The 114,065-nt window shown below is 63.7% G+C and carries 105 protein-coding genes, 1 tRNA gene, 2 pseudogenes and 1 riboswitch (2 of these 109 running past the window's edge); of the genes and pseudogenes, 55 read left to right on the top strand and 53 right to left on the bottom strand.

The features are described from left to right. Window positions 1-497, top strand: partial view of a glutamate--cysteine ligase gene (locus SIDU_RS15585; protein ID WP_007687357.1) — the end only. It extends 877 nt beyond the left edge of the window; the window shows 497 of its 1,374 coding nt (coding positions 878-1,374); its start codon lies beyond the left edge, outside the window; its stop codon occupies window positions 495-497. Between the two features lie 84 nt (window positions 498-581). Here the strand turns inward: SIDU_RS15585 and SIDU_RS15580 are convergent, their stop codons facing one another. From SIDU_RS15580 to SIDU_RS15570, 3 genes are all read right to left on the bottom strand, one after another. Continuing rightward, a complete protein-coding gene (locus SIDU_RS15580) occupies window positions 582-1,877 on the bottom strand; it encodes a methyltransferase family protein (protein ID WP_037512357.1) in 1,296 nt (431 codons plus the stop codon). A 210-nt stretch (window positions 1,878-2,087) separates the two neighbouring features. Next, the gene (locus SIDU_RS15575; RefSeq protein WP_007687352.1) at window positions 2,088-2,714 is read right to left on the bottom strand and encodes a DUF1345 domain-containing protein; all 627 of its coding nucleotides are present in this window, start codon (window positions 2,712-2,714) and stop codon (window positions 2,088-2,090) included. A 41-nt stretch (window positions 2,715-2,755) separates the two neighbouring features. After that, window positions 2,756-3,331 carry a hypothetical protein gene (locus SIDU_RS15570; RefSeq protein ID WP_007687351.1) on the bottom strand — a complete coding sequence of 192 codons (576 nt, stop codon included), beginning with the start codon at window positions 3,329-3,331 and terminating at the stop codon, window positions 2,756-2,758. 137 nt (window positions 3,332-3,468) lie between these two features. On the opposite strand from SIDU_RS15570, the gene ruvA reads away from it, so the two are divergent. The 3 genes from ruvA (at window position 3,469) to ruvB (ending at window position 5,539) form a co-directional block, all read left to right on the top strand. Continuing rightward, entirely contained in the window at window positions 3,469-4,077 is a 609-nt protein-coding gene (gene ruvA, locus SIDU_RS15565; RefSeq protein WP_007687348.1) for a Holliday junction branch migration protein RuvA, read from the top strand. Between the two features lie 99 nt (window positions 4,078-4,176). Then, window positions 4,177-4,482, top strand: a complete 306-nt coding sequence (locus SIDU_RS15560; RefSeq protein WP_233431901.1) for a GIY-YIG nuclease family protein — start codon at window positions 4,177-4,179, stop codon at window positions 4,480-4,482. Between the two features lie 37 nt (window positions 4,483-4,519). Further along, window positions 4,520-5,539 carry a Holliday junction branch migration DNA helicase RuvB gene (gene ruvB, locus SIDU_RS15555; RefSeq protein WP_007687344.1) on the top strand — a complete coding sequence of 340 codons (1,020 nt, stop codon included), beginning with the start codon at window positions 4,520-4,522 and terminating at the stop codon, window positions 5,537-5,539. Window positions 5,540-5,730: 191 nt separating this feature from the next. On the opposite strand, the gene rpmG is transcribed toward ruvB, so the two are convergent. Next, window positions 5,731-5,898 carry a 50S ribosomal protein L33 gene (rpmG, locus tag SIDU_RS15550; protein ID WP_007687342.1) on the bottom strand — a complete coding sequence of 56 codons (168 nt, stop codon included), beginning with the start codon at window positions 5,896-5,898 and terminating at the stop codon, window positions 5,731-5,733. Between the two features lie 219 nt (window positions 5,899-6,117). On the opposite strand from rpmG, the gene SIDU_RS15545 reads away from it, so the two are divergent. The 3 genes from SIDU_RS15545 (at window position 6,118) to SIDU_RS15535 (ending at window position 7,647) form a co-directional block, all read left to right on the top strand. Further along, complete coding sequence (locus tag SIDU_RS15545; RefSeq protein WP_007687340.1) at window positions 6,118-6,453, top strand: hypothetical protein; 336 nt, start codon at window positions 6,118-6,120, stop codon at window positions 6,451-6,453. A gap of 16 nt (window positions 6,454-6,469) precedes the next feature. Next, window positions 6,470-7,036, top strand: coding sequence for a TMEM165/GDT1 family protein (locus SIDU_RS15540; RefSeq protein ID WP_025771115.1), 567 nt, complete (start codon window positions 6,470-6,472; stop codon window positions 7,034-7,036). Window positions 7,037-7,155: 119 nt separating this feature from the next. After that, window positions 7,156-7,647 (top strand): Dps family protein, encoded by a 492-nt coding sequence (locus SIDU_RS15535; RefSeq protein ID WP_007687336.1) that lies wholly within the window; start codon window positions 7,156-7,158, stop codon window positions 7,645-7,647. Between the two features lie 124 nt (window positions 7,648-7,771). On the opposite strand, the gene SIDU_RS15530 is transcribed toward SIDU_RS15535, so the two are convergent. From SIDU_RS15530 to SIDU_RS15505, 6 genes are all read right to left on the bottom strand, one after another. Further along, a complete protein-coding gene (locus SIDU_RS15530; RefSeq protein ID WP_007687334.1) occupies window positions 7,772-8,242 on the bottom strand; it encodes a GreA/GreB family elongation factor in 471 nt (156 codons plus the stop codon). A gap of 311 nt (window positions 8,243-8,553) precedes the next feature. Continuing rightward, window positions 8,554-10,380 carry a cobaltochelatase subunit CobT gene (gene cobT, locus SIDU_RS15525; protein WP_007687332.1) on the bottom strand — a complete coding sequence of 609 codons (1,827 nt, stop codon included), beginning with the start codon at window positions 10,378-10,380 and terminating at the stop codon, window positions 8,554-8,556. Further along, entirely contained in the window at window positions 10,380-11,165 is a 786-nt protein-coding gene (locus tag SIDU_RS15520) for a tyrosine-protein phosphatase (protein WP_007687330.1), read from the bottom strand. Before SIDU_RS15520 ends, cobT begins: the two co-directional genes overlap by 1 nt. Further along, the gene (locus tag SIDU_RS15515) at window positions 11,162-11,584 is read right to left on the bottom strand and encodes an OsmC family protein (protein WP_007687329.1); all 423 of its coding nucleotides are present in this window, start codon (window positions 11,582-11,584) and stop codon (window positions 11,162-11,164) included. The genes SIDU_RS15520 and SIDU_RS15515 overlap by 4 nt, the downstream gene beginning before the upstream one ends. A gap of 1 nt (window position 11,585) precedes the next feature. Further along, complete coding sequence (cobS, locus tag SIDU_RS15510; protein ID WP_007687328.1) at window positions 11,586-12,593, bottom strand: cobaltochelatase subunit CobS; 1,008 nt, start codon at window positions 12,591-12,593, stop codon at window positions 11,586-11,588. 140 nt (window positions 12,594-12,733) lie between these two features. Beyond that, window positions 12,734-13,351 (bottom strand): J domain-containing protein, encoded by a 618-nt coding sequence (locus SIDU_RS15505; RefSeq protein ID WP_007687327.1) that lies wholly within the window; start codon window positions 13,349-13,351, stop codon window positions 12,734-12,736. Between the two features lie 44 nt (window positions 13,352-13,395). Between SIDU_RS15505 and SIDU_RS15500 the strand changes: the two genes are divergently transcribed. Genes SIDU_RS15500 through SIDU_RS15490 form a run of 3 tightly spaced genes read left to right on the top strand, consistent with a single transcriptional unit; the run spans window position 13,396 to window position 15,359 of the window. Beyond that, window positions 13,396-13,683: a BolA family protein gene (locus SIDU_RS15500; RefSeq protein ID WP_007687326.1), complete on the top strand. Its 288-nt coding sequence runs from the start codon at window positions 13,396-13,398 to the stop codon at window positions 13,681-13,683. Window positions 13,684-13,731: 48 nt separating this feature from the next. Next, window positions 13,732-14,439, top strand: coding sequence for a glutathione S-transferase (locus SIDU_RS15495; protein ID WP_007687325.1), 708 nt, complete (start codon window positions 13,732-13,734; stop codon window positions 14,437-14,439). Further along, window positions 14,436-15,359, top strand: coding sequence for a pirin family protein (locus SIDU_RS15490; RefSeq protein ID WP_007687324.1), 924 nt, complete (start codon window positions 14,436-14,438; stop codon window positions 15,357-15,359). The genes SIDU_RS15495 and SIDU_RS15490 overlap by 4 nt, the downstream gene beginning before the upstream one ends. Before the next feature lie 122 nt (window positions 15,360-15,481). Here the strand turns inward: SIDU_RS15490 and SIDU_RS15485 are convergent, their stop codons facing one another. Further along, entirely contained in the window at window positions 15,482-16,309 is an 828-nt protein-coding gene (locus SIDU_RS15485; RefSeq protein WP_007687323.1) for an MJ0042-type zinc finger domain-containing protein, read from the bottom strand. Window positions 16,310-16,489: 180 nt separating this feature from the next. On the opposite strand from SIDU_RS15485, the gene ftsE reads away from it, so the two are divergent. From ftsE to SIDU_RS15465, 4 genes are read left to right on the top strand one after another with little or no spacing between them, the layout of a single operon-like run. Next, a complete protein-coding gene (ftsE, locus tag SIDU_RS15480) occupies window positions 16,490-17,200 on the top strand; it encodes a cell division ATP-binding protein FtsE (protein ID WP_007687322.1) in 711 nt (236 codons plus the stop codon). Next, window positions 17,200-18,114 carry a cell division protein FtsX gene (locus SIDU_RS15475; protein ID WP_007687321.1) on the top strand — a complete coding sequence of 305 codons (915 nt, stop codon included), beginning with the start codon at window positions 17,200-17,202 and terminating at the stop codon, window positions 18,112-18,114. The genes ftsE and SIDU_RS15475 overlap by 1 nt, the downstream gene beginning before the upstream one ends. Further along, window positions 18,111-18,641 carry a YdcF family protein gene (locus SIDU_RS15470; protein ID WP_007687320.1) on the top strand — a complete coding sequence of 177 codons (531 nt, stop codon included), beginning with the start codon at window positions 18,111-18,113 and terminating at the stop codon, window positions 18,639-18,641. Before SIDU_RS15475 ends, SIDU_RS15470 begins: the two co-directional genes overlap by 4 nt. A gap of 14 nt (window positions 18,642-18,655) precedes the next feature. Then, window positions 18,656-19,351, top strand: a complete 696-nt coding sequence (locus tag SIDU_RS15465; protein WP_007687319.1) for a lysophospholipid acyltransferase family protein — start codon at window positions 18,656-18,658, stop codon at window positions 19,349-19,351. A 7-nt stretch (window positions 19,352-19,358) separates the two neighbouring features. Here SIDU_RS15465 and SIDU_RS15460 read toward each other — a convergent pair whose 3' ends face one another. The 3 genes from SIDU_RS15460 to SIDU_RS15450 all read right to left on the bottom strand — a co-directional run bounded on the left by SIDU_RS15460 (window position 19,359) and on the right by SIDU_RS15450 (window position 22,424). Continuing rightward, window positions 19,359-20,264 (bottom strand): prephenate/arogenate dehydrogenase family protein, encoded by a 906-nt coding sequence (locus SIDU_RS15460; protein ID WP_007687318.1) that lies wholly within the window; start codon window positions 20,262-20,264, stop codon window positions 19,359-19,361. Beyond that, complete coding sequence (hisC, locus tag SIDU_RS15455) at window positions 20,264-21,361, bottom strand: histidinol-phosphate transaminase (protein ID WP_007687317.1); 1,098 nt, start codon at window positions 21,359-21,361, stop codon at window positions 20,264-20,266. Before hisC ends, SIDU_RS15460 begins: the two co-directional genes overlap by 1 nt. A gap of 103 nt (window positions 21,362-21,464) precedes the next feature. After that, window positions 21,465-22,424 carry a 2-hydroxyacid dehydrogenase gene (locus SIDU_RS15450; RefSeq protein ID WP_025771124.1) on the bottom strand — a complete coding sequence of 320 codons (960 nt, stop codon included), beginning with the start codon at window positions 22,422-22,424 and terminating at the stop codon, window positions 21,465-21,467. Window positions 22,425-22,481: 57 nt separating this feature from the next. On the opposite strand from SIDU_RS15450, the gene metX reads away from it, so the two are divergent. Next, entirely contained in the window at window positions 22,482-23,633 is a 1,152-nt protein-coding gene (gene metX / locus SIDU_RS15445) for a homoserine O-acetyltransferase MetX (protein WP_007687313.1), read from the top strand. Further along, on the top strand, window positions 23,630-24,217 hold the full coding sequence (gene metW / locus SIDU_RS15440) for a methionine biosynthesis protein MetW (protein ID WP_007687311.1): 588 nt from the start codon (window positions 23,630-23,632) through the stop codon (window positions 24,215-24,217). Before metX ends, metW begins: the two co-directional genes overlap by 4 nt. A 114-nt stretch (window positions 24,218-24,331) precedes the next feature. Here metW and SIDU_RS15435 read toward each other — a convergent pair whose 3' ends face one another. Both SIDU_RS15435 and SIDU_RS15430 read right to left on the bottom strand, forming a co-directional pair. Then, on the bottom strand, window positions 24,332-28,060 hold the full coding sequence (locus tag SIDU_RS15435) for an autotransporter domain-containing protein (RefSeq protein WP_233431842.1): 3,729 nt from the start codon (window positions 28,058-28,060) through the stop codon (window positions 24,332-24,334). Window positions 28,061-28,299: 239 nt separating this feature from the next. Then, entirely contained in the window at window positions 28,300-29,121 is an 822-nt protein-coding gene (locus tag SIDU_RS15430) for an SDR family NAD(P)-dependent oxidoreductase (protein ID WP_007687303.1), read from the bottom strand. Between the two features lie 310 nt (window positions 29,122-29,431). On the opposite strand from SIDU_RS15430, the gene SIDU_RS15425 reads away from it, so the two are divergent. Both SIDU_RS15425 and SIDU_RS15420 read left to right on the top strand, forming a co-directional pair. Continuing rightward, window positions 29,432-30,541, top strand: a complete 1,110-nt coding sequence (locus SIDU_RS15425) for an acyl-CoA dehydrogenase family protein (RefSeq protein ID WP_233431841.1) — start codon at window positions 29,432-29,434, stop codon at window positions 30,539-30,541. After that, complete coding sequence (locus tag SIDU_RS15420) at window positions 30,534-31,409, top strand: class II aldolase/adducin family protein (RefSeq protein ID WP_233431840.1); 876 nt, start codon at window positions 30,534-30,536, stop codon at window positions 31,407-31,409. Before SIDU_RS15425 ends, SIDU_RS15420 begins: the two co-directional genes overlap by 8 nt. Before the next feature lie 57 nt (window positions 31,410-31,466). Here the strand turns inward: SIDU_RS15420 and SIDU_RS15415 are convergent, their stop codons facing one another. After that, window positions 31,467-33,938 (bottom strand): TonB-dependent receptor plug domain-containing protein, encoded by a 2,472-nt coding sequence (locus SIDU_RS15415; RefSeq protein ID WP_073507165.1) that lies wholly within the window; start codon window positions 33,936-33,938, stop codon window positions 31,467-31,469. Window positions 33,939-34,322: 384 nt separating this feature from the next. Between SIDU_RS15415 and SIDU_RS15410 the strand changes: the two genes are divergently transcribed. Beyond that, window positions 34,323-35,321: an ABC transporter substrate-binding protein gene (locus SIDU_RS15410; protein WP_007682009.1), complete on the top strand. Its 999-nt coding sequence runs from the start codon at window positions 34,323-34,325 to the stop codon at window positions 35,319-35,321. A 68-nt stretch (window positions 35,322-35,389) separates the two neighbouring features. Here the strand turns inward: SIDU_RS15410 and SIDU_RS15405 are convergent, their stop codons facing one another. Together SIDU_RS15405 and SIDU_RS15400 are read right to left on the bottom strand one after the other, a co-directional pair. After that, window positions 35,390-36,757: an LLM class flavin-dependent oxidoreductase gene (locus tag SIDU_RS15405; protein ID WP_007682010.1), complete on the bottom strand. Its 1,368-nt coding sequence runs from the start codon at window positions 36,755-36,757 to the stop codon at window positions 35,390-35,392. Between the two features lie 133 nt (window positions 36,758-36,890). Next, window positions 36,891-39,284: a TonB-dependent receptor gene (locus tag SIDU_RS15400; RefSeq protein ID WP_007682011.1), complete on the bottom strand. Its 2,394-nt coding sequence runs from the start codon at window positions 39,282-39,284 to the stop codon at window positions 36,891-36,893. 184 nt (window positions 39,285-39,468) lie between these two features. Between SIDU_RS15400 and SIDU_RS15395 the strand changes: the two genes are divergently transcribed. The 16 genes from SIDU_RS15395 to SIDU_RS15320 all read left to right on the top strand — a co-directional run bounded on the left by SIDU_RS15395 (window position 39,469) and on the right by SIDU_RS15320 (window position 63,176). Continuing rightward, window positions 39,469-41,214 carry an arylsulfatase gene (locus SIDU_RS15395; protein ID WP_007682012.1) on the top strand — a complete coding sequence of 582 codons (1,746 nt, stop codon included), beginning with the start codon at window positions 39,469-39,471 and terminating at the stop codon, window positions 41,212-41,214. Continuing rightward, window positions 41,211-42,092, top strand: a complete 882-nt coding sequence (locus SIDU_RS15390) for an SUMF1/EgtB/PvdO family nonheme iron enzyme (protein ID WP_025771132.1) — start codon at window positions 41,211-41,213, stop codon at window positions 42,090-42,092. The genes SIDU_RS15395 and SIDU_RS15390 overlap by 4 nt, the downstream gene beginning before the upstream one ends. 583 nt (window positions 42,093-42,675) lie before the next feature. After that, window positions 42,676-45,456: a cyanophycin synthetase gene (cphA, locus tag SIDU_RS15385; RefSeq protein ID WP_007683979.1), complete on the top strand. Its 2,781-nt coding sequence runs from the start codon at window positions 42,676-42,678 to the stop codon at window positions 45,454-45,456. Then, window positions 45,449-46,339, top strand: a complete 891-nt coding sequence (locus tag SIDU_RS15380) for an isoaspartyl peptidase/L-asparaginase family protein (protein WP_007683981.1) — start codon at window positions 45,449-45,451, stop codon at window positions 46,337-46,339. Before cphA ends, SIDU_RS15380 begins: the two co-directional genes overlap by 8 nt. Continuing rightward, window positions 46,329-47,135, top strand: coding sequence for a cyanophycinase (locus SIDU_RS15375; RefSeq protein ID WP_007683988.1), 807 nt, complete (start codon window positions 46,329-46,331; stop codon window positions 47,133-47,135). Before SIDU_RS15380 ends, SIDU_RS15375 begins: the two co-directional genes overlap by 11 nt. A 1,042-nt stretch (window positions 47,136-48,177) precedes the next feature. Beyond that, the gene (locus SIDU_RS15370) at window positions 48,178-50,655 is read left to right on the top strand and encodes a TonB-dependent receptor (RefSeq protein ID WP_007685104.1); all 2,478 of its coding nucleotides are present in this window, start codon (window positions 48,178-48,180) and stop codon (window positions 50,653-50,655) included. A gap of 26 nt (window positions 50,656-50,681) precedes the next feature. Beyond that, window positions 50,682-51,458, top strand: a complete 777-nt coding sequence (locus SIDU_RS15365) for an SDR family oxidoreductase (RefSeq protein ID WP_025771139.1) — start codon at window positions 50,682-50,684, stop codon at window positions 51,456-51,458. Between the two features lie 56 nt (window positions 51,459-51,514). After that, window positions 51,515-52,690, top strand: coding sequence for an acetyl-CoA C-acyltransferase (locus SIDU_RS15360; protein ID WP_007685106.1), 1,176 nt, complete (start codon window positions 51,515-51,517; stop codon window positions 52,688-52,690). Window positions 52,691-52,741: 51 nt separating this feature from the next. Then, complete coding sequence (locus SIDU_RS15355) at window positions 52,742-53,218, top strand: MarR family winged helix-turn-helix transcriptional regulator (protein ID WP_007685109.1); 477 nt, start codon at window positions 52,742-52,744, stop codon at window positions 53,216-53,218. A gap of 712 nt (window positions 53,219-53,930) precedes the next feature. After that, complete coding sequence (locus SIDU_RS15350; RefSeq protein ID WP_013038795.1) at window positions 53,931-54,722, top strand: enoyl-CoA hydratase/isomerase family protein; 792 nt, start codon at window positions 53,931-53,933, stop codon at window positions 54,720-54,722. A gap of 72 nt (window positions 54,723-54,794) precedes the next feature. Beyond that, on the top strand, window positions 54,795-56,912 hold the full coding sequence (locus tag SIDU_RS15345; RefSeq protein ID WP_007685112.1) for a 3-hydroxyacyl-CoA dehydrogenase NAD-binding domain-containing protein: 2,118 nt from the start codon (window positions 54,795-54,797) through the stop codon (window positions 56,910-56,912). Continuing rightward, entirely contained in the window at window positions 56,909-58,708 is a 1,800-nt protein-coding gene (locus SIDU_RS15340; RefSeq protein ID WP_007685113.1) for an acyl-CoA dehydrogenase, read from the top strand. The genes SIDU_RS15345 and SIDU_RS15340 overlap by 4 nt, the downstream gene beginning before the upstream one ends. Before the next feature lie 12 nt (window positions 58,709-58,720). After that, window positions 58,721-59,722 (top strand): NADP-dependent oxidoreductase, encoded by a 1,002-nt coding sequence (locus tag SIDU_RS15335; protein ID WP_007685115.1) that lies wholly within the window; start codon window positions 58,721-58,723, stop codon window positions 59,720-59,722. 16 nt (window positions 59,723-59,738) lie between these two features. Next, window positions 59,739-61,304: a class I adenylate-forming enzyme family protein gene (locus SIDU_RS15330; protein ID WP_007685116.1), complete on the top strand. Its 1,566-nt coding sequence runs from the start codon at window positions 59,739-59,741 to the stop codon at window positions 61,302-61,304. A 207-nt stretch (window positions 61,305-61,511) separates the two neighbouring features. After that, a complete protein-coding gene (locus SIDU_RS15325; RefSeq protein ID WP_007685118.1) occupies window positions 61,512-62,426 on the top strand; it encodes an SDR family NAD(P)-dependent oxidoreductase in 915 nt (304 codons plus the stop codon). Between the two features lie 33 nt (window positions 62,427-62,459). Beyond that, window positions 62,460-63,176 (top strand): hypothetical protein, encoded by a 717-nt coding sequence (locus SIDU_RS15320; protein ID WP_007685121.1) that lies wholly within the window; start codon window positions 62,460-62,462, stop codon window positions 63,174-63,176. A 77-nt stretch (window positions 63,177-63,253) separates the two neighbouring features. Here SIDU_RS15320 and SIDU_RS15315 read toward each other — a convergent pair whose 3' ends face one another. Beyond that, window positions 63,254-63,655: a DUF6766 family protein gene (locus SIDU_RS15315; protein WP_007685123.1), complete on the bottom strand. Its 402-nt coding sequence runs from the start codon at window positions 63,653-63,655 to the stop codon at window positions 63,254-63,256. Window positions 63,656-63,933: 278 nt separating this feature from the next. On the opposite strand from SIDU_RS15315, the gene SIDU_RS15310 reads away from it, so the two are divergent. The 4 genes from SIDU_RS15310 (at window position 63,934) to SIDU_RS19470 (ending at window position 68,912) form a co-directional block, all read left to right on the top strand. Further along, window positions 63,934-66,111, top strand: a complete 2,178-nt coding sequence (locus tag SIDU_RS15310; RefSeq protein ID WP_007685125.1) for a TonB-dependent siderophore receptor — start codon at window positions 63,934-63,936, stop codon at window positions 66,109-66,111. Beyond that, window positions 66,111-66,689 carry a hypothetical protein gene (locus SIDU_RS15305; protein WP_007685128.1) on the top strand — a complete coding sequence of 193 codons (579 nt, stop codon included), beginning with the start codon at window positions 66,111-66,113 and terminating at the stop codon, window positions 66,687-66,689. Before SIDU_RS15310 ends, SIDU_RS15305 begins: the two co-directional genes overlap by 1 nt. After that, a complete protein-coding gene (locus SIDU_RS15300; RefSeq protein ID WP_007685129.1) occupies window positions 66,686-68,038 on the top strand; it encodes a PepSY-associated TM helix domain-containing protein in 1,353 nt (450 codons plus the stop codon). The genes SIDU_RS15305 and SIDU_RS15300 overlap by 4 nt, the downstream gene beginning before the upstream one ends. Window positions 68,039-68,684: 646 nt before the next feature. After that, entirely contained in the window at window positions 68,685-68,912 is a 228-nt protein-coding gene (locus SIDU_RS19470; RefSeq protein WP_007685131.1) for an NAD(P)/FAD-dependent oxidoreductase, read from the top strand. 345 nt (window positions 68,913-69,257) lie between these two features. Here the strand turns inward: SIDU_RS19470 and SIDU_RS15295 are convergent, their stop codons facing one another. From SIDU_RS15295 to SIDU_RS19880, 3 genes are all read right to left on the bottom strand, one after another. Then, window positions 69,258-70,847, bottom strand: a complete 1,590-nt coding sequence (locus tag SIDU_RS15295) for a ShlB/FhaC/HecB family hemolysin secretion/activation protein (RefSeq protein WP_007685133.1) — start codon at window positions 70,845-70,847, stop codon at window positions 69,258-69,260. Window positions 70,848-70,914: 67 nt separating this feature from the next. Beyond that, a complete protein-coding gene (locus SIDU_RS15290; RefSeq protein WP_158514636.1) occupies window positions 70,915-72,078 on the bottom strand; it encodes a hypothetical protein in 1,164 nt (387 codons plus the stop codon). A gap of 123 nt (window positions 72,079-72,201) precedes the next feature. Beyond that, window positions 72,202-72,279, bottom strand: a riboswitch (cyclic di-GMP riboswitch). 43 nt (window positions 72,280-72,322) lie between these two features. Then, entirely contained in the window at window positions 72,323-72,505 is a 183-nt protein-coding gene (locus SIDU_RS19880) for a hypothetical protein (RefSeq protein WP_007685136.1), read from the bottom strand. Between the two features lie 202 nt (window positions 72,506-72,707). On the opposite strand from SIDU_RS19880, the gene SIDU_RS15280 reads away from it, so the two are divergent. Together SIDU_RS15280 and pncB are read left to right on the top strand one after the other, a co-directional pair. Further along, entirely contained in the window at window positions 72,708-73,418 is a 711-nt protein-coding gene (locus tag SIDU_RS15280) for an NUDIX hydrolase (RefSeq protein WP_007685138.1), read from the top strand. A gap of 17 nt (window positions 73,419-73,435) precedes the next feature. Continuing rightward, complete coding sequence (gene pncB, locus SIDU_RS15275) at window positions 73,436-74,740, top strand: nicotinate phosphoribosyltransferase (RefSeq protein WP_007685140.1); 1,305 nt, start codon at window positions 73,436-73,438, stop codon at window positions 74,738-74,740. A gap of 303 nt (window positions 74,741-75,043) precedes the next feature. Here pncB and SIDU_RS15270 read toward each other — a convergent pair whose 3' ends face one another. Beyond that, the gene (locus SIDU_RS15270) at window positions 75,044-76,762 is read right to left on the bottom strand and encodes a histidine kinase famiy protein (RefSeq protein ID WP_007685143.1); all 1,719 of its coding nucleotides are present in this window, start codon (window positions 76,760-76,762) and stop codon (window positions 75,044-75,046) included. Between the two features lie 167 nt (window positions 76,763-76,929). On the opposite strand from SIDU_RS15270, the gene SIDU_RS15265 reads away from it, so the two are divergent. From SIDU_RS15265 to SIDU_RS15255, 3 genes are all read left to right on the top strand, one after another. Next, on the top strand, window positions 76,930-79,527 hold the full coding sequence (locus SIDU_RS15265; RefSeq protein WP_007685144.1) for a PAS domain S-box protein: 2,598 nt from the start codon (window positions 76,930-76,932) through the stop codon (window positions 79,525-79,527). Window positions 79,528-79,797: 270 nt separating this feature from the next. After that, complete coding sequence (locus tag SIDU_RS15260; RefSeq protein WP_007685147.1) at window positions 79,798-81,015, top strand: BtaA family protein; 1,218 nt, start codon at window positions 79,798-79,800, stop codon at window positions 81,013-81,015. After that, window positions 81,015-81,662, top strand: coding sequence for a class I SAM-dependent methyltransferase (locus tag SIDU_RS15255; protein ID WP_007685149.1), 648 nt, complete (start codon window positions 81,015-81,017; stop codon window positions 81,660-81,662). The genes SIDU_RS15260 and SIDU_RS15255 overlap by 1 nt, the downstream gene beginning before the upstream one ends. 44 nt (window positions 81,663-81,706) lie before the next feature. On the opposite strand, the gene SIDU_RS15250 is transcribed toward SIDU_RS15255, so the two are convergent. After that, window positions 81,707-82,795, bottom strand: coding sequence for a phytase (locus tag SIDU_RS15250; RefSeq protein WP_233431839.1), 1,089 nt, complete (start codon window positions 82,793-82,795; stop codon window positions 81,707-81,709). 274 nt (window positions 82,796-83,069) lie between these two features. Between SIDU_RS15250 and SIDU_RS15245 the strand changes: the two genes are divergently transcribed. Then, complete coding sequence (locus tag SIDU_RS15245) at window positions 83,070-85,769, top strand: TonB-dependent receptor (protein WP_233431838.1); 2,700 nt, start codon at window positions 83,070-83,072, stop codon at window positions 85,767-85,769. 319 nt (window positions 85,770-86,088) lie between these two features. Here SIDU_RS15245 and SIDU_RS15240 read toward each other — a convergent pair whose 3' ends face one another. The 3 genes from SIDU_RS15240 to SIDU_RS15230 all read right to left on the bottom strand — a co-directional run bounded on the left by SIDU_RS15240 (window position 86,089) and on the right by SIDU_RS15230 (window position 89,258). Next, complete coding sequence (locus SIDU_RS15240) at window positions 86,089-86,988, bottom strand: NAD(P)H-hydrate dehydratase (protein WP_007685153.1); 900 nt, start codon at window positions 86,986-86,988, stop codon at window positions 86,089-86,091. Then, complete coding sequence (locus tag SIDU_RS15235; RefSeq protein ID WP_007685154.1) at window positions 86,985-87,770, bottom strand: histidine phosphatase family protein; 786 nt, start codon at window positions 87,768-87,770, stop codon at window positions 86,985-86,987. Before SIDU_RS15235 ends, SIDU_RS15240 begins: the two co-directional genes overlap by 4 nt. A 321-nt stretch (window positions 87,771-88,091) precedes the next feature. After that, the gene (locus SIDU_RS15230; RefSeq protein WP_233431837.1) at window positions 88,092-89,258 is read right to left on the bottom strand and encodes an MFS transporter; all 1,167 of its coding nucleotides are present in this window, start codon (window positions 89,256-89,258) and stop codon (window positions 88,092-88,094) included. Here SIDU_RS15230 and SIDU_RS20100 point away from each other — a divergent pair. Beyond that, window positions 89,227-89,517 (top strand): hypothetical protein, encoded by a 291-nt coding sequence (locus tag SIDU_RS20100; RefSeq protein WP_233431836.1) that lies wholly within the window; start codon window positions 89,227-89,229, stop codon window positions 89,515-89,517. The genes SIDU_RS15230 and SIDU_RS20100 overlap by 32 nt on opposite strands. After that, window positions 89,462-90,496 (top strand): AraC family transcriptional regulator, encoded by a 1,035-nt coding sequence (locus tag SIDU_RS15225; RefSeq protein ID WP_233431835.1) that lies wholly within the window; start codon window positions 89,462-89,464, stop codon window positions 90,494-90,496. The genes SIDU_RS20100 and SIDU_RS15225 overlap by 56 nt, the downstream gene beginning before the upstream one ends. A 51-nt stretch (window positions 90,497-90,547) precedes the next feature. Here the strand turns inward: SIDU_RS15225 and SIDU_RS15220 are convergent, their stop codons facing one another. Both SIDU_RS15220 and SIDU_RS15215 read right to left on the bottom strand, forming a co-directional pair. Beyond that, window positions 90,548-91,363 (bottom strand): NAD-dependent epimerase/dehydratase family protein, encoded by an 816-nt coding sequence (locus SIDU_RS15220; protein ID WP_007685157.1) that lies wholly within the window; start codon window positions 91,361-91,363, stop codon window positions 90,548-90,550. Next, the gene (locus tag SIDU_RS15215; RefSeq protein WP_007685158.1) at window positions 91,360-91,821 is read right to left on the bottom strand and encodes a MarR family winged helix-turn-helix transcriptional regulator; all 462 of its coding nucleotides are present in this window, start codon (window positions 91,819-91,821) and stop codon (window positions 91,360-91,362) included. Before SIDU_RS15215 ends, SIDU_RS15220 begins: the two co-directional genes overlap by 4 nt. A gap of 235 nt (window positions 91,822-92,056) precedes the next feature. Between SIDU_RS15215 and SIDU_RS15210 the strand changes: the two genes are divergently transcribed. Further along, a complete protein-coding gene (locus tag SIDU_RS15210; RefSeq protein ID WP_025771161.1) occupies window positions 92,057-92,971 on the top strand; it encodes an SDR family oxidoreductase in 915 nt (304 codons plus the stop codon). Between the two features lie 267 nt (window positions 92,972-93,238). Here SIDU_RS15210 and SIDU_RS15205 read toward each other — a convergent pair whose 3' ends face one another. The 3 genes from SIDU_RS15205 to SIDU_RS15195 all read right to left on the bottom strand — a co-directional run bounded on the left by SIDU_RS15205 (window position 93,239) and on the right by SIDU_RS15195 (window position 95,441). Continuing rightward, entirely contained in the window at window positions 93,239-94,243 is a 1,005-nt protein-coding gene (locus SIDU_RS15205) for an aldo/keto reductase (RefSeq protein WP_007685160.1), read from the bottom strand. 26 nt (window positions 94,244-94,269) lie between these two features. Beyond that, on the bottom strand, window positions 94,270-94,566 hold the full coding sequence (locus SIDU_RS15200) for a putative quinol monooxygenase (RefSeq protein ID WP_007685161.1): 297 nt from the start codon (window positions 94,564-94,566) through the stop codon (window positions 94,270-94,272). 77 nt (window positions 94,567-94,643) lie between these two features. Further along, window positions 94,644-95,441 carry a type 1 glutamine amidotransferase domain-containing protein gene (locus tag SIDU_RS15195; RefSeq protein ID WP_007685163.1) on the bottom strand — a complete coding sequence of 266 codons (798 nt, stop codon included), beginning with the start codon at window positions 95,439-95,441 and terminating at the stop codon, window positions 94,644-94,646. Between the two features lie 117 nt (window positions 95,442-95,558). Between SIDU_RS15195 and SIDU_RS15190 the strand changes: the two genes are divergently transcribed. Continuing rightward, entirely contained in the window at window positions 95,559-96,512 is a 954-nt protein-coding gene (locus SIDU_RS15190) for a LysR substrate-binding domain-containing protein (protein WP_007685165.1), read from the top strand. Here SIDU_RS15190 and SIDU_RS20095 read toward each other — a convergent pair. From SIDU_RS20095 to SIDU_RS15165, 5 genes and pseudogenes are all read right to left on the bottom strand, one after another. Next, window positions 96,508-96,870, bottom strand: a pseudogene (locus tag SIDU_RS20095) (integrase); the annotation flags it as partial. The gene SIDU_RS15190 and the pseudogene SIDU_RS20095 sit on opposite strands and share 5 nt — an antisense overlap. Window positions 96,871-96,908: 38 nt before the next feature. Continuing rightward, a complete protein-coding gene (locus SIDU_RS15180) occupies window positions 96,909-97,982 on the bottom strand; it encodes a patatin-like phospholipase family protein (protein WP_025771165.1) in 1,074 nt (357 codons plus the stop codon). A gap of 249 nt (window positions 97,983-98,231) precedes the next feature. Continuing rightward, on the bottom strand, window positions 98,232-98,696 hold the full coding sequence (locus SIDU_RS15175; protein ID WP_233431834.1) for a DUF2243 domain-containing protein: 465 nt from the start codon (window positions 98,694-98,696) through the stop codon (window positions 98,232-98,234). Window positions 98,697-98,744: 48 nt separating this feature from the next. After that, window positions 98,745-99,644: an MBL fold metallo-hydrolase gene (locus tag SIDU_RS15170; protein ID WP_007685173.1), complete on the bottom strand. Its 900-nt coding sequence runs from the start codon at window positions 99,642-99,644 to the stop codon at window positions 98,745-98,747. Next, window positions 99,644-99,847 carry a hypothetical protein gene (locus SIDU_RS15165; RefSeq protein ID WP_233431900.1) on the bottom strand — a complete coding sequence of 68 codons (204 nt, stop codon included), beginning with the start codon at window positions 99,845-99,847 and terminating at the stop codon, window positions 99,644-99,646. Before SIDU_RS15165 ends, SIDU_RS15170 begins: the two co-directional genes overlap by 1 nt. Window positions 99,848-100,047: 200 nt before the next feature. Here SIDU_RS15165 and rpsN point away from each other — a divergent pair, with 200 nt between their 5' ends. The 3 genes from rpsN (at window position 100,048) to SIDU_RS19830 (ending at window position 102,297) form a co-directional block, all read left to right on the top strand. Continuing rightward, window positions 100,048-100,353 carry a 30S ribosomal protein S14 gene (gene rpsN, locus SIDU_RS15160; RefSeq protein ID WP_007685177.1) on the top strand — a complete coding sequence of 102 codons (306 nt, stop codon included), beginning with the start codon at window positions 100,048-100,050 and terminating at the stop codon, window positions 100,351-100,353. A 69-nt stretch (window positions 100,354-100,422) separates the two neighbouring features. Next, entirely contained in the window at window positions 100,423-101,751 is a 1,329-nt protein-coding gene (locus SIDU_RS15155; protein ID WP_007685179.1) for an NAD(P)/FAD-dependent oxidoreductase, read from the top strand. Window positions 101,752-102,027: 276 nt separating this feature from the next. Further along, window positions 102,028-102,297 (top strand): hypothetical protein, encoded by a 270-nt coding sequence (locus SIDU_RS19830; RefSeq protein WP_007685181.1) that lies wholly within the window; start codon window positions 102,028-102,030, stop codon window positions 102,295-102,297. Window positions 102,298-102,363: 66 nt separating this feature from the next. Here SIDU_RS19830 and SIDU_RS20090 read toward each other — a convergent pair whose 3' ends face one another. From SIDU_RS20090 to SIDU_RS15100, 11 genes are all read right to left on the bottom strand, one after another. Continuing rightward, window positions 102,364-102,711, bottom strand: a complete 348-nt coding sequence (locus SIDU_RS20090) for a hypothetical protein (RefSeq protein WP_007685183.1) — start codon at window positions 102,709-102,711, stop codon at window positions 102,364-102,366. Continuing rightward, complete coding sequence (locus tag SIDU_RS20085; RefSeq protein ID WP_084191206.1) at window positions 102,617-103,132, bottom strand: exonuclease domain-containing protein; 516 nt, start codon at window positions 103,130-103,132, stop codon at window positions 102,617-102,619. Before SIDU_RS20085 ends, SIDU_RS20090 begins: the two co-directional genes overlap by 95 nt. A gap of 103 nt (window positions 103,133-103,235) precedes the next feature. After that, window positions 103,236-103,904, bottom strand: a complete 669-nt coding sequence (locus SIDU_RS15140) for an RES family NAD+ phosphorylase (protein WP_007685186.1) — start codon at window positions 103,902-103,904, stop codon at window positions 103,236-103,238. A 47-nt stretch (window positions 103,905-103,951) separates the two neighbouring features. Next, complete coding sequence (locus tag SIDU_RS15135) at window positions 103,952-104,365, bottom strand: MbcA/ParS/Xre antitoxin family protein (RefSeq protein ID WP_025771173.1); 414 nt, start codon at window positions 104,363-104,365, stop codon at window positions 103,952-103,954. 106 nt (window positions 104,366-104,471) lie between these two features. Further along, entirely contained in the window at window positions 104,472-105,122 is a 651-nt protein-coding gene (locus SIDU_RS15130; protein ID WP_129965608.1) for a HipA domain-containing protein, read from the bottom strand. 380 nt (window positions 105,123-105,502) lie between these two features. Beyond that, window positions 105,503-107,500 carry a protein-L-isoaspartate(D-aspartate) O-methyltransferase gene (locus SIDU_RS15125; protein WP_007685191.1) on the bottom strand — a complete coding sequence of 666 codons (1,998 nt, stop codon included), beginning with the start codon at window positions 107,498-107,500 and terminating at the stop codon, window positions 105,503-105,505. Beyond that, on the bottom strand, window positions 107,493-107,990 hold the full coding sequence (locus SIDU_RS15120) for an HAD family hydrolase (protein WP_007685193.1): 498 nt from the start codon (window positions 107,988-107,990) through the stop codon (window positions 107,493-107,495). The genes SIDU_RS15125 and SIDU_RS15120 overlap by 8 nt, the downstream gene beginning before the upstream one ends. 3 nt (window positions 107,991-107,993) lie before the next feature. Then, window positions 107,994-108,365, bottom strand: a complete 372-nt coding sequence (locus SIDU_RS15115; RefSeq protein WP_007685195.1) for a hypothetical protein — start codon at window positions 108,363-108,365, stop codon at window positions 107,994-107,996. A gap of 3 nt (window positions 108,366-108,368) precedes the next feature. Then, window positions 108,369-108,602 (bottom strand): hypothetical protein, encoded by a 234-nt coding sequence (locus SIDU_RS15110; RefSeq protein ID WP_007685198.1) that lies wholly within the window; start codon window positions 108,600-108,602, stop codon window positions 108,369-108,371. Between the two features lie 19 nt (window positions 108,603-108,621). Beyond that, window positions 108,622-109,011, bottom strand: coding sequence for a four-helix bundle copper-binding protein (locus SIDU_RS15105; RefSeq protein ID WP_007685200.1), 390 nt, complete (start codon window positions 109,009-109,011; stop codon window positions 108,622-108,624). Between the two features lie 9 nt (window positions 109,012-109,020). Continuing rightward, entirely contained in the window at window positions 109,021-109,890 is an 870-nt protein-coding gene (locus SIDU_RS15100) for an SDR family oxidoreductase (protein WP_007685202.1), read from the bottom strand. Window positions 109,891-110,698: 808 nt separating this feature from the next. Between SIDU_RS15100 and SIDU_RS15095 the strand changes: the two genes are divergently transcribed. Together SIDU_RS15095 and SIDU_RS15090 are read left to right on the top strand one after the other, a co-directional pair. Then, entirely contained in the window at window positions 110,699-111,478 is a 780-nt protein-coding gene (locus tag SIDU_RS15095; protein WP_129965610.1) for a TonB-dependent receptor plug domain-containing protein, read from the top strand. After that, window positions 111,408-112,244, top strand: a complete 837-nt coding sequence (locus SIDU_RS15090) for a TonB-dependent receptor domain-containing protein (protein ID WP_144240392.1) — start codon at window positions 111,408-111,410, stop codon at window positions 112,242-112,244. The genes SIDU_RS15095 and SIDU_RS15090 overlap by 71 nt, the downstream gene beginning before the upstream one ends. Here SIDU_RS15090 and SIDU_RS20080 read toward each other — a convergent pair. Next, a pseudogene (locus SIDU_RS20080) lies at window positions 112,154-112,375 on the bottom strand (phage integrase central domain-containing protein); the annotation flags it as partial. The gene SIDU_RS15090 and the pseudogene SIDU_RS20080 overlap by 91 nt on opposite strands. A 157-nt stretch (window positions 112,376-112,532) precedes the next feature. Between SIDU_RS20080 and SIDU_RS19080 the strand changes: the two are divergent. Beyond that, window positions 112,533-113,481 (top strand): IS630 family transposase gene (locus tag SIDU_RS19080; protein ID WP_129965611.1). Its coding sequence is split into 2 segments (ribosomal slippage): window positions 112,533-112,876 and window positions 112,875-113,481, totalling 951 coding nucleotides; the frame shifts between segments, so codons are not numbered across the junction. Between the two features lie 170 nt (window positions 113,482-113,651). Here the strand turns inward: SIDU_RS19080 and SIDU_RS15070 are convergent. The 3 genes from SIDU_RS15070 to SIDU_RS15060 all read right to left on the bottom strand — a co-directional run. Next, window positions 113,652-113,727, bottom strand: a tRNA-Phe gene (locus SIDU_RS15070). 51 nt (window positions 113,728-113,778) lie between these two features. Continuing rightward, window positions 113,779-113,973, bottom strand: coding sequence for a DNA gyrase inhibitor YacG (locus tag SIDU_RS15065; RefSeq protein ID WP_007685215.1), 195 nt, complete (start codon window positions 113,971-113,973; stop codon window positions 113,779-113,781). Continuing rightward, on the bottom strand, window positions 113,963-114,065 hold the 3' portion of the coding sequence (locus tag SIDU_RS15060; RefSeq protein WP_007685218.1) for a hypothetical protein. The gene runs 887 nt beyond the window's last position; the window shows 103 of its 990 coding nt (coding positions 888-990); the start codon falls outside the window, past its right edge; the stop codon is at window positions 113,963-113,965. Before SIDU_RS15060 ends, SIDU_RS15065 begins: the two co-directional genes overlap by 11 nt.

Below are 114,065 nucleotides of genomic sequence, written 5' to 3'. Positions count from 1 at the left end.
TTCCGGGCGAGAAGCCGACGGAGAAGGATTGGGAGGACCATCTGTCCACCGCCTTCCCCGAAGTGCGGATGAAGAGTTTTCTGGAAATGCGCGGCGCGGACGGCGGGCCGTGGAACCGCATCTGCGCGTTGCCGGCTCTGTGGGTCGGGCTGCTCTATGACGAGGGCGCGCTGGACGCCGCCTGGGATCTGGTCAAGGACTGGAGCATGGAGGAGCGGCAGGTTCTGCGCGATTCCGTGCCGAAACTGGCGCTGGATGCGCCCATCGCCGGCAACCGCAAGCTGCGCGACATAGCGGGTGAAGTGCTGGACATCGCTCGCGGCGGCCTTTCGGCCCGCGCCCGGCTCAATGCCTCAGGCGACAATGAGACCGGCTATCTGGCCCCGCTGGACGAGGTCGTCGCCTCCGGCCAGACGCACGCCGAACGCCTGCTCGCCCGCTACCATGGGGAGTGGAAGGGCGACCTCAGCCAGATCTACGCCGAGGAAAGTTTCTGATCCTCTGTCCTCTCCCTGCCGGAGAAGGATAGGCGGCCTGTCCCGTGCCGCTGGTCCGGCGCGGTTGGGGGTGTTGCGTGCCGCTCATTCGGCAGGCTGCGCCAGCCCCACGGCCTTCCGCCCCGCAATCCACGCGAAGAAGCGCGGTATGGCGCCATTGCGTTCCATCCAGTCGCTATAGGCGCGATATTCCGGATCGGCGCCCAAATGCGCCTCCTCGGTCTTCGCGCGCCAATAATAGACCGCGTTGGTCACGCCCAGCAGGGCGCAGTTCCGTACCACGTCGGTCAGGCTGCCCGACAGGCTCAGGAAAGGCAGGGCGGAAAACCACCAGAACAGATTTTTCGACAGATAGGCCGGATGCCGCGTCCAGCGATACGGCCCGTGGGTCAGGATCCCCCGATGCGTCAGGTTGGAGAAACGCAGCCCGAAAGCCACCGTCGCCCAGGCATAGATGGCCGTCAGCAACACCAGCCAGCCGCCCAGCAGCCATTGCAGGGCTTCATGCCCCCGCGTCCAGACATCCCATTCAGCCCCGCCCGCATGATAATCGATCGGGCCGCCATTGCCCATCAGCACGAAGGGCGGATAGCAGATCAGCGCCGCCACCCATCCGGCCAATAATGGATTGGCCGTGCGGATATGCGAATCCAGCGGCTTCATCGTCAGCATATAGCCGACGGTCGCCATGCAGACGTCGATCATGAACATGACCGCGATCAGGAAACTGGCCAGCGCCACGGGATGGCCGAACGCCTCCTCGATCCGCCAATCGACCACGCTGGCGAAATTGCCCGGCACGATCGACAGCATGAAGGCGAGGAAAAAGCCCTTCACCGCCCAGGCGCGGGCATGATGGGCGACCTCGGCCTTGTCCGGCGCGCCGGCGGCACCGCCGATCACCCATTGGCCGAAGGCATGGCTGGCGTCCCTCGGCTCGATCAGGCGCCGGTCCAGCCAGATCACATAGGGCACCGACGCCGCCAGCAGCCATGGCGCCGCGCCCATCAGCACATTCATGGAAAGGCGATAATCCCCGCTCCAATACCAGCGGGCGATGCAATAGAAGACCGCGATGGCAAGCCAGGTGGCCCACAGGCCGGCGATCTTGACGATGCTGACATCCAGCACGGCCCGCCATGGCCGGGCAGGCGCGGTCCAGTCGATCCCGGTCGATGCGCGGCGATGCACCTTGTCGACCAGCAGCGACCACAGCACCATCGGCAGGCCGCAGGCGGCGACGGCGGCAAAGCCCGCATTCGGCCCGTTCATACCATAATGCCGCGCCACAAGCGTCCAAAGCCCCAGTCCGACCAGCCCGGTCATACCGACGCCGTGGCTGACGGCGGATTTCGGGCAGGGATCGGCAGGGTTGGTCATGCCGTGGCCCTAGCGGGAAATGGTAAACAACCGGCGAAGGGGGATGGGAGTAGCGGCTATCCTATTCCTCCTCATCGGGAGATGGGGAGGGGGACCAGCCGCAGGCTGGTGGAGGGGAAAGGGGCACGACCTCCGAAATTTCCCCTCCACCACCGCCTTCGGCGGCGGTCCCCCTCCCCACGCTGCGCGTAGGGAGGATTTAAGCCGCGCTTATCCGCCGCCCAGCACGTTGATGGTGAACGCCAATATTCCCAGGTTGAACAGGAATGCGGCCAGGCAATGGAACAGTGCCGCCTGCCGCATGCTCCGGCTGGTCACCGACACGTCGGATGTCTGGAACGTCATCCCCAATGTGAAGGCGAAATAGAGGAAGTCCCAATAGTCCGGCTCCCGCATGCCGGGAAAATCAAGCCCGCCGCTGTCGCCGCCCTTCCCATCGTCCAGATAGAAGATGTGCGCATAGTGCATCGCATAGACGAGGTTGGAAAACAGCCAGGCCAGCGCCAGCGTCGCGAGCAGCAGCGCGATCGCCGCCCGGCTCGGCCCGCCATGCTGGCTGACCGCCACGCCCACGGCGACCAGGATCACCACCGACACGATCGCGGTCAGCAGCAGCATCAATCGCCGGTTCGCGTCGTTTTCCTCCGCCTTGCGCCGCATCGCGTCCGCATCGGAATCCAGCAGCGGCCAGGCGGACAGGATGAACGCCAGCGCCGCGACGTCGAACCCCGCCATCACCGCCTCATGCCATGGAAGCAGGAGGCCTAAGGGCGCCATGCTCGCCAGCAGGGCCAGGAACATGCCATAACGCCAGGGAAAGATCCGCGACCGGCTCATGCGCGCATCAAAGGCATAATCCGCGCCCCGCGCAAGGCGCTTTATATCACGGCCGCGATCAGCCCCAGCGCCTGCGCCTCGCTCGCCTCCAGATACCAGTTCTCCGGCGCGCGGTTCAGCAGTTCCTCCATGGAAACCTGCGATCCCAGGATCAGGTTGGCGAAACCTTCATTCTGGATCGAGATCGACGCCTCTATCTCATGCAGCGTGGCCTTGAGCGAAGCGATGCAGGTCGACAGCGGTCCTTCCAGATGGATGTCCCGCGTGATGATGCGTTCGTGGATCATCAGCCGCGTGCCCCGCGCCAGATAGCGGTTCTCCGCCGCGAAGAAGCTCATGAAGGTCGCGCCCGCCGAATAGACCGCCGTCTTGCCCAGGAACACCAGCCGCCGGTCGGGATAGAGATCGGAATGGAAGCGTATATCCTCCCCCATCATCCGCGCGATTTCCGGGTCGCCGCCCAAGGTGGCGATCTCCACCACCACCAGCCCCTGCTGCGGCGCGGACGAAAGGCAATTGCGGAAATGCAGATACATGCCATGGTCGACATAGCCCGACAGCATGATCGCGGGATATTCGAAATCCCTGGGGCCCAGCAATGGCGCCTGCATCGACATGAAAAACGGCTCCTTCCTTCGCCCCGCCGGCTGCTCTACGCGCGGGCCGGCAAATGGTGCCTTTGCTTGTCGGTTTTTAGCTGGCGCCCCGCCGGAGACGCCCTTAAAGAACAGATCATGACCAAAGGGCGGGGCGCATGATCGCGAAACTGAAAGGACGGCTGGACAGCACGGGCCTGGACCATGCCATCATCGATGTGGGCGGGGTGGGCTATCTGGTCGGCGCTTCTTCCCGCACGCTCGCGGCGCTGGGGCCGGTGGGGGAAGCGGTGACGGTCCACACCGAAATGCTGGTGTCGGACGATGCGATCCGCCTGGTCGGCTTCGCCCGGGCAGAGGAGCGCGACTGGTTCCGCCTGCTGACCGGCGTGCAGGGCGTGGGTTCCCGCGTGGCGCTGGCCATCCTCTCCGCGCTGGAACCGGCGGAACTGCACCGCGCCGTGGCGGCCGGCGACAAGGCGATGATCGCCCGCGCCAACGGCGTCGGTCCCAAGCTTGCCCAACGTATCGCCAATGAATTGAAGGACAAGATCGGCGCGGCGCCCATGCCGGCCGGGGCGGTCGGCGCCGGGTTTGCGGCGCTGCCCACCGGCGGCCACAGCGCCGATGCGCTCTCGGCCCTCCAGAATCTGGGCTTCAAGCCTGCCGAAGCCAGCATCGCCGTCGCCGCCGCCGAAGAGGAACTGGGCGAAGACGCGTCGCTGGATGCGCTGGTGCGCCTGGCGCTCAGGAAAGCGGCGAAATGATGAGCATAGCCCTCTCCACCCGTCATGCTGAACTTGTTTCAGCATCCATTCCGCCTCTCGCGCCGAAGGGAAGGAATGATGAAGTAACCGTGGGTCTATATCCTCGCCAGCCAGCCCTATGGCACGATCTATATTGGGGTGACGTCGAACCTGCTGGGACGCTTGCATCAGCACCGCACGAACGGCGTTCCGGGCTTCACCGGGCGATATGCCGTCCACAATCTCGTCCGTTTCGAAATGTGCGACACGATGGAGCAAGCCATCCGTCGGGAAAAGCAGCTCAAGCGTTGGCATCGGCAGTGGAAGATCAATCTGATCGAAACCGAAAATCCGAGGTGGGTCGATCTGGCGGTTGGGTTGGGTTTGCCCTCTCTGGATCAGCACCAGCGGCACGATGGATGCTGAAACTAGTTCAGCATGACGATTGGGTTGGGGGTCGCGCATGAGCGAGGATCGGCTGATCTCCTCCACCCGTCGCGTCGAGGATGCCGACGCCGCGCTGCGGCCCAAGTCGCTGGCGGAATTCATCGGCCAGCAGGCGGCGCGGGAAAATCTGCGCATCTTCATCGAGGCCGCCAAGGGCCGCGGCGAAGCGCTGGACCATGTCCTCTTCTTCGGTCCGCCGGGCCTGGGCAAGACGACGCTGGCGCAGATCGTCGCCCGCGAAATGGGCGTGGGTTTCCGCGCTACGTCCGGCCCGGTCATCGCCAAGTCGGGCGATCTGGCCGCGCTGCTCACCAATCTGGACGAGGGCGACGTGCTGTTCGTCGACGAGATACACCGGCTAAACCCGGCGGTCGAGGAAGTGCTCTACCCCGCCATGGAGGACCGGGCGCTGGACCTGATGATCGGCGAAGGCCCGTCCGCCCGGTCGGTGCGGATCGACCTGCCGCCCTTCACCCTGGTCGGCGCGACCACGCGGCAGGGGCTGCTGACGACGCCGCTGCGCGACCGTTTCGGCATTCCGGTGCGGTTGCAATTCTACACGGTCGATGAACTGGAACTGGTGGTTCGGCGCGCCGCCCGGCTGCTGGACCTCGCCATCACGTCCGACGGCGCGGTGGAGATCGCCCGGCGCTCGCGGGGGACGCCGCGCATCGCCGGACGGTTGCTGCGCCGGGTGCGCGACTTCGCCAATGTGGCGGGCGCGGCGGCGGTGGACGCCAAGGTGGCCGATGCCGCGCTGACCCGGCTGGAGGTCGACCATCTCGGCCTGGACCTGATGGACCGCCGTTATCTCACCATGATCGCGGACATCTATCGCGGCGGGCCGGTGGGGGTCGAAACGCTGGCCGCCGGCCTTTCCGAAGCGCGCGACACGATAGAGGAAGTGATCGAACCCTATCTCATCCAGCTTGGCCTGATCGCCCGCACGGCGCGGGGGCGCTGCCTGAACGCCCTCGGCTGGAAGCATTTGGGCCTCAATCCCCCTTCCCATGTCCAGGATGGATTGTTCGACTGAAATCGCTGGCGGCGACATGCCATGTCGATCGGCATCAGGCCATGCCCCGGCAGCCTCTTCGTCGACATCCATCGCCGGCTCCGACCGGCAAACAAGGAAAGGCCCGTTCCCCCAGGGGGACGGGCCTCTTCGTTCGGGCAGCATGCGCCCGCGAACGCAAATGTCGTCAGGCGGCGCGAACCGCCCTCAGATCACTTGATCTTGGCTTCCTTGAACTCGACATGCTTGCGCACGACGGGATCATATTTCCGGAAGCTCAGCTTCTCGGTCTTGGTGCGCGGATTCTTCTTGGTGACGTAGAAGAAGCCGGTGTCAGCCGAGCTGACGAGGCGAATCTTGACGGTTGCTGGCTTGGCCATGGCCTTAGTCCCTGGTCGTGAATATCGTGAAAAAGAAGAGCGGCCCCAAATCTCTTTCGAGGAAGGGACCGCCCCGTTTCAGCGGTGCCCCATGAGGCAGATTCGGCCCCATGTCAAGGCTCGTGGCCGCAGCGCGGGGGCTGTGCTACACTTTACGCGGCCTTAACCCGCTCCGGTCTATCGGGGAGTTCGGAGTTACAGGACGGGGGAGTCTTCTCCATGCGACATGATCCGATGCTGGCCATTCTTGCCGATCTGCTGAGGCGGGTCGACGGGCTTGCGGGGGAACGGGGCCATGTATCGGTCGCGCGGCTGCGCGACGAGATCGACCGGATTCGCCATATCGCCCGCGCCTTCCACCTGGATGGGGTGGAAAGCCTGGCCGGCACCCTGCAATCGGCGCTGTCGCTGCAAGGGGCGGGGCCGGTCGTCATGTCCTATCTCGACCTGATGCGCGACGCGATCTCGGCCGAAATGCCGGCGGCGGCGGAGGTTCTGGCGATGCCCGTCGCCGCCAGGCCGGCGGTCGGGCCGGGCGCGCGCCTGACCGCCTGATCGTCCGGCCGGCCGAATGGATGCCTTGCTGATCGCGCTGCTCGGCTGCTTGTTGGCCGAAACCGGGGACAAGGGGCAATTGCTGGCGCATGCGCTGGCCGAACGCTTCCGGCGCGACGGAGCGGTGATCGCGGGAATCGTGGCGGCGGCGCTGGCCAATGCCGCCATCGGTGCGGCGGCGGGCGCCTTCATCGCGCCGATGCTGGGGACCGACGGGCGGCTGCTTTTCCTGGCGCTGGCGCTGATCTTCCTGGCGGCCGGCATGTTCTGGCCGACGAAACAGCCCGATCCTCTGGCGAACTGGCGGCTCGGACCCTTTTTGACCAGCGCGCTCGGCCTCTTCATCCTCGGCATCGGGGACGGCGCGCAGTTCCTGATCCTGGGAATCGCCGTGCGGACCGCCGATCCCTTCCTTGCCGCAGCCGGTGGGGCCATCGGCATCATCGCCGCGACGGTTCCCGTCATCCTGCTGCGCGGCCCGACGTTCAAGGCGCTGCCGCTGCGCGGCATCCGGCTGGGCGGCGGGGTGCTGGTGCTGCTGGCCGGCATGGCGGCGGCGGTGTCTGCGCTGCATCTCGCCTGATCGACTGGCTGCATCACACTGACCGGCATTATCCCGGCAAAAATCGCGGCATTTCATGGCACCATATCGGGCACGGATCATTATATGTCCGAAACCAAGTCCTTCAGCAGGAGCCAAGCATGACCTCCCCCGATCTCAAGACCCCGACGGACCTGCGCAGCAACGCCACCAAGTCTGTGGCGGAGGCGCTGAACGGCGTGCTCGCGGACAGCTATGCGCTGTATTTCAAGACCAAGAATTTCCATTGGCACGTGTCCGGCCCGCATTTCCGCGACTATCACCTGATGTTCGACGAGCAGGCGACGCAGATCCTGGCCACCACCGACCTGATCGCGGAGCGGGTGCGCAAGACCGGCAACACCACGCTGCGCTCCATCGGCGACATTTCGCGCCATCAGTCCCTGGTCGACAATGATGCCGATTATGTCAGCCCCGGCGACATGCTGAACGAACTGCGCGAGGATAATCTGAAGCTGGTGGAGTCCCTGCGCGCCGCGAAGGCCGCCGCCACGGAGGCGGGCGACAACGCCACGGAGGGCATTATCGACGACTGGACGGACGAAGCCGAGGAACGCGCCTGGTTCCTGTTCGAGGCCGGTCGCAACGGTTGACGGGAAAGCCCTCCGGTCGGGCCGGAGGGCTTGTTTTCCGGCAGCGTGCCGTGCTCCTGCGCAGGCAGGAGCCCAGTTCCACCGTCTGAACTGGGTTCCTGCCTGCGCAGGAACATGGGCGGGCTTATTCTTCTGTAATCGCCTCAATCGCCAGGATAGTGATCGCGCCCGGCTTTCCGGCGAAATCGACCGTCTCGCCCTCCTCCGCATCCATCATGGCGCGGGCCAGCGGCGCGGAGAAGGCGATGCGGCCTTCCGCCGGTTCGGCCTCATCATCGCCGACGATGTCGATCCGCTTTTCCCGGCCGTTCAGGCGGTAGGTGACGCGGCTGCCGAAGGCCACGGCCTCCGCATCCGGCACCGGCCGTAATTCCGCCGTCGCCAGCCGGGTCCGCCAGTAACGCAGTTCGCGCTTCAGCTTCTTCGCGTCCTCCTCGGCCATGGCTTCGGTCTCGACCGCTTCCAGCGCCTCCACCTTCTCCCGCGTCAGCCGCAGGCCCCGCGCCGTCACCCAGTTGGGACCGGGCGGCAGGGGGATCTCGAACGTGGGTTCCAGATGCTCCTCGTCACTCTCGCGACGGAAGGCGACGCTCATCACGCTCTCCTATTCGAACGTCCGTGGCGCCTCTACGCGCACGGATTCCAGGCCGTAAACTCATAAATGGCGCGTTCGAGGCGCCAAAATGGCGAACATATCGGGCCGAAATGCGCGCCGCGAAGGTTGGACACCTTTGCAAGCGCATTTCGGTTCGAGATGGAAGCCATTTTGGCGTCCTGCGGATTTGACCAAAAAGGCCCATCCCGGCGTCGAGAGGGCTCGAAATATCGACATATTCCCGCGCCCTCTCTCCTTGGGCTGGGCCTTTTTGCCTCAAACCTCGAACGCGCCATTTATGAGTTTACGGCCTAGTCTTCGTCGAACAATCCGGCGAGTTGTTCCACCATCGTGCCGCCAAGCTGTTCGGCATCCATGATGGTCACGGCCCGGCGATAATAGCGGGTGACGTCATGGCCGATGCCGATGGCGACGAGCTGCACGGGCGAGCGATTCTCGATCCATTCGATCACCTGCCGCAAATGGCGCTCCAGATAGGTGCCGCTGTTCACCGACAGGGTGGAATCGTCCACCGGCGCGCCGTCGGATATCACCATCAATATGCGGCGTTCCTCATTGCGCGCGATCAGGCGGCCATGCGCCCAGAGCAGCGCCTCGCCGTCGATATTCTCCTTGAGCAGCCCCTCGCGCATCATCAGGCCCAGATTCTTGCGCGCCCGGCGCCAGGGTTCGTCGGCCTTCTTGTAGATGATGTGGCGCAGGTCGTTCAAACGCCCCGGCATGGCCGGACGCCCGGCGGCCAGCCAGTCCTCCCGGCTCTGCCCGCCCTTCCACGCCCGCGTGGTGAAGCCCAATATCTCGGTCTTCACGCCGCAGCGTTCCAGCGTGCGCGCCATGATGTCGGCGCTGATCGCGGCGATGGAGATGGGCCGCCCGCGCATCGACCCGCTATTGTCGATCAGCAGCGTGACGACGGTGTCGCGGAACTCCGTATCCCGCTCGATCTTGTAGGAAAGCGAGCGCGTCGGATCGATCACGATCCGCGCCAGCCGCGCCGCGTCGAGCAGCCCTTCCTCCTGGTCGAAGTCCCATGACCGCGACTGCTGCGCCATCAGCCGCCGCTGGAGCCGGTTGGCGAGTTTCGTCACCGCCCCCTGCAGGCTCACCAACTGCTGGTCGAGGAAGCCGCGCAGCCGCAGCAGTTCATCCTCGTCGCACAGATCCTCCGCCGTCACGACCTCATCGTGAAGCTGCGTATAGGGCTTGTAGTCGAAACCCGGCGGCAGGTCGCCCATCGGCCGGTTGGGGCGGACCGGCATCATGCCTTCCTCGCCCATATCCTCCGCGCCTTCCTCGCTGTCGGCGTCGAATTCGTCGCTATATTCGGTTTCGCCCTCCTCGGTGTCGCCGCCCTGATCCTCGGCGCGCGCCTCCGCGAAGGCGTCGCTGTCGCCCGCCTGATCCTCGCCGCTGTCGCCGTCTTCTTGGCTCTGCTCCTCTTCCTCGCCCTCTTCCTGCGGCTCGGAATCGTCGGTTTCGGGCGGCACGTCGGCGTCGATCAACTGGAGATGCTCCAGCATGGCGGACGTCAGCTTCTGGAAGGCGCGCTGGTCGTCTATCGCCATGGCCAGCGCGTCCAGATCGGCGCCCGCCTTGTCCTCGATCCACTGGTCCACCATGGCGAGGCCCGCCCGCACATCCTTCGGCGCGGCCTGCCCGGTCAGCCGCTCGCGCACCTTGAGCGCCAGCGCGGTCGACAGCGGCACCTCGTCGGCGGAACGGGCGCGGCGGATCGGGTCGGATTTCAACTTCAGGTCCAGCGCATGGTTGAGGTTGGCGCGCACCCCCTCCATCGCCCGCGAACCGATCGCCTCCACCCGCGCCTGCTCGACCGCGTCATAGACCGCCCGCGCCGTCGCGTCGGCGGGCGCGGCGCTGTTGTGGACCTTCGCATTATGGTGCCGCAGCCGCAGCGCATTGGCGTCGGCATAGCCCCGCGCCAGCGCCACCTGATCGGCGGGCAGGTTGCGGCCGGGCGTTGGCACCTTGATTGCCTTGCCCGCCATATGCGGCGTGTCGGCGGTGAAGCCCACCTCCACCTCCGCGTCGCGGGCGATGGAGCGCGCCGCGCCGGACAGCACATCCTTGAAGGCGTCGAGGGGCGAACGGTCGGCCATCAGTCCAGCAGCATCCCGCGCATCGCATCCCGCGCCGCCGCGTCGACGCCCAGCATGCCGTTCAGATAGCCGTCCACGCCGCCATGGCTTTCATCCAGCGCCGCGAAGAAGGAATCCAGATAGGCGGCCTCCGCCCTCAGCAGCGGTTCGAGCATGTCGGCCCCCGCCAGCCGCATCCGCGCCACCAGCGTGTCGCGCTGCGCCAGCAGCCAGTCCCAATCGGCATGGGCGTTGGTCGCCAGATAATCCTGGACGATGGTCGGGCGCGGCACGCCCAGCGCCGCCAGGATCAGCGCCGCGCCGACGCCGGTGCGGTCCTTGCCCGCCGAACAGTTGATCAGCAACGGCACGCGACCATCCGTGATCCGTTCGAACATGGCGCGATAGGATGCGGCATGGTCCACCGGAATCATGCGATAGAGCGCGATCATCGTCCGCCGCATATCGTCCGCCGTGGCCCCCTCGCGCTGGAGCATCTCGCCCAGCAGGCCGCTGCTTTCGGTATAGTCGCGGCAGAAATAATCGACATCCGCCCCGTGCCAGAGCGTGGGTTCGGCCGTTCGCTCATTGCCGCGGCGGAAATCGCAGATCGCCCGGATGCCGAGCGAGCGGAGATGGTCCGCATCCCCGTCCGTCAGCAGCGCCATCGTGCCCGACCGATAGAGCATGCCGCGCTTCACGCAGCGCCCGTCGGCCGTCGCATAGCCGCCGAAGTCGCGCAGGTTGAACGCGCTCTCCAGCGGCAGGCGGCCTTCCTCCGGCGTCAGGGCGGCAGGTTCGCTCACGGCCTCTCGCCCTCCCCGACATAGGGCACGGCGATGGTTTCGATCTGCGTTTCGACCTCGCTCATCAGCTTGTGCACCGGGCATTTCGCGGCGACGGCGATCAGCCTGTCATGCTGTTCCGCGCTCAACGGCCCGGAGAGCGCGATGCGCGTCGTCAGCTTGTAGACGCCCTTGCGCTCCTGGCTGGCGTCGCGGACCACGCCGACATGGATGCCCTCCACCGGAATGCCGTTGCGCTGCGCATACCAGAGCATGGTCATCGCCTTGCACGCGCCCAAGGCCGAATCGTAGAGGTCATGCGGGTCCGGCCCGGCGTCATGGCCGTCCGGCGCCGACATGTCCGCGATCAGTTCATGCCCTCTGATGCTGATCCGATGGGCGGTCCCGCCATCCGGGTCGATCCGTTCGACGACGATCACGTCACGCCGCCCGGTGCGCCACGCTTTCGGGCAGATCCTTGCCGAAGACGCGCTGATAATATTCGGCCACCAGCGGCCGTTCCGCCTCATCGCATTTGTTGAGGAAGCTAAGGCGGAAGGCGAAGCCGACATTCTTGAAGATCAGCGCATTCTGCGCCCAACTTATCACCGTGCGCGGCGACATGACGGTCGAGATGTCGCCGTTGATGAAGCCCTGGCGGGTCAGTTCCGCCACCTTGATCATATTCTCGACTTCCTTGCGGCCGCCCTCATGATCATATTCGCCGGACTTGGCCAGCACCACCTGCGCCTCGGTCGCGGCGGGCAGGTAATTCAGCGCCACCACCAGGTTCCAGCGGTCCATCTGGCCCTGGTTGATCTGCTGCGTGCCGTGATAGAGGCCGGTCGTGTCGCCCAGGCCCACGGTGTTGGCGGTCGCGAACAGGCGGAACCAGGGATTGGGCCGGATCACCCGGTTCTGGTCGAGCAGCGTCATCTTGCCGTCGGTTTCCAGCACGCGCTGGATCACGAACATCACGTCGGGGCGGCCGGCGTCATATTCGTCGAACACCAGGGCCACGGGCCGCTGCAACGCCCAGGGGAGCAGGCCTTCGCGGAATTCCGTGACCTGCTGGCCTTCCTTGAGGACGATGGCGTCGCGCCCGACCAGGTCGATGCGGCTGATATGCGCGTCCAGGTTGATGCGGATGCACGGCCAGCGCAGGCGGGCGGCGACCTGCTCGATATGGCTGGACTTGCCGGTGCCGTGATAGCCCTGCACCATCACGCGGCGGTTATAGGCGAAGCCCGCCAGGATCGCGAGGGTGGTGTCCGGATCGAAGACATAGGCGGGGTCGAGGTCGGGAACCCGCTCGTCAGCCTCCGAAAAGGCGGGGATCTTCATGTCGACATCGATGCCGAACATTTCGCGCGCGTCGACTTCGCGGTCGGGCGATGCCAGCAGCGTTTCGGCGCGGGTATCGGGCTGGACGTTCGGGATGTCGGTCATTTCTCTTGTCTCTTCGAGCGGCTGGTCGGCACTGCCCTAACCATCAGGGACAGGCATGTCGATAGAGTGGGGCCTTAACGTGCCGGGATCAAGCAGCCCATTCGGCCAAATTGGCCTGCTGTCCGATCAACGCCGGGCCTTCAGGCAAAGGCCTCCGCCTTGCGCAGAAGCTGATAGGCCTCGATCACCCCCTGCAACGACGCCTCCTGGCTCCGGTCGCCGCCATTATGGTCGGGATGGAAGCGCCGCAGCAATTCGGTATAGCGCTGCCGCAGCGCCCGGCGGTCGGCATCGATCGGCAGGCCCATCACGTCCAGCGCCCGGCGGTCGTCCCGCGAGAGGAATTTCCCGTCCTGCCGCATCCGGCTGTCCGCCCGCGCCTTCGCCACCCGTTCCTTGAACCGGGCGCCGATGGCGTCCAGCGGATCCTGGAAATCCGACCATTTGGGCGGCGGGCTGGCGGCGTTGGAGGAAAAGGCCCGAGTCTCCCGCTCCCATCCCGCATAGGGGCGCTGGGCGGCGGCGATCTCCTCCGGGCTCATGCCGGTGAAGAAATTATAGCCCTGGTTGAATTCGCGCACATGGTCCAGGCACAGCCAGCGCCAATTCGGCCCCTCCCGGTTCGATCCGCTTCCTTCCAGCGGCGGCGCGCGAAATTCTCCCGGCTCCTCGCAGCCCGGAACCGCGCAGGGGCGGTCGCTTTCCACGCGGCCGTGGAAACGGTTGAAACGACGGGTCGAGAAGGGATCGCTGGCCAAGATTGTCCTGATGCAACTGCGGGCAAAGGGCCTATATAGGGGCCATGACCGAGATTCTGAAAGGCCCTGTCGCCACCGAAATCGAAGCCCGGCTGCGCGCCGCCCTGGCCCCCGAACGGCTCGCCGTGATCGACGACAGCGAGAAGCATCGCGGCCATGCCGGGCATGACGGATCGGGCGAAAGCCACTTCACCGTGGACATCGTGTCCGACCGCTTCACCGGCCGGAACCGGGTCGCCCGCCAGCGCCTGGTCAACGCCGCGCTGGCCGACCTGCTGCGCGACAAGGTCCACGCCCTGGCGATCAAGGCCCGCGCCCCCGGCGAAGCGTAACCATAGCGCCGCTCAAGCGTTGTGCCGCCATCCAAGGAGGCGCAACCCATGGCCTATGATTTCTGGTACTGGTCAACCATTGCCGGACGCGGCGAGTTCGTGCGGCTGACGCTGGAGGCGTGCGGCATCCCTTATCGCGACCGCGCCCGCGCCGACGGCGACGAAGCGCTGATGGCGGACATGGAGCGGCACGACGCCGGCCCCGCCTTCGCGCCGCCCTATCTGGTGACGGACGGGCGCACCGTGGCGCAGACCGCCAACATCCTGTTCTACCTGGCCGAACGGCACGAATGCGGACCCGCGGGCCTCAAGCCCCGCTATTGGCTCGCGCAGGTGCAGCTTACCGTCATGGACATGGTGGCGGAAGCGCATGACGTGCACCATCCCCTCGGTCCCGACCTATATTATGAGGAGCAGAAGGCCGAAGCGCTGCGCGCCGCCCACGGGTTTCGCGCCCACCGCATCCCCAAATTCCTGACCTATTTCGAACATGCGCTGAGCGCCGAACCGGGCGAATGGCTGGCTGCCCAGCGCTGGAGCCATGCCGACCTGTCGCTGTTCCACCTGGTCGCCGGGCTGCGCTATGCCTTTCCGCTGCGCATGGCGACGCTGATGCCGTCCTTCCCGCGCCTTTCCGACCTGCATGACCGGGTTGCGGCGCTGCCCGAATTGCAGGATTATCTGGCAAGTGACCGGCGCCTGCCGTTCACCCGAGAAGACGTCTTCCGCCATTATCCCGAACTGGACGCAGCATGACCCCGCCCGAATCCATCATCCAGAACGATCCGATCATCCAGACGATCACGCCGACCAGCCATAATCTGGGCGATTTCCGGGTCCATCGTTCCCTGCCGGCGAAGGAACGCACCATGGTCGGCCCCTTCATCTTCTTCGACCAGGCCGGTCCCGCCCGGATCGCGCCGGGACAGGGCGTCGACGTGCGCCCGCACCCGCACATCAACCTCGCCACCGTCACCTATATGTATGAGGGCAGCTTCCTTCACCGCGATTCCCTGGGCACGGAGCAGTTGATCGAGCCGGGCGCGGTGAACCTGATGACGGCGGGCAAGGGCATCGTCCATAGCGAGCGGTCGCCGGACGAGGACCGGGCGAAACTGTCGAAGCTCTCCGCCATTCAAACCTGGCTGGCGCTGCCCGACCGTTATGAGGAGATGGACCCGGCCTTCGAACATGTCGGCGAGGGCGGCCTGCCGGTCATCGACGGCGGCCATGCGCGGGCTCGCGTGATCATGGGCAGCCTCTGGGGCCAGACCTCGCCCGTCACCACCTATGCGAACACCATCTATGCCGACATTCAGCTTGCCCCCGGCGGATCGGTCCCCATCGACGCGGATGCGGAGGAGCGGGCGATATACGTCTCCGGCGGCGACGCGGCGCTGGACGGGGTGATGCTCCAGCCGCAGACGCTCTACGTCCTGCGCCCCGGCATCCGGGCGACGTTGATGAGCGTGGACGGCGGCCGCGTCATACTTTGCGGGGGAGAGGCGTTCCGGACGCCTCGCCATGTCTGGTGGAATTTCGTGTCATCCTCCACCGACCGCCTGATGCAGGCCCGCGAGGATTGGGAAGCCATGCGCTTTCCCCTGATCCCCGGCGACGACCGGGAATTCATCCCGATCCCCCAGGGGCGGCCGAAGACGGTGAGCTATCCGTGAAGGGGCCTCGCGCTCCAATAATGCAACGTGCTCCTGCGAAGGCAGGAGCCCAGTCCCCCGTCTGAACTAGGCTCCTGCGTTCGCAGGAGCACGGCTCGCTTATACGCCCGGTTCTCCGCAAATCACTGCACGAAGGTCAGCGACAGATTCTCGGCATTTTTCGGGATGTCGATCCGGCTTTCGTTGATCGACGCTTCCTCGCCCGGCTTCAGGCTGGTCCGGTCGGCCTTGGTGGTCCAACTGAACACCAGCCGGTTCTGCCGGTCGCGCAACTGCACCAATACGGGCGGCACGGGCAGCACCTGCTTGCCGCTGTTCACGATCCGGGCGCCGAAGGCGAAATATTCCTCCCCGGTCGGCAGCTTGCGCCGCTCGGCGGGCTTGGAGAGATAGAAGAGCAGGTCGGGATCGCCTTCCTCCGGCACCAGTCCCAGATTGACCGCCCAGCCAGGCGCGCCGAAATACCAGAGCGCTCCGCCGGCCGCGCCGACGGCCAGGCAGAAGGCGAGCGCGGCATAGGTCCAGATCTTCAGCCGGTTGCGGCGCGGCTTCGCGGTGGCCGGTTCGGGTTCGGCCCAATCGTCGCGCGCATCCGCTTCGGCGCGCCCGTAAACATCGTCGAAACGATAGTCCGGCCTGGCCGCTTCCGGGGATGCGGCCTGCGCGACCGGCTCGGACTCCTCGGGCGCCGCGACAGGCTCGACCGTCGGCGCGGCAGGCTCCTCGACTGGAGGAGGGGGCGGCGGAGGGGGCGGCGCGGGGGGAGGCGGCGGTGCCGCGACTTCGGGCATGCCGGAAGTCGCCAGCGCTTCCTCCCGCGGGGCGAGCGCGGCGCCCTCCTGGAACCAGCTATGCTTGCAGGCGGCGCAGCGAACCTGGCGGCCGTTCGGGCCGACGGCGCTGTCCGGCACGATATAGCGCGTGGCGCAATTGGGACACACCAGGATCATGACGCTTCATAGGCATGAGTTGGATTCGAGGGCAAGCGGCTTCAAGCATGCCGCCAGCATGGACCGCGACTCGCGGGAACAGGCCGGGTCGGCCTCGGATGGGCTTTACGGCCGCCCGTCCGCTGTGCCATGGCTAGAGGCTCGGGGAAGCAGGGAGCGCGCAGGCGCTGAAATTGACGCATGTCGGCCATCGTCCAGTTCGAAAATGTCGGCCTGCGCTATGGTCTGGATAGCGAGACGCTGTCCGACGTCAGCTTTTCGCTCGCCAGCGGCGGTTTCTATTTCCTGACCGGCGCGTCGGGCGCGGGCAAGACGTCGCTGCTGAAGCTGCTCTACCTCGCCCAGCGGCCCAGCCGGGGCGTCATCCGCCTGTTCGGGGAGGATGTGGTGACGCTGCCCCGCAAGCGCCTGCCCGGCTTCCGTCGCCGCATCGGCGTGGTGTTCCAGGATTTCCGGCTGGTGCCGCATCTGTCCGTCTATGACAATATCGCCCTGCCGCTGCGCGTCGCCGGCCTGGCGGAAGGCGAGATCGACGCGCCGGTGAGCGAGATGCTGAGCTGGGTCGGCCTGGGCGACCGGGGCCAGGCGCGCCCCGCCACCTTGTCGGGCGGGGAGCAGCAGCGCGTCGCCATCGCCCGCGCCGTCATCGGCCGCCCGGAGATATTGGTGGCGGACGAACCGACCGGCAACGTCGACGCCGACATGGCCCGCCGCCTCATGACCCTGTTCGAAGCGCTGAACCGGCTGGGCACCACTATCGTCGTCGCCACCCACGACCTGCCGCTGATCGCGCAGGTGGGCAGCGCGCAGATGATGAAGCTGGACAAGGGCCGCCTGTCGGACCCCACCGGATCGCTGCGCTACCCGCCCCGGCCGCAGGCGGCCGGCTAATGGCGTCCTCCGGCGCCATGGGCAATCGCCGCGCCGCCGCCGCCGCGCGCCACCGGCTGCTGCCGGAGGGGAGGGTTGCCGGCCCCATGCCCTGGATCATCGCCATCATGATGTTCCTGACGGTGTTGTCCGCCGCCGCCGGCCTGGGCCTGGGCGCGGCGGTGAAGGCGATGGGGGCCGACCTTGCCGGGCGAGCGACGGTGCAGATCGTCGAAGCCCATGCCGAACGGCGCGAGCGCCTGAGCGCGGGCATAGCCGCCGCGCTGCGCAAGGACGCGACGGTCCGCGCCGTCCGCCCGGTTTCGTCCGCCGCGCTTGCGGAGCAGATCCGCCCCTGGCTGGGGCAGGATGCGGCCAGCGGCGACCTGCCGATACCGGCGCTGATCGACATCGAACTGACGCCGGGCCAGACGGACGGGAAGATCGAGCGCCTCCGCCGCCAGCTCCGCGCCCTCTCGCCCAAGGTCCGCATCGAACCCCATGCCGCCTTCCTCGCGCCGCTCGCGGGCCTGCTTTCCGCGCTTGGCTGGCTGGCGGCGGGCATCGTCCTGCTGATGACGCTGGCGACCGGCGCGGTGGTCGTCCTCGCCGCCCGCGCCGCGCATGACAGCCATCGCGGCACCATCGACGTGCTGCACCTGATGGGCGCGACCGACGTGCAGATCGCCCGGCTGTTCCAGCGCCGCATCGGCCTGGACGCGCTGTTCGGCGGCGCGCTCGGCTTTACCTGCGCCTTGCTGGTGATCCTGCTGCTGGGGGCGCGGCTGATGGCGACGGGATCGGAACTGCTGAGCGCCGTCCAACTGCCATGGACAAGCTGGGTCGCGCTGGCCGCGATACCCATGGGTTGCGTGCTGCTGGCGCGGATCGCGGCGCGCTGGACGGTGTTGCGGTCGCTGGGGCGGCTGCTGTGATCGTCCGCTTCATCGCCGTCACGCTGCTGGGATGGATGCTGGGCTTCGCCTGGTTCGCGATTTTCCTGCCGCAGCCGCTGGACGGCCGCCAGACCGACGCCATCGTCGTGCTGACCGGCGGGGCGGGGCGCATCGATCGCGGCCTTGCCCTGCTTCAGGACGGCGCGGCCAAGCGGATGCTGATCTCCGGCGTGGACCGCTCGGTCCGCCCGGTGGAACTGGCCGCGCAATATAAGGTGCCTGAACGCCTCTTCTCCTGCTGCATCACGCTTGGCCGCGAGGCCATCGACACCCGGTCCAACGCCATAGAGACCGCGCACTGGCTGGAACGCCGCGACTTCAAGACGGTGCGCCTCATCACCACCGACTGGCACATGCGCCGGTCCGCGCTCGAACTGCGGCAGGCCTTGCCGGAACGGGTCACGCTGGTCTACGACGCCGTGCCCAGCCGCCCCAGCCTCACCATGCTGGCGCGGGAATATAATAAATATCTGCTGCGCCGGGCGGCGGCGCTTATTGGTATCTGAACGGTTCACCCGGAATGCTGACCGCGCTGCGATCCCTCGCCTTCATGTCGATCTTCTATCCGGGGTCGCTGCTGTTCGTCCTTGCGGCCATGGCGGTGGATCTGGTCGCGCCCCGCTCCATTCCCCGCGTCGCCACCGCCTGGAGCCGCTTTCATCGCGGCTGCGCGCGCTGGCTTCTGGGGCAGAAGGTGCGGGTCGAGGGAAGGTTGGAGGACGGGCCCTATCTCTACATCCTCAAGCATGAATCGATGTTCGAGACGATCGACCTGCTCTGCCTGCTGGACCGTCCGGCCATCGCCGCCAAGCGCGAGCTGTTCGACATTCCGCTCTGGGGCGGCATCGCCCGCCGCTATGGCCTGATCCCCATCGAACGCAGCGCGGGGGCGAGCGCGCTGCGCGCCCTGCGCGCCGCCGCCAGGGCGACGACGGCGCAGGGCCGCGCCATCTGCCTCTTCCCCGAAGGCACCCGCGTCCCCCATGGCGAAAGCCCGCCGTTACGCGCCGGCTTCGCGGGGCTTTATGTGCTGCTGGGCCTGCCGGTGGTGCCCATCGCGGTCGACAGCGGCCGGGTCTCGCCGCGGGGCAAGTTCATGAAGCGCAGCGGCACGATCACGTACAAGGTGGGCAAGATCGTTCCGCCCGGCCTGGATCGGAACGAGGCCGAGGTCCGCGTCCATGCAGCGATCAATGCGCTGAACGAGCCTTTATAGGCTCTATTTAATGCGAACGCCCGAAGTCGGGCTTGGGATCATCCTGTCCCTGTTCGATGATCGAGCGCCGGATCGCCCGCGTGCGGGTGAACAGGTTGAACAGCGCGTCCCCGTCATTCCAGCGGATCGCCCGCTGCAAGGCCGACAGATCCTCCGAAAAGCGCTGGAGCATCTCCAACACCGCATCCTTGTTCGCCAGGAACACGTCGCGCCACATGGTCGGGTCGGACGCGGCGATGCGGGTGAAGTCGCGGAAGCCGCCGGCGGAATATTTGATGACCTCCGACTGGGTCACATCCTCCAGGTCGCTGGCCGTGCCGACGATGGTATAGGCGATCAGGTGCGGCAAATGGCTCGTCACCGCCAGCACCAGGTCGTGATGCGCCGGGTCCATCGTCTCGACATCGGCGCCCACGCGCCGCCACAGTTCGGCGACGCGCTCCACCGCCGCCGGATCGGCGTCGGCGGGCGGCGTGACGATGCACCAGCGGCCCTGGAACAGGGAGGCGAAGCCCGCCTCCGGCCCGCTATTCTCGGTCCCCGCGACGGGATGCGCGGGAATGACCTTGCGCCCCGGCAGCGCCGCGCTCAACTGCGCCAGCACGTCGGCCTTGCAGGAACCCACGTCGCTGACGATCGCCTCGGCCGGCAGGTCGTCGGCAATCTCCGCCGCCGCCGCGCCCATGGCCCGCACCGGCACGCACAGCACGACCAGATCGGCGTCCATCACCGAAGCGCCCGCCGTATCGGTCACGTCGTCGGTCAGGTCGATGGCCCGCGCCACTTCCCGCACGCCCGCGTCGGCGTCATAGCCCGTCACCCGCACCGTCGGCATATATTCGCGGATCGCCCGCGCCAGCGAGGAACCGATCAGCCCCAGCCCGATGATCGTGATCCGCGTAAATGGCAGCATCAGGCCGCTTCCGCCATGGCGCGCAGCTTGGCCGCGACCTTGCGCACCTGATCCTCCGTGCCGATGGTGATGCGCAGGCCATTGGGCAGCCCCTGCCCCGGCAGCCAGCGGGTGGCGAAGCCTTCGTCCCACAGGCCCTTCATCGCGGCCTCCGCGGTCAGCTTGCCGTCGAACAGGATCAGCAGGAAATTCGCCTTGCTCGGCACGGCGCGCAGCCCATGGTTGGACAGCGAAGCCACTTCGCCCGCCAGCCATTCGCGCCATTGCCGGTTATGCGCCCGGCTCGCCTCGACCCAGGCGGTGTCCTGGACCGCAGCGACCGCCGCCGCCTGGCCCGCCGTCGTCACGTTGAACGGCGCGCGGATGCGATGCAGCACGTCGATCACGTCGACGCTGGCATAGCCCCAGCCGATCCGCTCCGCCGCCAGCCCGTAAATCTTGGAGAAGGTCCGGGTCACGAAGACGTTGGAGGCATTCTTCGCCAGTTCCAGCCCGCCATCATCCTCTTGCCCGTCCAGATATTCGGCATAGGCCTGATCCAGCACGAACAATATGTCGGGCCGCAGCCCCGCGTGCAGCCGCGCAATTTCTTCACGCGACGTCATGGTGCCGGTCGGGTTGTTGGGATTGGCGAGGAAGACGACCTTGGTCTTTTCCGTGACCGCCGCGAGCAGCGCATCCACATCGGTCGCATAGTCGGCGTCCGGCGCGACCACCGGCGTCGCCCCCACGCGCCGCGCCGCGATGTCGTACACCGAAAAGCCGTAACGAACGTAGAGAATCTCGTCCCCCGGCCCGGCATAGGCGCTGGCGGCGATATGCAGCAGCTCGTCCGATCCGGTGCCGTAGATCACCCGCGCCGGGTCCAGCCCATGCGCCGCCGCAATCGCCTCGCGCAGCCTGGCCGCGCCCGGATCGGGATAGGTGGCGAGGTCCGCCGTCGCCGCCGCCAGCGCGGCCCGCGCCGCGTCTCCGGTGCCCAGCGGATTTTCATTGGCGGACAGCTTCACCAGCGGCCGCCCGTCATCGGCGGCCGACTTGCCGGGCACATAGGGCGAAATGCCGAGAATCCAGTCTTTGGGAGCAGGTTTTGTCATGCGCCGCGCTTTAGCGCCATCGAAGCCAAACGCAAAGCGCTTGGAGGGCGACAAGGCGCCGAATGATGTCGCCCTGTTCCTGCCTTCGCAGGAACAGGAAATATTACACCACCGGCGTCAGCAGCGGCTCCCCCGCCGCCCAGGCATCCAGATTGGCCAGCACCAGGTCGGCCATGGCCCTGCGCGTCTCGACGGTCGCGCTGCCCTGATGCGGTTGCAGCACCACATGGTCCATGCCGAGCAAGGCTTGGGGCACATGCGGTTCGTTCGCGAAGACGTCCAGCCCCGCGCCCGCGATCCGCTTTTCCGCCAGTGCCGCCACCAGCGCATCCTCATCGATCACGCTGCCCCGGCTGATGTTGACGATCACCCCTTCCGGACCCAGCGCGTCCAGCATCGCCGCATCGACCAGCCCCCGCGCCTCCGGCCCGCCGGAAGTGGCGACAATGATCACGTCGCTCTCCCGCGCGAAATCCAGCGGATCGGCCACATGGCGATAGGCCGCGTCCGCCGCGGGCCGCCGGTTGTGATAGAAAATCTCGCCCGCCACCGGCTCCAGCCGCCGGGCTATGGCGCGCCCGATCCGGCCCAGCCCCAATATCCCGATCCTTCGTCCTGTCACCCGCCCCGAAAGCGCCGGCTTCACGCCCCGCGCCCAGTCCCCGGCCCGCACCATCCGGTCATTGGCCGCTATATTGCGCACCGTCGCGTATAGCAGTCCCACCGCCAGGTCGGCGACGTCATCGGTCAGCACGTCCGGCGTGTTGGTGACGCGGATGCCCTTCGCCCGCGCATGATCGACATCGACCTTGTCATAGCCGACCGAAAACAGCCCGATCATCTCCAGCTTCGGCAGGGCGTCCATGATCGCGGCGGAGGCCCCGACCGAACCGAAGGACACCAGCGCCCGCGCCTCCCGCGCTTCCGGCGGAAGCGCGTCGGGATCGGCGTCCGCCGCGACGGCATGAACGACAAAGCGCCGCGCCAGCGCCTCGTCCAGATAGGGATAGAGCGCGCCATAGGCGACGATGGGTATGGAAGGATGGCCAGTCATGCCCGCCATCTAGGCCAAGGGACGGCCGATTGACAGAGCCCGGCCCCGGTCCTAGCCCGAAGCGATATGGCCAGCGCGTCCTTTCCCGATGACAACCGTTTCGGCCTGCGCCGCCAGGCGCGCCTGCCCGGCCCGCTGCGGCTGGACAGCGGAGCCGCGCTGGGGCCGGTCGACATCGCCTATGAAACCTATGGGCGGATGGATGCGGACAGGTCCAACGTCATCCTGATCTGCCATGCGTTGACGGGCGATCAATATGTCGCGTCGGCGCATCCCGTCACCGGCAAGCCCGGCTGGTGGTGGCGCCTGGTGGGGGAGGGGAAGCCGGTCGATCCCGCCCGTCATTTCATCGTCTGCGCGAACGTGATCGGCAGTTGCATGGGCTCCAGCGGGCCCGCCAGCATCGATCCCGCGACCGGCGAGCCGCATGCAATGCGCTTCCCGGTGATCACCATCGCCGACATGGTGCGCGCCCAGGCCATGCTGCTCGATCATCTGGGCGTCGACCGGCTGCGCGCCGTCATCGGCGGCTCCATGGGCGGGATGCAGGCGCTGAGCTGGCCCACCCTCTATCCCGAACGCGTGGAAAGCTGCATCGTCATCGCGTCGACCGCCCGCCACAGCGCCCAGAACATCGCCTTCCACGAAGTCGGGCGGCAGGCGATCATGGCCGATCCCAACTGGCGCGGCGGCGATTATTATGCCGACGGCGCGATCCCCAGCGCGGGGCTGGCGGTGGCGCGCATGGCGGCGCACATCACCTATCTGTCCGAAGCGGGGCTGACCGAGAAATTCGGGCGGCGGTTGCAGGGGCGCCCGGAAAACCCCAACGGGTCAAAGACCTTCGGCTTCGACGCCGATTTCCAGGTGGAATCCTATCTTCGCCACCAGGGGCTGAGCTTCGTCGAGCGGTTCGACGCCAATTCCTATCTCTACATCACCCGCGCCATGGACTATTATGACATAGCGGAGGATCATGGCGGCAGCCTGGCCAGGGCCTTCGCGGCGTCGAAGGCGCGCTTCTGCCTCATCAGCTTCGACACGGACTGGCTCTATCCCACGGCGGAGTCCCGCCTGATCGTCCATGCCCTCAACGCCGGCGGCGCGCAGGCGAGCTTCGTCGAACTGTCCAGCCCGTTCGGCCATGACGCCTTCCTGCTGGAATGCCCGGAACTGAACCGCGTGGTCGACGGCTTCCTGACGGGCGGGCGCGCATGACCCTGCGCCCGGACCTTGCCCTGATCGCCCGGACCGTCACGCCGGGGGCGAGGGTTCTGGACGTTGGCTGCGGCGACGGCGCGCTGATGGCGGCGCTGCGGGATGCGAAGCAGGTCGACGCCAGGGGGTTGGAGATCGACCCGCGCAATGTCGCCGCCGCCGTGGGCCGGGGCCTTTCCGTGGTGCAGGGGGACGCCGACACCGACCTTGCCACCTATCCAGAGGCCAGTTTCGATTATGCGATATTGAGCCAGACGCTCCAGACCACCCGCCGCCCGGACCGCGTGGTGGAGGAACTGCTGCGCATCGGCAGGCAGGCCTTCGTCTCCTTCCCCAATTTCGCCCATTGGCGGGGGCGGCTGTCGCTGTTCTGGGGCGGGCGGATGCCGGTGACGCGGCTGTTGCCCGACACTTGGTATGACACGCTCAACATCCACCATGTCACGGTGGACGATTTCCGCGCCCTGGTGAAGGATCGCGGCTGGACCATAGACGGCCAATGGTTCCTGAAGGGCGACCGCGAAACCACCCATGCGAACGCCAATCTGTTCGCGGAACATGCGGTGTTCCTGCTCAGGCGGTGAAAACCCTTGCCTGATTTCGGCCGCCAAAAGTTGAATTGCGCGAGCCGTGGACCGGGTACGATGGGTTCTCCCCCAGCAAAACCCGTAAAATCCGCCTTCTATTCTTCTGCAAGATCAAAATTGCCAGTTCAGGCCTGCCTGAAGCTGATGATTTTGCCCGCTACGCGCAATCGCGCCCCGATACCCCAGATCGATCTGCAACCGATCGCGTATCGCGCCATGCAGTCGCAATTCGCTGATCAGACTGTCGCGTGCGATCGGCAGGCCGCTGACCGCGAAACGCTGGCCGTCAAGGCCAGCCTGAACCACCGGCAGTTGATCTCCGAAAACATGCTGCCAGCCCGCCGACGCGCGCACCGCGAGCCGAGCGCTTTCCACAGCCAGATCGAGGTCGCCGCGCGTGCCTGCGGTCGCGTAGCTGGTGCGCAGGGAATCCGCCTCCAGTTGCAGCGCCGCCGCCGCGCCGCTTTCCTGCCCGCGACCGACATCCAGCCGCACATGCGCGATGCTGGCGAAGGGTTCGATCGATCCCGCCGCCGTCTCGATGCGATAGGCGGTCTCCCCGAACATCTGCGCCGTCGTTGCGCGATATTGCGTGGCGACGCCATCTGCAAAGCCGGAAAAACGCACGGATCGCTGGACCGCGACATCCTGCCAGGCAAAGGCCAAGCCGCCGCGCAACGCCACCCGACCCAACGTCCCGCCGCCGTAAAGTCCGGCGTGGTAGCTATCCACATCCGCCTGCCCCTGTCCCCTCATCCGATCGCGGTTGTGCCCGCCGACCATGCCAAGGCGAAAGCTGCCGTCGGGTGCCTGAGCCTCGATGCCCATCAGCCCGCCCGACGAACTTTGGTCGAACCGCGCGGCATTGCCGTCGCTGCGCCAATGGCTCCAGGCGTCGAGCGCCTGTCCCCAATAGGTCAGCCCCGGACGGTCCGGAATGGTCCCACGCAATCGGTCCAGCGCCGCATCGCGCGACAGGCTGCTGTTCTGGATCAACGCGGCACGCAGCGAGGCATGAAATTCACCGGACAGTTGATCGAAGGCCTTGCGCGCCATTTCGGCGTCGCTCATCAACACGGCGTCCTGCACCTTGCTGCCCGCCGCCATCCTCTCCAGCGCCGCGCCGGTCGCCTGCTGGTTGGAGGATGCGGCGACATCGCTGAACCGGACATCATTGCGATCCAGCCTCAGCCTCACGCTGTCATGGCCATAGCGCAGCGTAGGCGTCAGGAAGGCATAGGTGGACGTGACCGCGTCGAACCGGCCCTCCACGCCGCCTTCTGCGAGCAGGATGACATAGGTGGAACTGGGCCGGTAATTGCCGTTGGCGCCGATATGGGCGACTGTGCCGCCGAGCGTCGCCACGCCGGTCACGATGATCGCATCCGCCGACGTGCCGAACGGATCGACCTCCACCTCATAGCGGCTTCCCGGCGCGAAGGTCAGATCTCCCTCTACGTGAAGCTTTGCGATCCCTGGACCGGGCGCGATCCTGCCGCCCGGAGCGACCCGGACGGACCCCAATGTCCCGCGGCCGGCCAGCAGCGCGTTCGCCTCCACGGCGATCTGGCCGCCCAGCTTTCCGTCGACGATCAGCCGTCCGGACTGAAGCTGGGTGCCGCCGGTGAAGCCGGAAGAATCGCCATCGAGGGTCAACGCGCCGCCGCCCGCCTTGATGAACCGCCCGCTGCCGCCGATCCGGCCGGAATAGCGGCTGCTGATGGTCTCCGCGAACTGGAGTTCCGTGCCCGGCCGCAGGTCGGCATTGCCGGTAAAGCGGCTCGCGGCGGTCGCCAGCCGCCCCTCTTCCAATCGCCAGTCGAGCGTGCTGGGGCCGGTGAGCGTCAGCACGCCGCTGCCCCTTTTCACCATCGTCCCGGCATTCCCGTCGAGCGCCCGGATCGAGCCGGAGAAACTGCCATTCTCCCGCTGGTCGAACACCAGCGTCGCCGCATTGCGGACATTGCCGCGAAGCGCGCGGGCGTTGCCGACCAGCGTGCCCGCCTCGACCTCGGTATCGCCCGCATAGCTGTTGGCGCCGGACAGGATGAGCGTGCCCGCATCGCGCTTGACTAGGGTTGTGGCTCCCGACAGGGGCGCGGCGATTTCGGCGGTCAGGCTGGAATCCCAGACGCTGCCCGCGCCGACGCGGATGACCGTGCGATCCCCTCCCGCCAGTGTCAGCGTGCCTCCCGACAGGACATAGCCGCCGGTCGCGAATTGCAATCCGCCGGTTTTTACCGCCCCGGCGCTATTATCGATCAGCACCTGTCCGCTATTGCCGGTGAAGATCGCAAAGCCATTGGCCTTTCCGGCCTCGTTTACCGTCCCGTCCTGCCTGGTCCAACTGAGCGTGCCGTTGCGCCAGACGCCGGGGCCGCCGTCCACCCGGCCATTGCCATAGCGGGTCGGGTCGCCGCCGTCCCAGAATTGCAAGGGGTGCGCCGCCGTACCGGAAAGAAGATTAACCTGCCCCACGGTTGCGGTCTGGATCGAAAGGCTGTCGGCGGCTTGACCGGGCGGCAGGGCACCGATCTCCAGCCCCCTGTCGGTGAGCTGGCCGCCATAGCTGATGAGCCGATAAAGCCCTTCACCCAGCGGCGCGCCGTTGGCGACATGCAGCGTGCCGTCCAGCGTCAGATCGCCCGCCACATCGAACAGCGCCGGATCTTGCGTCGTTCCGAAACTGGCCTCTGTGATCGAACCGGCGCCAAGTGCAAGACTTCCCATATGAAGCGTCGCACCGGCCCTGCCTGTCAGGCGCCCGCCCGTGGCGATCTCCACGGCGCCGACCTGCCCGTCGCCGCTCAACATGCCGTTCGCGCCGACATGGAGCGTGCCGCCCAGTGCGCCATCGACCCGCAGCGCGCTGTCGGCAACCTCGGTTCGCCCGGAGAATGTGGACTGGCCGGTCAGGACGAGCATGTTGGTTCCCTTGACGTCGAAACGGCCATTGCCCGAAAGAGCGTAGGGATAGATGGTTTCCGTTCCCGTCCCCTCGCCCGCGTCGAAGGTCAGCCGTCCCGCCGCGCCTATCTCGACATTGCCGCCAAAGCCGGCCGCGCGGGCCACAAGCGCGCCTTCCTCCACCCGCCAGTCCAGATTGTTGCTGCCGCCAAGGGTAAGCGCGCCCTCCCCCCGTTTGATCATGAAGCCCCAGAAGCTGAACAGGCCGCTGACGCCCCCGGCAAAGATTCCGTCCTTATTCTGATCAAAAATGACGGTGCCGCCATTTTCCAGATTGCCGCGGATCGAATCCGTGTTGCCGATCATCGTGCCGCCATCGACGCGGGTATTGCCCTGATAGCTGTTCGCGCCGGTCAGGATGACCGTGCCGAAATCATTGAAGAACACGCCGCCGTTGCCGGTCAGTTCGGCGTCGATCCGCGTGGTCGCCCCTGCCGTCGAACGGATCGAGCTATAGGCGCCGCCATCGAGTTTCAGTTGCCCGCCGACGAGGCGATAGCCGTCCGTCAGAAAATGCATGCCGGTGACCGCCGGCATGCCGCTCCCGTCGTCGATCGTTATCGTGCCCGCCTGGCCCTGAAAAACGGTGAAGGCGGGCACGGGCCGCATCGGACCATTCACCGTGCCGCTGCTGTCGGTCCAGTTCGGGTCGGTGGCGCTCCAGACGCCCGAACCGCCGTCGATGACGCCATTCTCGCGCTCGGCCGGATCGCCGCCATCCCAGAAGCGCAGCGCCGGTTGCGCTTCGGCACTGTCGGGCAGCACCATCAATCCGCCCACGACCAGCGCCGCGATGCTGTCGCTCGCCAGTCGTCCTACCTTCGATACCGATTGCGCAATTGCTCCGCGCCGCCCTTCACCTCGCATCGGCATAACCCCTTCATCAAGCAGGCATTTTTATAGCCTCCTGAGGTACTGCAGCGACGCAATCGCTTTGCGCCATTGCGTTGTCAATCTGCGGGGGAGCGATGGGGCGCTCGCCGAACTCGCCGCCAGGGCGGCTATCCTGCCCTCATCGCGGAACGGAGAGGCGAAGAAGAATTTGACGAGTTCGGACAGATGCGGAAGCTGTTTGACATCAGATGCCGCTCACCTGCGACGCTGAAGCGGTTTTAAGCCAGACTTTCCTCGCCCACTCTATAGCGTTCCGCGACCTGCCCGGACCGCGCGGCTTCCATGAATGCGAGCCGGGCCGCCTCAAGCGCCTCCCATATGCCGGTCTCCGCGACCGTCGGCGTGGTGACCAGTTCGCCCGCATCCAGACCGGCAAGTGCTGCATCGACCAGTTGTTCGGCGGTCAGATAGGAATCTTCGGGAAATACGCTTTCGCTGACGCCGGCGGCCGTAAAGAATTCGGTGCGGATAGGACCAGGCTGGACCAACTGTATCCGAATTGCTGTGTCGGCATATTCGGCCTGAAGCGATCGGGTGAAATTAAGCACATAGGCCTTCGATCCGCTATAGGCGGCGGCGCTTGGAGACGGGCTCAGCGCGATGATCGATCCGATATTGACCAGCGTGCCCGCGCCGCGCGAACGGAAGCCCTCCAGCACCGCATGCGACAGGCGCGAGAGCGCCGTGATGTTCAGCCGCACGACATTCTCCACCCGGTCGGCGGATATGGCGGCCGTCGGCCCCAGCCCGCCGGCTCCGGCATTGTTGACCAGCAGGACGGCGTTTGATTCGCGGACCAGCGCCTCGACCCGGGCAAGGCTTTCCGGCTCCGCCAGGTCCGCCGTCGCCGTCTGGACCTGCACGCCGTGGCGGTCGCTCAATTCCTGCGCTAACTGCCTCAGCCGGTCGGCGCGGCGCGCCACGAGCAGCAGGTCATGGCCGCGCGCCGCCAGCCGATCGGCATAGACCGCTCCTATTCCCGAAGAGGCGCCGGTTACAACCGCTACGCCTGTCGCATCGCCACCCGCTTGTCCGACCATATTGCCAAGTCCCATTCCTAGAGCGCTCGAAAGCCGCCTCGCCAGTCCATTGGACCCATCGCCTCTCACGGCTCCGCAAATGGTTCAAATGAGAAAGACAAGACTTTCGGTTTGCATTTCTCAATTTCGGCCGCCCGTCGAGGCGGTGTAGGGTCGGCATGAATAATGTCACCCCCGCTTCCTGCATCGGTCTTGGGGAAAGCTGGCATCCACTGGTTGGCCGCAGGAGTTAATGATGGCGACAAGGGCGATATCCGCCGCTGATGATGCAACCGGCCCACGCGCGACGGGCGCGACGGTGGAGCCTCGCGTGCTCGACTGGATTCGCGACGATTTCGCCAGCCGCGCGGCGGATCACGATATCGATGGATCCTTCCCGTTCGAGAATTTCGCTATCCTGCACAAGCATGGATTGCTGTCTGCGGCCCTGCCGGCCGATCTGGGCGGAGGCGGCGCCGATCTGGCCCGGCTCGCAAAGATCGTGCGCGCAGTGTCTTATGGCGATCCATCGACCGGCCTGGTGCTGGTGATGCAATATCTGTTCACCGCCCAGTTCGCGCGCGGCCGGAACTGGGCGCCTGGCCTGCGGGAGAGAGTCCTGCGCAGCGTCATCGACGATGGGGCGCTCGTCAATGGCCTGCGCGTCGAGCCTGACCTGGGCACGCCGGGGCGGGGCGGCGTGCCCGCCACGGTCGTGCGCCGTACCGCGGCGGGATGGGTGCTGAATGGCCGCAAAATCTATTCCACCGGGGCGCCGGGCCTGAAATGGATGTCCGTATGGGCGGCCACGGACGAGGATGAACCGCGCATCGGCGGAGTACTTGTCGATTCCGCTACGCCCGGCGTCCGCATCGAGCCGACATGGAACCATCTGGGCATGCGGGCGACTGGCAGCCATGACGTGGTGTTCGAAGATGTCCGCATCCCGGACGATCAATTGTCTGCGCTCGTGCGCCTGCAGGACCAGCATCTCCTGCTGGATGCCGAATTCCAGTTGCGCAACGCCCTCCTGATCTCGATCGTCTATGACAGCGTGGCCCATGCCGCCCGCGACTGGTTCGTTTCCTGGCTGCAACAGCGGGTTCCCACAGCGTTGGGGGCGCCCCTGTCAACATTGCCGCGCTTTCAGGAATTGGTGGGCAGGATCGAGGCCCTTCTCTACGCAAACAGGCTGTTGCTGGAACGGTCGATCCACATGCCCGATCCGGCGGCCGCCGGTACGGTCAAATATATCGTGACCAACAATGCGGTGCAGGCCGTTCAACTGGCAATCGATGCGATCGGCAATCCGGCGCTTACCCGCGCCCATCCGCTGGAGCGGCATCTGCGCAATGTCCTTTGCAGCCGGGTCCATATGCCGCAGGACGATATTGTCCTCACCGGATTGGGGCGAGCGGCTTTCGCGGCGACGCATGGCTGAAGCAGGCGGCGTGATGGCGAGCCAGCCTGGCGAAGCGCCAAGGGGCCGGCCACAAGACCGGCCCTGGAATCCGCCGAGCCGGGGGATCGACCAGGCGCTGCGCGACGGGCAACGCCTGCGTTTCGAGGTGCCGCCCGATCGCGCCGATCCGGCGGAGGAGCGGCTGCACCGCAAACAGCGTCTCGCCGCAACGTTCCGCCTGTTCGCGCGCTACAACCTGTCGAGCGGCATCGCGGGTCATGTCACCGTGCGCGATCCGGAACTGACCGATCATTTCTGGGTCAATCCGCAGGGCGTAAATTTCTGCCATATCCGGGTATCGGACTTGCTGCTGGTGGATGATGGCGGCCGGGTCGTCGAAGGCGGCGGCGCGCTGAACGAAGCGGCCTATGCCATTCATGCCGCGATCCATCGCGCGCACCCCGGCGTCAATGCGGCCGCGCATACTCATTCCTTCTATGGCAAGGCCTGGTCCACAACGGGAAGGCTGCTCGACCCCATCAGCCAGGACGCCTGCATGTTCCATGACGACCATGGCTTGTTCGACGATTATGGCGGTGTCGTACTGGACCAGACCGAAGGCGACAGGATCGCTGCCGCACTCCGCGGCCGTAAGGCGCTGATCCTGCAAAATCACGGGCTGCTGACGGCGGGCCGCTCGATCGAGGCGACGGCCTTCTGGTATCTGGCGCTCGAACGCGCGGCGCACGGGCAGATCGTGGCGGAAGCGCTCGGAAAGCCACGGATCATCCCGGCGGAGGTGGCGGCGCAAACGGCGCGCATGGTCGGCAGCGAAGCCGTCGCATGGATGTGCTTCCAGCCGGAATGGGACATGCTGGTTCAGCAGGAACCCGACTTTCTGCTCTGAGCGTGCGATAGCGACCACCGCTCCCCCTGCTTCGGGGAGCGGTGGTCCCATTCCGTTTCAGAACGTCCAGTTGATCCGCCCGTAATAGAAGCCGCCCGAAGAATCGAACGGCGGGCTGCCGTAGTTGAACAGCGTCACGCCGCTCGTTGGCTCATTCACCCCGCTATTGTCGGGGCGCACGCTGAACAGGTTGGCGGCGCCCACGGCGACGCCCAGGCGCGATGTCAGCGCGAGGGAGACTTCGAGATCGGTGATCCAGCGTCCGCCATAGCTGAGATTCTGCGCCGGATTTTCCGTTCGCAGATAACGATATCGGCCATAGCGCGTCACCCGCAGATCGACCGACACCGGGTCGAGCGACCATTTGCTGGCGAGCGCGAGCTTGGATCGTGGCTGATTGTCGGCGATTTCGCCCCGAAATACGTTCCCGAACGCCACCAGGCTTCCGCCGGGGTTGGGGCCGAGGCCGACGAGCGCCGCCGGAGTCGCCGCCACATGCCGGATCTTCGTGCGGCTATAGGAATAGGCGGCCGACAGCGACAATTGCCCCAGGGTCGACAGGTCGGCGGTATAATTGCCGACGATATCGACGCCCCTCGTGCGGGTGTCGGCGGCGTTGGCGAAATATTGGACGAATGTGCCGGGCGGGAGACCGTTCGCCGCGAAGATGGCGTTGAGAGCAGGGCCGCTCAGGCTGGCGGTGCGGGCGATCCGATCATCGATGTCGATCTGGTATCCGTCAATCGTCAGCGACAGGTTGCGCGTTGGCTGAAGGGCGATGCCGAGCCCGGCATTCCAGGTTTTTTCAGGCTTCAGGGTGGCGGCGCCCAAAGCGGTCGCCAATGCCGAGGTGGTCGGCGCGGTTTGGGTCGTCGCCGCGACCAGGAGGCCGGTCGCTGGGCTGATCGCCGTGCGGTTGTCAGTCTGGGCATAGCCGATTTGCGAGAGCGAGGGCGCGCGGAAGCCGGTGCCCACCGTGCCGCGAACAGCGAGCCAGGACGATAATTCATACCGGCTGTTGACCTTGCCGCCGACCGTCGATCCCGCGCCCAGCCCATAATGTTCGGCGCGTCCGGCGATGTCGACATACCAGCGCGGCGTGATCGTCAGGCCCAGGTCGATATAGCCCGCAAAGACGTTGCGCGAGACATGGGCGGCCGTCGCGGGGGAAATGGTGATCGCCCCCTGCGCGCCGATCGACGCGATGCTTCCGACATTGGGGTCGCCTTCCTGGTCGCCGGGCTTGATGACATATCCGCCATTGGCATAGCCCAGCGGATCGCCGGCAAAGGTCTGGAAAACCTCGCGCCGCGCCTCAAGCCCCCACTGGACGTGCAGTGGCTTCGCCAGGCCGATATCGATATCGCGGGACACATCGAGATTGTTGGTCCACTGCGAAAAACGGAACCGCGCGAGATTGTCGAAGCTGGTAGGCCCGGTCGGCCCGAGCGACGGATTGAGAGTCAGGTCGCTGTACATGCGCACCTGATTGCGCCCGTAGCTGGAACTGAAATCCCATTGCCAGCCCGACAGATCGCCCCTGATGCCGCCCAGAAACTGAAAGTCCGTCTCGCTGGTGTTGTTGACCGGGAAATAGCCATCGGGAAAGACCGTGGAAAAGGATGCGGTGCCGCTGGGACGGCGGATCATGTTGCCGATCTCGGCCTTGCGGCGTCCGAATGTCGCCTGGGTGTAGAGAGTGACCTCCCCGGCCGGCAGCGCGGCATCCAGCCCCAGGTTGAAGGCGCGGATGCGCGGGTCGCCATTATGCGCGCCGATTCCGTCCCAGGCGGCGTTCTTCGGATTGGAAGCCGGTGCGTACAGCAGGCGGTTGGTCGCCCGGAAACCGCGCCATGACATGCCGCGTCCGCGCAGATCGCCGCTCAGGTTGACATAGCCGCCATCCCCCAGCCCGAAGCCCAGGCCGCCTTCGGCCTTTGCGCTCCACGGATCGCCATAGCTCTTATAATGGTCGCCATAGGTCACTGAGACATGGTTCGGCTGGGGCCGGTCATTCAGCACGAAGTTGATGACGCCGGCCACGGCGTCGGACCCATATTGGGCGGCGGCGCTGTCCTTGAGCACCTCGACCGAACGAACCCCTGCGATCGGAATGAAATCGAGGTCGACCGGGCCGAAGCCGCTGGTATCGCCGCCCCCGTTGGTCAACAGCGCACTGTTGTGGCGCCGCTTTCCGTCGACAAGGATCAGCGTATAGGCAGGCGGCAGGCTGCGGTTGAAGATCGGCCGAACGATCGACGCCACACCCGCGCCCGTGCGCCCGAAATTGATGGACGGCAGCGTCCGCGCCAGCGCCTCGCCAATTTCCTGTCGGCCGGTTCCGGTCAGTCGGTCAGCCGGGACGATATCGATCGGCGCCGGACTCTCCACCGCCGTCTTTGACGACAGACCCCGCAATCCGGTGACGACGATGGCTTCACCATCGTCCGCTTCGGCGGATGCAGCGGCGATTTGCGCATGCGCCGCCATGCCGATCCCGCCAATGGAGAGCGCTGCGCCGGTAGCCATGAGTCGAGCCAGCAGCGCTACATATCTTTTTTTCTTCGGCATTTTCGTCCCCATTTGATCACGGTCGACATCGCCAATTTTCCGGCCATCAGGCAGCCGGACAGGCTATCGAGCACGCGAAGGCATAGGGAATGAAGTCCAGGTATAAATATTGATTATTGAACCGGAACAATGATCTTTTCTTATTATTTATATTATTGGTTACCAATATATATGGAAACGATATTTTATTATAAGAATAAGCGCCCAAATTATCCTTCCTAATATATAGATTAATATTATAAATTTATCAGCTTCGTGTCCCCCGGCTAGGCAAGGCATGATTTTTCCAAATTCGCCGGTCAGGGCCGCTGGCGCTGGGCTGGCATTCTCATGGAGCGAAATATGGCCGGTCATCCCCGCAAGCGTCCGATCTGGCGGGGCGCCAGCGTCGTCCTGGCGCTGCTTTCCGCCGCAGCCTCACTGGCCGGCTGCGGCGGTAAACAACCCGACGCGGCGCAAGTGCTGCGCGTCGGCAACCAGCGTGGCGGCACGCATGCGCTGATGCTTGCGGCGGGGCAGCTCAAGGATGTGCCTTACAAGATCGAATGGGCCGAATTCCCCAACGCCCAGCCGTTGATCGAAGCCATCGCCACCAATGCGCTCGACCTGGGTTTGGTGGGCGGGCCATCCTTCCTGTTCGCTTACAAGAACGACCAACGCCTCCGCGCTATTCAGGCGCTGAGCGGCGGGACGAAGCAGGAAGTGGCCGGCGTGCTCGTGCACAAGAACGCGTCCTTCGCCAGCATGCGGGATCTGCGTGGCAAAGCCATCGGCACGACGCGCGGATCGGTGGGGCATTCGCTTCTCCTTCAGGCACTTCGGCAGAGCGGCATGAAGCCGTCGGACGTCAGGATCAGCTTCGTGGCGCCGACGGAAGCCGTCGCGGCGTTTGCCAGCGGCGATCTGGATGCGCTGGCGATCTGGGTGCCCTATCTCGCGACGGCGGTTCTCCGTCATGACGCCCGCGTGCTCACCTATGCGCACAGGGGCACCTCATCCTATTTGTTCCAGGTCACGAGCGAGAGTTCGATCAAGGACAAGCGGGCCTTGCTGGAGGATTTTTCCCGCCGCTATGGCCGGGCACAGTCCTGGGCCAACAGCCATCCCCGCCAGTGGGGAGAAATTCTCGCCAAGGAAACGGGACTGCCGCTCGATGTCGCGAACTATACCGCCGAACATATGCGCTGGTGGCCGGTGCCGATCGACGCGCAGGTGATCGAGTCCCAGCGCGTTGCCGCCAGGGATTTCGGCACGGGCGGGCCTGCGCAGAATTTCGATATCGCGCGGGGCTTCGACGCATCGCTGAACACCGATCCCACCGCAAAGGGCAAGCCGGACTGACGCCAAGCGCCCCTATGCGCCAAAGCCCTCCAGAGAAATCCGGCGGGCCTTTGCTTGCGGTTTCGCAGTCAGGCGTTTGCAGGCTCCTTGCGGGCCGCGTCGGTCTCGGCCGCGCTACGGCGCTGCGCGACATAGCGATTCTCGGGCACGGGCAACCCCAGATGGCCGCGTAGCGTATCGCTGCCATAGTCGGACCGGAACAAGCCGCGCGCCTGAAGGATCGGAACGACCTGCTCCACGAAAACCTCAAATTGTCCGGGGAGGGATTCACCCAGCATGAAGCCATCAACGGCGCCGCTTTCGAACCAGTCCTGAAGCTGGTCGGCCACTTCCTCCGGCGATCCTTCGAAACTGTCCATCGGCTTGCCGAAACGCAGCGCCGTCTCCCGCAGGGTCAGCTTGTCCTGCTCGACCGCCGCCAGCACGGTCTTCACATTGCCCTGGCTGCTGCTCAGCCATTCTTCCTTCACCGCCGGGAATGGCGCATCCAGATCATGCTGCGAAAAGTCATAGTCGTTGAAGGATTGCCCCAGCGACAACAGCGCGCCCTCGATCGAAGCATAGCTGTTGCGTTCGGCGCTGAGGCGCTGGACCTCTTCCCTGGTCGAACCGACGATCGTGCTGATCCCGCCGAATACGAACAGCAAGTCCGGATCCCGCCCGGCGGCGGCCGTCCGTTCGCGAAGATCGGCGCGATAGGCGAAGGCGGATTCCTTGTTCCGGGGCAGGCTGAAGATGGCGTCCGCATTGGCCGCCGCAAAGGCCCGGCCATCGTCGGAATTTCCGGCCTGGAACAGGACCGGGTGCCCCTGCGGCATGCGATCGAGATTCAGGGGACCGCGAACACTGAAGAATTCGCCCTTGTGATTGAGTTGATGGAGGGTTCCAGGCTTCAGGAACACGCCGCCCTGCTTGTCGCCGACGATCGCGCCCGGCTCATAGCTGTCCCACAATCCCTTTACGACCTGCACATATTCATTGGCCAACCGATATCGCTCGCCATGGCCGATATGATGGTCGCGGCTGAAATTGGCGGCGGTGCCCTCCAGCCAGGACGTCACTACATTCCAACCTGCCCGTCCCCGGCTCAGCTTATCCAGCGAGGCGAATTGCCGGGCCAGATTGAACGGTTCGGTATAACTGACGGAAAAGGTGCCGACCAGGCCGATATGCTGCGTCACCATGGCCAGCGCAGACAGGATCGTCGCCGGCTCGAAGCGGCTGAGATAATGCGGCATGGAGCGTTCGTCGATATGCAGGCTGTCGGCGACGAAAACGAAATCGAATTTCCCTTTTTCGGCGATCTTCGCTTGCTTCACGTAAAGATCGATGTTGGTGCTGCCGTCGATTACCGCCTCGGGGTGCCTCCAACTGTCCCAGCCGCGCCCCACGCCATGCAAGATAAAGCCCAGCTTCAAACCGTTTTTCACGCCCATGGGAAAGTCTCCTTCGGACATGCGCTACGCAAAGATCCGGCTGGCCGCGAACGAGTTTTCCTTGGTCTTGATTGAATAATACACATAATGATCACCAGTTATCCTGCCATGGGGCGGCGAATATCGACCGGTCCTAGAAACGCGTCCGGAGAGTCACGCCATAGGTTCGCGGATCCCCCAATGTGCCGGTGATCGCCCCGATATTGGCGGCTGACAGGCTCTGGAAATAATCCTTGTCGAAGAGGTTGCGGCCCCACAACTGCAGGTCCAGCGCTCCATCCAAAGCTCGTACGCCGATGCGCGCGTTGAGCAGGCTGTAGCCGGGAATCAGCGAATAGCGCGACAGGCTCGCCGTCGTGTAGAAGTTGGAGCGATAGCTGAAATCAGCGCCGGCATAGACCTCCGCGTCATGTCCCAGGCGATTGCCGATTGCAGCCTTGGCCTCGCCGCCGGCGGAGAAGGCCCATTTCGATACGCCCGGCAATCTGTCGCCCGACAGATTGCAGGACACGATGCCCGTCGTCTCGATCGGACAAGGTGCGTTGGGATAGCTCACATATTGCGCGTCGGTATAGGTGCCCGAGCCATAGAGCGACAGCCATGCGGCGGGGACGAGGCGAATGTCTCCCTCGAACCCGCGCGTGCGCACCTTGCCCACATTGGTGAAGTAGGAGATGTTGTTGCGATCCGGAGCGGTATCGACGATCGTCGTCTGATAATCGCTGACGTCGGTCCAGAAGCCGGCGAGGTTCACCGTCAGCTTGCCGCCCGACCAACTGGTCTTCAGTCCCAGTTCATAGCTGTCGATGGTTTCCGGCTTGATGACAGGATCGACGGCGAACTGGCCGGTCGTGACGATATTGGCAAGGTTCAGCCCGCCGAACTTGTTTCCACGTCCATAGGTGGCGTAGAGCAATGCGTCCGGCGTCATTTTCCAGGACAGCGTCGCCTGACCCGACAAGCGGCCTTCCTTCGTCTTCGCCTCATAATGGTTGGCGACGCCGTATCGCGCGCGGATCGCCTGCGCGGCAGCCTGCTGCGCGGTCGTCAAACCGCTCAGATCGGCGCCCGTCGCCTCCTGATCGAACCAGCCGCTCTTGGTTTCATAGGTGTAGCGCAGGCCGGTGGTGAGGTCGATCGTCGGCGTGACGTGCCAGATCGTCTGGCCGAATGCGGCGTAGCTGTTCGTCACGGGCTTCGAATGGCTGAGAACGGTATAATTGTTGAGTGCCGCCGCCCCGACAGCCGGATCGACCGTGGGCGCCAGGAACCAGGGCGCCGCGTTCGCGCCATAGGCATTGAGCGCTTCCGCCTTGATCGACTGCCACAGATAATAGAGGCCGGCGATATAGTCGACTTTGCGCTCACCCTCGGAAGCGATGCGCAACTCCTGACTGAACTGCTGCTGGTTGTTGCTCTGGTGAAAATCCCGGCCAGCATCCAGACGGGTGCTGTCGCCATCATTGTGCGGATACCAGTCCCACCGACGCCAGGAAGTGACGGAGGTCAGGGAATGTCCCTGCAAGGCGAGGTCCGCGATGGCGGACACGCCGCGCTGGCGCATCTTGTATCGGGGATTGCCATCCATATCGACGATGCGCTCGCCCGGCGCATCTGCAACGACCGGCACGCCGAGCCGGGCAGTCCGATCGGTATAGTTGTTCGCGAAATTGACGCCATTGTCATAGGTGCGGATGACGCCGGTCAAGACGGCCGCCGCAGTCTGCTGTTTCTGGAAGCCATAATCGCCGATCAGCCGCAGCTTGAAATTGTCGGTCGGCGTGAACAGCAACTGTCCGCGCAGGCCGAAATCATGATAATCCTGTGTCCTGCTGTCGTCATAGCGATTGGTGACATAGCCGTCCCGATCCGTCTTGGAGACATAGATGCGGGCCGCGAGCTTGTCGTCGACCAGCGCGCCGCTCGCATAGGCGTGCAACTGACGGAAATCATAATTGCCATAGGTCAGATCGCCGCCGATCTCCGGCTCGAAAGTCGGTGATTTGGTGGTGATGACGACCGCGCCCGCCGATGTATTCTTGCCGAAGAGGGTGCCCTGCGGGCCACGCAGAACCTCGATCCGCTCAATGTCGGCGAGATCGAAGACCGCCTGGCCGGGCCGGGCGAGATAGACCTGGTCCATGTAGACGCCGACCGCCGGCTCCAGCCCGTCATTGTAAACGGAGACGTTGTTGCCGAGGCCGCGGATGTTGATGCTGGTGTTGCGCGGATTGGTCACCGTCACCACGAGGCTGGGGCTGAGGGCCTGAAGATCGCGCAGATTGTAGGTCCGCGTAGCTTCGATCTGCTCGCCGCCATAGCTGTTCGCGGCGACGGGCACGTCCTGGATTTTCTCGTTCCGGCGCCGGGCAGTGATGATGATTGCGCTGCCGGCATCAGCGGAATCGACAGCGTCGACGGCTGCCATGTCGGCGGCGGCTTCGCGCTCCGCCGCCTGGGTCTGCGGCGACGTTGCGGCGAGAATGATGGCGAGGGCAAGCGGAGATGCAGTGTGACGGATAGACATGAAACCCCTTTTTTCATGACGACGATGACGGTTGAGTCTTTCTCAACGGAACGACTAGAGAATTATCTGGACATATGGCGAGACAGTTTTTCTATCGATGCAGTAGACAATAGATTGTTTCGGAATCGCGCGATGTCCGCTTAGGTCCGGCGGGCAATTTCTCTTTCGGTTCCGGAGATCGGCTATGAATAAGATGTTGAAATTATCCGCCTTTCTGACGGCGACCGCGCTTGCCGTCGTCGCTGCGCCGGTGGTGCGGGCGGCGCCGGCGGCCGATCCCGTCGCTGCGCCGGGTGCGACTCAGCGTCAGCCCAACTTCCTTGTCATCGTCGCCGACGACCTTGGCTGGTCCGATCTGGGAGCCTTTGGCGGCGAGATTCAGACCCCCAATCTGGACGCCATCGCCAATGCCGGGGTGCGCTTCACCGGCTTTCACACCGCGCCGACCTGCTCGCCCACCCGCTCCATGCTGCTGAGCGGCGTCGACAATCATCAGGCCGGCGTGGGTTCGATGGCCGAAACCCTCCAGCCCAACCAGATCGGCCAGCCCGGCTATGAAGGCTATCTCAACGACCGGGTCGCCTCTATCGCCGAACTGCTGCATCAGGGCGGCTATCGCACGCTCATGTCCGGCAAATGGCATCTGGGCCTGACGCCCGAGCGCGGCCCGGCCGCGCGCGGGTTCGAGCGTTCCTATGCGTTGCTCCAGGGGCTGGGCAATCATTTCGGCGCCGACCAGAACAAGGCATGGGCGGCGATCGGCGGCGCATCCACCTATCGCGACAATGGCAGGATCGTGAAATATCCCAAGGGACGTTATTCGGCCGATTATTTCACCGACCGGCTGATCGGCTTCCTGGAGGAAGGCGCGAAGGACCAGCGGCCCTTCTTCGCCTATCTGCCCTACACCACGCCGCACTGGCCGATGCAGGCGCCGGCGGAAACGATCGCCAAATATAAGGGCCGCTATGACGCGGGCTATGAAGCATTGCGCGACGCGCGGCTGGCGCGGCAGAAGCAATTGGGCCTCGTCCCCGTCGACCTGAAGCCGCACGACTGGGAGGGCGTGAAGCCCTGGGCCTCGCTCAGCGCCGACGAAAAGGCCATCGAAGCGCGCAAGATGGAAGTCTATGCCGCAATGGTCGATCGCATGGACCAGAATGTCGGCCGCGTGGTGGAGGTGCTCAAGAAGCTGGGCCGCTATGACGATACGGTCATCATCTTCCTCGCCGACAACGGGCCGGAGGGCAATGTGATCGAGGCACCCTTCCAGGCGGCGCTGAAGCCCGACAAGCTGCCCGCGCTCAAGATCGACAACAGCCTCGACAATATCGGAAAGGCTTCCTCCTATGTCGGCTACGGCCCCGGCTGGGCGCAGGCGAACAGTTCGCCGTCCTGGCTGGTGAAGAGCTATCCGACCGAGGGCGGCACCCGCGTCACCGCTTTCGCCGCCGGGCGCGGCGTCGCAGGGCGGCGGATCGCGGGCGGCCTGTTCAGCGTCACCGACGTCGCGCCGACCCTGCTGGACCTCGCCGGGCTGCAACAGCCCGCGACCTTCGCCGGCCATGCGATCCTGCCCTTCCAGGGGCATAGCCTGGTGCCGGTGCTGACCGGCGGGCAGGCGGAAGTGCGCCAGCCGACCGAAGCGGTCGGGACCGAACTTTTCTACCGCCGCGCGCTGCGCAAGGGCGACTGGAAGGCGGTCTATCTGCCGACGTCGAGCAGCGCCTATCCGCGCAACAGCGTCGGCACCGGCGTCTGGCAATTGTTCAACGTCGCCCAGGATCCGGCCGAAGCCCATGATCTGGCAGCGGCCGAACCAGCGAAACTCAAGGAGCTGGTCGCCGACTGGGACAGCTATGCCAAGGACAAGGGCGTGGTCCTGCCACCGCCCGAAGCCGCCAAGCCGGAAGGCGCGGCAAAGCCATGAGCCATGGACGGCGGCGTGCGGGAGCATTCGCGGCCTGCGCGATTGCGCTGCTGGGCGCCGCGCCGCCGCCTGCCGCCGGTCCGGGTCCACGCTGCGACGCGCAGGACGGCCGCGTGCTGGTGCCGGCCGGGACGGTGCTGCTGGGCGAGGATGGAGATGGGCGGCCGGGCCAGGCGGTTGCCGTCCCCGCCTTCTGGATCGACCGGCATGAAGTGACCAATCGCCAGTTCGCCGCCTTCGTCGCCGCCACCGGCTATCGCACCGCCGCTGAGCAGGAAGGGGGGTCGGCCGTCTTCGTCCAGCCGACCGGTCCGGTTGACCTCAACAATGCCGGCAATTGGTGGCGCTATCGGCAGCGGGCGGACTGGCGCCATCCCGACGGCCCCGGCAGCGACATTGCGGGCCGGGAGGACTGGCCCGTCGTCCACGTCAATTACCAGGATGCCGCCGCCTATGCCCGTTGGGCCGGGGCGGCCCTGCCGGATGAAGCGCAATGGGAAAGGGCGGCGCGGGGCGATCAGTCCGGCCCGCGCGATCCGCGTAGCTGGGCCTATGATGGCGAAGGGCATCCGACCGCCAATAGCTGGCAGGGCGTGTTCCCGGTCCGCGATACCGGCCAGGACGGCCATGTCGGCTTGGCGCCGGTGGGCTGCTTTGATGGTAACGGCTTCGGCCTGCACGACATGGTCGGCAATGTCTGGGAATGGACCAGCGAAATGCGCGGCGGCAACGGACTGATCAAGGGCGGCTCCTATCTCTGCGCGATGAACTATTGCGCCAATTTCAGGCCCGCCGCTTTCCAGGCCCAGGAACTGGACCTTGGCACGTCCCATATCGGGTTCAGGACGATCGCAACAGAGCCGGACCCATCCAGCTGAAAACCGGAACAGGCTGACCGGGATGGCGCACGTCCTCGCTGCCAGTGTTAGGCAGCGTGGACAAATTCAAGACTTGCCGGACTGAGTGATTTGGGTGGGGCGCGGACAGTCCGGTTTTCTTTCACCCGTTCGCCCTGAGCTTGTCGAAGGGCTTCACTTCTTCTTCAGAACCGTGGCCCCAAAAGAAAAGTAAAGGGCTTCGACAAGCTCAGCCCGAACGGGTTTCTTTGGTCCGCTCATGGCCATTTCCCGACATTCCGAATTTGTCCACGCTGCCTAATCAGTCCCAGCCCCTCATTGGTTTCGACCAACTGCGCCGCGCCACTGTGCTGCCGCTCGCCCCTTCGGCCGTAAGCGACGGCCGCCAGATACTCTCGACCGGCCATCCGCCTGGACCCTCGTAAACATAAATCAAAATTTATATTTATACTGCACTTGTTTGAAGAGAAATTTATTTCAGTGTTACATCGTATTTCTTATTTCTACTTGAGAATAACCTATGTTGACTGGAACAGTTTGCGATCAGGGAAGTTTAAGCCAGCCCGACGCGGTCGCCTCGCGACGCGCAAGAACTGGAGACATCATGAAGGAGATCGAACTGCCGCAGGCCGCGCCTCGTGAGGAGGCCGGCCATGTTCGTGCGCTGACCATATTGGAGCGCAGCATCTATCGCGGCCCGCATTTCTTCAGCAATCGGCCGATGATCCGGATCCAGGTCGATCTCGGCACGCTCGAAGAATGGCCCACCGATCGGCTGCCCTTGTTCGCGGACCATCTGATGACTTTGCTTCCGGGCCTTGCCGCGCATGGATGCAGCTACCAGGAGCCTGGCGGCCTTGTCCGCCGCCTGCAATCGGGAACATGGCTTGGCCATGTCATCGAACATGTCGCGCTGGAACTTCAGTGCCTCGCCGGCGCCAGGGTGACGCGTGGCAAGACCCGCTCGGTGAAGGGCCGGCCTGGGGTGTATAATATCCTCTATGCCTATCAGGATGAGGAGGCAGGGCTTGAGGCGGGTGCGTGCGCCATCGCGCTTGTCCTCTCGCTCGTGCCGGAGGGGCTGCGCGGCATCGCGGGCGTCCGGCGCCTGGGAACCTCCCTTCCCCCCGATCCGCGGAATGTCGGGGCCATGGTGGAGACGCTTCGCGCCATTATGCGCCGCAACGGCCTTGGACCCACGACCGCCGCTCTGGTGCGAGCGGCAGAACGGCGCGGCATCCCCGTGGTGCGCCTCAACGACCAGAGCCTCATACAGCTTGGCCTCGGCAGCCGCCAAAAGCGGATCAGGGCCAGCATTACCGGCGACACCTCGCAGGTCGCGGTGGACATCGCCGGGGACAAGAACCTCACCAAGCGGCTGTTGGACGAAGCCGGCCTGCCCGTCCCCCGCGGCGGCCTGTTCCGCGACGTGGACGCAGCGCTCGCCGAAACGAAACGCCTGGGCTGGCCTCTCGTCATCAAGCCGCTCGACGGCAACCACGGCCGGGGCGTCACCACCGGCATCCGCGATGAGGTCGCCTTCCGTGCTGCCTTCGATCGCGCCCTGCGGCATGGCCGGCGCGTCATCGTCGAACAGCAGCTTCCCGGCCAGGACCACCGCCTGCTGGTGATCGGCGGCAAGCTGGTCGCGGTCGCGGAGCGCCGTCCCGCCCATGTCGTGGGCGACGGCAGCCTCACCATTGCTCAACTGATCGAGGAAGTGAACCGCGATCCGCGCCGGGGAACGGGGCATGAGGATATGCTCACCCGCATTGTGCCCGATGACGCGATGGCGGCGCTGCTCGCCCGCGCCGGCCGTAATCTCGACACGGTTCCCGCGCGTGGAGAAACGGTCCAGCTACGCGACACCGCCAATCTCTCCACTGGCGGCACTGCCGTTGACCGCACCGACGACATCCACCCCCTCAACCGCCTGATCGCCGAGCAGGCGGCGGCAACGGTCGGACTGGACGTCTGCGGCATCGACTTCCTCTCGCCCGACATCAGCCGGCCGGTCAGCGAAACCGGCGGCGGCATTGTCGAGGTAAACGCCGCGCCCGGCTTCCGCATGCATCTTGAACCCTCATCGGGCCCGCCGCGCGATGTCGCCGCTCCCGTCATCGACGCGCTCTTTCCCCCCGGTCGCCGCAGCCGGATTCCGATCTTCGCCATCACCGGCACCAACGGCAAGTCGACCACCGTCCGCATGGTCGAGCGCGTGCTGAGCCGCCATGGCCTGAACGTCGGCATGACAACGACCTCCGGCATCCATGTCGGCGGCCAACTGCTGAAGGCCTCCGACGCCAGCGGCCCGCGCAGCGCCCGCTCGATCCTGCGCAACCCGACCGTGGATGCCGCCGTCCTGGAAACCGCGCGCGGCGGCATCCTCCGCGAAGGGCTGGGCTTTGACGGGGCGGATGTGGGAGCGGTTCTCAACGTGACTCCCGATCATCTTGGCCTCAAGGGCATCGACACGCTGGAGGATCTGGCGAACGTCAAGGCGGTCGTCGTCGAAAGCGTCGCCCGGCGCGGCTACTCGGTCCTCAATGCCGACGATCCCATGTGCGTGCGGATCGCCCGGCACGCACGGGGCACGCTCGTCTGGTTCTCGCTCCATGGCGGCGACCGCATGCCGGAACCGCTGCGCCGACATATCGAGGCAGGCAGCATCGCCCTCATGCGGGAGCCAGGACCGGATGGCGGCATGCTCGTCATCCACCATCAGGGCGAACGCATTGACCTTATACCCGCCGCTCATATTCCCGTGACCCTGAACGGCATTGCCGATTTCAACATCGCCAACGCTCTCGCCGCCGCCGCGATGTGCTTTGTCCATGGCGTTCCGGTCGACACCATTCGGGAAAGCCTGGCGACGTTCACCAATTCCTTTTCAGACTCTCCGGGACGCCTCAACATCCGCGACGCGCACGGTCGCCGCTTCATCCTCGACTATGCTCATAATCCCGCAGGCCTCACCGCCCTCGGCCAGGTCGTCGATGCCCTTCGGGGCCGCCACCGCCGCGTCATCGGCATGGTCAGCATCCCTGGAGACCGGCGCGACAGCGACATCATCGACATGGGCGGGATTGCAGCGGCGATCTTCGACGAGATCATCTTCCGCGAAGCCCCCGACGGTCGGGGACGGCCGCCGGGAGAAACCAACGGCCTGATGTCCGAGGGAGCGTTGCGCGCAGGCGCTCCGGCCGAGCGGGTCCACCGCATTGTCGACGAGTTGGAGGCGGTGCAGGCCACGCTCAAGCTGGGCCGGCCGGGCGACCTTCTCGTCATCCTGCCGACCTCTGTCGGTCAGGTCTGGCAGCAGGTGCTGGACTACGCCCCCGACGACATCCCCACGGCGCCCGCCCGGAAGCCCGCCCATGTCTGAAGCAAGCTGGGCCATCATCGTCCATGGTGGGGCAAAGACGATCAAGAGCGCGCTGCACCAGCGCAACCGCGACGGCTGCCTCGCGGCAGCCGAAGCCGGCGCTGCCTTGCTGCAACAGGGCGGCAGCGCACTCGCGGCTGCCGAAGCGGCGGTTAGGGTGTTGGAAGACAATCCGCTGTTCAATGCCGGTTTCGGCTCCGTGCTCAACGCCGATGGCGAGGTGGAGATGGACGCGGCCGTCATGAGCGGCGCGGACCTGGCCCTGGGCGCCGTCGCCGGAGTGCGGCGCATTCGCAACCCCGTCTCGCTGGCAGCGGCCCTTCTGCCTGAAAGACCGGCTTTTCTCGGCGCGGAAGGCGCGGAACGCTTTGCAAGCTCGCGGGGGATCGATCTCTGCGACCCTCGCGAGATGATCGCCAGCGATCGGCTGGCCTCCGAATATGCCAAAGCCCATGACACGGTCGGCTGCGTCGCGCTCGACCTGCACGGCCATGTCGTCGCCGCCACCTCCACCGGAGGACTTCCCGGCAAGCATCCAGGCCGAATCGGAGACTCCCCTGTTCCGGGCTGCGGCCTCTATGCCGACGATCGGTTGGGCGGCGTCGCCTTTTCGGGCGATGGCGAAAGCATCCTGCGCACCATGCTTGCCGCCCATGTCATGCAGGCGCTCACAACCTGTCCGGCCGGCATCGCGGCGGAAATGGCCTTGAGCCAGGTTAGGCGCGTCGGCGGAGAGGCCGGCGCAATCGTCATCGACGCCAGAGGCCGTTTCGGCATCGCCCATAACAGCGACCACTTCGCCATAGCGCTGCACCGCAGCGGCTGGAGCGAAGGAACAGGCGCGATCCATCGCAACGAAGTGGAGACGTTACTTGACGAATGACCGCGCGGGACCGCTCATCATCATAGGCGGCCGAGAGGATAAGGAGGGCGAGAAGCTGATCCTGCGCGAGGTCGCCGACCGCGTGGGGGACGGCAAGCTCGTCATCGCCACCGTCGCCAGCCATCAGCCCGAAGGCTATTTCGACGCCTATGTAAAGGCGTTCGGGGATCTGGGCGTCCACGATCTCGCCGAACTCTATGTCCATGAACGGAGCGAGACGCTGGAGGCCAAAGCCGCCGACATGCTGGAAGACGCCGCCGGCATCTTCTTCACCGGCGGGGATCAGTTGCGCATAGCCAGTCAGATCGGTGACACGCCGGTGGAAAGGATGGTCCGCCGCCTCCACCTGCGCGGCGGCGTGGTGGCGGGTACGTCCGCAGGCGCTTCCGTCATGAGCGAGACCATGCTGGTGCGCGGATCGAGCCAGGAATCGCACCGCATTGGCGATCTTCACATGGCGCCGGGCCTTGGCCTGATCCGCGACGTCATCATCGACCAGCATTTCGCCGAGCGCGGTCGCATCGGCCGACTGCTTGGCGCCGTCGCCCAAAACCCGCGGGTCCTGGGCATCGGCATCGACGAGGACACGGCAATCATCCTGGAAGGCGGCAGCTTCAGGGTGCACGGATCGGGCGCCGTCTATGTCGTCGACGGCGCGGGCATCACCCATTCCAACATCGCCGAGGCGAGCCCGGAACGCACATTGTCCATTCATGATGTGCGGCTGCATGGCCTCAGCGATGGCGACGGCTATGATTTGAAAAGGCGAACGCCTCTCCACCCGGGGAAACTCTGAAAAGGACGCCGCCGGCTGATCCACATGCTTAGGCCGTAAACTCATAAATGGCGCCTCGAACGCGCCATTTATGAGTTTACGGCTTAGGTCGTGTGGACGAATTCAAGACTTGCCGGACTGAGTGACTTGGGTGCCTAGCGGACGCTTCCTCTATTCGTCACCCCGGACTTGATCCGGGGTCCCGCTGCCTTGGACGAGGCGGGCACTCAGACAAGAAAGCGGGACCCCGGATCAAGTCCGGGGTGACGGTGGGGCAATGACCGAAATTGGCCATTTCACAACATTTTCGAATTTGTCCACGCTGTCTAGCTACGCTCCGCTCCGGCTCGCGAAAGCAGCCATTTTCGGCTCGACATCTTCTGAATGTCGATACGGCCCAGGACCGATCGACGGCACTGACGCTGCCGATCCGAGAGTATCGCCAATCTGCAAGCCCTCCGGCGCGATATTGCCCGTGAGGATGCCGTTCCGCGTCACGCGCTCCAGGTTGCCGTAGGTGCAAGATCCTTAAAATAGCAGCTTGACGCTATCGGACTGCGACTATATCTGTATATACAGATAAAAGGAGGGGTAGGCGATGCTGGACGTTGCCGGAAATCGATATGGCCAAGGGAGAGGCGGTGAACAAAGGTAACCCAAGCTGGGGACTCATGCCGCTGTGGCTGTCGTTGCTGAAGCAGGGCGCGGATCGGAAGTTCCTCTGAGATGATGGCTCATCGCAATGCTTTCGGTCCTGGCAGATGTGCGGGCAGCAGGCTGACATAGCAGGGCCGTGTGCAAAAGCATGGCTGTTCCGGGCGTGCAGATGTTTCGCTGCCCCGTCCATTCAAAGCTTGGGTGATTCCATGACAGAATTCGTCAAAGTCCAACTTCATGGCGGCATTTGTACCGCAACGCTGGCGAGAGCTGGAGAAGGGGAACGCGCTGACCGCGGCCAAGCGACCTGGTAGGCGCCGCCTTTCTACATAAATTACCTGTATATACATGTAATTTATGTACGACAATATAAGAATTTGATGAAAGACGAGGGGAGAGAGATATCATGATTGCTGACGTAAAACGCAAGCTGCTGCATGGGTCCGCATTTTGCCTGGCCCTGCTTACGGCAGGGGGGCATGCGGCCGCCCAAATTCCTGACGCAGTGAGCCAGGAGGCGCCTGCTCAGGACGGCCAGAATGAGGGGGGGCTGCAGGAAATCATCGTCACGGCGCAGACCCGCGCGCAGAAGCTGCAGGAGGTTCCGATCTCCGTGGTGGCCGTGCAGGGTACCGATCTTGCGACGAAAGCCGTCATTCGCCCGATCGATCTTCAGATCGCCGCGCCCGGCTTCACCGCCACGGAGACGGCGTTCGCGACGCAATTCTTCATCCGCGGCATCGGTTCCGGCCTGAATGCCGGGTTCGAGCAGTCGGTCGGCCTCTATGTCGATGGCGTCCATCTGCCGCGGTCGCTCCAGACCCGCATACCGTTCCTGGACGTGGACCGGGTCGAAGTGTTGAGGGGACCGCAATCCATCCTGCTCGGCAAGAACGCCATTGCCGGGGCCTTGAACGTGACGACGGCCAAACCCACGCAGGATTTTTTCGGCCGCCTCACCTCGTCTTACGAGTTCAACGCCAATGAATTGGGTCTGGAGGGGGCTGTCTCCGGCCCCATCACGGATACGATTCGCGTCCGCGTGGCCGGCAAATATCGCAGCAGCGACGGCTATATCAGGAACCTGACTCTCAACCGGCTCGAACCGGCGAGAGACGAAGCTGCCATTCGCGTGACAGCGGACATCGACGTCACCCAAGACCTCCAGCTTTCCTTCAAGAGCGAATACAACCAGTTCAATACAGATGGCAAAGCCATGGAGATATATGGCGAGGAACCTGCAAAAGCGGGGCCTTTTGCCGGGCTCACTTATGCCCAGGTGCTCGTCAACGTGTTCCACCTCGATCCTACGCTTCTCGACAACCGGATCGACGGCCGCCGGACGTCCGACGGCGAGAAAAGCCGGGCCCACGCCACCGCCAACGTCCTGACGCTGAACTGGCAGACGGGCGGATACACCCTGCGTTCGACCACGGCCTACACGACCGCCCTCGCGGACGATGACGCGATCAATCCGGATCTGCTGGGGGCACGGATCATCACCGGCCATATCCACGACAAGTACACGCAGTTCAGCCAGGAGCTCCGGCTGATTTCGCCCAAATTCGACAGTTTCGACTTTATCGCGGGCGCCTATTACGCCAATGGCCTGCAGCGTTATCGTCAGGCCGTCGGGTTCCCCTCGGATTCGACGTTCGTCACGATCGTGAATGCGCGCCAGCCGGGTGCCGGCACGCTGGTGGCCAATACCTGGATCAACCGGCGGGTGAGGGTGGAGGCGGACACTTTCTCCGCCTTCGGCCAGTTGAACTGGAGGCCGATATCCGATGTTACGGTCCAGCTCGGCGGCCGTCTGAGCTACAGCAAGATCCAGGGCTCGAAGATCCTCACTGTCGAACCGATAGGCGGCGGAGCGCTTCCGGCCGCCCAGGTCAATGCGCCCCTGGTCTATGCGCAGGTTCTGGCGGCGTCGTCCTCCAATCTCGCCGGGCTGGGAGCGGCCGGGAATGCGATGATCAACCGCCTCGGCGAATTCCCCGTCGCCGGGACGAGGCGGGAAACGCGATTCACGCCCGACGTGAAGATCCTGTACCGGCCGACTCCGCAAGTCATGCTTTATGCGGGCTATGCGCGTGGTCAAAAGAGCGGCGGGTTCGATTTCGCCGCCAACAACAGGTTGACTTATCCGACCGCGCGCGATGCCTTCGAATTTGACGACGAAAAGGCACAGAATTTCGAGGTCGGCAGCAAGATGTCGCTGCTCGGAGGACGTGCCGAACTCAATCTCGCAGCTTACTACACCAAGCTCACGAACCTGCAGATCTCCATCTTCGACGGCCGTTTGGGTTTCAATGTCGGCAATGCCGCAAGCGCGCGGGCGCAGGGGATCGAGGCCAATGGGCGGATGCAGTTGGGACGGCACTTTACGCTGTCGACCGGCGTCAACTATACGGATTTCAAATATCTCCGCTTCCCCAATGGCCAATGCTATTTCGGACAGACGCCCACCGTGGACGGCAATGGCGACGGGGTGCCGGAATTTTGCGACTATAAAGGAAAATCCAGCCAGTTGACGTCAAAGGTTACAGCCAATGCCAGCCTGACATCGGTCTTTCCGATATTCGATGGCTACCAGATCGGCACGACGGCCGAGGTCTTCTATGCGAGCGCCTATGACGCGGCGGCCAATTACGACCCTGCCGGTCGGCAGGCCAAATATGCCTTGCTCAACATGCGCGTCGGAGTCGGTCCGGAGAACGGGTCCTGGGAATTGGCTTTCGTCGGCAGGAACCTTACCGACAAGCAGGTTTTCCAGTTTGTCGGGGATACTGCAATCGCGGCCACCGTTGCGCAGGCCAAGTCGAACTACGCCATCCTTTCACAGGGTCGGACGCTGGCCATTCAATTGAACGCAAAGTTCTGAACAAAATAATCCAAAAAGGAATTACAATGGACGCTCGAAAACTGTTCAATCTTGAAGGAAAAACCGCCCTCATTACCGGAGGGACGCGTGGAATCGGGTTCATGATCGCCCAGGGTCTCGTTCAAGTTGGGGTCAAGACCTATGTCACGTCGCGAAAGGCCGAAACCTGTGAGGAAGCCGAGGCGGAGCTTCGCAAGATTGGCGAAGCCTACGCCATACCCGCCGACGTCGCCGATGCGGATCAGGTCGCTGCCCTGGCCGCGGAATTCTCCCGGCGCGAGGACAAGCTGCACATCCTGGTCAACAATGCGGGTACCTCCTGGGGCGAGCCGTTCGACCAGTTTCCGCAATCGGGCTGGGACAAGGTCATGCATCTGAACCTCGGCGCGGTCTTCTTCTTGACGCAGAAGCTCGCTCCGTTGCTGCGGAACGCCGCGACATCAGATGATCCGGCGCGGGTCATCAACATCGGTTCGGTCGACGGCCTGACCGCGCCGGCGGTCGAAAATTATCCCTATTCCGCCAGCAAGGCGGCGGTGCATCATCTCACCCGCCACTTGGCCCGGTTCCTCGCCGAATCCCATATCAACGTCAATGCCATCGCCCCCGGACCGTTCCCGACCAAAATGACCGAGTGGCTGCTCCAGGAACATGGGGAGGAAATCAATTCGATGATCCCGCGTCGACGCACCGGCACGCCCGGCGATGCGGCAGGGACCACCATATTCCTCGCCTCTCCCGCATCCTCCTACATCACCGGCGCAGTCATTCCGCTGGACGGCGGCTTCTCCACCACCCGGTGAGGCAGCGCCTCAATCAAGCCCGGCACCAAATTCGTTGAGCATTTGAAGGAACAGACATGCGCGACGCAGTAATCGTCTCCACCGCCCGCACGCCGATTGGGAAGGCATATCGCGGCGCTTTCAACAATCTTCCCGCTCCGACGCTTGCCAGCCATGCGATCAGCGCAGCGGTCAGCAGGGCAAAGTTGGATCCCGCGGACATCGACGACTGCATCATGGGCAGTGCATTGCAGCAGGGGAGCCAGGCCACGATCGGTCGGAACGCGGCGCTGCGCGCTGGCCTTCCGGTCACGGTCGCGGGCATGTCGATAGACCGGCAGTGCGCATCCGGCCTGATGGCGATTGCGACCGCCGCCAAGCAGATCATCGTCGATCGCATGGACATCGTGGTGGCAGGGGGCGTGGAGTCGATCTCATTGGTCCAGACCGACGCCCTTCGCGTCGACGAAGACCCGGAATTGGTCGCGCTTCATGGCGATGCCTACATCGCCATGATCGACACGGCGGAAAATGTCGCACGGCGCTATGGCGTCAGCCGCGCGGCCCAGGACGAATATTCGCTCCAGTCGCAACAGCGCACCGCCGCGGCACAGGCCGCTGGTCTGTTCCAGGACGAGATCGTGCCCGTGACCGCGACAATGATCGTGACGGACAAGGCGACTGGAGAAAAGACGTCCAGGATCGTCACTCTCACGCAGGATGAAGGAAATCGCGCCGACACCACTCTTGAGGGGCTTGCCGGTCTGAAGCCGGTCCGCGGGCCCGACGCCTTCATCACCGCCGGCAATGCCAGCCAGTTGTCGGACGGTGCGTCCGCATCGGTGCTGATGGAGCGCCAGGTCGCCGAGGAGCGGGGACTGCAACCGCTTGGACGCTATCTCGGAATGGCCGTTGCAGGCACTGAGCCCGATGAAATGGGGATAGGGCCCGTGTTCGCCATTCCCAAACTCCTCGATCGCTTCGGCCTCGGCATCGGCGACATCGGCCTTTGGGAATTGAACGAGGCCTTTGCAAGCCAGGTCCTCTACTGCCGCGACGCGCTGGGCCTGCCCAATGACCGCCTCAACGTGAATGGAGGGGGCATCTCCATCGGCCATCCTTATGGTATGACGGGTGCCCGGTTAGTGGGTCATGCGCTGCTCGAAGGGCGGCGGCGCGGCGAGAAATATGTCGTCATCACCATGTGCGTCGGAGGCGGCATGGGGGCGGCCGGACTGTTCGAAGTGCTGTAAAGACAACGGGACGGTTGACTGCCTGATTTTTAGCTGTATATACATGCAATTATGCGTGATGTAGATGCTTCGCTTCTCTCCGCCCAACATGGGCTTGACTGCACTTGCTTCAGGTTGCGGCAGGCAACGCGCCGCGTATCCCAGATCTACGACAGTTATCTGGGCGAACTGGATCTCAAGAACACCCAGTTCACGCTGCTTGCACACCTCACCTTGAAGGAGTTTACCATCGGGGAACTGGCGGACTGGATGGTCATCGACCCCACGACGCTCAATCGCAATCTGCGATATCTCCAGGAGCGCGGTCTTATTGAGAGCGCGCCCGGCGAACGTGACCGGCGGGAACGTTGCCTCAAGGCAACCCCTGCCGGTCGCGATCTCTACAAGCAGGCGGTCCCGTACTGGAAGGCGGCGCAGGCTGCCATACGGAAGGCGCTGAGCAGGGAGACGAGCGACCAACTCCATTCGGTGTTGTTGCATGCAAGCAAGCTCGATCTGCCCGAAGAGGCTGTGATCGCCCAGAATTGATCGACATTCGGCCCTCTCGGGCTGCCAATGGCTTTTCCTGTGTTTCCAGTGTTCGCCCGCTTTGTCCCCGCGGCGCTGGACCGTCTACCGCGTCCGCTCTTTGACTGAGCGCGGCTCGTTCCAGACTGTGGCGGGAGTTGCGTCGAGTCGCCGAAGCATCTTCAACGCAGGGACGAGTTGTGAAGCGTTCCGGCCAAGTCTTCGCCGGATTCCAAGGCAATGCTAGGCCGCGTGGACAAATTCGGAATGTCGGGAAAAGGCCAATGGCGGACATCAGTTTCCGTCACCCCGGACTTGATCCGGGGTCCCGCTGCCTTGGGATAGGCGTGCACTTGGAAGAAAGCGGGACCCCGGATCAAGTCCGGGGTGACGAATAGGGGGGCGTCCGCTCTCCACTCAAATCACTCAGTCCGGCAAGTCTTGAATTTGTCCACGCTGCCTAGGGTATGGAGCTTGCGCGCGGGACTTGACCATTTTACGGTTTCCGTCCCCGTTGATTTCGTGAAGCATGGCCCGGCCATAGCTGCAATTTGCACCGCCTTGGGAGTCTGCGCGCTGATCTGATGCGACCTGCGCAAAAGTCCGATTCCATCAAATCCGAGAGCCGGTTCAACCCTCCCAGAAATCGGCTTGACTTGATCGGCGGGCAGATGCATGCACCTACAGGCATTTTATCTGTATATACAGATATATTGAAATCGGGAGAGACGACATGTCTGAGTTTTGTACTTTTGAGCTCGATGGGAATGTCGGCGTGCTTACCTTCGCCAACGCCCCACTCAACCTCATCACCTTTCCGCTGATGGACCTGTTTGACGAAGCGCTGAACCAGGCGGCTCTGTCGGACATGCGCGCCCTTATCGTGCGGAGCGAGGGCCCTCACTTCTGCGCCGGCGCCGACGTCAAGATGTTCCTCGATCGGTCGGAGGCCTATGCCCGCCACCAGTTCAGCCGCGCGCTCCCGCTGATCATTCAGCGCCTGGAGGAGCTCCCCGTTCCCGTCATTGCACAGGTTCAGGGCTTCTGCTTGGCCGCCGGTCTGGAAATTGCCATGGCCTGCGACATCATCGTCGCGGGCAAAAGCGCGGAATTCGCCCAGGTCGAAGTGCATATCGGCGCTTCCACCTTCCTGGGCGGCATCGAACGCCTTGCCACCCTTTGCGGCGCCAATCGGGCCCGTGAGATCGTTTTTGGCGGCGATCGCTATTCGGCCGAGCAGTTCGAACGCTGGAACATCGTCAATCGCGTGGTCGAGGATGAGCAGCTTGCCGAAAAAACCATGAAATATGCTCGTCGGATCGCGAGCGGTCCGACCCGGGCCCATGCGGTCAGCAAGCGCCTTGTCCGGGCGGCGCTGGACGATGGCGTGCGCGGCGCGGACCGCCTGATCGGCGATATCGCCGCGCCGTTGTTCGAGACCAAGGACATGCAGCATGGCGTGCGCGTCCTGCTTGAGCACGGCTCGCGCAACATGATCGGCAAGGCGAAATTCGAGGGCAACTAAGTCCCCTCGATCTGTGCGGTTCAGGAGGGCGGCCGTGTCGCCCTCCTGCACAATCTCAATGTGGAACATCTGATGACCAGTGCGCTTGCAATACATGACGGCGTTGCCGTCATTGCCTTGGACAATCCGCCTGTAAATGGCCTTTCGCACGCGCTGCGATGCTCCATTGTGGACGCCGTTGCCGAGGTCAACCTCAATGAAAATATCGTGGCAGCCGTCCTTATCGGGGCTGCGCTCCCCTTTTCTGGAGGGGCGGACATCACCGAATTCGGTACGCCGAAAAGCTGGGAACAGCCCGATCTCGTAGCGGTCATAGAGGCGGTTGAAGCCTCGGCGAAGCCTGTGGTGGCCGCCATCGCCGGGGTGGCGCTTGGCGGCGGACTCGAACTGGCATTGGGATGTCACGCGCGCGTCGCCCTTCGCAACGCCCGCGTCGGATTGCCTGAGGTGAAGCTCGGACTTCTTCCGGGCGCGGGCGGCACCCAGCGCCTCCCACGGCTTGTCGGCGTCGAGACCGCACTGGATCTCATTACCAGCGGCCGGCTGCTGCCGGCCGGCGCGGCGGAACTCAAGGGCATGTTCGCTGCGCTCGTCGAGCCGGACGAGGATCTGCTCGAAGTGGCGTCTTCCATCGCCCGCTCGGTCGCGCGTTCCGGCGATCTGCCATCCATCTCCAGCCTGCCGCCAGCGCAGCCGCGACCCGAAATCTTCGATGCCGCCCGCGCTCGGTTGAGCCGATCGGGTGAACGATATCCCGCTTTGCCTGAGATCATCGCCGCCGTCGAGGCGGCAACCGTCCTGGATTTCGCGGCCGGGATGGAGGTCGAGAAGTCCGCGTTCAAGCGGCTTATCGAGACCGACGTCTCCAAGGCCCTGCGCCACGGCTTCCTCGCCGAACGGCGTGCCTCGCACGTCCGGGCGATTGGCGCGGACGTGGGCGTTCGCCGCCTGGACACCGCCGCCGTCATTGGCGCGGGCCTTATGGGGACGGGTATCGCCCAATGCCTGGCGGCTGCGGGTATCGAGGTCACCCTGCTCGAAACCAGCGAGCAGGCCACGGTCCGTTCGGAAAAGAGCGTCGATGACGTCCTTGGCCGTGCGGTGGCCAAGGGGCGCCTGACCGCGAAGCAGGCGGAAGCGCAGAAGGCGCTCATCCGCTGGACCACGGATTATGGCGATCTGCGCAATGTCGATATCGCTATCGAGGCCGTCTTTGAATCGCTCGAAGCAAAGCGCGCGGTTTTCGAGGAGCTGGACAGGAATCTGCGTCCTGGCGCGATCCTGGCTTCGAATACCTCGACCCTGGATCTCAACGCGATTGCCGCGTTCACGCAGCGGCCGGCCGATGTCGTGGGAACGCATTTCTTCAGTCCCGCGAACGTGATGCGCCTGCTGGAGGTCGTCCGCGGCGACCGGACGGCGCCCGATGTGGTCAAGACAGCGATGCAATTCGGCCGCCGGATCGGCAAGGTCAGCGTCCTGTCCGGCGTCTGCGACGGCTTCATCGGCAATCGCATGGTCGAGGAATATTTCCGCCAGGCGATGTTCCTGGTCGAAGAGGGGGCGCTGCCTTTTGAAGTCGACGAGGCGCTGGAGGAATTCGGCTTCTCCATGGGGCCGTTCAAGGTCGCCGACCTTGCCGGGCTGGATATCGGCTGGTCGATCAGGAAACGGCGCGCGCAGGAACGGCCCGACATGCCCTATTCGCCCGTGCTCGACGGGCTTTGCGAGCAGGGAAGATTCGGCCAGAAGACCAAGGCGGGAGTCTATCTCTATGCCGATGGCCGCACGGCCGTGCGGGATCCGGAGGTTGAACGGTCGATTGCCGCCTTCTCGCAGTCTCAAAATATAGCGCGGCGCGAGATTTCAAAATCCGAAATCGTCGACCGTTGCGTCCTTGCTCTCGTCAACGAAGGCGCGAAGATCCTGGAGGAAGGGATCGCCCAGCGAGCGAGCGATATCGATGTCGTCTACCTCGCTGGATACGGCTTCCCGGACTTCCGCGGCGGACCGATGTTCCATGCCGACAGCGTCGGCCTCGACAAGGTCGTCGAACGCATGACCGTCTTCGAACGGCTCCAGACGCGTGACCCGGCTTTCTGGCGGCCCGCGCCCCTGCTTCAGCACCTCGTTTCAACCCATTCCAACTTTGCGGATTGGACCAATCGGTCCGCCATGGAGAATTTATGACAACCCTGAACTCGAAACTGCTCTCAAGGACGAATCTCGACTTCCTTCTCTATGATTGGCTCGAAGCTGAAGCCATGACCGAACGGGAGCGTTTCGCGGATCACGATCGCGCGACCTTCAGCACGATGATCGATACGGCTGAAAAGATCGCCACCGACTGGTTCGCCAATCACAATGCCAAGGGCGACAAGCACGAGCCCTATATGGAAGATGGAAAGGTCGTGCTGATCCCGGAGATCGCGAAGGCCTATGGCGCCTTCCGCGATGCCGGGTTCCTGGCGACGACCAATGACGCGCAATATGGCGGACTCCAATTGCCCTTCGTCATCGACCGGGCGTGCATCGCCTATTTCCTGGCGGCCAATATCGCGACATCGGGCTACGCCTTCCTTACATGCGCCGCGGCCAATCTTCTGCTGGCCCATGGCACGCCCGAACAGATCGACCGCTTCGCCCTGCCGATGCTGGCCGGGCGCTTCACCGGCACCATGTGCATGTCGGAACCGCAGGCAGGCTCGTCGCTCGGCGACATCCGCACCCGCGCCGAACTTCAGCCTGACGGCAGCTACAGGCTCTTCGGCACGAAGATGTGGATTTCGGGCGGGGATCACGAACTCAGCGAGACAATCGTGCATCTCGTGCTGGCCCGGACGGGTCCGGCCGAACATGGCGTGCGCGGACTGTCGCTGTTCATCGTACCCAAGCACATCGTGCGGGATGGAAATCCGGCGGAGCGCAACGACATCGCGTTGGTCGGGCTCAATCACAAGATGGGCAACCGGGCGACGACCAACTGCGTCCTGAGCCTTGGCGACGGACAATTTGCCGTCGACGGCCAGGCGGGAGCGGTGGGCTATCGCATCGGCGAGGAAAATCGTGGCCTCTCCTACATGTTCCATATGATGAACGAGGCGCGCATCGTCGTTGGCCTGGGCGCGGTGATGCTCGGCTACACCGGCTATCTGCATGCCGTGCAATATGCGCGCGATCGTCCGCAAGGCCGCGCGCTGACCCAGAAGGGCGGCGATCCGGTGGCGATCATCCAGCATGCGGACGTCCGCCAGATGCTGCTTACGCAAAAGGCCTATGTTGAGGGCGGGCTTGCTCTGTGCCTCTACCTGGCAAAGCTGCTGGACGATCAGTCGACAGGCGACGAGGAGACCGCTCGCCGGGCGTATCTGCTTCTCGACCTGCTTACTCCCATCGGCAAATCCTGGCCCGCGAAATGGTGTCTGGAGGCCAATAATCTGGCGATCCAGGTGCATGGCGGCGCCGGTTACACCCATGACTTCCCGGTCGAGCAATTCTATCGCGACAACCGCATCAACGCGATCCATGAGGGCACGCACGGTATCCAGGCGCTTGACCTGCTCGGGCGGAAGGTCCTGAACGGCGAGGCGATAGCTTATCTGGATTCCGTGATCGATGACCGCTGCACTTCTGCGGCCCGCAGTGCCAATCCGGACACGCAGGAGTGGGCGAAGCGCCTGCGCAGCGCCTGGCAGGATATCCAGCGCGTCACTGAAGGGCTGAGCCGGGAACAGGATGTCGAACGTCGGCTGGCCAATGCCGGCCTGTATCTCGACGCATTCGGTCACGTCATCATCGCCTGGATATGGCTCGAACAGGTCGACGCCCTCGATCGCGCGACCGACGTCTCAGAGGACTTCATCCTCGGGAAGCGCCAGGCGGCCCGATATTTCTTCGATTGGGAATTGCCCAAGATCAACCACTGGCTCGCTATACTCGAACGATTGGATTCCACCGCACTCGAAATGCAGGATTCCTGGTTCTAACAAGGATTCGACATGACCTATTCGAACAGAAAAATAATATTCGCGGAGCGCCCCACCGGAGAAGTCACGAGAAGCGCCTTCAATTTCGTGGAGGAGACCCTCCCGGAACTGAAGGACGGCGAGGTTCTTGTAAAGAATCACTATATCTCCATCGACCCCTATCAGCGCGGCCGCATGAAGACGGGCAAGAGCTACGCCAAGCCCATGGACATCGGCGATGTCATCGTGGCTGCCACCGTGGGCGAAGTGCTGGAATCGCAGAGCGACGCGCTCCCGGTGGGAACGATGGTCGCGGGCTATCTCGGGTGGCAGGAGAAGGCCATTGCGCGGGCCAAGCACCTGCAAATGATTCCGGCGACCGGCGGCGTGTCCCCATCGGCATATCTCGGCGCCGCCGGCCTGCCTGGCGTGACCGCCTGGATGGGATTGCGGCTGATCGGCGAACCCAAGCCGGGCGAGACGGTCGTGGTCTCGGCGGCCGCGGGTGCGGTGGGGAGCGTCGCGCTCCAACTGGCGAAGAATGCCGGCGCGCGCACCGTGGGCATCGCCGGCGGCGCGGCCAAATGCGCCTATATCGTCGACAAGTTGGGCGCGGACGCAGCGGTCGACTATCGCGCGGATGACTTCGCGGATCAGCTCGCTGCAGCTACGGGCGATGGCGTCGACGTTTATTTCGACAATGTCGGCGGCCCGGTGAGCGACGCGGTCTTCGCCAGGCTCAACAACTTCGCCCGCGTGCCGCTATGCGGCGCAATTTCCGAATATCAGTCCAAGCCGGCGCCGATCTACAATCTGACGCAGGCGATCATCACCCGCGCCCGCCTGCAGGGTTTCATCTGCACCGACAGAATGGACCTCTGGAATAGCGCGGTGGAGGAGCTTGTCGAACTGATCGCGCAGGGCAAGATCATCTTCAACGAAAGCGTGGCCGAGGGTCTGGACGCGGCCCCGGAAGCCTTCATCAGCATGCTCAGCGGCGGCAATCTGGGCAAGCAGCTGGTTCGCCTCGCGTAAGGAAAAGGAACGGGAGATGGATGAGGACACGCTGCTTGGCATGTTCGACAAGGCCGTTCGCGAGCATCGCGGCAAGAAGTTCCTGCATGATCGGGGAAATTGGCTGAGCTATGGAGAGGTCGATGATCTCGCTCGCAAGGTCGTCGGCTTCCTTCGCGAGCAGGATGTCGCTGCAGGCGACAGGATATTGGTTGCCCTTCCGAACAGCGTATTGTTCCCGATCATCCTCTATGGTATCCTGCGCATAGGGGCGACCATCGTGCCGGCTAATCCCCTGCTGAAGGGTCGCGAACTGGCGATGCTGGTCGACCATTCGCAGGCGAAGGTCGCCATTCTGGCGCCCGATTCCGCGCGGGAACTGCAACAGGCGCGCCCGGACGGCCTGGCTGCAGCGGCCTTCGTCGCGGGGGGCGTGGCCGAAGGCTTCGTCGAGTTCGAGACGGCTCTGGAGCGCAGTACGCCCGCGAATGACTGGCCGCAGGCGCGGAAAGACGACATAGCGGCCTTTCTCTATACTTCGGGTACGACGGGCGACCCCAAGGCGACGATGCTGTCTCATGGCGCTCTCGCGGCGGCGATCCGGGCCTGGGTCGAGAAATTCGCCCTCACCTCCGACGACCGGCAGATCGCCATGCTGCCGATGTTCCATTCTTTCGGCTTCATCGTTGTCCTGAACACGACGATGTCGGTCGGCGGCAGCTTGGTCATCATTCCCAGATTTCTGCCGGAGCCGGCGCTTGAGGCGATTTCCGAGCACAAGATCACGGTGCTGACGGCGGTCACGACGATGTTCGGCGCCCTGCTGGATGTCGCGGAGAATCGTACGCCGGCGCTGGAATTCCCCGCGATGAGGCTGGCTGGCGGCGGAGCAGCCTCCATCCCTCCTGATATCGTGAGCCGGGCGGTTGCGACTTTCGGCTGTCCCATGGGGCAGGGATATGGCATGACCGAATGCGGCACCGCCGCCACATTCACCGCCCACAAGACGGAGCTTGCCCTGGGCGAAGTCGGCACGCCCATGTTCAACATCGAACTGGGGATCGTCGATGATCGCGGCGATCCTCTCCCGGATGGCGAAGTGGGGGAGATCGTGGTCCGCGGCCCCGCGGTAATGACCGGCTATTACCAGAATCCGGAAGCTACCGCCGCAGCGCTCAAGGACGGCTGGCTTTATACCGGAGATCTGGGACTGCGCACGCCTGATGGGCAGTATTTCTTCAAGGATCGCAAGAAGGAACTCATCATAAGAGGTGGATTCAATGTTTCGCCCGGCGAGGTGGAGGCGGTTCTTTACGAGCATCCCGATGTGAAGACCGCCGCCGTCATGGGCATTCCGGATAGCCGTCTGGGCGAGGAAGTGGTTGCCTTCGTCGTCCGCAAGAGCAAAGAGCCCATCGACACGCTGGCCCTTCGGGAATTCGTGCAGGGCCGGGTCGCACCCTATAAATATCCAAGGCATGTCGTGGAGCTGGAAGCATTGCCGCTGGCGCCGAACGGCAAGGTTTTGAAGAAGAATATCGATGCGTGGGGGATCGTGCGCGAGCATCTCGCATCCAGCGGGAGCGGCGGCGCAGGCACCTGATGCCAAAGGCGGAAATCGGAGTGGCCATCTGAGGGACATAGAGCCCGATTTGCAAGTTGGCCGGTGATTTCCCGTCCGGTGGCGGCGGTGAGGATGGAATATCGGCCCTGCGGTGAAAGGCGAGGGTTCACGCCCGTCCTCCATGATCGGGGCAGGGCTGGTCCGGGGCAAAAAGCGTTGGGCGCAAACATATGGACAGAGGTTTGAATGGCAATTGATCTTCGAGGCCGCGTTGCGATCGTCACCGGCGCCGGTGGCGGACTGGGCAGGGAACATGCGTTGCTGTTGGCAAAGCGTGGCGCCCGGGTCTTGGTCAACGACTTGGGCGGCGCCAGCGACGGGCGGTCCGCCGCGGCCGAAGCAGTGGCGGAGGAGATTCGCCGCAACGGTGGCGAGGCAATCTCGAACGGTGCCGATGTCACGGACGTCGACCAGGTGGCCGCGATGGTCGAGCAGGCCAAGGCGGCGTGGGGCCGGATCGATATTTTGGTGAACAATGCGGGAATTTTGCGCGACCGAACCTTCGCCAAGCAGAGTTTGGACGATTTTCGCCTTGTCATCGAAGTGCATCTCATGGGCTCGGTCAATTGCACCAAGGCTGTCTGGGGTGAAATGATCGAGCAGGGCTATGGCCGTATCGTGATGACGACCTCTTCGTCCGGGCTCTACGGCAATTTCGGTCAATCCCAATATGGCGCGGCCAAGATGGGCCTTGTAGGATTGATGAAGACGCTATCCCTGGAAGGGCGCAGGAACGATGTCCGCGTCAACTGCCTGGCGCCCACGGCCGCGACCGGCATGACAGAGGGAATTCTTGAGGAACAGGCGCTCGCTGCATTGGACCCGGCTCTCGTCGCCCCCGGAATGCTTGCCCTGGTATGCGACGATGCGCCTAACGGCATGATCCTGTGCGCAGGCGCCGGCAGCTTCGAATGCGCGCATATTACGCTCACCCAGGGCCTTTATGTGGGTGCCGACGCCCATGCGCCCGAACGGATACTCGCCGGCATCGATCGCATCCGCGAGCGCGCGGGCGAAATGGTGCCGGTCGCGGGTATGGAGCAATCGAACCATGAACTGTCTCGGGTGCCCGCCCTCCAATCGGCCGCCGCCGATGGTTAGGGGCCTGGCAAATGCCCACGAAAGGAAGCCGATATGAACAAGCTGATCGCGAATGCCATCGACGCCCATGGAGGGTGGGAGCGATGGGAAGCGCTCAAATCGGTGCAGGTCGATGTGGTGACCGGCGGCGAATTGCTTGACCGGAAAACGGCTCCCGGTTCCGGCACGCTGCGGATAACGGCCAAGACGCAGCGCCAGGAATGCCGCATGGGTCCGATCGACGGTGACATGATCACGATTCTGGAACCGGGCCGGGTAGCGATTGAAACCGCGGAGGGGACGTTGGTCGCAGAGCGGCACGACCCGCGCGCGGCCTTCAACGGTCATGAACTGGATACGCCCTGGGATCCGCTGCATCGCACCTATTTCGGCTGCTATGCGATGTGGAGCTATTTGACCGTGCCCTTCTCCCTCACGATGCCGGGAGTGCAGGTGTGGGACATTGATCCGCTTGAAGAGGATGGGGAGCTCTGGCAGGGCGTTCGTGTCGTCATGCCGGACGAAATCGCGACCCATAGCCGGGCGCAGGAATTCTATTTCGGCGACGATATGCTCATCCGGCGCCAAGACTATACGCTCGACATCGCCGGCGGTCATAGAATTGCGAACTATGCCCTGGATATTGTGAGCGTGGATGGCCTAAAGTTCGCCTCGAAGCGCCGGGCCTATATGTCCAACAAGAAATATGAGGTTCTGCGCGATCGGCTGCTCATCCGGCTGGACCTCTCCAACTTTCAGTTGATAGCGTGAAAGGCGTTTTCACCGCTGGATGCGGGCAGCGCCGGATGCAATGAATTCGCCTGCGCCGCAACAGGCGAAAGCGCAATTCACTCGTGCCCGATGTCATGTGCATGCGGTTGGGCATGGCCATGGGTCCGGAGATAGCGTTCGTCGATGGCGGCGATCATGGCCTCGGCCTTTTCGCCGCCGACGAGCTTCATCAGCTCATCGACCTTCGCCTCCAGACGATCGTCATTTTCCTTTGAGGCCGGCGATCCAACATACAGGAAATAGGCCAGGCCAACGACCTGCCAGATCAGTTGGAGGAATTCCGACTGCCAGTTCTCGAATGTGTCGCGGCCCATCTCGACCAGATAGCTGCCTACCTCGACTAGCTGGCCGTGCTCTCGAGCCTCGTCGACGAACGCGTACCAACCGAAAATCCAGTGAGCGGCGATCGAGACAAGGAAGAACAGGGCTGTAATCCAGCCATAGGCGTAGCGCTTCATCAAACAGGCTCCTCGCTGGCAAGTGGTCCCGTAACTCCGGGAGGATTGTTGCTCATCAGTAACGCAGATGAACTGGATGGGTTCATCATCGAGCGGAGAACCGCGGCGGCAGGCTGCGGGTTCAACAGACGCCGCATCCAACCGTAAAAATGCTATTGCGAGTTATTCGCGTTTATTTTAGAGAGCCGATCGTTCGAACTCGGTCGCCTGCGCATGTGCTGACAGGATCATCTCGCGGCAGCCCTTCGAAAGAGACAAGCAGACGAAAGGGTATTCCGTTGAAGTCGATCAAGTCGTTGCTGCTGGGCAGCGTCGCCATGAGCTTTTGCGCAGCCGCGCAGGCCCAGGAGGCTGCGCCGGGCAGCGATGACCAGGGCGCCATCGTCGTCACTGGCACCTACACGCTCGATCATAGCATCGATACGGCGACCGGCCTTGGCCTTGCCCTGCGCGAGACGCCGCAGTCGGTCAGCGTCATGACCGCCCAGCGCATCCTCGACCAGAACCTGATTACCGTGAAGGACGTGATCCAGAACGGCGTCGGCGTGGCGGTCAACGAAGTCGATGACGTGCGCAACAGCTTCTATGCGCGCGGCTTCGAAATCCGCAATACGCAGATCGACGGCGTGCCGGCGGCCTGGACGCTGGCCGGCGCCAATGGCGAGACGAGCGCCGACGTGTCGATCTACGAGCGGGTCGAGATCGTGCGCGGCGCGACCGGCCTCCTCTCGGGCGCGGGCGATCCGTCCGCGTCGGTCAACCTCGTCCGCAAGCATGCCGATTTCGCGGACTTCAAGGGCTATCTCAATGCGGGCGTCGGCAGTTGGGACAGCTGCCGCCTATCGGCCGACCTGGGCGGCGCGCTCACCCCGGACGGCCGCGTCCGCGCCCGCGTCGTCGGCCGCTACGAGCGGGGGAAGAGCTATATCGACATCCAGGACAGGAAGAAGTGGGTGCTCTACGGCGTCGTCGAAGCCGATGTGACCGATTCCACGCTTGTCCGCACGGGCATTTCCCATCAGGACACCAAGCCGAGCGGCGCGACCTGGGGCGCTCTGCCGACCTTCTACAGCGACGGCACGACGACATTTCTGCCCCGCTCGCAGACCACGGCCGCGGACTGGACCTACTGGAACACGACCAACCAGAATATCTTTGCGACCGTGCGCCAGGCGTTCGGGGAGCGCTGGAGCCTGACCGTCAATTACAATCGCCTGAAGAATAGCGGCGACACGCAGCTTCTGTATCTCTACGGCAATGTGAACAAGGCGACGGGGACGATCGATTCCTCCAATCCCTACAAGTCGACCGGCGAAAGCGTCCAGGAGAGCTTCGACGGACAGCTCAAGGGCGAGGTCTCGCTGTTCGGCCGCGATCATGAAGTCGTGCTGGGGGCGCTGCACAGCATCCTCAATCGCCATACCGACAATTTTGTGGCGCCCTACACTCGGAACAACCCGGCCTGGGGCGCAGGATTGAACGACTGGGCGAACAATGTTCCGCTCGTGGGCGAGGTCGGCGTGCCCTTCCCAGAGCCGGTCTGGGGCACCACGCCCGTCCGCAACGAGCAGGAGCGCATCAAACAGACCGGCTATTATGCCGCGGTCCGCCTGAATATCGCTCATCCGTTCAAGGTCATCGTCGGCGGCCGTCTGGCAAGCTGGCATCAGACCGGCTTCGCCTGGAGCGGTCCCAGCGACTACGGCAATGACGATGTGTTCATTCCCTATGTCGGCGCCTTGCTGGACGTGACACCGAACCACCGCCTCTATGCAAGCTACACCAGGATCTTCCAGCCGCAGAACCTGCTCGACCGCAACCTGCGACAACTCGACCCGCTGAACGGCAATGCCTTCGAGATCGGCCTGAAAAGCAGCTTCTTCGGCGACAAGCTCCAGACCTCCATCGCGCTGTTCCAGATCAAGCAAGACAATGTCGGCCAGCCCGATATCATGGTCACGCCGCCCGGCGGCGGCCTGCCGCAGCAGACCTATGTCGCGGCCGAGGGCATCACCAGCAAGGGCGTCGAACTTGAAGCGACCGGCCAGCTGCTGCCCGGCTGGAACGTCAACGCAAGCTATAGCCGGTTCTGGGCGGACTACAGCAATGGCGCTCCGGCGAACACGGACCAGCCGCGCAAATTGCTCAAGGTCTTCACCACCTACAGCTTCCCGGTGCTCGGCCGCGACCTGACGCTTGGCGGCGGCGTCAACTATCGCGGCGTGGCTTATTCGACCGGCGCCAACCCGGTCACGCTTGCGCCCTTCCGGTTCACGCAGGGCGCCTATACGCTGGTGAGCGTGATGGCGCGCTACAACATCACCGACCAGGTCGAGATCCAGGCCAATGTCGAGAACCTGCTCGACAAGACCTATTTCAGCCAGGTCGGCTTCTATAGCCAATATCGCTATGGCGCCCCGCGGAACTTCACGGTCGGCGCGACCTATCGCTTCTGATGGCTGACACGCTTCTGATCCTCGCAGGCGTCAGCGCGGCATGCGGGAGTGCCGCGCTGCGCCATGCATGGTCCCTGCACCGGCGCTCCAGCCTGTGGAATGCCGCGGGCTGGGGCTTGTTCCTGCTCGGCGTCGTCGCCGGCTGGTGGGGCGCGGGCGCGTGGGGCGTCTCGGTCGCGTCGCTTGTCGGCATGAGCGCGGCGCTGCTGATCCTCAGCCATGCCGCCATCACGTCGCCCGCCGCCGACAGTGCCAAGGCCTCCAACAGGCGTGTCGGCATGCTGCCCGAACGCGGCGAGCCGCTCCATCTCCGGCGGCGGCTGATGACCTTCCTGATCGTCGTCATCTTGGCGATGATCGTCTCGACAGGGCTTGGCATCGCCGCCTATGGCCTCATGGCGCTGACCGGCGCGGCCGAGGCCAATTCCGTCGTGACGGGCTTCTTCGTGACGCCGCTTGCCTGGTCGATCCTCGCCTATGCGCTCCTGATGGAGGAGCGCCGCATCCGCCAATGGGCGACGCTCGGCATCTTGGCCGTGCCGGGGGCGCTGGCTCTGATATTTGGATTGTCCGCATGACGACCATCGCCCCTGAAAGCTCGACAGTGAAGCGCGCTCTTTCGGCGCATGCCGCCATCGGCCTGCTCGCCGGCGCGCTGCTCTATATCGTCAGCCTCTCCGGCACGCTCGCTGTCTTCTACCAGGAGTTTCAGCGCATTGAGCAGCCCAGGGCGCCGGAAATGGCGTCGATCGATCCGCAGGCGGTGCAACGCGGCGTCGAGGCGGTGCTCGCCCGCGAGAAAGGCAAGCCGCTTGCCACCCATCTCTATGTCCACCTTCCCGTGGAAGGGCTGCCGCGCACGGTCATCACCACCGACACGCAGGCCGTGCATATCGACAGGACCGGCAAGATCGCGGGCAAGGAGGAGATCGCCTGGTCCGACTTCCTCGCCCAGCTTCACTATATGCTCAACATTCCGGGCCTGTTCGGCTTCATCCTGGTCGGCATTCTGGGCGTCATGATGCTGACGCTCTCGCTCTCCGGCGTGATCGCCCATCCGCGCATCTTCCGCGACGCTTTCCGCCTGCGCGCCCGCGACAAGGGGGGCCTTGGCCTTGCCGACTGGCACAACCGGATGAGCGTCTGGACGCTGCCCTTCATCCTCGCCATCTCGCTCACCGGCGCGCTCATCGGCACGGCAGGCCTCACCGCCTATGGCATTGGCGCAACGGGCTACAAGGGCGATATGGAGGCAGTCTATGCGTCCATCTTCGGCCCCGAGGGCAAGCCCGATACCAAGGCGGCGCCAGCGCCCAATATCGCGGCGGCGCTCGACTATATGGCCGCACATTATCCCGGCCAACGCCTCACCTATGTGACGCTGCACGACCCTCTGACCGCCGGGCAGCATGTTCAGATCGTCGGCACCTTCGAACGCAGGCTGGTGTTCGGCGAATATTATGATTTCGACGCGGCCGGTCGCTTCATCGGCAGAGCCGGCATCTCCGACGGTCCCGCAGGCCGGCAGATGGCCGCCTCCAACTATAATCTGCACTTCGGCAATTTCGGCGGCCTGCCGGTCAAGATGGCCTATTTCATCCTTGGCATGGCGCTCACGGCCATCTGCGCGACGGGCACCTATATCTGGCTGGGCAAGCGCGAGCGGCGTGGCATCGGGGCGCCGCGCATCCGCGCCGCGTGGGATGCCGTGGTCTGGGGCTCGCCGCTGATCCTTGCCCTGGCATTTGTCCTGCGCAAGACGCTGGGCAACGACCTGCCGCTGGTCGCGATCTTCTGGGGAGGCCTTGCCGCCATACTGGTCGCCGCATGGTTCTTTGCGGCGCCCGGACAGATTGCCAAGCTGCTCAAGCGCGCGCTTGTGCTGGCGTGCGGCCTGGGTTCGGTCCTGGCCCTCGCCGGTTTTTGAATGCCGATCGGTTTCCAGGGAGTTGCATGAATCGAACTGAATGGACGACTGCTTGTAGCACCCGACTGGCGAAAGCCTTAATTTTCAGGGGTTTCCAACCAATATAATGGATTGGAAGAAAATGGTCAGAAGAGAACAGGAAGGTTCAGTCAAGCACTTCGAATGAGACAGCAAATTTTAACCGTCCGTTCGCCGACACCAACAATAACACCAACATAGCAGATTTGAAAGCATCTACCTCCGATGGGATGACTGACACTGGGACTTTCGCGACGGTCCCCTCTGGTAACGACAATATGGTGGCGGACATTCCTGCCTCAAAGTGGCGAGGTCAGTTCCGCCAACATAGTGGTGGCTGAGCGATCAGCGTTCCCCTGAAAGCGGCCATTCGTGCATTGCTGGCGGATCTGCTCTGTGGCGGCAGGCCACAAGCCTCGCTGCCGCCTTACGCATATGCGATTGACTGCAGCGCCGAAGGTAAAACTGTCGCAATTGGGAAGTTCGTCCGCTTTCTGGTGCGTACGAGCCTCAGCGGTGCCAAAAAAGGAGAGGGTTCCGATGCGATACGATGCAATTGTGATCGGCGCAGGCCCGGCAGGCCTGATCGGCGCTATATCTTGGGCGCTACAAGCGGAGCGTTCTCGTCGTGCATGACGAGAACAGTCGCGCACTGCGCATTCCGAAAACGCATAATGCTCCGGGGTTTCCCGAGGGCATTTCGGGACCTGAGCTGATCGACCGTATGTCGAAGCATGCTCGTGAATTCGGAGCGATCATCCAGACGGCGCTGATCACGGACATCAAAGAAGATCGGAGTGGCTTCAAGATGGCGTCGAAGGCCTCTTTGGTGCCGGAGATGTGCTTGATGGTCTAGACCAGATAAGCGTCGCGATGGGCCATGGCGCGCAGACCGCGACGAACGCCCATAACTGGCTGCGCGAACAGGACGGGCACGTCCTCAAAAACACGGCCGGATAGCCCGGCAGGTCTTGGTCTAAACCACGCTTGGTGCTCAGCGCAAAGTTGCACTGCTCCATGTGCTATTCCGCATTGATCTGTGGTTACACAGGAACGACGTTGCCGATCGGTAGTTGGCCTGAGCCTGGACTACTTCGCCTTTCCCATATCGCCGCTGGAGGACAAGCTGGTCGACATTGCCGGATCGGAGGCGTCGGTACAAGTAAGCATGACAAGGCTTAGGTGAGGCTTCGCCTTCTTCCTATCGGTTCAGCTTCCAATGCCAACTGATGTTGAAGCGCCAGTCGCCCACGCCGGCGAAGGGAGCGTCGATGACCCGCGCGCCTTCCAAGCCCAGCGACGCCTTCGACGCATAGGCCAGCCTGACGCCGCCGCCTGCCGAAGCGAGGCCATAGTCGCTGGCCGCGAAAGCGGAGCGGCTGTTGATCCGGACCCTGGCCCCGTCGATGAAGCCATAGATTTCCGTGCCCTTGAGCCGTGGCGTCAGTTCCGGGCGGAAGGCGAGTTCGAAGGAACCGGCAAGACCCCGGTCGCCGCTGAGCAGCGCGGTGTCGAAGGCGCGTCCATAGTCCGGCCCGCCCACCGCCAGCCGCTCATTACCCGACAGCCGGTCCGCGCTATATTGCCCCGTCATGCGCAAGCGGCCGACGAAGCGCCTGCCCAGCATCCGGTCATAGCCTGCGCGGGCCGTGACCTTGGTGAAGACCGTGTCGGTAAAGCCCGGCGTCCCGCGCGCGTCCAATATGTCGAGGCCCCGGCTGACGGTGAGGCCTGCCGTCAGCACATCCTTCTCGCCCATCATGGAATAGCCGACCGCTGCCCGCGCTGCGCGGATATGGTCGGAAGAGAGGACCGCACCGAGCAGCGCCGCGTCGCTGTCCAGACCGTCCAGCCCGGCGCTGACCGTCAGATTGCGCTTATAGCCGCGAATGACGGGATAGCTGAGCGAAACTCCGGCGGTCTTCGCCTCGCCCGTGACCGGGAGGTTCTTGAGCCGGGTGCGCAGCCACGATCCCGACAGGCCCAGCATCAGGCCATCGGACCCCAGCGGCGTCTGGTGGCTCAGCCCGACATATTGGTAGCGCTTGAGGTCCGTCGCGCCGAGCAGCAGCAGATCGGCCCGGTCGCCGTCGCGCAGCAGGCTGTTGGCCTGGGCCGTGGCGCGCAATTGTCCGCTGCCGAGGCCGCTCTGCGTGCGGTTGTCCACGCCGAAGCTGGCGTCGAAGCGCTTGCGCGTCGGCGTGATCGCCAGCCTGACGCCACCAGGCTTCGTGCCGCGTTCCAGCGCGACCTCGACCTTCGCTCCGGGAATGTCGCGGATCAGCGAGAGATAACGCTCCAGCGCGCGGCGGCTGAGCGGCTTTTCCGCCCGCATCCGCTCGGCATAGGCGCGGATCAGCGGGCTCGCGCCCCTGGGATAGACGATATCCTCGACAAAGCCCTCCGCCAGCAACACCCTGACTTGTCCCGTGGACAGATCCTGCTGCGGGATGGCGACGGTGTAGAGGGCTATGCCGCTCCGGGCATAGGCGTCGGAGATCGCGGTGGCGAGCGCGGCGAGCGTCTGGCGCGATGCAGGACGGCCGAGAAACCGGCGCGCCGCCTGCGCGACCCGCTCCGGCGCGTCCACGCCGACGAAGTCGATGCCGCGAATGGCCGCGCCGCTATCCTCCGCGTCCACGGCGATGGCGGGCTGAACCGGCGCTCCGGTCGGCTTTTCCGGAAGGTCCGGCGAGGCGGGCTGCTCATTCTGTTGGATCAGCGGCGGCGACAGCGTCGAAGGCGGCTGCGCGGCGGCGAGCGCCGGCAGGGCGGCGAGGACAAGGAGCATGAAGCGTTCCTGCGATAAAGGCGGCGAAGGCGGGGCGCGCTAGCGTCGGCGCGCCCCGGCCGGTGGTTCAGCGGCTCAGGTTGAGCGCGCCCGTCAGCGTGTTCACCGTGTTGCCGACCGTTCCCGTCACTGGCGCGAGCGCTCCGCCCGGATTGGCCGTGGCGGTGGCTCCCGCATCGGCGGTGGCCGTCGTCCCGGCCGTCGCCGTCGTCCCGGCGCTGACGCCCAAGGGCGAAAGGGCGCCGCCGGTCACGCCCTGCACGGCGGAGGTGACGCCAGCGCCGACCGTCTCCACGGCGGATGTCACGGGGGCGAGCACGCCCGTGGCGCTGCCCGTGCCGGTGGGGGTGATGCCATTGGGCAGCAGGTTGGCGTTCACCAACGCCGGGTCGCCGCTGCCCAGAAGCTGGTTGCCGCCGAGCGCGACGTTCAGCAGATTGTCGGCAATGCCGCCGGTCGAGGAGGTGACGTTGGTCACGCGCACATCGGCTATGCCGTTGACCGTCGCCAGCGCCGTATTGCCGGCGTTGAGCACGCCGACGCTGGCCAGAGTGCCGGTCGGCTGCGTATCGCCCAGCACCCCGGCGCCGATCGCGCCCGTCGTGCCGTCAAGCCCGTTGGTGACGGTCCGGCCGCCGACATCGATCGAGACCAGATCCCCCACGACGCCCTGCGCGCCCTGAAGGAGGAGGGTTCGTCCGGCGCCCGCATCCACCAGCACGGTGCCGGTGTCGTTCAGGACGCGCGTGATCGTGCCGGTGACCGGCTGCGTCACGGGAAGCGCGGTGGCGATGGGGGTCGTCACATTGCCTTGACCGTCGGAGACGCCCAGCACCGCATTGCCGGCGGTGGTGAGCACCGGCGATACCTGTTGAAGGAGGCCGGTCGTGGTCGTGGCGCCACCGGTGCCGGAACCGGTGCCCGTGCCAGAGCTGGAGCCGGAGCCAGTACCGCCGCTGCTTGAGCCGGTGCCTGAGCCGGTGCCTGAGCCGGTGCCTCCCGTGCCACCGCCAGTCGCGCCGCCGCCGCTGGTGGAACCGCCACTGCCGTCGGTGCCTGATCCGCTGCCCGATCCGCCGCTGCCGCTACCCGCGCCCGGCGTGCCCGATCCGACGCTGGCGACGCGCAGGCCGCCGCTGCTTTCACAGGCGCTCAGCAGAAGGGCGATGGTCGAACAGGCCGACAGGGCCAGCAACCTGCCATGAGATGATTTCCGATCGAACGACAACACAGGCTTTCTCCTCACTTGTCCGGGCGTACAGGCGCGCGGCAGGAGGGCTGCCCAGGGGCGGCAGGGTCGGAAGGTTGCGCAATGTTTTTGTAGATAGGGCGCTTTTCCATCGAACCATGGTCCTTCGGCAGCCCCGCTACCTTGCCACCAAGGCCGGAGGCTTTGCGTCCCGGCGTCACCGCCGGTTTGCCATTATCGGGATCTTCCTGATCCTTCGCCCGTAACGGATGACCAGGGAAAACGTTCAATGAAATAGCTTGGGAGCGATAGAATAATACCGGTAGATCCGAACCCCCGGATCAACGGCGCCGAAATCGAGTATGTTCGCCCAGCCCGGCGTGCCGTGCACGCAGTGAAGGGGAAATTGTTCAGCCTCGGCGGAGGCTGGATAGGCCTCGGCCGAATGGGTGTCGAAGGTGAACAGCACCCCCCGCGGTTTCCGCAGGCCGGAGCGATGAAAGCCAGCGCTGCATCGGGGCGATCAGCGCCTCAGCCCCGGCAACCGATAGCGCCCCATCCGCCCACATGAAATCGGCTTGTGTATCAACCACGACTACGAGGCGTTGCATAATCGCCTCCTATGAGTTGAGCTTGGCATATGTGCATAATGCATATAAGTAAAGTGCCATATGGATATAAGTGGCGATGCCGAATTCCTCAGCGACTATGATCCGACGGCCTATGATCGCCCGTCGGTCACTGTCGATCTCGTGCTGCTCGGCATTCACCGCCGGCGGCTGTCGGCGTTGCTGGTGCGGCGCGACCAGCCGCCGCAGGCAGGACATTGGGCATTGCCAGGCGGATTTGTCGCGATCGACGAGAGCCTCGACGTCGCCGCCGCGCGGCTGCTCCGCGACAAGGTAGGCCTCGACGGCGCGCATCTCGAGCAGCTCTACAGCTTCGGCGCTGTCGATCGCGATCCGCGCATGCGCGTGATCACCATCGCCTATCTGGCGTTGCTCCGCGAGGATCAGATGAATGCGGCCCTGCGCGCCGGCCGGGCCGCCATCGCGGCGCTCGAAGGTGAGACGGTGGTGGCAATCGGCGAAGACCAGGCGGCGCTGCCTTTGGCCTTCGATCACCAGGCGATCCTGACGCTCGCACGCGACCGGCTGCGCGGCAAGATCGACTATTCGGACCTGGCCTTCGCGTTCCTGCCTCCGTGCTTCACGCTGCGCGCGCTCCAGGACGTGCACGAGGCGGTGCTCGGCACGCCGCTCAACAAGCCTGCCTTTCGTCGCCGCATGCTCGATCGGGGCCAACTGGTGGCGACAGGCACGCGCGAGGACGAGGCGTCGCATCGCCCCGCCGAACTGTTCACCCTCGGCGGCATCCGCTGACCAGCCCGGAGGCATCGATGGTCTATACCGATATTGCCACGCGCACCTACAACCATGGCTGGCGGCTCGACCCGATCGTACGCAGCCTGCTCGACACCGATTTCTACAAGCTGCTGATGCTTCAGTTGATCTGGCGGTTCCACCGCGACACCCAGGCGACCTTCGCACTGATCAACCGCACCCGCTCGGTCCACCTCGCCGAGGTGATCGACGAAGGCGAGCTGCGCGCGCAGCTCGATCATGCGCGCATGCTGCGGCTGGGCAAGAAGGAGCTGATCTGGCTCGCGGGCAACAGCTTCTATGGCAATGCGCGGATGTTCGACCCCGAATTTCTCTCCTGGTTCAAGGATTTTCGGCTCCCCGAATATGAACTGCGCGTTGTCGACGGCCAGTTCGAGCTGCACTTCGCCGGGCCATGGACGCACACCACGATGTGGGAGATCCCGGCACTGTCGATCATCAACGAGCTGCGCGCCCGTGCGGCGATGGCGGGCAAGGACCGCTTCGCGCTCGACATTCTCTACGCCCGCGCCAAGGCCAAGATGTGGGATAAGGTCGAGCGGCTGCGCCAGCTGCCCGATCTCGTGCTTTCGGACTTCGGCACGCGCCGGCGACACGGCTTCCTGTGGCAGCGATGGTGTGTCGAAGCCGTCAAGGAAGGGCTGGGAGACCGCTTCATCGGCACCTCGAACGTGCTGCTGGCGATGGACAATGACCTCGAAGCGATTGGTACCAACGCTCACGAGCTGCCGATGGTCACTGCGGCGCTTGCCGAGGACGATGCCGCGCTGGCCGCAGCGCCCTATCGCGTGCTCGACGAATGGCGCCGCACCTATGACGGCAATCTGCTGATCGCATTGCCCGATGCGTTCGGTACGACCGCGTTCCTGCACAACGCGCCCGAATGGGTCGCCGACTGGACCGGATTTCGCCCCGACAGCGCGCCGCCGATCGCGGGCGGCGATCAGATCCTCGACTGGTGGCGCGCCAGCGGCCGCGATCCACGCAAGAAGCTGCTGATCTTCTCGGACGGCATGGACGTCGATTCCATTGAGGCGACCTATCGGCATTTTCACGGTCGCGTGCGCACCAGCTTTGGCTGGGGCACCAACCTCACCAATGATTTCCGTGACTGCGACCCCGACGGCGGCGCCGGCCTCGCGCCGATCTCGCTGGTCTGCAAGGTCGTCAGCGCTAATGGCCGCCCTGCGGTCAAGCTGTCCGATAATCCCGCAAAGGCCACTGGCGAGCCGAAGGAGATCGAGCGCTACCTTCGCGTTTTTGGAAACGCGGATCGCGGCGGTCAGCCCGTCCTTGTATGATCGCTTATCAGCTACGCCGCTCGTCAGCCGGACGGCCGCATATGGGGTGCTTTCCTGACGGTCTGCTTCGAAGTGTTGCATCGGCAGTTCCTGCCAAGAGCAGACATTCGCGATGGCGGATCGGAAGGACCAGGTCTGGTCGGCAGCTGCCGCAGAAGCGGAACGTCTGCAGATGGGGAGCAAAGATGGGGCGCTAAGCGTCCGGCATGGGTCGAATGACGACGGCAGTCAGGAATGTCTGCGGCCGTGTTGTTGGGCTCGACAGCGTAGCTCCGATAACCCCGCTCCCAATATCAGTGGCAGTTATCCCTCCTTGGCGCCAAACGGACTTTCCTCCCGCCTGACGACAGTGCGACGTGACAGAGCCGTCCTTACCCGATCGGCCAGTTCCTCGCGACGATAGGGCTTGCCGATCACATCGAGCCGCGTGCCGCGCGGGATATCGGCGACCAGATCCTCATTATAGCCCGTGGTCATGAGGACTGGCGTTTCCGGATGCAATTCGTTGAACTTCTCGACCAGTTCCAGGCCGCTCATGCCACCCGGCATGACCATATCGGTGAAGAGCAGATCGACCTTGATATTTTCAAGCTTCAGGAGGGCTTCCTCGCCGCTTGGGGCAGAAATGACCTTGTAACCGATCGCGGCCAGTTGCTCGCTCGCGAGCGCGCGGACATCGTCGCTATCTTCGACCAGCAGGATCGTCTGTCCTCCGGCGTCGCCCGAAATCGCCGGCGCTGGCATGGGCTGCACGGGGCCGGACACGGCCTCTTCGGGCGGCGCGACGGGAAAGAGCAGCCGCATCGTCGTTCCCCGCCCCGGCTCGGAGTCGATTTCCAGACGGCCGAGCGACTGCTGCACAAAGCCGTGGACCATTGCCAGGCCAAGGCCGGTGCCGCGCTCCTTGCCCTTGGTGCTAAAGAAGGGCTCGGTGGCGCGTTGGCGAACCTCGGGGCTCATGCCATGGCCTTCGTCGCGGATGCTCAGCACGACATAATCCCCTTCGGGAAGGCCATGCGCCGCCGCATTGCCGTTCAGCTTCCAAAGCTCGGTCGCAATCGTCACGGTGCCGCCGCCGGGCATCGCATCGCGGGCATTGATCAGGATGTTGAGCACCGCCATCTCTAGATGCGTGGGGTCGATCTGCACCGCCGGGAGCCGACGCTCCAGCGCGGTGACCAGCCTGATCTGCGCGCCCACGGTGTTGTCGATCAAATCGCCAAATTCGTGGATCAGGTCGTTCATATTGATCCGGCGCGGCTCGAGCCTGGTCTTGCGCGCGAAGGCGAGCAACTGGCGCGTCAGTCTCGCGCCGCGCTCGGCAGCCCGAGCAGCGTTGCTCAGCATTCGTCGCTGGGCATCGCTCAGATCGTCACCGAGCACGATGTCGAGATTGCCGGTCACCACCTGCAGAAGGTTGTTGAAATCATGCGCCAGGCCGGCGGTCAGTTGTCCGATCGCCTCCATTTTTTGCGCCTGACGAAAAGCCTGTTCAGAGGAACGCCGTCGCGTGACGTCAAGCTGGCTGGCGAAGAAATAGATGAGCGTGCCGTCGTCATCATAGACCGGTGCTACGAACACCGCGTTCCAGAAGGGACTGCCGTCGCGGCGATAGTTCAGGATTTCGGTCGAAATCGCTTCCTGCGCCGCAACGGCTTCGCGAAGGGCGCGGACGGTCTCCCTGTCGGTGTCGGTCCCCTGCAGGAAACGGCAATTGCGGCCGACGACTTCGCTTTCCTCATAGCCTGTCAGATCGAGAAACGCTTTGTTGGCAAAGACGATGGGATTGTCGTCCTGGCGCGGATCGGTAAGGATCATCGGCATCCGCGTCATCTGCAAGGCAGCAAAGAACACCGTACCGCGCTGGTCGAGCCCGGGCTCCGCCACGGTCGATCGCTTCCAGTGATGCGTCGGTCGGGTGCCCGTCGGACTGTAGGAACTGGTGTCTTCCAGATCGCCGGCTGGCTCGCCGGTCGCTTCGTTGGGAGTGACGGGCGCTTCTGCGCCATCCTTGTCGGCCACGGGCTACCTCAAATCAGTTTCAACATCGCAATAAATCTTCATCGGCGATCTGGTTGCCATGAGTCTTCACTCGAGATTATCAGCCGGGCCTGACCATCCCGTCTGCAACCAGTTCAAGCGCTTTGCGTTTGCGTCCAGCATCAGAAGAATTTTTCCGCGGGGGATCGATGAGAAAGCCGGAACCGTCGCGCGCGATCAGCGCTGACGAATGGCGCCAGATCGTCGATGGCGCGGTTGGCACGGCGATCATCACCACCGATCTCGAAGGCCGGGTGACGAGTTGGAACGAGGGCGCATCCCGGATGCTGGGCTGGACCGCCTCCGATGTTCTGGGCGAGACGCTGGAGCGCCTGTTCCCTCCCGGAGAGGGCGCCTCGGCGCTCCGACAAGAGATGACCGACGCGCTGACCGTCGGCCGTGGCGGCGGAACGGAAGGTTGGCGCATTTGCCGCGACGGATCCCAGATATGGGCCGTGGGCGAAATGTCGCCGATCCGCGATCGGGCCGGTGCCGTGGTCGGATTCACGAAGATCTTGCACGACCGCACGAAAAGCAGGGAAGCGCAGGAGGCGATCTCCGAAGAACGCCGTGCGCTGGAGATACTTAATCGGGCCGGCTCCGCCCTGGCGGCCAAGACCGATCTTCAGGAACTCGTCCAGATCGTCACCGATGCGGGGGTCGAGCTGACCGGGGCCGAATTCGGCGCCTTCTTCTACAATGTCGAGAATGAGGCCGGGGAGAGCTACATGCTCTACACCCTGTCCGGGGCGCCAGCCGAAGCCTTTTCCAAATTTCCGATGCCGCGCAACACAGCGGTGTTCGCGCCGACCTTCTCGGGCGAAGGGATCGTTCGCTCCGACGATATAACCAGGGACCCACGCTACGGGCAAAATGCGCCACGCAAAGGCATGCCCGAGGGACATCTGCCCGTTCGCAGCTATCTGGCCGTGCCGGTCATTTCGCGTAGCGGAGAGGTGATCGGGGGCCTGTTCTTCGGCCATGCCGATATCGGCGTCTTCGACGCTCGGTCGGAGCGGGGCCTGGAAGGCCTGGCGGCGGAGGCAGCCGTCGCAATCGATAATGCCAGGCTGTTTCAGGCGCTCGAACGCGAACTCACACAACGGCGAAAGGCGGAGAGCGAACTGGCCGACAGCGAAGCGCGCTTGCGACTGGCCACTGAAGCGGCTGAAATCGGCACCTGGGACTACCACCCCGCCTCGAACGAACTTCGGTGGGACGTTCGGTGCAAGCAACTCTTCGGTTTATCCCCGGAGGCGGCAGTCACCTATGCGGGCTCCTTCATCGCGGGAATTCATCCGGACGACCGGGAGCGCGCGGACGAGGCCGTCCGGCGAGCGATCGATCCCGAGGGCACGGGCCGCTACGACATAGAATATCGCACCATCGGCATCGAGGATGGACGGCAGCGGTGGATTTCCGCGAGCGGACGCGCGCTCTTCGATGCCGATCAGGGAACGCGCTTTGTCGGGACGGTGATCGACATTACCGAGCGGAAGGCGACCGAGGACAGGTTGCACCAGCTTAACGAGCGGCTGGAAGAACGGGTCGAGGCCGAGATCCGCAAACGCGCGGAAGCGGAAGAGGCGCTGCGCCAGTCGCAGAAGATGGAGGCGATAGGACAACTCACCGGCGGGATCGCCCACGACTTCAATAATCTGTTGGCAGGCATCATCGGCAGCCTGGAAATCATCGAAAGGCGCATTTCCGAAGGCCGGACCGAGGGTATAGAGCGCTTCATCAACGGTGCGCAGACCTCCGCCCAACGCGCCGCGGCGCTGACCCAGCGGCTCCTCGCCTTCTCTCGCCGCCAGACCCTCGATCCCAAGCCGACCGACGTGAACCGGCTGGTTTTCGGTATGGAAGACCTCATCGCCCGCACCGTCGGCCCGGCCATCAAGGTGGAGGTTGTCGGCGCCGCAGGTCTCTGGCCAACCAGGATCGACACCGTCCAGCTTGAAAGCGCGCTCCTCAATCTCGCCATCAATGCTCGCGACGCCATGCCCGACGGCGGCAAACTGACGATCGAGACCGCGAACAAGTGGCTGGACAATCGCGCCGGGCGGGAACGCGACCTGCCGCCAGGACAATATATCTCGGTATGCGTCACCGACACGGGGACAGGCATATCGAAGGACATCGCCGACCGGATCTTCGATCCGTTCTTCACGACCAAGCCGATCGGCCGGGGCACGGGTCTGGGTCTTTCCATGATCCACGGTTTCGTGCGGCAGTCCGGCGGCCAGGTTCGCGTCTACAGCGAGCCGGGGCAGGGAACGACGATGTGCCTTTATCTGCCCCGCTACTCCGGCGATGTCATGGACGATACCGTGGCGGTGGAATCACCGATCCCGGAAACGGGAGCCGGGGAAACCGTGCTCGTGATCGACGACGAGCCTACGGTTCGCATGCTCATAGTAGAGGTGCTCGAAGAGGCTGGATATGTCGCGCTCGAAGCGGAAGATGGCCCTTCAGGGCTGAAAATCCTTCAGTCCGACGTCAGGGTCGATCTGCTCATCACCGATGTCGGGCTACCCGGAGGCATGAACGGCCGACAGATCGCCGACGCGGCCCGCGTTGGTCGCCCCGACCTGAAGGTGCTTTTCGTAACCGGGTTCGCGGAGAATGCCGCTGTCGGCAATGGTCATCTTGAGGCGGGCATGGAGGTTATCACCAAACCATTTGTGATGACCGAACTCGCGAACAAGATCACCGACATGATCGAACATCGGCATTCCGGCGCCTGATCGGCCGATCTCCGGTCGCATCTGCCAAAGGTCATCTGGATGGGCATAGTATGTGATGGCGGACCGTCCGGACCCGAGGACTGAAAATTAGCTCCTGTACGGCAAAGAAGGGTCATCCGCGCTACCGCGACCGAGGATGCTAGGCTCGCTAGTAAGCCAGATCAAGGGGCTTTTCGCAAGGGTTTCACAGGGCCGTAACAGGAGCGTCACGCTGCCGACTTTGGGTTGTCCTAAGCAGCACCGGACGACCCGGCAGCGAGGAGGCGCTTTATGGCATCTGTGGCACATCGCAAAGTTACCCGCGCGGTGCACCGGCATCGGCATCTTTCGCGGCAGGGGCTGCTGGAGCGGGCCTTTACCTTTGCCTTTCGAGGGCTGGTCTATGCGCAGATCTGGGAAGATCCGGCGGTTGATATGGAGGCACTGGCGATCACGCCGGATTGCCATGTGGTCACTATCGCATCCGGCGGATGCAACGTGCTGAGCTATCTGACGGCCGATCCGGCGAGGATCACGGCGGTTGACCTGAATACCGCGCATATCGCGCTCAACCGGTTGAAGCTGGCAGCGGCGCGGGCCTTGCCGGATCATGAGGCTTTTCATCGGTTCTTCGCCAGGGCCGACTGCAAGGAGAATGTGGCGGCATATCGCGCTTTCGTGGCGCCGATGCTGGACGATCCGACGCGGCGTTATTGGGAAAGGCGGGATTTCATCGGGCGGCGGCGGATCGGCGGCTTTGCGCGGGGAATCTATAAGCACGGGCTGTTGGGTCGCTTCATCGGGGCTGCGCATCTGCTGGCGCGGTTGCATGGCGTCAATCCGCGGCGGATGCTGGATGCAAGATCGCGGGAGGAACAACGGGCGATCTTCGAGACGGAACTGGCGCCGGTATTCGACAGTGCCTTCATGAAGTGGCTGACGAGCCAGCCTGCTTCGCTTTTCGGCCTGGGGATTCCGCCGGCGCAATATGAGGCGCTGGCCGGAGACGAGCGGATGGACGGCGTGTTGAAAACGCGGCTGGAGAAGCTGGCCTGCGACTTCGACCTGAAGGACAATTATTTCGCGGTGCAGGCCTTCGGGCGGGGCTATGCCGGGGGGGAGGGGCCGTTGCCGCCCTATTTGCAGGCCGCGAACCATGCCGCCGTGGTGGAGCGGGCCGGGCGGGTGGACGTGCGGCATGTGAATTTCACGGATTTCCTGGCGGTTCAGGAGGCCGGGTCGGCGGATCGCTATATATTGCTGGATGCGCAGGACTGGATGGACGATGCGCAGTTGAATGCGCTTTGGGCGCAGATCACGCGGACGGCGAAGCCCGGCGCGCGGGTGCTGTTCCGAACGGCGGGGGAGCCGACTATCTTGCCGGGCCGGGTCGATGATGCGGTGCTGTCGCTGTGGGATTATCGGGCGGAGGAGTCGCGGGATTATACGGCCCGAGACCGGTCGGCCATTTATGGCGGCGTGCACCTCTATGTGCTGAGGCGCGCGTGATGAAGGGCGGACATGGCGGCTTGATGGACAGCATCTACCGGCGTCAGCGGCATATCTACGACCTGTCGCGGAAATTCTATCTGCTTGGACGGGATGGGTTGATCGCCGATCTTGCGCCGCCGCCTGGCGGGGCTGTGCTGGAGATCGGCTGCGGGACCGGGCGGAACCTGATTGCGGTGGGCAAGGCCTGGCCGGAAGCGCGGCTCTATGGCGTCGATATCAGCGCCGCGATGCTGGAGACGGCGCGAAAGGCTGTGACGAAGGCAGGCATGGCGGATCGGGTGGTGCTGGCGCAGGGGGATGGCTGCGAGTTCGATGCAGCGGCCCTGTTCGGGCGGGAGGCGTTCGAGCGGGTGTTCATCAGCTATGCGCTGTCGATGATTCCAGACTGGCAGGGCGCATTGCGACAGGCGGCGCGGTGCGTGGCGGATGGCGGGAAACTGGAAGTGGTGGATTTCGGCCAGCAGGATAGGTTGCCGAAATTCTGGAAGCAGGCGCTGTTCGGCTGGCTGGCGCGGTTCCACGTGGCGCCGCGAGCGGAACTTCGTCAGGCCTTTGAGGGACTGGCGGCGGACATGGGTGGTTTTCCGCACAGCCATGTCCTGTATCGGGGCTATGCGATAAGGGGCGGATTGATCCGGGTTTGAGACCTTCCGACGCGCGGACAAACCTTCGCGCGGTTGTCCCTATGTCAGTGGGCGATGCCCAGCGCCCGCGCAATGTCGTCCCACGCCACCAGCTTGAAATTCTGCGCGGCCGTAGCGTTGTGGCCGTCCTGCGCGACGAACAGGCCGCCGGGATAGTCTGGTCCGAAATTGCCCAGCATCAGGTCGATGCCGTCCGTTTCCTCCGATCCGCCAATCTTCCCGTTGATCACACGGAAGCGGCCCGCATAGCTGTCGTCGGTCAGACGGTAGGCGACATAGGCATTGTCGCCCTGACTGGAGACGAGGACATAGCCGTCCCGCGTTCCGATAGGCGCGATGGCGACGCCTTCCGCATCCATGACCAGATTCCCGCCATCCGCCGCCGCGATCTTGGTGGCTCCGGTCGATCCCGTCGCGCGGGCGTCGAACCGCCAGAGACCGACATCTTCCTCCGCGACATAGAGGATCCCTGTACGGTCATCGACGGCGCAGCCTTCCGATTGGGTGCCGAGCTTCAGGGTTCGTACCATCCTGCCTGTGGGCGTGGCGCCTGAGGCATCGAGCGCGATCTGGTTTACCGTGCCGTCCTTCAGCACGATGAAGGCGTAGGTCGCGGTGCCCTCGCGATACAGGCAGATGCCATAAGCCTCGCCCCTGCCACCATCCACCTTGCCCAAGGCGGCAAGTTTCGCGGTGCCGGGGTCGAGCCGGAACAGGGCGATATTCGCATTGGCGGCATCGTTGCGGTCGCTGGCGACCACGAGGATTCCACTTTGCCCATTGATGGTGACCCCGTCGCGCAGGTCGACATTGTTGACCCGCCCCGCGTCAAGAAAGTCGCGGGTCTTGCCGTCGAGGCCATAGACATAGAGGCCCGCCTTCTTGTCGGTGCCGACGATCAGGCTTTGCGCGGGGTCGGCCGCGTTGCGCCAGATCGCCGGATCGTCCGCCGCATCGGCATTGGGTGTGCCGACTGGCGCGGTTTCCCCTCGCGCGGTCACGTCGACGGCGTGGGTCGCGTTGGCGATGCGCACGCCAATTGGGGCTGCCCTTTTCCCAGCGGCGGCGCAGCTCGCCAGCGTCATGACCATGACCACGACCGGAAGGCGCCGGAAAAGCCCTGCATTCGTCATGTTTGAGATCTTCATTCACGGAGCCCCCTTGCCTCAAAGAACGGTTCTGCTGACGACTGGGCGTGACATTTTGATGACGCGGGCAAAGATGACTGGTCTGTCAAAGGCTGTTGGCAGGATGACATTAAATTGAAATCACTCCGTCACGAGCTTGTAAGCTCCGCCCTCTAACCGGCCCCTCGCAAATCGCGAAGATGCGGTGAAACAGGGGACCATCATGAACATCCATTCGACGCGGCGCGGCGGCCGCCGCCTGCTGTTGTGCCTGCTTGCCGTGAGCGCGGCGTCCATTGCCATCGGCACTGCCCAAGTGCAGGCAGCCACCGCCGAGGAGGACGCTGGCGCAATCATCGTCACCGGTACCCGGCCGATCGCGGAATCGGAGGCGTCGGCGTTGGAAGTTCAGAAACAGTCGGATTCGCTCGTCACTGTGGCGGCATCGGACTCCGTAGGTCGCCTGCCCGACCAGAATATCGCCCAGGCCACCAGCCGTCTGCCCGGCGTCAGCGTCGAGCGTGACCAAGGCCAGGCCCGCTACATCAATCTGCGCGGCGCGCCCAAGACCTGGACCACCCTGTCCTTCGACGGCATCAATGTGGTCAGCCCGGAAGGGCGCGACGCCCGTTTCGATTCCATCCCTTCCGCCATCGCCGGCAAGATCATCGTGTCAAAGGCGGTGACGCCCGACATGCCCGGGGAAACGGTGGCCGGCAATGTGAACATCATCACCCGTTCGGCCTTCGACTTTGACGGCGTCCACATCGCCGGCAAGGCTGGCATGGGCTTGGCCGAACTGGGCGACAAGAAGGAATATGAAGGGGCGCTGGTCGTCTCCAACCGGTTTAAGGTGGGAGAAGGCGAACTCGGGGTGCTGCTGTCGGGCAGCTATTATGAGCGCAACATGATCACCGACAATTTCGAGACGGATTATGAACGCGTGACCCGCGACGCCCGTCCCGGCAACGGCACCCGTTTCTGGGCGCATGAGGCGGAAAACAAGCTGTATCGCCTGACGCGCAAGAACTGGTCGGTGTCAGGCCGACTGGACTATAAGCCGGATGACAGGAACAGCATCTCGCTGCGGTCCATCTACACCATTTTCACCGACGACGAGGCGCGTGACAATTACCGCTTCGACCTGGACGACCGCGAAGCCGATCTGTCGAACAGCTTGGCAGCCTGCACCGTGACGCCCAACAGCGCGCCCCCGACATCGGGCTACGCTGATGTCTGCATTGGTAACACGCCGCAGCAGGGCACGGTTTACGGCATTGACATCCGCCAGCGCTCCACGCTGCGCGCGTTCCGCCAGTCGGTCTTCACCAACACGCTGGCAGGCGATCATGAATTTGCCCACGGCTGGAAGCTGAGTTGGCTGGCTAACTATACCCAGTCGAAGGATGATCGCTCAGTTGTGGGTGAGGCGACCTGGGACAGCCCGTCGACGCGCAACCTGCGGCCAACCGTTTCCTATGACTTCTCCAACCCGAACCTGTCGCGCCTGACGCTTTACCGTACGCTGCAGCTTGCCAACCCGACCCGCTACATGGCCGGTGCGCAGGTCACGGATGTGGACAGCTTTGCCAAGCCGCTGTCCGGCTTTACCGTGCTCGATGCGGTCGACACGACCAATGCCTATACCGCTCGCCTAGTGCTGGCGCGGGAGCTGGACAATGCCACCCTGAAGGCTGGCGTCCAATATGATCGCCGCACCAAGGTGGCTGACGAACAGCAGATTACGTTGAGCGCTGCCCAGGCCGCGACGATCATGCCCACGGACTATAACCAGTTCTCGACCGATCAGAAGTTCCTCGGTGAAATCCCGATGGGCTACACCTTCCACTATTTCGACACCGACAGGATGCGCGCGGCGTCCAAGGCTGCACAGGCTGCCTTCGCCTTCGCGCCCAACCTCAGCAACAATTATAACGTGCGCGAGGAAGTGCTTGCCGCTTTTCTGATGGGTACGATGCGTTATGACTGGGGTTCGGTGGTCGGCGGCGTGCGCGTGGAGCATATCAAGAATCGCGGCACCGCAGTCGGCACGATCGGCACCGTCACCGGTCCGATCACGGCCGAGGCCACGCAGACGCTGGCCTTCCCCAGTCTGCACATCAACTATAATGTCGACGACACCAAGAAGCTGCGTTTGTCCTTCAATAGCGGCGCGGCGCGTGCCGATTATGACCAGTTACGGCCCAATGTCGTTGTCAACGACTCAAATGAAACCATCTCTGGCGGCAATCCGACAATCAAGCCTGAGCGCGCTTATGGCGTGGACGCCTATTTCGAATGGTATCTGCGTCCGCAGGGCTATTTGATGATCGGCACCTTCTATAAGAAAGTTGAGGATTTTCTCTACACCTCCTCGCGCACCTTCGGTTCGAGCGCGCTCAACAGCAGCGGCATCGACCGCTCGGGTTACACCTTCAGCGGTTTGGTCAATGGCGGTTCGGGCCGCATCTATGGGCTGGAAGCCGCTGCCCAGCTACAGCTGGAGCCATGGACGGAAAGCCTCGGTCTACCCAACTTCATGGGCGGCTTCGGCGTATCAGCCAACCTGACCCTCAACAACAGCAAGGTTTCGCTTCCGGGCCGTTCGATCCGCCTGCCGGGTACGTCTGACTTTGTTTACAATATCGGCGGCTATTACGAGAAATATGGCCTGTCGCTACGCCTGCAATATCAGAATCGCAGCAAGTGGCTCGATACGGTTGGCACGTTGGCTGACGCGGGTGACACCTATTGGGACTCTGACGACGAACTGGATTTCTCCGCGCGCTATGCGCTCACGAAGAATTTCGAGATTTATTTCGACGCCTCGAACCTGCTCAACCATCCGGGTCGCCGCTTCTCTGATCCGGCAAGCCTGTTGACGGCATCCGGCACGCCAACCAGCAGCATCACCAGCCAGACGATCGAATGGGAGCGCTTCGGCCGCCGTTATACAGGCGGTATCCGCTTCAACTTCTGATCCCGCAATCGGGCGGCAAAGGGAAAGGGGACCGTGCAGCGCGGTCCCCTTTTCTAATAGGTAAAGAGGTCATATGCCCTTACATTGCGGGTTGAATAGGGTTGGAATAAGGAGCTGAGCGTCAGGCGCTACGCACATCAACCTCATCGTCGACATCGTTGGGAACTCCCGACGTCGCGGCACTTCCGCTGTGGTATGCTGCCCGGGGAATTCCCTGCATTTCGCCTCGCACAGCCAAGTCTGAGCTTGAGTAGCGAAAAGCGGTCGGTCCGCAGCTGAGGAAACAAAACTTGCGGTTGAACGGCAAAGAAGGGTCGATTCAACGAAATTTGGTTCTGTTCAGCGTAGCATCTTCGATCAGGCGCGGAATTAACGGCGACAGTTCTCGCGCTAGAAAACCCGCCATAGCCACCTGACATGACAGAACCTCGCCCGCCCGGCCGTGCAGCCAGCTTCCCCATCCGGCAGCCGTGAGTGGCGACGCGCCCTGCGCCGCCAGCCCGCCGATGATGCCCGCCAGCACATCGCCTGATCCCCCGGTGGCCAGGCCCACGGTCCCGCCCCGATGCACGAATATTTCGCCTGAAGGCTCTGCCAACAGGCTTTCCTGTCCCTTCAACAGGATGACCGCGTTAAACCGCTTTGCGACATCACGCGCCACGCCTTCCAGGTCGGCCTTCACCGCTTCTACTTCCAGCCCGGACAGATGGGCCATCTCGCCATGATGTGGGGTCAGGATGACATGCCCATCATGCGCCGCGATCAGTTCCTCCAGATCTCGCGCCGATGTCAGCGCCGCCGCGTCCAGCAAAATAGTGCGCGAAGCGTCGGGCGCGCTGAGGAGGTCCGCGACCAACTGGTCTGTCCGCTCCCCGATGCTCATGCCAGGGCCGAGGATCAGGGCATCGCAGCGCAGAAGGCGTTCGCGCAGCACATCCGCCGCCTCCGCCGCGATCTCGCCTTTTTCGTCGGAAGGCAACGCAATCATAGCCGCTTCGGGGATTAGCACGCCCAGCGCCGTCGCCACTGCCTGCACCGTCGCCATCTGCAGCTTGCCAGCGCCGGTACGCAGCGCTGCCTCGCCCGTCAGACGCAGCGCGCCGGGCACAAACTCCGCCCCGCCGACCACCAGCACGCGGCCACGGCTGTCCTTGTCGGACACGGTATCGAAGCCCGGCAAAGGATGAGTGGCGAGCCACGCTTCGTCGATTTCAATCACCCTCGCGCGCCCGCGATGCGATCCGGCGCCTTGGTGACGGGCGTCGCTTCTTCCTCCATCGGCGCTGTGACATTGTAGCTTTGCAACACCAGCTTCCCTGCCTTCGCATCGAAACGGTAATCGGTAATCGCGCAGTTGGCTACGTCGCCCTCGGCATCAATGGCGAGTATCTCCTGCTCGCCCAGATTTTCGATAATGTAGCGTAAGCACAGTACCACGACCTGATGCGAGAAGATCATTACCCGTTTGCCTGCATAATGGAGCGAGATGGTGTCCATTACAGACCGCAGCCGCAGGATCACGTCGCACCAGCTCTCCCCGCCCGGTGAGCGGTGGTAGAATTTGCCGAGCAACTGCCGCAACGCGGCCTGTTCGGGCTGGAGATTGCGGATGCCCGTGTTGGTCAGTCCGTCCAATATCCCAAACTCTTTCTCCCGCAGGCGCTCATCGAAGCAGATCGGCACGTCCCGGGGCGCGCCGCCAACGTTCCGGAAGATATCGGCAGTCTGGCAGGCGCGGAGGTAAGGCGAGGACAGAATGACCTCCGGTCGGTCTTCCTCCGGCTGTTCTGCGAACCAGTGTCCCAGCGCCGCCGCTTGCTCCCGCCCGAGATCGCTGAGTGGTACGTCGGCATCGCGGATGGAGAGAAGGATGCGATCCTCCTCCGCCTCATGCGCAGCATCGCGCGCGACGTTCCCGGCGCTCTGCCCATGGCGGACGATGATCAGCTGGTTTGGCCAGCGGCCGGATCCACTCAAGGCATTCTCCTCAAAAGCAGGCATTTCTTATCAAGTGCTCGCCAGCCCCGGGAGTTCCCACAGATTAGCATGTGGGGCTTGGTACGGCGTCATCTGTCACGCGATGGTAGCAGGCATTAGAGAAGCGGACGGTCGGCAACCCGCTCTCAAATTTCAACGGCTCTTCGTCCGCTATGGGCGAAAAGCTGCCGAACAACTGTGATCCGAAGCTTGGAGCGAGATCTCTTCGACATGATCGGCGCCATCCCCATTCCTTTTCGTGGAGGGGGCCACCGAAGGCGCTCCGTAGCCGGAAAATCGTCCTTCGGTGGCTGGGGGTGGCGGTGGGGTGCGACCCCCTTGGGGTCAGCGCTGCCGAAGCAAGGCAGCGATCCTGTGGTTTGCCATCAGAATTGCGATGCCGCTGAGGATGCTGGCGACGGGCACGGTCAGCAGGCCGAGTCCGAGGCTATTGGTCATATGCGCCGCGCTTCCCGCATCGCTGATCAGGCCGACGATGAGCGGACCCAGCGCAGGGCCGAGCAGGCCCGACCCGATCAGGACCAGGCTCGACGCCATGGCCTCACGGCCCTGGCCGGCCACGAGGTGCGCGGCGCCGAAACCCCATGGCAGCAGGAACGCGAAGGACAGCATGCTCGGCAGGAACAGCAGGATCGAGAGCCAGCCGATGGGGGCGAACAGGCCCGCCGTCGTCGTCACTGCGGCCATGATGAACAGGATAGCAGGGGGACCCAGCACGCGTCCGGTGCCCGAGCGCACCACCCGGTCAAACCAGCGACCGCCCAGCAGCGTGCCTATGATGCCCAGCAGGCCCTGCGGCAACCCGAAGGCGAGGCCGGCTTCGCTGGCGGTGAAGCCATGGGTGCGGATGAGGAAGGGTGCGGCGAAGGCATAAAAAGGCGCCGCGGCAAAGCCACTGGCGATCGCGCCGATGAACAGCCAGCGGAAGCCGGGTGCCGACAGCAGGCGCATGCTTGTGCGCATGAAGGGTTCTGCAGAGGCCGCCAAGCGCTGCAGTGGTGGCGTGGGCCTGATGGCGACGAACGCGATGAGGGCGATCACGCCGCCAAGGGCGCCCGCGCCGACCAGCGCCGTGCGCCAGCCGACCGTGTCGCTGAGCGCGCCGCCGGCAGCAAACCCCACCATGGTGCCAAGAGGGATGCCCAGAGCGAACAGCCCGATCGCCAGGCCTCTTCGCTCCGGCCGGATTTTCCGGGCGATAATCGCATGTCCGGCCGGGATCGCGCCGGCCTCCCCGAAGGCTACGCCGAGGCGCGTGAACGCCAGGACCAGGAAACTCGCGGCAAGGCCTCCGAGCGCCGTCATCGCGCTCCAGACCAGCGCGCAGAAAACAAGCACGAAACGGGGCGACCCCCGGTCTGAAACGCGGGCAAGCGGCAGGGAAAGAAGCGTATAGCAGACCGCGAAAGCAAGTCCTGTGAGCAGTCCGATCTGCGTATCGCTGAGAGAAAGATCAATCTTGATCGCTTCCGCCATGATGAAGGGCAGCATCCGATCGATCTGCGAGATCAGGCTGACGAGGAATAGGGCAACGAGTATTGCGCTGGAGCGCCATCCATCCGCATGTTCATTCGAACGTTCCTCGCTGGTCGGGAAAGAAGCGCTGGATATTTTTGTTGATCGTGTGGCAATTTCTGCCATGATCGTGACGCTCCTCGCCTGGGTTGGTGCCAGCAAGTTAGATGGAGCGACCCATGATCAGAATGCCGAATACCTCAATAAATTTGCCCAATCCTCCAAGCGCCGATAGGGTGAGCAGAGATGGGCAGGTCCTGCGCTGGCCGCTCGCCCAGGCGGAGAAACGCGTGCCTTCAGCCCTTCACGCGGCGGTCGCCGCTCATATCGATGCCCAGGGCGGCGGCGAGGGCCGTTTTCCCACGCGGCTTGCCGGCATGCACATCATGCGGTCCTTCGAAGCCCGGATGCCGATGCGGCAGGTCTATCGGCCGGGGCTTTGCGTCGTGATCCAGGGCGCAAAGGAAATCCTCTTCGGTGAGGAGACCTTTCGCTATGGCGTGATGGAGTGCCTGGCGATCGGTCTCGATCTTCCGGCCAGCGGACGGGTCATCGAGGCAAGCGCGGACGCGCCTTATATCGGCATCACCATCGATCTCGACATGACGATCATGCGCGAGGTGCTGGGGCAGCTCGAAACGCCGCCCGTGCCGACCAGCGGGTCAGGGCCCTGCCTGTTCGTGGGGAAGGTCGATGCACCTCTGGCCGATTGCATGCTGCGCCTGCTCAGGATGTCCGATACGCCCGAGGCGATCCCGATCCTCTACCCGTCCGTGATGCGGGAGCTCTGCTACTGGCTGCTGACGAGCCCGAATGGCGGCGAGCTGCGCAACCTTGGCCTGCCGGAATCGAGCAGCGAGCGGGTCAGCAGGGCCATTTTCCAGCTGCAGAACAGCTTTGCGCAGACGCTGCGGGTGGAGCAGCTGGCCGAGACGGCGCGTATGAGTCCATCGTCGTTTCATCAGCATTTCAAGGCGCTAACGTCCATGACGCCGCTTCAGTATCAGAAGCAGCTGCGCTTGCTGGAAGCCAGGCGATTGATGGTAGTCGACGGGATCAATGTGAGTGAGGCCGCTTATCAGGTTGGCTATGAAAGCGCTTCGCAGTTCAGCCGGGAATATACGCGGATGTTTGGTGCCGCGCCCAAGCGGGACGTGCTGGATATGCGCCGCCAATATAGCCGATATGCCAGCCGCACGCTGCAAGAGGCATAAGCGCGGCGCGGTGGCGCCGGCTTGGGAACCGCGCCTTCACATGGCCGTGCGTTAAAGCAGCCCTTCGTGCGCCGCCTGGTGGACACTCCGCACGACCGGCTGAAAGCCGAGCCGCCGGGCAAGCGCGCCGTCCATATGCAGGCGCCAGGGATTGGTCAGCGGCGCGGAGGAGGGTTCCATTGCGCCTCCCGCCAGCTGCACCAGTTCATGGATCGATGTGGGGGCATCATCGCCGATATTGACGATCCGTCCGTCCATCGCGCCATCCAGCGCCAGCATCATGGCGGTCGCAATGTCGCGGTGATGGACCATGCTCATGCGCTGGGCGGGGTGAAGCTTCACTTGGGCTAGATGCCGGGGGAGCGACTCGATATGGCCATCGCCATCCCCATAGACGAAGCCGAAGCGCTGGATCGACCAGTTGAGGCCGCTGTCCCGCAGTTCCGTCTCGGCGGCCAGCTTGCTCGCTGGATAGTCGAGCGTGGGGGAACAGCGATCCTCTTCTGCGCCGGGTCGCGGGGAGTCTGCGTCATAGACGTGGGACGTGCTGGCCATGATGAGCCGCGCGTCCGGCGCATGGGCCTTCATCGCGGCGATGAGGTTGCGCGTCCCGTCGAGATTCACCTTCCAGATGAGATCGGCATCGGTGGTGCGGAAGACGGCTGCGAGGTGGATGACGGCCGAAACGTCCTGCACGGCCGAAGCCAGCGATGCGGGATCGAGCAGGTCGCCAGTGGCTATCGACACGCCCGCAGGCACGCCACTGCCCGGCCGGGCCAGTGCCCGGCAGTCCAGCCCCGCCTGCACAAGACGCGGAAGAAGCCGGGCGCCGACCAGTCCGCTCGCGCCGGTTACCAGGATCGTCATGCTCTGTTTCCTTTCTCAAGCAGATTTTCGAGCCGTTCGCTCGCCGTCCGAAGCACGGTGATCGTGGTCTCGATATCGGCCTCGTCCATCCCGCCGAATGCCACGGAGCGAATGAAGGAGAGATCGGGCAATGCTGCCCAGAGTTTCGCGCCGGCCTCGGTGAGGCGCAGCAGCTTCTGACGCTGGTCGGCCGGATCGGGTGCCTGCTCGACGAGCCCTTTGCGTACGAGAGTTGCGACGATGCCGCTCATCGTCGCGCGCTCGATCTCCAGTAGCCGTCCCAGGTCGCGCTGAATCGTCGGGCCGACCGTAACCAGCCGGTGCAGTACATACCATTGCACGGAGCCAAGACCGTGAGGGCGAAGGGTGGCATCCATCACCGTACGACCAGCAAAATAGCAACGTTTAGCCCAAGCTCCGACCTCCTCACGCGTGGTGCTTCGCTGTTGCTGAGACATAACGCTTCCTATATTTCGTAAGCTACCTTGCAAATATGTCAGGTGCCATACGACTGTCAAGTCTGTTGCCTGCCTGGCGTTCTTGCGGGCGTGCCAGAGGAATAGGCTAGTTTTTTGCGCGTTCCGGCATGGTGATTTCGCTGTCTGCCGCCATCATTGCGCCGTTGGGCACGGCTGCGGATCGGGAGGACATGTCCCGAGGCGGGCGGCCCTGCCGGATTGGCGAGGACCATCGATGACGAACTGGACAGGCGATGATATTCCACCGCAACAGGGGCGCACGGTCGTTGTGACCGGCACCGGCGGTCTGGGTTTTGAGGATTCCATGGCGCTGGCCCGGGCGGGCGCCGATGTGGTGATTGCAGGGCGCAACCCTGAAAAGGGCGCCGCAGCAGTGGCGGCGATCAAGCGCGCCGTTCCCGACTCTCAGGTGCGGTTCGGCAGGATGGACCTGGCCGATCTCGGCTCGGTCGCCGCCTTCGCCAGGCAGCTCTCGCAGCAACAGGACAGTCTCGATCTACTCATCAATAATGCCGCGGTCATGCGTCCGCCGGAGCGTCGCGAAACGCGCGATGGCTTCGAACTGCAGTTCGGCACAAACTATCTCGGGCATTTCGCGCTCACCGCGCATCTGTTGCCCTTGCTCAGGAAAGGGCATGATCCGCGGGTCGTCACGCTCAGCAGTGTCGCAGCGCGCCAGGGCGCGATCGATTTCGACGATCTGCAGGCAGAGCGCAGTTACCGGTCGATGGAGGTCTATGCACAATCCAAGCTCGCCTGCCTCATGTTCGCGATCGAGCTGAGCCGGCGCAGCAAGGCGCTGGGCTGGGGCATCGAAAGCCTCGCAGCGCATCCAGGTATTACGCGCACCGATCTGATCGTGAACGGCTCGGGCCGGTCCAGCCTTCATGGACGGTTGCGCCGCTACCTCTGGTTCCTGTTTCAGCCGGCCTGGCAAGGCGCCCTGCCGACGCTCTTCGCGGCGACCAGTCCATCAGCGCGAGACGGTTGCTATTATGGTCCCGACCGGCTCGGCGGCACGCGCGGATATCCGACCGAGGAGCAACCGCCCAGGCAGGCGCTGGATAGCGCTGCCGCCGCTCGCCTGTGGAGCCTGTCCCTCGACCTGGCAAAAGTGCAGTTTGCTTGATGCCGCTCATAGGGAAGCCGGCAAATTGCCATCGGACCTCAAATTTTCACTGAAGTCCGTGGCAAGCTCGAATAATTGCGCCACCGGCAAATTATGAACCTCTGGCAGCTTTCGACGATTTCCTTCGAGATCGCGAACGTCGGCTTTGTTGGCGAATGTGGCCAGGCGGCGGCGGAATTGGTAGGCAAAAGATATCGAAGCTAGTCCAAGCCGGCGCAATTACTGATCGATCGCCTGAGACACATTGAGCCTCAGGCGACCGGCTGATCAGAGTGGCAGTGGTGCCGCCGGGTTGACGAGACCTGCTTCGCGCAGCTCCCGCCAGAAGTCCGCCGGGATCGTCTCGTTCAACGCAGCGGTGTCTTCTGCGATGCGCTGCGGCCGGCTGGCGCCGGGGATCACCGCCGCGACCGCCGGATTGGCCAGCGAGAATTGCAGGCCGGCCGCTTTCATGCTGATGCCGTGACGGTCGGCAATTGCCTTGATCGCCGCGACCTTGACCAGAATCTCGGGTGTGGCGGGCGCATATTCGAAGTTCGGGCCACCGACGAGCGCGCCCGAGCTGTAAGGGCCGCCAACGACGATCCCGAGACCGCGCTCGGCGACCTTCGGCATCAGCCGCTCCAACGCCCGGTCATGGTCGAGCAGCGTGTAGCGGCCGGCGAGCAGCGATCCATCTGGCCGCGGCCTGTCGAGATCGAGCAGCAGCTCGACCGCCTCGACCCGGTTGACGCCGAGGCCCCAGGCCTTGATCGTGCCCTCGTCGCGCAGCCGGTCGAGCGCCCGGAACGCGCCGGTGCGCGCCTCCTCGAACCTGGCCAGCCATTCGTCGCCATAGAAATCCTGCGCCACGTCGTGGACCCAGACGATGTCGATATGATCGGTCTGCAGGCGCTTCAGGCTATCCTCGATCGAGCGCAGCGTCGCGTCGTGCGAATAGTCGTTGATCACCTTGTTGGGACGGCCATTGGCGAACACATCGCCCTTCTCGCCATTGTCGCGCGGCGCCTGCTCGATGTCGTCGAGCACGATGCGGCCGACCTTTGTGCTGATCACATACTCGTCGCGTGGCTTCCCCTTCAGCGCTTCACCCATGCGGATTTCGGCGAGGCCAGCGCCGTAGAAGGGCGCGTTGTCGAAATAGCGGATGCCGTCGCTCCATGCGGCCTCGACGGTCGCCAGCGCTTCCTCCTCGGGGATCGCGCGAAACATGTTGCCGAGCGGCGCCGCTCCGAAGCCCAGGCGGGAGGGAAGAATGTCCTTCAGTGCCATGATGTCGGTCCTTGTGTCTGGAGGATTCAGGCGACTGCCAGCGGATCGAGCGTGAACGCGCTCCGCTCCGCGAGGTCGTTAATGGCGGCCAGATAGGCCTGAAAATGAGGGCTCGCGCGATGCGCAGCGACAGCGTCGGCGTTCCCATACAGCTCGTCGAGCACGTAACGGCCGGGCTGCGCCGGATCGACCCACAGGTCGTAGCGCAGATTGCCGGGCTCGGCGCGCGAGGGGGCGAGCATGCCGTCTAGCAGGATGCGCAGCGCCTCGGCCTTGCCCGGACGCGCTGTCAGCACCGCGATGATCTTGATGTGGCTGGTCATGATGGTCGTTCCTGGCTGAGGTGAGTAGGTATGGGGGGCGGAGCGCCTGCGCAACGCTCCGCCGGTACTTCTCGTTCTCATGCGGCCCGACGTGCATCGAGCGCATCGATCAAGGCTTTCGCGATCGGATGATCGGAGCGCGGGTTCTGCCCGGTGATCAGCTCCCGATCGACGATCACGTTCGGCTCGAAGTCGACGGAGGTCGTCTCGACCTTGCCGCCGGCGGCGGTCAGGGCATGCGGCATGTCGAAATACATCTTCGCATGCAGGATGTGATCCTCGACCACCTTCTCCTCCGTCGCGGAGAAGATCGTCATCTGATAGCCGGCATAGGGCCAGCTCTTCGCCCATTCGCGTGCCTTGTCGTCAGCACCGGCGATCAGCGCCGCGCGGAAGGCGCGAGGGTCGTCCATCGCCGCGGTCAGCGCGATCGGACCGTGGCAGAGCAGCGCGGTGGGCTTGGCTGCCGCGTGGAAGTGGCGCAGGATGTCGCCGACTTCCGCGTCCTGCATCAGGTCGACCACCGGGGCCTGGCCGCCGGGGAAGAAAACGCCGGCATACTGGTCGAGGCCATCGTCGATCACCGCGCGGAGCGTGCGTGGCGCGTTCATCGCCGGGCTGTTGTCATAATAGTTGCGGGCGGCGCGATACGCGGCTTCGTCATTTTCGAAATGCGCTGGAGCATCCGACGCGGCATCGATGATCGGCTTGCTCCCATTCGGGGTGGCGAGCACGACCTCATAGCCGGCTGCTTCGAGCGCCATCGCCGGAACGACCGTCTCGTTGAGATACTGGCCGGTCGCGCCCCATTTGTTGCCCTGCACCTCGATGCGGGTCGCGTTGGAGCCGATCAGTAGAACCTTACCCTTGTCCATGGAAACCTCCTGTCATCCGATCTCGTCCGCATTCCGGACGGCCAGGAGATGCGCCTTCCCCCCTCATTGCAGAAGTTTATTTCTTGGATTTTGGATATACGTATGAGAGCATAACTTATGCGCTACGATCTCAACCTCCTTCCCATCTTCGTAGCGCTCATGGAGGAACGGAGCGTCACGCGCGCGGCCGAGCGGCTGGGCATGACTCAGCCGGCGCTCTCCAACGCACTCGCGCGATTGAGGCTGATGTTGAAGGATCAGCTCTTCATACGCGAGCGCTATGGCATCCAGCCGACGGCGATCGCGCTCGAACTGGCACCGGGGATCGCGGACGCGCTGGCGAGCCTCGACGACGCCGTACTCGGGCAGCAGGACTTCGATCCGACCAGCGCCGAACGTCTCTTCACGATCGCGCCCAATGGCTATGTCGAGTTCGTGATCGTCCCCGCGCTGGTCGCGCGGCTCGCCGAGGTCGCTCCGGGCATCAAGCTCAGGCTGACGCCTTACGGCAACGACTTGATCGAAACCGGCGTCGTCTCCGGCACCACCGCGATGGTGCTCGGCCGCATCATGGAGCCGCCCGACAATCTCGTGGTCCAGCATCTGATGAACGAGGGCCTCGAATGCGTCGTGCGCGCCAGTCATCCTGAAATCGGAGAGGCGATCTCGCGCGAGCAGTTCGAGAGCATGCGCCACGTCAACGTTGTGCCGCCCGGCCGCATGCGCGCCGGCCTGTTCCAAGCGTTAGCCCAACAGAATCTCAAGCGCGAGGTGGCGCTCTCCGTCACCAATTTCTTCGCGGTTGCCGAGATGATCGCGGTCACCGACTATGTCGCAACGCTGCCGCGTCTCATCTGTCGCCGTCTGGCGCACGATGCCCGACTGCGCATCCTTCCGCCTCCAGTCGATCTCGGCAGCTTCCCGGTCGAGATGGCTTGGCATGTCCGCTACCGCCATGATCCCGCGCATCGCTGGCTACGTTCGCTGGTCGCGAAAGTGATCGGCGAACTCACCGATGCGTTCGATCAAGCCGTCGGCGTGTCCAACAACGGCGCAGCATTTCAACCATAGAGCCGGTCTGTATCAGGATAACATCTGAGGGGCCCGTCCGCCTCTGAGAATGCGTGCCATAATCTTCGCTCGGCAGGCCGATCCCCGTTACCCACTCATGCACCAGGCGAGCGTATTGACGGGTGCTCATGTGGGTCGAACGATCGGTGCGGCTCGGGAAGGCATAATCCTCCAGTGATCTGCCTCGCAATTCCAACCACCGGAGCAAGCTGGGGCGAGCATCGTCCATCAGTTCGAACTGAACCGGCCTCCCGGTCTTCTGTTGAACGACGATCGCCCGCGTCCGCACCTTCCGGTCACAAACGGTGTCGCCGATCTTGATCTTCACCAAGTCACAGCCGCGCAGTTTACTGTCGATGTCGGAACGAATTTGTCGCTCCGAGACCGCTCGCAATCTTATCCTTGGATGGGCTGCATGGAGAAACGAACACGGTCAAACCCTTTCCGAGTTCGAGGATCGGGCTGGTAAACCGACAAGCCCCGGCCTCCTATCGCTATTTCACCACGCCCAAGAGCACCCAGCATGCTCGTCATAGCTTCATGGCCCGCGCGCCAGCGCGCCTCGGCAGATTGGCTGGAGAAATCGAATGCCTTGCCGGCAACCTCCTTGGCCTGATCCGCATAGGCAAGGCGCAGCACCGTGACGGTCGCTGCTCGGTCGCCCCGGACATCAAAGAGCGCTTGCCAGGCAGCGAGAGCGCGACGGCTTTGCGTGGCGAACATGAGATCCTGGCTCCGCTTCGCGCTTTCCCTCAGCGTGCGCGGACGACTTCCAGATAGAGGCAGCAGATCTACCGCGATGCAGAGCAACGGCCGCGTCCGCTTTTCGGACAGGATGATATCGAGAGGCAGGTTGACTGAAATGCCCGCGTCTCCCAGCAGCCGCTCGCCGATAGCGACGGGCGGGAACAGCGGAATGAGCGCGGCGCTCGCCCGAATCTCGTCGCAGCCAATCCAATGGCTACCAGTGTCGAAAGCAATATCTTCGCCGCTTTGAATATCCACGGCCGTGACCGACAAGCGCGGAGAGCCTCTATTCAGCCTGTCAAAATCAACAAGGCGCTGCAGAGTGTCGGCTAGCGGCCGCAGATCATAGAGGCTGGCAGGCTCGTCATTGCCCAGCGGGTTCCACCAGGGGCCGTAAATATTGCGGGGCACGAACAACCCCGGATGCCCGCTAGCCAAGGTCAATGCGGTCGCCCAGCTGCGCCTCACCGTTTCCACGACGGCGGGCAGGTCGATCGGCTCGGCATTGCCGCTGCATTTCCACAACTCGCGGAGCCGGCTAACCCGGTCGGAATCCTTGTTGCCGCAAATCACCGCGCCGTTCACCGCGCCCGCAGACGCACCAGCGATCCACGAAGGCTCGAGTCCCTGATCATGGAGCGCCTCATAGGCTCCAGCTTGATACGCGCCTAGTGCATTCCCGCCGCCAAGCACCAGCGCAACTTCATAGGGTCGGCCGTTCACCGGGAGCTGTCCAGAGCCATGCCTGGGTTCTGATGGTAAAAGACGAGCGCCACAATATCTCCTGTGCTGTAGCATCCCAAACTGCTGGCAGGATGCGTCGTTCCACTGTGAGATGATGCTCGTCACCCCTTTTTCAGAGAGGCCTGGCGTTCTTGTATCGCGTCTGCCGGACCAGCCGGAATGGCTCAACGTGGGCAGGGCGATACGCGCCGCGCAAGAAGCGAAGGGCTGAAGAACGCGCCTTGCGCTTTAAGTCGCCTGGCTGGATTTCCTTGCAATGACGTGGCCCACAAGGATGAGGACGATGCCGGAGGCAAGGAACAGCCAGTCCCACATCGACAGGCCAAGCGCTTCGACGACATGGTGCAAATCGAGAAGATGGTGGTCGATCAATCCTTCAACGAGGTTGAACCATCCCCATCCAGCCAGCATGTAACCGATCAGCCGCCAACCTGCTGCGCTTGCGTCTCGCCTGCCGTTCAGCGCCCGCCAGAGCAGTGTCACGCCGATCAGCGTCGCCATCCACATAAATGCGTGGAAAAGGCCATCAGCGAGCATATTGGCCTTCATGTTCATCATGCTGTTCAGGGGAATGACCGCCGAAAGCATGGCATGTGCCTGAAAGATCTGGTGCAGGACTATCCCGTCGAAAAACCCTCCAAGGCCAATGCCAAGCATGATCCCCGGAGGCGCAAGCGACGGCAGGTCAGTCATCCGATCGCTCATCTGCATGCATCCCGCTGCGCTGTTCGCCGGCAAACGTCATGCGCCGCTCAAGCCGGTTGCAACGCCCTGGCCAATTGGGGGCATTGCCCTCGTGGTGCTGGTATCTCCATTACGGCGCTGCATCGCCTCAAGCTCAATCTCGTCATGCGAACAGAAGATGGTCACCTCGCCGCTCCTCTCGCGCTTCAATTCCCGCAGGCGCTGCTGGTTGGCGAAACGCAGTTCCCGGTCCACCTCCATCAGATTCTGGTAAAGACGCAGGCCGGGCGTGCAGCGCCGCCTGTCTCCATCCAGTTCACGCCGGTAGAAATAAGCGTCCCCAGCATTTAGAACCCATCCATCGTCTGATCTGATCGCGATCCCGGCGTGGCCCCATGTATGACCTGGCAAAGGGACCATCAGGATTTCGGGCGGCAGGCCGTCTAACTGGCGGACGCGCTCAAGCCCAAACCAACATTCGCCGCTGCCGGCGTAAGTGCGCCAGTCCCGCACCTGCTCCCACTGCGCGGGCCGGTATCGGCGCTCTGCAATGAAGCCCCGCCGCTTGCGCTCGGCGGCTTCGCGCTCGGCTTCCATCACATGGACGCGCGCATTGGGGAAATCGTCCAGTCCGCCCGCATGATCGAAATCCAGATGCGTCAGCACGACATGGCGGACGTCCGATGGCGAATAGCCCATTGCCTTGATCTGGTGCAGCGCCGTCTCCTCCGCCCTGAAATGGATATTGAGCAGCGTACGAAAGAAGCGGCTGAGGCGCGGATGGGGATGGCGCACGTCTTCGCTGCCGTAACCGGTGTCAATCAGCACCAGTCCCTCGTTGGTTTCGACCAACTGTGCCGCGCAGGGAATAAGGCCGAACAGGCTCTTGCTGAAGCCATCGAAGAACGGACCGCCAAGTGGGCAATCCGTCCCGCATTTCAGATACCGGACACGCATTATCGCGCCGCGCCAATGTGCTGCGCCTCACCCCCTTCGGCCGTAAGCGCGGAAGGATAGATGAAGACGATCGAGGCGCCGGCAAGGACGACGAGCATCAGCGCAAGGGCAACGCTGCCGCTGATCCGTCCGCGGCGCCTTGCAAAGACCACCGCTCCGATCAAGGCGGCGGCGACAAGGACGATGATGGCGGTCAATCCCACCCATGACATAGCGTCTCTCCCAATGCCCAGGACCCAAAAGATCAGGAATGAACAGTGCCCCCGGCACGGCCGTTCCCTGAAAGCCGCTGCCGCCTAACTCAGGTAAGCGGCATGCTCGGATCATGCCCATGGCCGCCGCGTTCCTCCCGCGCCGCGTCGCGAGCATGAACCCAAATCCGGAGAAGCAGAGGAAAACCCCAATGGCCAAGAAGAGCGCGATCAACAAGAACGAGCGTCGCCGCAAGCTCGCCAAGAAATATGCGCCGAAATATGCAAAGCTTAAGGCGACAGCTAATGATGAAAGTCTCAGCCAGGAAGAGCGCCTGATCGCAAGGCTGAAGATGGCGGAAATCCCCCGCAACGGCAATCCCACGCGGATCAGGAACCGGTGCGAACTGACGGGACGCCCGCGCGCCTATTATCGCAAGTTCAAATTGGCTCGGGTGATGCTGAGGCACCTTGCCACGAGAGGACAGTTGCCAGGCGTGATCAAGTCGAGCTGGTGACGCAGACCATGCTCCCTCTACTCTCAAGAGGCTGTGAGATTGAACGTGGATAGCCACCCCTGGAGGGGAATGGGCACAAGTCGGCCCCCCCATATCATTATATTGGGTGGCGGGTTCGCCGGTCTCGCCTGCGCGCGGGAATTGGGCGGCAAGCCCATTCGGGTGACGATTATCGATCGCAACAATTATCATCTCTTCGTGCCGTTGCTCTACCAGGTGGCGACCGCCGCGCTCTCGCCCGCCGACATAGCGCAGCCCATCCGCCGCATCCTGCGCCGCCACGACAATATCGAGGTTGTGCTTGGCGAAGCGGTGGGCGTGGATCCACAATCGCGCCGCCTATCCCTGGCCGATGGCTCGTCACTCCATTTCGACAGGCTGGTGATCGCAACCGGCAGCCGATATAATTATTTCGCTCATCCGGAATGGGAACCGCTGGCGCCCGGCCTGCGCAGCATTGAGGATGCCCGCCTTCTTCGCAGCCGCATCCTGCGCAGCTTCGAGTTAGCGGAGCGACAGCCCGATCCCCACCGAAGGGCCGAACTGATGACGATCGTCATCGTGGGCGCGGGACCTACCGGCGTTGAAATGGCCGGAGCAATCGCGGAACTTGCGCATTACACGCTCGCCCGCGACTTTCGGCATATCGACCCCGGCGCGGTCCGCATCCTGCTGGTGGAGGCGGGCAAGCAAATCCTCGCCAGCTTCCCCGACAGATTGAGCACCTATGCCCGACGCCGGCTGGAAGCCATGGGAGTGGAGATCATGCTGGGAAAGTCGCTCGAAGACATTGACGGTGACACGCTCGTCATTGGCGGCCAAAGGTTGCGGGCCGGCACGATCATCTGGGCTGCGGGGATCAAGGCGTCGCCCGCCGCGTTCTGGCTGCAGGCAGAATGCGACCGCAGCGGCCGGGTAAGGGTTGCCGCCGATTTTTCGGTTCCAAGCCATCCCCACATTCATGTGCTGGGTGATAGCGCCGCAATGAATGACGAAGCCGGACAACCGCTGCCTGCACTGGCTCAGGTAGCCCAGCAGCAGGGCCGCTATCTTGGGCAATCCCTCTCTCGCGAATTCACCGGCCGCGCACCGCTTCCCCCTTTCCGCTTTCGCGACCGCGGCAACACCGCGATCATCGGTCGCAACGCCGCCATCTTCGATTTCGGCAAGCGCCGCCTGAAGGGACGGCTGGCTTGGCTGCTCTGGGCCATTGTCCATGTCTATCTGCTGGTCGGCTTCGAAAAGCGGCTGCTGGTCAGCATCCAGTGGCTCTGGCGCTATTTCACCTATCAGCGCGGCGCGCGGCTGATCACGCAGCCGCCGCCACCGCCGCCCCAGGCCCTAGGGCCCGGCGGATCAAGGAAAAAGAGCCGCGATGCCAACGCATCGCCGCCCTAGGTCGGCAAGCCTCATGGGTGTCGCGTGGATGGCCCTTAAGCCCCAGGTCTTCCAGTAAGTGGTGCAGGAGAGCGAGCTTTCAAAACCATCGACGAACCCCAGCGACGCATTGGCCGGCCTGCCGGCAGGCTATGGGGATGCTCCGAGACTGGGACCATCATTACCGGGTGATCTCGGGCGACCGATCCTGCGCGCCCAGCAACAGCATCTGGGCGCCGACTCACCGGGCGACAATCGGCCGATTGCGGACGCCGCAGAAGCTGAGAGGCTAACAAGATGGCGGAACTGAAGGCCGCCCGGCAGTCCGGGATCCTTTTCCAGACAAAGGCCGGCGACCATGCCGCCGAGGTACCAGCGCTGCCGACCACAATGGTTCCGCCGGATCCAGACCAGGACCTTGCTCCCATCACCGTGCGCGTGGCGACGGCTGTACGTCTTACCGGTCTCAGTCGGTCTCGCATCTATGAACTGATTCAGGCGGGCGATATCGAGATCGTGAAGGTCGGAAGAGCGACCCTGTGCGCTATGACAGCCTCCAGCGCTTGACCAGCAGATGAAGCATGCACGCCGTCCTCATGCGCGTGCCTGAAATCGAAGAGCGCTGGAAATTGGCTAACGGTGGCGCTCCATCGCGGTGACGGTAAGGAAGGCCGGGCTGCCATGACCGACATAGACGTCGCTCAGCAGCCGGGCCTCCTCGGCCTCCTTGTCGGCTTCGGCAATCGCCTTCCACCAGAAGCGCAGGACCGAATCCCACCGATATCCCCGCGCCTTCAACCGCTCCTTCGCCTCAAAGGGCGCATCGATAGCATTGGCACGATAGGTGGGCTTTTCCGAACAGGCGATGAGCTTGGCAAGGATGGTTTCACCGTCCGGCAGACCGTGAGCCAGCAGATAGATGAGCGCGAGGATAGAACCAGCCGCATTGCGACACGAGGTGGGCAAGGGCGCGGCCGTCAAATCCGAGCTCCAGCCAATCCAATTCCGCCATGGAGCAGGCCCAGGGTTTGCCGGCGATGGCAGGCAGGCGGCGGTCAATGAACGGCCTGTCGAACGCCGCATTGTGCGCGACAATGATGTCGGCGGACGAAAGGCTCTCGACGGCCGCCGCCTCGTCTATGACCTGACCAGCAAGGTCATCCGCCGCGAGCCCCGTCAATTTGGTGATCCTGGGGTCGAGCTCGATGCCCGGATCCTCACGCCAGACCCGGGGCACGCCGACCTGAATAACGTGCCCCAGAGCATCAAACCGAAAACGCTGGACCGCCAGTTCGATAATCCTATCAGTTTCTCGATCGAGGCCGGTCGTTTCGACGTCAACCGCAACGCCAATCCTGCTCGGCGTCCGTGGATCAGCATCATGGAAAGCCGTTACAGGCATCAACCGGCACAGGACTCGATAATCAGGATGACTGTTTAGCGCCTCAGCTGCGCGCTCGTGACGACCGTCGGCAGAGAACGTCATGATGCCAACGGTCCCTTTGTCATTCTTCTACCACCCGGAAAACCACGCCGCTGCCGGCATCCCTGACCAGATCGACCCTCTTACCGTCCCAATGATAGTCGAGATGCCTGCCCTGGACCGGGCTGGAGGCACAGTCGGGATAAAAGAGCCCTACACATTCTCCTCCAGCTTGCCGCACGCTCGGATAGGCTATCCCATCAGAACCAGCCTTGCGCAGGGCAGCCCCCAGCAACTGGGCGGCCGCATAATCATCCGGATCGAGGCAAGCAGCGAACGGATCGTCCTGACCCCGCAGATCATGAAGGTTCGCGCAAACCGTCAGGATGATTTCCCGAAACTGGGAGGTCCAACCGGGCGATTCAGCTGTGCGCGCCATGAACCGGGCATGATGATGGATCGTCTCGAACAGGGCAGTCTCATAGCGATCGGCGACGTAGAGGACGCCATAGCTCCCATCGGAAAACCGACTGGGACGGTCAACACTGACATGGGTGAAGGACGCCATCAAATAGGAAGCGCCGTTGCCGCCCACCCGTCGTTCGGGAGGCACAAGATCGAGATTCCCGATCGATGCCCTGATGCGCGGGTTGGTCTTCTGCTCGGCCGACAGCAACAGGGGCCAATCCTCTGGATCCGCGATATCCTCGAACAGGTCGATGGGCGGGTAGACGCTGCGGATGATCCGCACTGCGCCGTCCCATTCAACTCTGCAGACTGGCGGTTCGTTAGCCAGGGTCACCAGCCGCCGCGTTCCGCATCAAGATAACGCCGCACACGCATCAAGTCCGTCAGTTCGCCGCCCAGCATGACCGCCAGCGCACTCGCGCTCCCGAAGGCCACATTGGACGCCTTGATCCAATCGTAGCCCCGCTGCGGCTCCTGAAAGATGATGCGGAGAGCCTTATGGATGCCCATGAGATTGGATAGACGGGCAAGCCCATCGCGCGAAATGCGCCCCGGCCCCTCCGCCTTCCAGCGACGAAAGCTGCGAACGGGCATGTCGGTAAGGACCGCCGCCTGCTCATCGGTGAGGCCCCATTTGGCGAACAGGTTGAGGGCGGCGCGAAACATCGCGCGACCTTCTTCCTGAGTGATCGGTTCCTGCCGGAAGGGAGCAGGGGCTGTCTCAACGGGTTGCAATATAGCCATCTGTGACAAAATAGATGATAAGCTGCCAAATGGCAATTCATTGCTCGCCGGTGGGTTTCGATAAATCCGATCTGCCGCTTGCCGTGGCGCATACTCGAAACAAGATTCAAATCTCTGCGAGGCCAAGCTCCAGTGACCTGAGCCTGACTTCCATGGCATTCATGATGCTTGTGTGTGGGGCTGTGGCAAGCCTATCGGGTATCATGAACAATGCCTGCTCGGGGGCTTTTGCTGCCATTTGGATGACGTCCCGAAGCACCTTGTCGATGAGGGTAGGCCCCAATCCCGCCTCTTTCGCGGTCTCCACGAAATGCCGTCCGCTAAGGTTCAGAATTTGATATTTCCGGCTGTTGCCTACGGACATTGCGAGCTGGTACTTGTTGTTCGGGATCTGCCGCGCGTCGAACGCAGGTTGGGCGCTGAGGACGTCATAGAATGGAGTCATCCCGAAACGCCCGCCGGGGCGAAGAAAGATACTGAAATTCTTGGCGTGACCGTCCGTTGCGCCGATGAGCCAGAATATGATCTGGCTTTTCAGGAAGGCGGCCTGATCCTCCAAGGGGTTGTCGCTGCTCCCGAGCAGCTTGAGGATTGTGACGGCGCCAGGACCCCCGTGGCTCTGATATTTCTGGGCAGAAGGGACGCCCAAGGCCTGGCAGAAATCCTCCTGGGGCAATCGAAGCAGTTCGGTCGGGCTCCTCCAACGACGATCAAAGCGCTCGACCACCAGCACCTTGCGCGCGCCGAATGTCGCGATCTATTTTCAGCATAAAATAGTTTATGTGTTAATCTGCATAATATAATATTATCCGATTTCCTACATAGGCTTTCGGCGGTGGACCCTGCGAGATATACTTGCTGGCTGCCGGTGTCTGGGTTGGTCAGCCGCTATGGTTCCGGCGACGATGAAACACCTGCCGACCAACTTACGTCATTGCGGCGCTGACGCATGAACGACCGGATTTGGTGGGAAGCTGGCATAACGGCTTTCACCTGTTTGGCGGTAATCGGCAGGGAACAGCAAGCCTCGGATTAACTGCCGTTTTGGAAAGCCGGACCCGTGACCGCTGCTGTCAGAGACTGCGCTTCGTAAGGCTCGTCTGCTCGCGCCGTTAGTTCTACAACCGCGGTGGGCCGCTACTCGCCGAACGGGTAGGTGTCCGGAACGCCCGGTCCGTGGTGCTCCGTCCCGAGCGGCGTCAGCGCCTCCGTCTCGTCGAACCAGACATAGGCGTCGAACTGCTCGGATAGGACTGCCTGCGAATAATGGCTCCAGAGTTCGGTATCCGGGCGATAGATGACACCGATGAAACGCTCCAGGCACGGCTCGGCCAGCCGGCGTCTCAATGCATCGTGTTTGCCGGGCGAGAGGTCGAGCAGAAAGCGCGGCTTGCCCGCATCGTGGCATAGCCGCTCATAGCTGTCGCGGCGCGAGGGAAGCACGCGCTTCACCTCCATGTCGCCGTCCCAGTCGGTCGCGGCGGCGACCGTGCCGCTGTGCGTGCCGAAGCCGATCAGCGCCGCGGCGCGGCCGAACCGTTGGCGGCAAAGCTGGCCGATGTTGAGTTCGTCGCGAACGGCGCCCATGTCGGTATGGCGGGCATCGCCGATGTGGCTGTTGTGCGCCCAGACGATTGCCCTGGCATCGCGGCCCTTGGCTTCGAGGATGTTCTCGAGCGTCTCGAACATGTGCGTGTCGCGCAGGTTCCAGCTTTCGGCGCCGCCATAATACATGATACGGTAATAGCGCTCGGCCGAGGCGACCAGCCGTGCGTTCTGCGCAGCGTCGAGGAAGCTGTCGCCATTGGCCTTGGCATAGTCAGCCTGTCTGGCCAGCAGCGCGCGGCATTGCTCGATCACGGCGGATTCGCATTCGGCATAGCCGCGCCGGAGGGCGGAGCGGCCATAGGTGGCCGGGTCCTTCTGCCAGGGGGTGAGGCAGCCGTAACGCTCGCGGGCGGTGGCCGCGGCGTCGGGATCGACCCGATCGAGATAGTCGAGCACGGCCGCGATCGAGCCGCGCATGTTGTACATGTCGAGTCCGTAAAAGCCCGCGCGGCGATCCATGTCGGCGATGGCTTCATTATGCCCGCGCATCCACTCCGTAAGGACCGCGATTTCGGTGTTGCGCCACATCCAGGTCGGAAAGCGCTGGAACGGCGGTTCTGCGGACGTCCTGCGCGGGCGATGCCGCACGTAGCGGTCCACTGCCTCGGCATCGGGCCAATCGGCCTCGACCGCTACGATCGTGAAGCCATGATGTTCGATGAGGTGCCGGGTGATCGCAGCGCGGGCGCGATAGAACTCGGCCGTGCCATGGCTGGCCTCGCCCAGCAGCACGACGCGGCGGTCCGCGAAGCGATCGAACAGCGCCCCGAACGCCGGATCGTCGAAGTCGGGGAGCGGCTCGGCTGCCTGACCGATCATCTCGGGCAGGCTCAGTTTGCGCGTGACACCCGGCAGGTGGTTCGCCGCCGAGCGGCGCCCGTCCTCGGACCAACCCTGCGCGCCGATCAGTGGTACGAACCGGACCGTGCCGAGATCCTCCTCCGCATAGCTGCCAGTGCTCGTGCGCGTGATCTTGCACAGCGATTGTTCGCCCGCATCGCCCACCGGCACCACGAGGACGCCGCCGACCTTAAGCTGCTCCTTGAGCGCCCGCGGCACCTCGGGACCACCGGCTGAAACCAGAATCGCGTCGAAGGGCGCCTGATCGGGCAGCCCGAGCGTGCCATCGCCGATGCGCAGTTCGACATTGCGGTATTCGAGCGCCTCCAGCCGCTCGCGCGCCGCCTGCCCAAGCGCCTCGTGCCGCTCGATGGCGAACACGTGTCCCGCGATGCGACTGATGACCGCAGCCGCATAACCCGAACCCGCGCCGACCTCGAGCACTCGGTCGTCCGCCCCGACCTCCGCCGCTTCGATCATTTCCGCAACGATGTAAGGCTGGGAGATCGTCTGCCCTTCCTCGATCGGAAGCGGCGCGTCCTCGTAGGCGAACTCCTCCATGCCTTCCGGCACGAAACGCTCGCGTGGGACCTCGCGCATGGCGGCAAGCACCGCTTCGTCGCGGATCCCGCGACGGGCGAGCTGGACATCGACCATCCGGTCCCGCTGCTCAGCCAAATCAGCCATGAGCAGTCTCCGCGGCAGCGGCTCTCACTGATACGCCGAGCGCGTTCAGTTCGGCGAGGGTCTGCTTGGCGCTGCGGTGATGTACGAAGGTGCCGCCGGCGTCCTGCCAGAGATGGGCGTGCTTCAGCTGATCGTCGACGAGGATGTCGCCGGACCGGCAGTGATTGCGCTTGTCGACCGCCATCACCGTCAGGATGCGGGTGCCGGGAAAATGCTCGGCCGCCCAGCGCACCTTCTGCGGGGCGGCCCATTTGCCGCGCGGGAGGCCAGTCAGGATGATGGGATCCAGGTGCCGCACCCCCTCAAACAGGATCATCGCATCCGGCATCAGCGGCAGGGTGCCATAGAAGTCGGGATGGCGGGCGATCTCGCGCCAGAAGGCCGGGAGGCCGCGGCGCTTCTCGAAGACACGCGGCGGCATGCCGAGCAACTCGGTCGCGCCGCGATCGAAGTCGGCCAGTACGCCGTCGCAGTCGAGATAGAGCTGCATCAGCTAAAACCTTGCCGGTTGGATATGAATCGGAACCGGCGTGGACAATGGCTCCCAACCCCGTTCGGCGATCACGTCATTGCTCTGGACGGCCTTGCGGCCCCGGCTTCGGTCCAGCGACCAGGTGATGTGGTAGGTGCTGCCGTCGGGCCGGTCCGTGCTGCCGTCGATCGAGACGATCAACGCCTGCAGGCCTTCGCCATCATCGACCTTCCCGACGATCTCGGCAGCCTCTTGTGCGGGCAGAGGCTCATTGGCGGACGCACCCGCCTGGAGCGTGACATGATCGGCGATCACGTCGGGCCAAGTCGGCGGAAAGCGTTCGAGTAGCTGTGCCCGCACGTTCCGATCGAGTTTCCAGCCCGTGACCGGCATCGTTCAGGACTTCGGATAAGGATCGGCCGGCGGCGCCTTGTCCGCGCGGGAGGTCTCGCCGCGAGCACGATCGTCGGGCGACGGGTCCTCGCCCGCCGCGCGGGCGTTGCCGCCGATCTCCGCTTCTTCGCCGGGCTCGCGGGTGGGCTGGCGATGGGCGCCCTCAGCCTCATGCTCCTTCAAAGTCGGGTCGCGCAGATTGTTCTCCGCATCACCCTGTCCGCTATTTTCGCGCATCCTCTCTCTCCATTTTCGATTACTGAACGGTCGGGCGCGCCTTGCGGCAGTCGGCCGCGCACTCCCGGCACATCTCGGCGCAGAGCCGGCAATGCTCATGCTCATGGCGTGCGCATTCTTCCGCACACAGCTCGCACACCCTCGCGCAGGTCTCGAGCATCAGCCGCAACGTCTCGATATTCTGCGCCGTCCGCCGGATTGCGAGCCGGCCTGTCGCGGCACACACATCCGCGCAGTCGAGGCACGAGCGGATGCACTGCGCCATATCCATCTTCTCGGCGATGCAGGCGTCGGCGCAAGAGGTGCACATCTCCGCGCAGAACATCGCATGGCGAGACGCGGTCGCCAGCGTTTCGTTGAAGTTCTCACCCACGTCGGGGTGAAGCGCGATCATCTTGTGAATGGACATGGCGGTCTCCTAGATGATCGGCTTGCCGCCGGTGACGGCGATGGTGGCCCCGGACACATAGCTCGCCTCGTCGGTAGCGAGCATTACATAGGCCGGCGCGAGTTCCTTGGGCTGCGCCGGTCGCCCGAGCGGCGTGTTCTTGCCGAACTCCTTCACCTGGTCTGGCGGCATGGTGGACGGAATGAGCGGGGTCCAGACCGGCCCGGGTGCAACGCAGTTCACACGGATTTTCTTCTCGCCGAGCAGCTGCGCCAGCCCGCCGGTGAAGTTCTGGATCGCGCCCTTGGTCGTGGCATAGGGAAGCAGGGTCGGCTTGGGCGTGTCGGCGTTGACCGACGTCGTGTTGATGATGGCGCTACCCTCGCGCATATGCGGCAACGCGGCCTTGGCCAGATAGAACATCGCGTGGATGTTGGTCGCGAAGGTCTTGTCCCACTCCTCGTCCGGGATATCCTCAAGCTGCTCATATGTCATCTGGTGAGCGGCGTTGTTCACGAGAATGTCAATACGCCCGAACGCTTCGACCGCTTTGTCGATGATGGTGCGGCAATGGTCGGCGCTGCTGATGTCGCCGGAAACGAGCACCGCCTGGCGCCCCGCCTTCTCGATCCAGCGCGCGGTCTCCTGTGCATCGTCGTCTTCACTGAGATAAGCGATGAGCACGTCGGCACCTTCGCGGGCGTAAGCGATCGCCACTGCGCGGCCGATGCCGCTGTCGCCGCCGGTGATGATTGCCTTTTTCCCCTCGAGGCGACCCGACCCCCGGTACGTCTCTTCACCATGGTCGGGACGCGGATCCATGTCTTCCGTCTTGCCGGGAACCTGCTGTTGCTGCTCCGGGAGAGGCGGCTTTACGGCTTCGGACGCTTTATCGCTCATCGCGTGGTACTCCTTGGACGCTCAGTAGAAGAGCACCTTTTGAACGGCGCAGTTCCGGCGGGAGCGGTTCGGACAGACCAATTACAGCCGAACCGTGCCGCCTTTGTGATTATCCACACCGATGAATCACATGAATTAGGATGGCGTTCGTCTGGGCGCGCAGGCTGATCTTCTACTCGCCGCATGAGGAACTCTGGCCGGGCGGCGTACAGAAATATCGCCGCGCGAGATCACAGTCATGACCTTAAGGAAGCAAGGCATCGCAGGGCCCAAGCAGGACGAAGATCTCAAGGAGAATTCCGGCTTAGGCCAAGGACGTTTACGGCTCGGACGAGGAACTCGACAATGCCGAGGGCTGGCGCATCTCTTGTGAGTTCTGCACTATTCTCTTGGCCAATTACTGCTCACACTGACGGGAATCACCCAGAACGGACCTTTCAATCGAGACTTCTTGGCACGAGTGAACTGCCGATCATCGTACTAGCTCACGGCGGTTTTTCTCTCCAAGCTGACTCCAGCGGTCAAGGTTATTGGTTGCAGAGCCGAATATGGGTGGAGCGTATGGGCGCAAGCGCACGTCGAGGCTCGTTGGCCCGGATATGGAGAGAGTAAAGTGAAGGGCGCTTACATGTGCCCCGTGCGTCCCTGGCTTAAGTGGTAGCCCCGCACAAGTCAGCCAGTGACCCTTTGCCACCTAGAAGAGACCTTCGGGCAACTGCCGGGTAACCGCGCAGCATCTCTAAGCCTGCCAGAAGCGGGCCATCTTTAAGCCATAGATAAAGTAAATAAAAAAGGGAGAAGGAAGAAAATGACTATTCGAACGATAGTCTCCGTATCTTCTGTCGTAGTATCGATTTTTTCGGCGCAAACTGCTGGTGCTCAACAAGTTGCACAGCCTGGGGATGTATCCATGTCTGAGAGGGAGCAATCCGGTGATGTCGCGGCCTCTCAAGGGCAGGACTTGGGCGACATCGTTGTGACGGCGAACAAAAAAGCCCAGAGCCTTCAAAAAACACCTGCGGCCGTAACGGCTTTGGACAGTGAGTTGATCGTGCAGAAAGGGGTCACCGACTTGCGCGCTGCACAGGCGTTCGTTCCTTCCGTGCGTTTTCAGCAGCAAGCCACATCTACTGAGGTTTACATTCGCGGCATTGGAGCCACTCTGGATCAAGCGCAGATCGATCCGCCGACCTCTGTAAACTTCAACGGGATCTATATGCCTCGCGAAGTCACGAGTGCAGCGTTCTTTGATGTGAATCAGATCGAGGTGCTTCCTGGACCACAGGGAACGCTTTATGGACGCAGTTCGCTTGGTGGTGTGGTGAATATCAACTTCAATCGTCCCACACATAAAAACGAGACAAGCTTCAACCTTGAGGCGGGCAATTACGCTCTCCTGCATCTGACGGCAGTGCAAAACCTGTCGCTGACCGACACGCTGGCGATGCGCGCGGCTTTCGATTTTGCCCGGCATACCGGCTATTTGGAGTCTGGCGCGCAGAGCAAGAATGGTTTCAATGGGCGGCTCCCTGCTTTACACGCCGACGGACCGAGTGAGCATCTACGCTTGGGGGATGGTCGGCGATGAAAAAGGTATTGCGTCGAACGCGGTAGCGATAGGGATACGTCCTGACGGTACGGTGAAGGCTGGCTCATTCCTACAGGACGACCCCTGGAACGATCTGCTCCCACCGTCCGTCCTAGCCCAATCCCCTTTCGGTCAGCTGGCAGCCAAGCCAGTCAAGGACGAGAAAAAGATCTTCGGCGGTGAAGTCGAGATCGGTCTCTCGGACAGCGTCACTCTAACATATATTCCGTCGTATATCGAGTATCACTCGGCTGTTGCTTTCACGCTGAGCGGCCTTCCCAATATTCAGACGACTAACTATAACCAGACCACGCATGAGCTGCGGCTTTCGGGCAACGCTGGTTGGGGCGACTGGCTCATCGGTGGTTATGGCTATCGCCTTGTGAGCTCTGGCCAGTTCTATGTCGGGTCCTACGACACGACTGGCATTCCCGTAACTCTCGTCGATCGCAATCGCATCAAGGGCCTCGCCGTATTCGGACAGGCTACCATTAACATTAGCGACCCAATGAGACTTACCGTTGGCGGCAGATACGGCGTGGATAACCGTGTTGGCGAAGGTCCGTATTTCGACGCCTCTGGGGTAGGCTCGCGATACGATTTTAGCGGAACTTATCGCCGGTTCGACTACAAGGTGGGGCTCGAATACGATATTGCTCCCCGCGCGATGGTCTATGCAGCTCTGCAGACCGGCTTCGGTATTATCAGCGCACCGCGAAGATCAACGGCTACGTCTCGCTGCGCCCGCCCGGTGACGATCGCGTAGCGAAAGATCGTGCCGAAGGTGCTGCGGAGGCGGTTTGCCGTCTCATACCGCCCGCGAACCTCAACAGCGCGGAGGACTTCCAGCAGTTCGGGTGCAGTAAAGTCTGCGGTAGGCCGGCTGCCAATGAGCGGATATCCCTTGGTTTTGCCGCATTTATTGCCATTGCGGTGAGCGCCATGATGGTATCTCCATGATAGAGCATAATCGGACCTGACTGAATCGGGGAGGATTCCCTTTCGTTGGGAAATCTGATTCAAGATGTCAGCTGGACGAGGAGGCCAGCCTGGCATGACGAAGTCCATTTCAGAGGATCTGCGCACGCGGGTGATTGCAGCGGTTGATGGCGGCCTTTCGCGGCGCGCGGCTGCGGAGCGTTTTGGAGTTGCGGCGGCAAGTGTGATCCGATGGGTCCGCGAATGGCGGGAGACCGGATCGACGCGTGCCAAGTTCCAAGGCGGCGACATGCGGTCCCGCCGGATTGAAGGCCATCGCGATGTCATTCTAGGTGCGATCGAGGAGCAGGTGGACATCACGCTTGTTGAACTGGCCGAGATGCTTCGATCGGAGCATGGGGTCGTATTCGCACCGAGCACCATCTGGCGTTTCCTCGATCGTCACTCAATGACCGTGAAAAAAAACGGCGCACGCCAGCGAGCAGGATCGGCCCGACGTGCTCGCGCGGCGGCGCGCATGGTTCAAGGCTCAACCTGATCTCGATCCCGAACGGTTGGTATTTATCGATGAAACCGGCGCATCGACGAAAATGGCGCGTCTGCGGGGACGGGCCCAGCGCGGCATGCGATGTCGGTCTCCGATCCCGCACGGCCATTGGAAAACCACCACCTTCACCGGCGCGTTGCGCTTGACGGGCATGACCGCGCCAATGGTCCTGGACGGTCCCATGACTGGCGAATGGTTCGCTGCCTATGCCGCGCAGGTTTTGGCGCCAACGCTGCGTCCCGGCGACATCGTCATCCTCGACAATCTCCCAGCTCATAAGACGATGGCAGCACGTGAAGCCATCGAAGCGGCCGGGGCGCGTATGTTGTTCCTTCCGCCATACAGTCCCGACTTCAATCCAATCGAAAACGCCTTCTCAAAACTCAAGGCCATCCTACGAAAGGCCGCCGCCCGAACCGTCCCCGAGCTATGGGATGCAATCCGCGACGCATTGCCACGCTTCACTCCGGAAGAATGTGCGAACTACTTCACTGCCACCGGGTATGAACCAGAGTGATCGGATTCTGCTCTAGTATTTTTCGGAATACCATCAAAATACCGTCACCGAGGGGTGGCTGCCAGCGTACCCCCGGGGATGTAGGGGGACGATGGGTTTTTCAAAAACCCACGTTTTCCGCCGTTTTCTGGATGGCTCTAGATGCTGCTGGATGCAGAAAAAAGAACAAATGGTGCCCGGGGACGGAGTCGAACCGCCGACACTGCGATTTTCAGTCGCATGCTCTACCAACTGAGCTACCCGGGCACGGGCACCGGCGAGGACCACCGGTCGCTTGGTGAGGCGTGCCTATAGGCATCAGGCCGGGGTGCTGTCTACCCCATCGTCGCCACTTTTTTTCATCTCGTCCGAAGCGGGCGCGCCGGGGACGCGATAACCCTCACCCAGCCATTGCAGCAGGTCGCGGTCGCGGCAGGCCTTTCCGCAGAAAGGGCGGGTTTCGCGAGCCGAGGGCTGGCCGCAGACGGGGCAGGAGGTGGCTTTAGGAGACATGGCCCGCCGATATGGTCAGCGCCGCGTCCGCCTTCAACCCAATGGCGCCGCCGCGGCGGCGGGCCAGGGTTTCGATCCAGCCGGTCGCCTTG

Origin of the sequence: Sphingobium indicum B90A (assembly GCF_000264945.2) — a bacterium.
Taxonomy (GTDB): domain Bacteria; phylum Pseudomonadota; class Alphaproteobacteria; order Sphingomonadales; family Sphingomonadaceae; genus Sphingobium; species Sphingobium indicum.
The sequence above is the reverse complement of the archived record's forward strand: the minus strand, read 5'-3'. Positions and strand labels throughout refer to the sequence as shown.

Excerpts from the sequence above, each read along its gene's own strand:
- SIDU_RS15580 (WP_037512357.1), bottom strand. The coding sequence starts at position 1,877 with ATGACCAACCCTGCCGATCCCTGCCCGAAATCCGCCGTCAGCCACGGC.
- SIDU_RS15575 (WP_007687352.1), bottom strand. The coding sequence starts at position 2,714 with ATGAGCCGGTCGCGGATCTTTCCCTGGCGTTATGGCATGTTCCTGGCC.
- SIDU_RS15570 (WP_007687351.1), bottom strand. The coding sequence starts at position 3,331 with ATGTCGATGCAGGCGCCATTGCTGGGCCCCAGGGATTTCGAATATCCC.
- ruvA (WP_007687348.1), top strand. The coding sequence starts at position 3,469 with ATGATCGCGAAACTGAAAGGACGGCTGGACAGCACGGGCCTGGACCAT.
- ruvB (WP_007687344.1), top strand. The coding sequence starts at position 4,520 with ATGAGCGAGGATCGGCTGATCTCCTCCACCCGTCGCGTCGAGGATGCC.
- rpmG (WP_007687342.1), bottom strand. The coding sequence starts at position 5,898 with ATGGCCAAGCCAGCAACCGTCAAGATTCGCCTCGTCAGCTCGGCTGAC.
- SIDU_RS15545 (WP_007687340.1), top strand. The coding sequence starts at position 6,118 with ATGCGACATGATCCGATGCTGGCCATTCTTGCCGATCTGCTGAGGCGG.
- SIDU_RS15540 (WP_025771115.1), top strand. The coding sequence starts at position 6,470 with ATGGATGCCTTGCTGATCGCGCTGCTCGGCTGCTTGTTGGCCGAAACC.
- SIDU_RS15535 (WP_007687336.1), top strand. The coding sequence starts at position 7,156 with ATGACCTCCCCCGATCTCAAGACCCCGACGGACCTGCGCAGCAACGCC.
- SIDU_RS15530 (WP_007687334.1), bottom strand. The coding sequence starts at position 8,242 with ATGAGCGTCGCCTTCCGTCGCGAGAGTGACGAGGAGCATCTGGAACCC.
- cobT (WP_007687332.1), bottom strand. The coding sequence starts at position 10,380 with ATGGCCGACCGTTCGCCCCTCGACGCCTTCAAGGATGTGCTGTCCGGC.
- cobS (WP_007687328.1), bottom strand. The coding sequence starts at position 12,593 with ATGACCGACATCCCGAACGTCCAGCCCGATACCCGCGCCGAAACGCTG.
- SIDU_RS15500 (WP_007687326.1), top strand. The coding sequence starts at position 13,396 with ATGACCGAGATTCTGAAAGGCCCTGTCGCCACCGAAATCGAAGCCCGG.
- SIDU_RS15495 (WP_007687325.1), top strand. The coding sequence starts at position 13,732 with ATGGCCTATGATTTCTGGTACTGGTCAACCATTGCCGGACGCGGCGAG.
- SIDU_RS15490 (WP_007687324.1), top strand. The coding sequence starts at position 14,436 with ATGACCCCGCCCGAATCCATCATCCAGAACGATCCGATCATCCAGACG.
- SIDU_RS15485 (WP_007687323.1), bottom strand. The coding sequence starts at position 16,309 with ATGATCCTGGTGTGTCCCAATTGCGCCACGCGCTATATCGTGCCGGAC.
- ftsE (WP_007687322.1), top strand. The coding sequence starts at position 16,490 with ATGTCGGCCATCGTCCAGTTCGAAAATGTCGGCCTGCGCTATGGTCTG.
- SIDU_RS15475 (WP_007687321.1), top strand. The coding sequence starts at position 17,200 with ATGGCGTCCTCCGGCGCCATGGGCAATCGCCGCGCCGCCGCCGCCGCG.
- SIDU_RS15465 (WP_007687319.1), top strand. The coding sequence starts at position 18,656 with ATGCTGACCGCGCTGCGATCCCTCGCCTTCATGTCGATCTTCTATCCG.
- SIDU_RS15460 (WP_007687318.1), bottom strand. The coding sequence starts at position 20,264 with ATGCTGCCATTTACGCGGATCACGATCATCGGGCTGGGGCTGATCGGT.
- hisC (WP_007687317.1), bottom strand. The coding sequence starts at position 21,361 with ATGACAAAACCTGCTCCCAAAGACTGGATTCTCGGCATTTCGCCCTAT.
- SIDU_RS15450 (WP_025771124.1), bottom strand. The coding sequence starts at position 22,424 with ATGGCGGGCATGACTGGCCATCCTTCCATACCCATCGTCGCCTATGGC.
- metX (WP_007687313.1), top strand. The coding sequence starts at position 22,482 with ATGGCCAGCGCGTCCTTTCCCGATGACAACCGTTTCGGCCTGCGCCGC.
- metW (WP_007687311.1), top strand. The coding sequence starts at position 23,630 with ATGACCCTGCGCCCGGACCTTGCCCTGATCGCCCGGACCGTCACGCCG.
- SIDU_RS15435 (WP_233431842.1), bottom strand. The coding sequence starts at position 28,060 with ATGCCGATGCGAGGTGAAGGGCGGCGCGGAGCAATTGCGCAATCGGTA.
- SIDU_RS15430 (WP_007687303.1), bottom strand. The coding sequence starts at position 29,121 with ATGGTCGGACAAGCGGGTGGCGATGCGACAGGCGTAGCGGTTGTAACC.
- SIDU_RS15420 (WP_233431840.1), top strand. The coding sequence starts at position 30,534 with ATGGCTGAAGCAGGCGGCGTGATGGCGAGCCAGCCTGGCGAAGCGCCA.
- SIDU_RS15415 (WP_073507165.1), bottom strand. The coding sequence starts at position 33,938 with ATGGCTACCGGCGCAGCGCTCTCCATTGGCGGGATCGGCATGGCGGCG.
- SIDU_RS15410 (WP_007682009.1), top strand. The coding sequence starts at position 34,323 with ATGGCCGGTCATCCCCGCAAGCGTCCGATCTGGCGGGGCGCCAGCGTC.
- SIDU_RS15405 (WP_007682010.1), bottom strand. The coding sequence starts at position 36,757 with ATGGGCGTGAAAAACGGTTTGAAGCTGGGCTTTATCTTGCATGGCGTG.
- SIDU_RS15400 (WP_007682011.1), bottom strand. The coding sequence starts at position 39,284 with ATGTCTATCCGTCACACTGCATCTCCGCTTGCCCTCGCCATCATTCTC.
- SIDU_RS15395 (WP_007682012.1), top strand. The coding sequence starts at position 39,469 with ATGAATAAGATGTTGAAATTATCCGCCTTTCTGACGGCGACCGCGCTT.
- SIDU_RS15390 (WP_025771132.1), top strand. The coding sequence starts at position 41,211 with ATGAGCCATGGACGGCGGCGTGCGGGAGCATTCGCGGCCTGCGCGATT.
- cphA (WP_007683979.1), top strand. The coding sequence starts at position 42,676 with ATGAAGGAGATCGAACTGCCGCAGGCCGCGCCTCGTGAGGAGGCCGGC.
- SIDU_RS15380 (WP_007683981.1), top strand. The coding sequence starts at position 45,449 with ATGTCTGAAGCAAGCTGGGCCATCATCGTCCATGGTGGGGCAAAGACG.
- SIDU_RS15370 (WP_007685104.1), top strand. The coding sequence starts at position 48,178 with ATGATTGCTGACGTAAAACGCAAGCTGCTGCATGGGTCCGCATTTTGC.
- SIDU_RS15365 (WP_025771139.1), top strand. The coding sequence starts at position 50,682 with ATGGACGCTCGAAAACTGTTCAATCTTGAAGGAAAAACCGCCCTCATT.
- SIDU_RS15360 (WP_007685106.1), top strand. The coding sequence starts at position 51,515 with ATGCGCGACGCAGTAATCGTCTCCACCGCCCGCACGCCGATTGGGAAG.
- SIDU_RS15355 (WP_007685109.1), top strand. The coding sequence starts at position 52,742 with ATGCGTGATGTAGATGCTTCGCTTCTCTCCGCCCAACATGGGCTTGAC.
- SIDU_RS15350 (WP_013038795.1), top strand. The coding sequence starts at position 53,931 with ATGTCTGAGTTTTGTACTTTTGAGCTCGATGGGAATGTCGGCGTGCTT.
- SIDU_RS15345 (WP_007685112.1), top strand. The coding sequence starts at position 54,795 with ATGACCAGTGCGCTTGCAATACATGACGGCGTTGCCGTCATTGCCTTG.
- SIDU_RS15340 (WP_007685113.1), top strand. The coding sequence starts at position 56,909 with ATGACAACCCTGAACTCGAAACTGCTCTCAAGGACGAATCTCGACTTC.
- SIDU_RS15335 (WP_007685115.1), top strand. The coding sequence starts at position 58,721 with ATGACCTATTCGAACAGAAAAATAATATTCGCGGAGCGCCCCACCGGA.
- SIDU_RS15330 (WP_007685116.1), top strand. The coding sequence starts at position 59,739 with ATGGATGAGGACACGCTGCTTGGCATGTTCGACAAGGCCGTTCGCGAG.
- SIDU_RS15325 (WP_007685118.1), top strand. The coding sequence starts at position 61,512 with ATGGCAATTGATCTTCGAGGCCGCGTTGCGATCGTCACCGGCGCCGGT.
- SIDU_RS15320 (WP_007685121.1), top strand. The coding sequence starts at position 62,460 with ATGAACAAGCTGATCGCGAATGCCATCGACGCCCATGGAGGGTGGGAG.
- SIDU_RS15315 (WP_007685123.1), bottom strand. The coding sequence starts at position 63,655 with ATGAAGCGCTACGCCTATGGCTGGATTACAGCCCTGTTCTTCCTTGTC.
- SIDU_RS15305 (WP_007685128.1), top strand. The coding sequence starts at position 66,111 with ATGGCTGACACGCTTCTGATCCTCGCAGGCGTCAGCGCGGCATGCGGG.
- SIDU_RS15300 (WP_007685129.1), top strand. The coding sequence starts at position 66,686 with ATGACGACCATCGCCCCTGAAAGCTCGACAGTGAAGCGCGCTCTTTCG.
- SIDU_RS15295 (WP_007685133.1), bottom strand. The coding sequence starts at position 70,847 with ATGCTCCTTGTCCTCGCCGCCCTGCCGGCGCTCGCCGCCGCGCAGCCG.
- SIDU_RS15280 (WP_007685138.1), top strand. The coding sequence starts at position 72,708 with ATGGATATAAGTGGCGATGCCGAATTCCTCAGCGACTATGATCCGACG.
- pncB (WP_007685140.1), top strand. The coding sequence starts at position 73,436 with ATGGTCTATACCGATATTGCCACGCGCACCTACAACCATGGCTGGCGG.
- SIDU_RS15265 (WP_007685144.1), top strand. The coding sequence starts at position 76,930 with ATGAGAAAGCCGGAACCGTCGCGCGCGATCAGCGCTGACGAATGGCGC.
- SIDU_RS15260 (WP_007685147.1), top strand. The coding sequence starts at position 79,798 with ATGGCATCTGTGGCACATCGCAAAGTTACCCGCGCGGTGCACCGGCAT.
- SIDU_RS15255 (WP_007685149.1), top strand. The coding sequence starts at position 81,015 with ATGAAGGGCGGACATGGCGGCTTGATGGACAGCATCTACCGGCGTCAG.
- SIDU_RS15250 (WP_233431839.1), bottom strand. The coding sequence starts at position 82,795 with ATGACGAATGCAGGGCTTTTCCGGCGCCTTCCGGTCGTGGTCATGGTC.
- SIDU_RS15235 (WP_007685154.1), bottom strand. The coding sequence starts at position 87,770 with ATGCCTGCTTTTGAGGAGAATGCCTTGAGTGGATCCGGCCGCTGGCCA.
- SIDU_RS15230 (WP_233431837.1), bottom strand. The coding sequence starts at position 89,258 with ATGCTGCCCTTCATCATGGCGGAAGCGATCAAGATTGATCTTTCTCTC.
- SIDU_RS15225 (WP_233431835.1), top strand. The coding sequence starts at position 89,462 with ATGATCAGAATGCCGAATACCTCAATAAATTTGCCCAATCCTCCAAGC.
- SIDU_RS15220 (WP_007685157.1), bottom strand. The coding sequence starts at position 91,363 with ATGACGATCCTGGTAACCGGCGCGAGCGGACTGGTCGGCGCCCGGCTT.
- SIDU_RS15215 (WP_007685158.1), bottom strand. The coding sequence starts at position 91,821 with ATGTCTCAGCAACAGCGAAGCACCACGCGTGAGGAGGTCGGAGCTTGG.
- SIDU_RS15210 (WP_025771161.1), top strand. The coding sequence starts at position 92,057 with ATGACGAACTGGACAGGCGATGATATTCCACCGCAACAGGGGCGCACG.
- SIDU_RS15205 (WP_007685160.1), bottom strand. The coding sequence starts at position 94,243 with ATGGCACTGAAGGACATTCTTCCCTCCCGCCTGGGCTTCGGAGCGGCG.
- SIDU_RS15200 (WP_007685161.1), bottom strand. The coding sequence starts at position 94,566 with ATGACCAGCCACATCAAGATCATCGCGGTGCTGACAGCGCGTCCGGGC.
- SIDU_RS15195 (WP_007685163.1), bottom strand. The coding sequence starts at position 95,441 with ATGGACAAGGGTAAGGTTCTACTGATCGGCTCCAACGCGACCCGCATC.
- SIDU_RS15190 (WP_007685165.1), top strand. The coding sequence starts at position 95,559 with ATGCGCTACGATCTCAACCTCCTTCCCATCTTCGTAGCGCTCATGGAG.
- SIDU_RS15175 (WP_233431834.1), bottom strand. The coding sequence starts at position 98,696 with ATGACTGACCTGCCGTCGCTTGCGCCTCCGGGGATCATGCTTGGCATT.
- SIDU_RS15170 (WP_007685173.1), bottom strand. The coding sequence starts at position 99,644 with ATGCGTGTCCGGTATCTGAAATGCGGGACGGATTGCCCACTTGGCGGT.
- rpsN (WP_007685177.1), top strand. The coding sequence starts at position 100,048 with ATGGCCAAGAAGAGCGCGATCAACAAGAACGAGCGTCGCCGCAAGCTC.
- SIDU_RS15155 (WP_007685179.1), top strand. The coding sequence starts at position 100,423 with ATGGGCACAAGTCGGCCCCCCCATATCATTATATTGGGTGGCGGGTTC.
- SIDU_RS19830 (WP_007685181.1), top strand. The coding sequence starts at position 102,028 with ATGGCGGAACTGAAGGCCGCCCGGCAGTCCGGGATCCTTTTCCAGACA.
- SIDU_RS20085 (WP_084191206.1), bottom strand. The coding sequence starts at position 103,132 with ATGCCTGTAACGGCTTTCCATGATGCTGATCCACGGACGCCGAGCAGG.
- SIDU_RS15135 (WP_025771173.1), bottom strand. The coding sequence starts at position 104,365 with ATGGCTATATTGCAACCCGTTGAGACAGCCCCTGCTCCCTTCCGGCAG.
- SIDU_RS15125 (WP_007685191.1), bottom strand. The coding sequence starts at position 107,500 with ATGGCTGATTTGGCTGAGCAGCGGGACCGGATGGTCGATGTCCAGCTC.
- SIDU_RS15120 (WP_007685193.1), bottom strand. The coding sequence starts at position 107,990 with ATGCAGCTCTATCTCGACTGCGACGGCGTACTGGCCGACTTCGATCGC.
- SIDU_RS15115 (WP_007685195.1), bottom strand. The coding sequence starts at position 108,365 with ATGCCGGTCACGGGCTGGAAACTCGATCGGAACGTGCGGGCACAGCTA.
- SIDU_RS15110 (WP_007685198.1), bottom strand. The coding sequence starts at position 108,602 with ATGCGCGAAAATAGCGGACAGGGTGATGCGGAGAACAATCTGCGCGAC.
- SIDU_RS15105 (WP_007685200.1), bottom strand. The coding sequence starts at position 109,011 with ATGTCCATTCACAAGATGATCGCGCTTCACCCCGACGTGGGTGAGAAC.
- SIDU_RS15100 (WP_007685202.1), bottom strand. The coding sequence starts at position 109,890 with ATGAGCGATAAAGCGTCCGAAGCCGTAAAGCCGCCTCTCCCGGAGCAG.
- SIDU_RS15095 (WP_129965610.1), top strand. The coding sequence starts at position 110,699 with ATGACTATTCGAACGATAGTCTCCGTATCTTCTGTCGTAGTATCGATT.
- SIDU_RS15090 (WP_144240392.1), top strand. The coding sequence starts at position 111,408 with ATGGGCGGCTCCCTGCTTTACACGCCGACGGACCGAGTGAGCATCTAC.
- SIDU_RS15065 (WP_007685215.1), bottom strand. The coding sequence starts at position 113,973 with ATGTCTCCTAAAGCCACCTCCTGCCCCGTCTGCGGCCAGCCCTCGGCT.